General features: G+C 37.6%; 122 protein-coding genes, 2 tRNA genes, 5 pseudogenes, 1 riboswitch and 1 other annotated feature (1 of these 131 running past the window's edge). Of the genes and pseudogenes, 28 read left to right on the top strand and 101 right to left on the bottom strand.

The genetic code is table 11. The features are described 5' to 3' along the window. Positions 1-27 precede the first annotated feature (27 nt). The 7 genes and pseudogenes from PYW30_RS07110 to PYW30_RS07140 form a co-directional block, all read right to left on the bottom strand. Positions 28-1,077 carry a M24 family metallopeptidase gene (locus PYW30_RS07110; RefSeq protein WP_023889226.1) on the bottom strand — a complete coding sequence of 350 codons (1,050 nt, stop codon included), beginning with the start codon at positions 1,075-1,077 and terminating at the stop codon, positions 28-30. 112 nt (positions 1,078-1,189) lie between these two features. Next, positions 1,190-1,843, bottom strand: a complete 654-nt coding sequence (locus tag PYW30_RS07115) for an HAD family hydrolase (RefSeq protein WP_019291592.1) — start codon at positions 1,841-1,843, stop codon at positions 1,190-1,192. A gap of 118 nt (positions 1,844-1,961) precedes the next feature. Continuing rightward, entirely contained in the window at positions 1,962-2,819 is an 858-nt protein-coding gene (gene fba / locus PYW30_RS07120) for a class II fructose-1,6-bisphosphate aldolase (RefSeq protein WP_023889227.1), read from the bottom strand. A 25-nt stretch (positions 2,820-2,844) separates the two neighbouring features. Continuing rightward, positions 2,845-3,774, bottom strand: coding sequence for a tagatose-6-phosphate kinase (lacC, locus tag PYW30_RS07125; RefSeq protein WP_042218742.1), 930 nt, complete (start codon positions 3,772-3,774; stop codon positions 2,845-2,847). Positions 3,775-3,788: 14 nt separating this feature from the next. Continuing rightward, positions 3,789-4,940, bottom strand: coding sequence for an SIS domain-containing protein (locus PYW30_RS07130; RefSeq protein ID WP_019335604.1), 1,152 nt, complete (start codon positions 4,938-4,940; stop codon positions 3,789-3,791). A 154-nt stretch (positions 4,941-5,094) separates the two neighbouring features. Further along, a complete protein-coding gene (locus PYW30_RS07135; protein WP_232254548.1) occupies positions 5,095-5,574 on the bottom strand; it encodes an HAD family hydrolase in 480 nt (159 codons plus the stop codon). A 13-nt stretch (positions 5,575-5,587) separates the two neighbouring features. Further along, positions 5,588-5,755: pseudogene (locus tag PYW30_RS07140) on the bottom strand (1-phosphofructokinase); the annotation flags it as partial. 154 nt (positions 5,756-5,909) lie between these two features. Here PYW30_RS07140 and PYW30_RS07145 point away from each other — a divergent pair. Beyond that, positions 5,910-6,659, top strand: a complete 750-nt coding sequence (locus PYW30_RS07145) for a MurR/RpiR family transcriptional regulator (protein WP_042218740.1) — start codon at positions 5,910-5,912, stop codon at positions 6,657-6,659. Positions 6,660-6,698: 39 nt separating this feature from the next. Here PYW30_RS07145 and PYW30_RS07150 read toward each other — a convergent pair whose 3' ends face one another. The 9 genes from PYW30_RS07150 to uvrA all read right to left on the bottom strand — a co-directional run bounded on the left by PYW30_RS07150 (position 6,699) and on the right by uvrA (position 16,874). After that, positions 6,699-7,538, bottom strand: coding sequence for a PTS system mannose/fructose/sorbose family transporter subunit IID (locus PYW30_RS07150; protein ID WP_014025198.1), 840 nt, complete (start codon positions 7,536-7,538; stop codon positions 6,699-6,701). Beyond that, positions 7,528-8,337 carry a PTS mannose/fructose/sorbose/N-acetylgalactosamine transporter subunit IIC gene (locus PYW30_RS07155; RefSeq protein WP_019294305.1) on the bottom strand — a complete coding sequence of 270 codons (810 nt, stop codon included), beginning with the start codon at positions 8,335-8,337 and terminating at the stop codon, positions 7,528-7,530. The genes PYW30_RS07150 and PYW30_RS07155 overlap by 11 nt, the downstream gene beginning before the upstream one ends. Positions 8,338-8,489: 152 nt before the next feature. Then, on the bottom strand, positions 8,490-8,966 hold the full coding sequence (gene agaV / locus PYW30_RS07160) for a PTS N-acetylgalactosamine transporter subunit IIB (RefSeq protein ID WP_042218737.1): 477 nt from the start codon (positions 8,964-8,966) through the stop codon (positions 8,490-8,492). A gap of 88 nt (positions 8,967-9,054) precedes the next feature. Beyond that, the gene (gene yajC, locus PYW30_RS07165; RefSeq protein WP_019335611.1) at positions 9,055-9,330 is read right to left on the bottom strand and encodes a preprotein translocase subunit YajC; all 276 of its coding nucleotides are present in this window, start codon (positions 9,328-9,330) and stop codon (positions 9,055-9,057) included. Beyond that, a complete protein-coding gene (locus PYW30_RS07170; RefSeq protein ID WP_019299559.1) occupies positions 9,331-9,753 on the bottom strand; it encodes a PTS sugar transporter subunit IIA in 423 nt (140 codons plus the stop codon). Positions 9,754-9,896: 143 nt separating this feature from the next. Next, on the bottom strand, positions 9,897-11,045 hold the full coding sequence (gene nagA, locus PYW30_RS07175; RefSeq protein WP_042218735.1) for an N-acetylglucosamine-6-phosphate deacetylase: 1,149 nt from the start codon (positions 11,043-11,045) through the stop codon (positions 9,897-9,899). Between the two features lie 131 nt (positions 11,046-11,176). Then, positions 11,177-11,929, bottom strand: coding sequence for a MurR/RpiR family transcriptional regulator (locus PYW30_RS07180; RefSeq protein WP_031285849.1), 753 nt, complete (start codon positions 11,927-11,929; stop codon positions 11,177-11,179). Between the two features lie 46 nt (positions 11,930-11,975). Further along, a complete protein-coding gene (locus PYW30_RS07185; RefSeq protein ID WP_042218732.1) occupies positions 11,976-13,898 on the bottom strand; it encodes a fructose-bisphosphatase class III in 1,923 nt (640 codons plus the stop codon). Between the two features lie 156 nt (positions 13,899-14,054). Next, entirely contained in the window at positions 14,055-16,874 is a 2,820-nt protein-coding gene (gene uvrA, locus PYW30_RS07190) for an excinuclease ABC subunit UvrA (protein ID WP_023889560.1), read from the bottom strand. A 106-nt stretch (positions 16,875-16,980) separates the two neighbouring features. Here uvrA and PYW30_RS07195 point away from each other — a divergent pair, with 106 nt between their 5' ends. After that, positions 16,981-17,280 (top strand): GIY-YIG nuclease family protein, encoded by a 300-nt coding sequence (locus PYW30_RS07195; protein ID WP_019336221.1) that lies wholly within the window; start codon positions 16,981-16,983, stop codon positions 17,278-17,280. A 52-nt stretch (positions 17,281-17,332) separates the two neighbouring features. On the opposite strand, the gene PYW30_RS07200 is transcribed toward PYW30_RS07195, so the two are convergent. The 9 genes from PYW30_RS07200 to PYW30_RS07240 form a co-directional block, all read right to left on the bottom strand. After that, positions 17,333-17,659: a heavy metal-binding domain-containing protein gene (locus PYW30_RS07200; protein ID WP_003133007.1), complete on the bottom strand. Its 327-nt coding sequence runs from the start codon at positions 17,657-17,659 to the stop codon at positions 17,333-17,335. 19 nt (positions 17,660-17,678) lie between these two features. Beyond that, entirely contained in the window at positions 17,679-18,599 is a 921-nt protein-coding gene (locus PYW30_RS07205) for a Gfo/Idh/MocA family protein (protein WP_023889559.1), read from the bottom strand. Between the two features lie 9 nt (positions 18,600-18,608). Beyond that, positions 18,609-19,226, bottom strand: a complete 618-nt coding sequence (locus PYW30_RS07210; protein ID WP_042218728.1) for a thiamine diphosphokinase — start codon at positions 19,224-19,226, stop codon at positions 18,609-18,611. Then, complete coding sequence (locus PYW30_RS07215; RefSeq protein ID WP_014025209.1) at positions 19,223-19,570, bottom strand: nucleoside triphosphate pyrophosphohydrolase family protein; 348 nt, start codon at positions 19,568-19,570, stop codon at positions 19,223-19,225. Before PYW30_RS07215 ends, PYW30_RS07210 begins: the two co-directional genes overlap by 4 nt. A gap of 123 nt (positions 19,571-19,693) precedes the next feature. Then, positions 19,694-21,031 carry an asparagine--tRNA ligase gene (gene asnS / locus PYW30_RS07220; protein WP_014025210.1) on the bottom strand — a complete coding sequence of 446 codons (1,338 nt, stop codon included), beginning with the start codon at positions 21,029-21,031 and terminating at the stop codon, positions 19,694-19,696. Between the two features lie 21 nt (positions 21,032-21,052). Then, on the bottom strand, positions 21,053-21,382 hold the full coding sequence (locus PYW30_RS07225; RefSeq protein WP_019299565.1) for a GIY-YIG nuclease family protein: 330 nt from the start codon (positions 21,380-21,382) through the stop codon (positions 21,053-21,055). Then, a complete protein-coding gene (locus tag PYW30_RS07230) occupies positions 21,372-22,565 on the bottom strand; it encodes a pyridoxal phosphate-dependent aminotransferase (RefSeq protein WP_042218721.1) in 1,194 nt (397 codons plus the stop codon). Before PYW30_RS07230 ends, PYW30_RS07225 begins: the two co-directional genes overlap by 11 nt. 3 nt (positions 22,566-22,568) lie before the next feature. Next, complete coding sequence (locus tag PYW30_RS07235) at positions 22,569-23,012, bottom strand: cell wall elongation regulator TseB-like domain-containing protein (RefSeq protein WP_003133017.1); 444 nt, start codon at positions 23,010-23,012, stop codon at positions 22,569-22,571. 182 nt (positions 23,013-23,194) lie between these two features. Then, positions 23,195-25,549: a helicase C-terminal domain-containing protein gene (locus PYW30_RS07240; protein ID WP_042218718.1), complete on the bottom strand. Its 2,355-nt coding sequence runs from the start codon at positions 25,547-25,549 to the stop codon at positions 23,195-23,197. Positions 25,550-25,902: 353 nt separating this feature from the next. Between PYW30_RS07240 and PYW30_RS07245 the strand changes: the two genes are divergently transcribed. After that, entirely contained in the window at positions 25,903-26,340 is a 438-nt protein-coding gene (locus PYW30_RS07245) for a universal stress protein (protein WP_003133021.1), read from the top strand. A gap of 69 nt (positions 26,341-26,409) precedes the next feature. On the opposite strand, the gene PYW30_RS07250 is transcribed toward PYW30_RS07245, so the two are convergent. Both PYW30_RS07250 and PYW30_RS07255 read right to left on the bottom strand, forming a co-directional pair. Further along, positions 26,410-28,101, bottom strand: coding sequence for a bifunctional lysylphosphatidylglycerol flippase/synthetase MprF (locus PYW30_RS07250; protein WP_023889553.1), 1,692 nt, complete (start codon positions 28,099-28,101; stop codon positions 26,410-26,412). 41 nt (positions 28,102-28,142) lie between these two features. Beyond that, on the bottom strand, positions 28,143-29,060 hold the full coding sequence (locus PYW30_RS07255; RefSeq protein WP_042218716.1) for a magnesium transporter CorA family protein: 918 nt from the start codon (positions 29,058-29,060) through the stop codon (positions 28,143-28,145). 186 nt (positions 29,061-29,246) lie between these two features. Between PYW30_RS07255 and PYW30_RS07260 the strand changes: the two genes are divergently transcribed. Continuing rightward, a complete protein-coding gene (locus tag PYW30_RS07260; RefSeq protein ID WP_023889552.1) occupies positions 29,247-29,645 on the top strand; it encodes a VOC family protein in 399 nt (132 codons plus the stop codon). 221 nt (positions 29,646-29,866) lie between these two features. On the opposite strand, the gene PYW30_RS07265 is transcribed toward PYW30_RS07260, so the two are convergent. Beyond that, positions 29,867-30,871, bottom strand: coding sequence for an LTA synthase family protein (locus tag PYW30_RS07265; protein WP_143467443.1), 1,005 nt, complete (start codon positions 30,869-30,871; stop codon positions 29,867-29,869). A 94-nt stretch (positions 30,872-30,965) separates the two neighbouring features. Here PYW30_RS07265 and PYW30_RS07270 point away from each other — a divergent pair. Then, positions 30,966-32,120, top strand: a pseudogene (locus PYW30_RS07270) (IS3 family transposase); the annotation flags it as partial. On the opposite strand, the gene PYW30_RS07275 reads toward PYW30_RS07270, so the two are convergent. Together PYW30_RS07275 and PYW30_RS07280 are read right to left on the bottom strand one after the other, a co-directional pair. Beyond that, complete coding sequence (locus tag PYW30_RS07275; protein WP_096822704.1) at positions 32,114-32,413, bottom strand: hypothetical protein; 300 nt, start codon at positions 32,411-32,413, stop codon at positions 32,114-32,116. The pseudogene PYW30_RS07270 and the gene PYW30_RS07275 sit on opposite strands and share 7 nt — an antisense overlap. 632 nt (positions 32,414-33,045) lie before the next feature. Further along, positions 33,046-33,576 (bottom strand): hypothetical protein, encoded by a 531-nt coding sequence (locus PYW30_RS07280; protein ID WP_003133028.1) that lies wholly within the window; start codon positions 33,574-33,576, stop codon positions 33,046-33,048. A gap of 237 nt (positions 33,577-33,813) precedes the next feature. Between PYW30_RS07280 and PYW30_RS07285 the strand changes: the two genes are divergently transcribed. After that, entirely contained in the window at positions 33,814-34,794 is a 981-nt protein-coding gene (locus PYW30_RS07285; protein ID WP_019299572.1) for an aromatic acid exporter family protein, read from the top strand. A 48-nt stretch (positions 34,795-34,842) separates the two neighbouring features. Here the strand turns inward: PYW30_RS07285 and PYW30_RS07290 are convergent, their stop codons facing one another. From PYW30_RS07290 to PYW30_RS07345, 12 genes are all read right to left on the bottom strand, one after another. After that, positions 34,843-35,676, bottom strand: a complete 834-nt coding sequence (locus PYW30_RS07290) for a VOC family protein (RefSeq protein ID WP_042219106.1) — start codon at positions 35,674-35,676, stop codon at positions 34,843-34,845. A 122-nt stretch (positions 35,677-35,798) separates the two neighbouring features. Continuing rightward, complete coding sequence (locus tag PYW30_RS07295; protein WP_023889543.1) at positions 35,799-36,530, bottom strand: demethylmenaquinone methyltransferase; 732 nt, start codon at positions 36,528-36,530, stop codon at positions 35,799-35,801. A gap of 137 nt (positions 36,531-36,667) precedes the next feature. Beyond that, positions 36,668-37,969 carry a surface-displayed alpha-enolase gene (eno, locus tag PYW30_RS07300; protein WP_003133057.1) on the bottom strand — a complete coding sequence of 434 codons (1,302 nt, stop codon included), beginning with the start codon at positions 37,967-37,969 and terminating at the stop codon, positions 36,668-36,670. 137 nt (positions 37,970-38,106) lie between these two features. After that, the gene (locus PYW30_RS07305) at positions 38,107-38,583 is read right to left on the bottom strand and encodes a GNAT family N-acetyltransferase (protein WP_042219183.1); all 477 of its coding nucleotides are present in this window, start codon (positions 38,581-38,583) and stop codon (positions 38,107-38,109) included. Positions 38,584-38,644: 61 nt separating this feature from the next. Beyond that, complete coding sequence (gene rplT, locus PYW30_RS07310) at positions 38,645-39,004, bottom strand: 50S ribosomal protein L20 (RefSeq protein ID WP_003133061.1); 360 nt, start codon at positions 39,002-39,004, stop codon at positions 38,645-38,647. 175 nt (positions 39,005-39,179) lie between these two features. Further along, entirely contained in the window at positions 39,180-39,380 is a 201-nt protein-coding gene (rpmI, locus tag PYW30_RS07315; RefSeq protein WP_003133063.1) for a 50S ribosomal protein L35, read from the bottom strand. A gap of 29 nt (positions 39,381-39,409) precedes the next feature. Then, the gene (gene infC, locus PYW30_RS07320) at positions 39,410-39,985 is read right to left on the bottom strand and encodes a translation initiation factor IF-3 (RefSeq protein ID WP_080567137.1); all 576 of its coding nucleotides are present in this window, start codon (positions 39,983-39,985) and stop codon (positions 39,410-39,412) included. Beyond that, positions 39,961-40,087, bottom strand: a sequence feature (ribosomal protein L20 leader region). (Overlaps the previous gene by 25 nt.) 90 nt (positions 40,088-40,177) lie before the next feature. After that, complete coding sequence (locus tag PYW30_RS07325) at positions 40,178-41,338, bottom strand: family 20 glycosylhydrolase (protein ID WP_042219108.1); 1,161 nt, start codon at positions 41,336-41,338, stop codon at positions 40,178-40,180. Positions 41,339-41,432: 94 nt separating this feature from the next. Beyond that, positions 41,433-42,326 (bottom strand): SPFH domain-containing protein, encoded by an 894-nt coding sequence (locus tag PYW30_RS07330; protein ID WP_003134350.1) that lies wholly within the window; start codon positions 42,324-42,326, stop codon positions 41,433-41,435. A 48-nt stretch (positions 42,327-42,374) separates the two neighbouring features. Further along, a complete protein-coding gene (locus PYW30_RS07335) occupies positions 42,375-43,043 on the bottom strand; it encodes a hypothetical protein (RefSeq protein WP_003134348.1) in 669 nt (222 codons plus the stop codon). Then, positions 43,033-43,926, bottom strand: coding sequence for a tRNA (adenosine(37)-N6)-dimethylallyltransferase MiaA (gene miaA, locus PYW30_RS07340; RefSeq protein WP_042219110.1), 894 nt, complete (start codon positions 43,924-43,926; stop codon positions 43,033-43,035). Before miaA ends, PYW30_RS07335 begins: the two co-directional genes overlap by 11 nt. A 131-nt stretch (positions 43,927-44,057) precedes the next feature. Further along, the gene (locus PYW30_RS07345) at positions 44,058-45,485 is read right to left on the bottom strand and encodes a polysaccharide deacetylase family protein (RefSeq protein ID WP_042219112.1); all 1,428 of its coding nucleotides are present in this window, start codon (positions 45,483-45,485) and stop codon (positions 44,058-44,060) included. Between the two features lie 170 nt (positions 45,486-45,655). On the opposite strand from PYW30_RS07345, the gene PYW30_RS07350 reads away from it, so the two are divergent. After that, entirely contained in the window at positions 45,656-45,856 is a 201-nt protein-coding gene (locus tag PYW30_RS07350; protein ID WP_003134343.1) for a DUF3042 family protein, read from the top strand. A gap of 32 nt (positions 45,857-45,888) precedes the next feature. After that, positions 45,889-46,059 (top strand): DUF3042 family protein, encoded by a 171-nt coding sequence (locus PYW30_RS07355; protein ID WP_014025228.1) that lies wholly within the window; start codon positions 45,889-45,891, stop codon positions 46,057-46,059. A gap of 39 nt (positions 46,060-46,098) precedes the next feature. Here the strand turns inward: PYW30_RS07355 and PYW30_RS07360 are convergent. From PYW30_RS07360 to PYW30_RS07370, 3 genes and pseudogenes are all read right to left on the bottom strand, one after another. After that, positions 46,099-46,370: pseudogene (locus PYW30_RS07360) on the bottom strand (DUF1048 domain-containing protein). Between the two features lies 1 nt (position 46,371). Further along, positions 46,372-46,731 (bottom strand): DUF1048 domain-containing protein, encoded by a 360-nt coding sequence (locus tag PYW30_RS07365; protein WP_042219116.1) that lies wholly within the window; start codon positions 46,729-46,731, stop codon positions 46,372-46,374. After that, a complete protein-coding gene (locus tag PYW30_RS07370) occupies positions 46,731-47,057 on the bottom strand; it encodes a PadR family transcriptional regulator (RefSeq protein WP_003134338.1) in 327 nt (108 codons plus the stop codon). Before PYW30_RS07370 ends, PYW30_RS07365 begins: the two co-directional genes overlap by 1 nt. Positions 47,058-47,217: 160 nt before the next feature. Here PYW30_RS07370 and PYW30_RS07375 point away from each other — a divergent pair, with 160 nt between their 5' ends. The 4 genes from PYW30_RS07375 (at position 47,218) to PYW30_RS07390 (ending at position 51,028) form a co-directional block, all read left to right on the top strand. Next, positions 47,218-48,150, top strand: a complete 933-nt coding sequence (locus PYW30_RS07375) for a dihydroorotate oxidase (protein ID WP_019299583.1) — start codon at positions 47,218-47,220, stop codon at positions 48,148-48,150. A gap of 357 nt (positions 48,151-48,507) precedes the next feature. Beyond that, positions 48,508-49,242, top strand: a complete 735-nt coding sequence (locus PYW30_RS07380) for a metal ABC transporter ATP-binding protein (RefSeq protein ID WP_014025233.1) — start codon at positions 48,508-48,510, stop codon at positions 49,240-49,242. A 5-nt stretch (positions 49,243-49,247) separates the two neighbouring features. After that, positions 49,248-50,102, top strand: a complete 855-nt coding sequence (locus PYW30_RS07385; protein ID WP_042219118.1) for a metal ABC transporter permease — start codon at positions 49,248-49,250, stop codon at positions 50,100-50,102. After that, positions 50,099-51,028 (top strand): metal ABC transporter substrate-binding protein, encoded by a 930-nt coding sequence (locus tag PYW30_RS07390; protein ID WP_042219121.1) that lies wholly within the window; start codon positions 50,099-50,101, stop codon positions 51,026-51,028. Before PYW30_RS07385 ends, PYW30_RS07390 begins: the two co-directional genes overlap by 4 nt. 99 nt (positions 51,029-51,127) lie before the next feature. Here PYW30_RS07390 and gndA read toward each other — a convergent pair whose 3' ends face one another. The 7 genes from gndA to PYW30_RS07425 all read right to left on the bottom strand — a co-directional run bounded on the left by gndA (position 51,128) and on the right by PYW30_RS07425 (position 56,451). Further along, positions 51,128-52,549 carry an NADP-dependent phosphogluconate dehydrogenase gene (gndA, locus tag PYW30_RS07395; RefSeq protein WP_014025236.1) on the bottom strand — a complete coding sequence of 474 codons (1,422 nt, stop codon included), beginning with the start codon at positions 52,547-52,549 and terminating at the stop codon, positions 51,128-51,130. A 121-nt stretch (positions 52,550-52,670) separates the two neighbouring features. Then, positions 52,671-53,270 (bottom strand): YtxH domain-containing protein, encoded by a 600-nt coding sequence (locus PYW30_RS07400; protein WP_042219124.1) that lies wholly within the window; start codon positions 53,268-53,270, stop codon positions 52,671-52,673. Position 53,271: 1 nt separating this feature from the next. After that, positions 53,272-53,697 carry a DUF948 domain-containing protein gene (locus tag PYW30_RS07405; protein ID WP_003134326.1) on the bottom strand — a complete coding sequence of 142 codons (426 nt, stop codon included), beginning with the start codon at positions 53,695-53,697 and terminating at the stop codon, positions 53,272-53,274. Between the two features lie 184 nt (positions 53,698-53,881). Beyond that, positions 53,882-54,235 (bottom strand): hypothetical protein, encoded by a 354-nt coding sequence (locus PYW30_RS07410; protein WP_042219126.1) that lies wholly within the window; start codon positions 54,233-54,235, stop codon positions 53,882-53,884. A gap of 133 nt (positions 54,236-54,368) precedes the next feature. Then, positions 54,369-55,130, bottom strand: a complete 762-nt coding sequence (gene lgt, locus PYW30_RS07415) for a prolipoprotein diacylglyceryl transferase (protein WP_174412120.1) — start codon at positions 55,128-55,130, stop codon at positions 54,369-54,371. A 33-nt stretch (positions 55,131-55,163) separates the two neighbouring features. Beyond that, positions 55,164-56,087, bottom strand: a complete 924-nt coding sequence (gene hprK / locus PYW30_RS07420) for an HPr(Ser) kinase/phosphatase (protein ID WP_003134322.1) — start codon at positions 56,085-56,087, stop codon at positions 55,164-55,166. 184 nt (positions 56,088-56,271) lie between these two features. Next, positions 56,272-56,451: a DUF3272 family protein gene (locus PYW30_RS07425; RefSeq protein ID WP_014025241.1), complete on the bottom strand. Its 180-nt coding sequence runs from the start codon at positions 56,449-56,451 to the stop codon at positions 56,272-56,274. Between the two features lie 189 nt (positions 56,452-56,640). On the opposite strand from PYW30_RS07425, the gene arr reads away from it, so the two are divergent. Together arr and PYW30_RS07435 are read left to right on the top strand one after the other, a co-directional pair. After that, complete coding sequence (arr, locus tag PYW30_RS07430; RefSeq protein ID WP_042219129.1) at positions 56,641-57,054, top strand: NAD(+)--rifampin ADP-ribosyltransferase; 414 nt, start codon at positions 56,641-56,643, stop codon at positions 57,052-57,054. A gap of 76 nt (positions 57,055-57,130) precedes the next feature. Further along, positions 57,131-57,586 carry a GtrA family protein gene (locus PYW30_RS07435; RefSeq protein WP_003134318.1) on the top strand — a complete coding sequence of 152 codons (456 nt, stop codon included), beginning with the start codon at positions 57,131-57,133 and terminating at the stop codon, positions 57,584-57,586. A 40-nt stretch (positions 57,587-57,626) separates the two neighbouring features. On the opposite strand, the gene PYW30_RS07440 is transcribed toward PYW30_RS07435, so the two are convergent. Both PYW30_RS07440 and PYW30_RS07445 read right to left on the bottom strand, forming a co-directional pair. Further along, positions 57,627-58,529, bottom strand: a complete 903-nt coding sequence (locus tag PYW30_RS07440; protein ID WP_003134316.1) for a YihY/virulence factor BrkB family protein — start codon at positions 58,527-58,529, stop codon at positions 57,627-57,629. Between the two features lie 52 nt (positions 58,530-58,581). Beyond that, positions 58,582-59,439 (bottom strand): methionyl aminopeptidase, encoded by an 858-nt coding sequence (locus PYW30_RS07445; RefSeq protein ID WP_003134314.1) that lies wholly within the window; start codon positions 59,437-59,439, stop codon positions 58,582-58,584. 158 nt (positions 59,440-59,597) lie between these two features. Here PYW30_RS07445 and PYW30_RS07450 point away from each other — a divergent pair, with 158 nt between their 5' ends. Further along, positions 59,598-60,041 carry a flavodoxin gene (locus PYW30_RS07450; RefSeq protein WP_042219131.1) on the top strand — a complete coding sequence of 148 codons (444 nt, stop codon included), beginning with the start codon at positions 59,598-59,600 and terminating at the stop codon, positions 60,039-60,041. Positions 60,042-60,069: 28 nt separating this feature from the next. Here PYW30_RS07450 and PYW30_RS07455 read toward each other — a convergent pair whose 3' ends face one another. Beyond that, positions 60,070-60,798, bottom strand: coding sequence for a TrmH family RNA methyltransferase (locus PYW30_RS07455; protein WP_042219132.1), 729 nt, complete (start codon positions 60,796-60,798; stop codon positions 60,070-60,072). Between the two features lie 62 nt (positions 60,799-60,860). Here PYW30_RS07455 and PYW30_RS07460 point away from each other — a divergent pair, with 62 nt between their 5' ends. After that, positions 60,861-61,136: an acylphosphatase gene (locus PYW30_RS07460; protein ID WP_014025246.1), complete on the top strand. Its 276-nt coding sequence runs from the start codon at positions 60,861-60,863 to the stop codon at positions 61,134-61,136. 43 nt (positions 61,137-61,179) lie between these two features. On the opposite strand, the gene PYW30_RS07465 is transcribed toward PYW30_RS07460, so the two are convergent. From PYW30_RS07465 to PYW30_RS07515, 11 genes are all read right to left on the bottom strand, one after another. Further along, positions 61,180-61,791 carry a lysozyme family protein gene (locus PYW30_RS07465; RefSeq protein WP_016170867.1) on the bottom strand — a complete coding sequence of 204 codons (612 nt, stop codon included), beginning with the start codon at positions 61,789-61,791 and terminating at the stop codon, positions 61,180-61,182. Positions 61,792-61,957: 166 nt separating this feature from the next. Then, entirely contained in the window at positions 61,958-63,199 is a 1,242-nt protein-coding gene (glyA, locus tag PYW30_RS07470) for a serine hydroxymethyltransferase (protein ID WP_042219136.1), read from the bottom strand. 114 nt (positions 63,200-63,313) lie between these two features. Beyond that, positions 63,314-63,916 (bottom strand): L-threonylcarbamoyladenylate synthase, encoded by a 603-nt coding sequence (locus tag PYW30_RS07475; protein ID WP_042219138.1) that lies wholly within the window; start codon positions 63,914-63,916, stop codon positions 63,314-63,316. Position 63,917: 1 nt separating this feature from the next. After that, the gene (locus PYW30_RS07480; RefSeq protein ID WP_042219140.1) at positions 63,918-64,346 is read right to left on the bottom strand and encodes a GNAT family N-acetyltransferase; all 429 of its coding nucleotides are present in this window, start codon (positions 64,344-64,346) and stop codon (positions 63,918-63,920) included. Then, a complete protein-coding gene (prmC, locus tag PYW30_RS07485; protein ID WP_042219142.1) occupies positions 64,347-65,159 on the bottom strand; it encodes a peptide chain release factor N(5)-glutamine methyltransferase in 813 nt (270 codons plus the stop codon). Positions 65,160-65,186: 27 nt separating this feature from the next. After that, positions 65,187-65,723 carry a hypothetical protein gene (locus PYW30_RS07490; RefSeq protein ID WP_042219144.1) on the bottom strand — a complete coding sequence of 179 codons (537 nt, stop codon included), beginning with the start codon at positions 65,721-65,723 and terminating at the stop codon, positions 65,187-65,189. Then, complete coding sequence (prfA, locus tag PYW30_RS07495; protein WP_019299599.1) at positions 65,723-66,796, bottom strand: peptide chain release factor 1; 1,074 nt, start codon at positions 66,794-66,796, stop codon at positions 65,723-65,725. Before prfA ends, PYW30_RS07490 begins: the two co-directional genes overlap by 1 nt. Positions 66,797-66,821: 25 nt before the next feature. Beyond that, complete coding sequence (locus PYW30_RS07500; protein WP_014025253.1) at positions 66,822-67,424, bottom strand: thymidine kinase; 603 nt, start codon at positions 67,422-67,424, stop codon at positions 66,822-66,824. 146 nt (positions 67,425-67,570) lie between these two features. Next, positions 67,571-68,770, bottom strand: a complete 1,200-nt coding sequence (locus PYW30_RS07505; RefSeq protein ID WP_042219145.1) for a tyrosine-type recombinase/integrase — start codon at positions 68,768-68,770, stop codon at positions 67,571-67,573. 60 nt (positions 68,771-68,830) lie between these two features. Continuing rightward, on the bottom strand, positions 68,831-69,049 hold the full coding sequence (locus PYW30_RS07510) for a hypothetical protein (protein WP_003134296.1): 219 nt from the start codon (positions 69,047-69,049) through the stop codon (positions 68,831-68,833). A gap of 410 nt (positions 69,050-69,459) precedes the next feature. After that, a complete protein-coding gene (locus PYW30_RS07515) occupies positions 69,460-70,323 on the bottom strand; it encodes a hypothetical protein (RefSeq protein ID WP_052370186.1) in 864 nt (287 codons plus the stop codon). Positions 70,324-70,846: 523 nt separating this feature from the next. Between PYW30_RS07515 and PYW30_RS07520 the strand changes: the two genes are divergently transcribed. Further along, entirely contained in the window at positions 70,847-71,071 is a 225-nt protein-coding gene (locus PYW30_RS07520; protein WP_042219148.1) for a DUF1398 domain-containing protein, read from the top strand. Between the two features lie 563 nt (positions 71,072-71,634). After that, positions 71,635-72,183, top strand: coding sequence for a hypothetical protein (locus PYW30_RS07525; protein ID WP_042219150.1), 549 nt, complete (start codon positions 71,635-71,637; stop codon positions 72,181-72,183). A gap of 78 nt (positions 72,184-72,261) precedes the next feature. On the opposite strand, the gene PYW30_RS07530 is transcribed toward PYW30_RS07525, so the two are convergent. From PYW30_RS07530 to PYW30_RS07550, 5 genes are all read right to left on the bottom strand, one after another. Beyond that, on the bottom strand, positions 72,262-72,456 hold the full coding sequence (locus PYW30_RS07530; protein ID WP_042219151.1) for a hypothetical protein: 195 nt from the start codon (positions 72,454-72,456) through the stop codon (positions 72,262-72,264). Positions 72,457-72,907: 451 nt separating this feature from the next. Continuing rightward, positions 72,908-72,981, bottom strand: a tRNA-Met gene (locus PYW30_RS07535). A gap of 321 nt (positions 72,982-73,302) precedes the next feature. Further along, on the bottom strand, positions 73,303-73,695 hold the full coding sequence (locus PYW30_RS07540) for an ArsC/Spx/MgsR family protein (protein ID WP_308203557.1): 393 nt from the start codon (positions 73,693-73,695) through the stop codon (positions 73,303-73,305). A 54-nt stretch (positions 73,696-73,749) separates the two neighbouring features. Beyond that, positions 73,750-73,950 (bottom strand): cold-shock protein, encoded by a 201-nt coding sequence (locus PYW30_RS07545; RefSeq protein WP_014025159.1) that lies wholly within the window; start codon positions 73,948-73,950, stop codon positions 73,750-73,752. Positions 73,951-74,397: 447 nt separating this feature from the next. After that, on the bottom strand, positions 74,398-74,700 hold the full coding sequence (locus PYW30_RS07550; protein WP_042219155.1) for a hypothetical protein: 303 nt from the start codon (positions 74,698-74,700) through the stop codon (positions 74,398-74,400). Between the two features lie 797 nt (positions 74,701-75,497). On the opposite strand from PYW30_RS07550, the gene PYW30_RS07555 reads away from it, so the two are divergent. Next, positions 75,498-75,836: an MmcQ/YjbR family DNA-binding protein gene (locus PYW30_RS07555; protein ID WP_042219157.1), complete on the top strand. Its 339-nt coding sequence runs from the start codon at positions 75,498-75,500 to the stop codon at positions 75,834-75,836. 32 nt (positions 75,837-75,868) lie between these two features. On the opposite strand, the gene PYW30_RS07560 is transcribed toward PYW30_RS07555, so the two are convergent. The 9 genes from PYW30_RS07560 to PYW30_RS07600 form a co-directional block, all read right to left on the bottom strand. Beyond that, positions 75,869-75,942, bottom strand: a tRNA-Met gene (locus PYW30_RS07560). Between the two features lie 172 nt (positions 75,943-76,114). Further along, complete coding sequence (locus tag PYW30_RS07565; RefSeq protein ID WP_014025159.1) at positions 76,115-76,315, bottom strand: cold-shock protein; 201 nt, start codon at positions 76,313-76,315, stop codon at positions 76,115-76,117. Between the two features lie 598 nt (positions 76,316-76,913). After that, positions 76,914-78,047, bottom strand: a complete 1,134-nt coding sequence (locus tag PYW30_RS07570; protein ID WP_080719682.1) for an N-acetyldiaminopimelate deacetylase — start codon at positions 78,045-78,047, stop codon at positions 76,914-76,916. Positions 78,048-78,070: 23 nt separating this feature from the next. Next, complete coding sequence (locus PYW30_RS07575) at positions 78,071-79,384, bottom strand: aspartate kinase (protein ID WP_042219158.1); 1,314 nt, start codon at positions 79,382-79,384, stop codon at positions 78,071-78,073. Further along, positions 79,381-80,373 (bottom strand): aspartate-semialdehyde dehydrogenase, encoded by a 993-nt coding sequence (locus PYW30_RS07580; protein WP_042219161.1) that lies wholly within the window; start codon positions 80,371-80,373, stop codon positions 79,381-79,383. The genes PYW30_RS07575 and PYW30_RS07580 overlap by 4 nt, the downstream gene beginning before the upstream one ends. Before the next feature lie 165 nt (positions 80,374-80,538). Next, positions 80,539-81,237 carry a 2,3,4,5-tetrahydropyridine-2,6-dicarboxylate N-acetyltransferase gene (gene dapD, locus PYW30_RS07585; RefSeq protein ID WP_042219167.1) on the bottom strand — a complete coding sequence of 233 codons (699 nt, stop codon included), beginning with the start codon at positions 81,235-81,237 and terminating at the stop codon, positions 80,539-80,541. A gap of 93 nt (positions 81,238-81,330) precedes the next feature. Then, a complete protein-coding gene (dapB, locus tag PYW30_RS07590) occupies positions 81,331-82,041 on the bottom strand; it encodes a 4-hydroxy-tetrahydrodipicolinate reductase (RefSeq protein WP_042219169.1) in 711 nt (236 codons plus the stop codon). Beyond that, positions 82,041-82,904, bottom strand: coding sequence for a 4-hydroxy-tetrahydrodipicolinate synthase (dapA, locus tag PYW30_RS07595; RefSeq protein WP_042219171.1), 864 nt, complete (start codon positions 82,902-82,904; stop codon positions 82,041-82,043). Before dapA ends, dapB begins: the two co-directional genes overlap by 1 nt. Before the next feature lie 197 nt (positions 82,905-83,101). Beyond that, entirely contained in the window at positions 83,102-84,379 is a 1,278-nt protein-coding gene (locus PYW30_RS07600; RefSeq protein ID WP_042219173.1) for a diaminopimelate decarboxylase, read from the bottom strand. A 364-nt stretch (positions 84,380-84,743) separates the two neighbouring features. After that, positions 84,744-84,916: riboswitch (Lysine riboswitch) on the bottom strand. Positions 84,917-85,181: 265 nt separating this feature from the next. Between PYW30_RS07600 and PYW30_RS07605 the strand changes: the two genes are divergently transcribed. Further along, on the top strand, positions 85,182-86,345 hold the full coding sequence (locus PYW30_RS07605) for a pyridoxal phosphate-dependent aminotransferase (RefSeq protein WP_042219176.1): 1,164 nt from the start codon (positions 85,182-85,184) through the stop codon (positions 86,343-86,345). Positions 86,346-86,498: 153 nt separating this feature from the next. On the opposite strand, the pseudogene PYW30_RS07610 reads toward PYW30_RS07605, so the two are convergent. Beyond that, positions 86,499-87,221: pseudogene (locus tag PYW30_RS07610) on the bottom strand (pyridoxal-dependent decarboxylase); the annotation flags it as partial. Between PYW30_RS07610 and PYW30_RS07615 the strand changes: the two are divergent. The 3 genes from PYW30_RS07615 (at position 87,202) to PYW30_RS07625 (ending at position 88,915) form a co-directional block, all read left to right on the top strand. Beyond that, the gene (locus tag PYW30_RS07615; RefSeq protein WP_042219205.1) at positions 87,202-87,762 is read left to right on the top strand and encodes a tryptophan transporter; all 561 of its coding nucleotides are present in this window, start codon (positions 87,202-87,204) and stop codon (positions 87,760-87,762) included. The pseudogene PYW30_RS07610 and the gene PYW30_RS07615 sit on opposite strands and share 20 nt — an antisense overlap. 115 nt (positions 87,763-87,877) lie before the next feature. Next, the gene (locus PYW30_RS07620; protein ID WP_042219177.1) at positions 87,878-88,333 is read left to right on the top strand and encodes a MarR family winged helix-turn-helix transcriptional regulator; all 456 of its coding nucleotides are present in this window, start codon (positions 87,878-87,880) and stop codon (positions 88,331-88,333) included. A gap of 15 nt (positions 88,334-88,348) precedes the next feature. Next, the gene (locus tag PYW30_RS07625) at positions 88,349-88,915 is read left to right on the top strand and encodes a GNAT family N-acetyltransferase (protein ID WP_232254542.1); all 567 of its coding nucleotides are present in this window, start codon (positions 88,349-88,351) and stop codon (positions 88,913-88,915) included. Positions 88,916-88,999: 84 nt separating this feature from the next. On the opposite strand, the gene PYW30_RS07630 is transcribed toward PYW30_RS07625, so the two are convergent. Further along, complete coding sequence (locus PYW30_RS07630) at positions 89,000-90,259, bottom strand: IS110 family RNA-guided transposase (RefSeq protein ID WP_042219922.1); 1,260 nt, start codon at positions 90,257-90,259, stop codon at positions 89,000-89,002. A 366-nt stretch (positions 90,260-90,625) separates the two neighbouring features. On the opposite strand from PYW30_RS07630, the pseudogene PYW30_RS07635 reads away from it, so the two are divergent. Continuing rightward, positions 90,626-91,313: pseudogene (locus PYW30_RS07635) on the top strand (B3/B4 domain-containing protein). A gap of 49 nt (positions 91,314-91,362) precedes the next feature. Here PYW30_RS07635 and PYW30_RS07640 read toward each other — a convergent pair. Continuing rightward, positions 91,363-92,001, bottom strand: coding sequence for a nitroreductase family protein (locus tag PYW30_RS07640; RefSeq protein WP_042219667.1), 639 nt, complete (start codon positions 91,999-92,001; stop codon positions 91,363-91,365). 1 nt (position 92,002) lies between these two features. Then, a complete protein-coding gene (locus tag PYW30_RS07645; protein ID WP_014025262.1) occupies positions 92,003-92,425 on the bottom strand; it encodes a MarR family winged helix-turn-helix transcriptional regulator in 423 nt (140 codons plus the stop codon). A gap of 145 nt (positions 92,426-92,570) precedes the next feature. Here PYW30_RS07645 and PYW30_RS07650 point away from each other — a divergent pair, with 145 nt between their 5' ends. After that, positions 92,571-93,086: a MepB family protein gene (locus PYW30_RS07650; protein WP_014025263.1), complete on the top strand. Its 516-nt coding sequence runs from the start codon at positions 92,571-92,573 to the stop codon at positions 93,084-93,086. Positions 93,087-93,112: 26 nt separating this feature from the next. On the opposite strand, the gene PYW30_RS07655 is transcribed toward PYW30_RS07650, so the two are convergent. From PYW30_RS07655 to PYW30_RS07695, 9 genes are all read right to left on the bottom strand, one after another. Then, complete coding sequence (locus tag PYW30_RS07655) at positions 93,113-93,733, bottom strand: GNAT family N-acetyltransferase (protein WP_019299638.1); 621 nt, start codon at positions 93,731-93,733, stop codon at positions 93,113-93,115. Continuing rightward, positions 93,723-94,178 (bottom strand): MarR family winged helix-turn-helix transcriptional regulator, encoded by a 456-nt coding sequence (locus PYW30_RS07660; protein ID WP_014025265.1) that lies wholly within the window; start codon positions 94,176-94,178, stop codon positions 93,723-93,725. The genes PYW30_RS07655 and PYW30_RS07660 overlap by 11 nt, the downstream gene beginning before the upstream one ends. A gap of 126 nt (positions 94,179-94,304) precedes the next feature. Continuing rightward, positions 94,305-95,285 (bottom strand): NADPH:quinone reductase, encoded by a 981-nt coding sequence (locus PYW30_RS07665; protein WP_014025266.1) that lies wholly within the window; start codon positions 95,283-95,285, stop codon positions 94,305-94,307. A 171-nt stretch (positions 95,286-95,456) separates the two neighbouring features. Continuing rightward, on the bottom strand, positions 95,457-97,475 hold the full coding sequence (locus tag PYW30_RS07670; RefSeq protein ID WP_042219664.1) for a KUP/HAK/KT family potassium transporter: 2,019 nt from the start codon (positions 97,473-97,475) through the stop codon (positions 95,457-95,459). A gap of 243 nt (positions 97,476-97,718) precedes the next feature. Then, positions 97,719-98,801: a non-hydrolyzing UDP-N-acetylglucosamine 2-epimerase gene (wecB, locus tag PYW30_RS07675; RefSeq protein WP_042219662.1), complete on the bottom strand. Its 1,083-nt coding sequence runs from the start codon at positions 98,799-98,801 to the stop codon at positions 97,719-97,721. A 23-nt stretch (positions 98,802-98,824) separates the two neighbouring features. Then, a complete protein-coding gene (locus PYW30_RS07680; protein ID WP_042219660.1) occupies positions 98,825-99,910 on the bottom strand; it encodes a GGDEF domain-containing protein in 1,086 nt (361 codons plus the stop codon). Between the two features lie 70 nt (positions 99,911-99,980). Then, on the bottom strand, positions 99,981-100,661 hold the full coding sequence (locus PYW30_RS07685; RefSeq protein ID WP_016170862.1) for an EAL domain-containing protein: 681 nt from the start codon (positions 100,659-100,661) through the stop codon (positions 99,981-99,983). Between the two features lie 63 nt (positions 100,662-100,724). Then, on the bottom strand, positions 100,725-101,411 hold the full coding sequence (locus tag PYW30_RS07690; RefSeq protein ID WP_080719692.1) for an EAL domain-containing protein: 687 nt from the start codon (positions 101,409-101,411) through the stop codon (positions 100,725-100,727). 37 nt (positions 101,412-101,448) lie between these two features. After that, entirely contained in the window at positions 101,449-103,581 is a 2,133-nt protein-coding gene (locus tag PYW30_RS07695) for a glycosyltransferase family 2 protein (RefSeq protein WP_042219656.1), read from the bottom strand. A 275-nt stretch (positions 103,582-103,856) separates the two neighbouring features. Between PYW30_RS07695 and PYW30_RS07700 the strand changes: the two genes are divergently transcribed. Beyond that, complete coding sequence (locus PYW30_RS07700; protein WP_042219654.1) at positions 103,857-105,203, top strand: hypothetical protein; 1,347 nt, start codon at positions 103,857-103,859, stop codon at positions 105,201-105,203. Positions 105,204-105,250: 47 nt separating this feature from the next. On the opposite strand, the gene PYW30_RS07705 is transcribed toward PYW30_RS07700, so the two are convergent. From PYW30_RS07705 to PYW30_RS07715, 3 genes are read right to left on the bottom strand one after another with little or no spacing between them, the layout of a single operon-like run. Next, a complete protein-coding gene (locus PYW30_RS07705) occupies positions 105,251-105,931 on the bottom strand; it encodes an ABC transporter ATP-binding protein (protein ID WP_003134240.1) in 681 nt (226 codons plus the stop codon). Positions 105,932-105,933: 2 nt separating this feature from the next. Beyond that, positions 105,934-107,007, bottom strand: coding sequence for an ABC transporter permease (locus PYW30_RS07710; protein WP_042219652.1), 1,074 nt, complete (start codon positions 107,005-107,007; stop codon positions 105,934-105,936). A 35-nt stretch (positions 107,008-107,042) separates the two neighbouring features. Continuing rightward, on the bottom strand, positions 107,043-107,606 hold the full coding sequence (locus tag PYW30_RS07715; protein WP_003134238.1) for a TetR/AcrR family transcriptional regulator: 564 nt from the start codon (positions 107,604-107,606) through the stop codon (positions 107,043-107,045). A 224-nt stretch (positions 107,607-107,830) separates the two neighbouring features. Between PYW30_RS07715 and PYW30_RS07720 the strand changes: the two genes are divergently transcribed. Further along, complete coding sequence (locus PYW30_RS07720) at positions 107,831-108,034, top strand: CsbD family protein (RefSeq protein ID WP_003134237.1); 204 nt, start codon at positions 107,831-107,833, stop codon at positions 108,032-108,034. Between the two features lie 42 nt (positions 108,035-108,076). Here PYW30_RS07720 and PYW30_RS07725 read toward each other — a convergent pair whose 3' ends face one another. The 3 genes from PYW30_RS07725 to PYW30_RS07735 form a co-directional block, all read right to left on the bottom strand. After that, positions 108,077-110,161: a sensor histidine kinase gene (locus tag PYW30_RS07725; protein WP_023889110.1), complete on the bottom strand. Its 2,085-nt coding sequence runs from the start codon at positions 110,159-110,161 to the stop codon at positions 108,077-108,079. Beyond that, positions 110,139-110,828, bottom strand: a complete 690-nt coding sequence (locus PYW30_RS07730) for a response regulator transcription factor (RefSeq protein WP_016170860.1) — start codon at positions 110,826-110,828, stop codon at positions 110,139-110,141. The genes PYW30_RS07725 and PYW30_RS07730 overlap by 23 nt, the downstream gene beginning before the upstream one ends. A 149-nt stretch (positions 110,829-110,977) precedes the next feature. Further along, positions 110,978-111,766, bottom strand: coding sequence for a Cof-type HAD-IIB family hydrolase (locus PYW30_RS07735; RefSeq protein WP_042219649.1), 789 nt, complete (start codon positions 111,764-111,766; stop codon positions 110,978-110,980). Positions 111,767-112,001: 235 nt separating this feature from the next. Between PYW30_RS07735 and PYW30_RS07740 the strand changes: the two genes are divergently transcribed. After that, on the top strand, positions 112,002-113,798 hold the full coding sequence (locus tag PYW30_RS07740; protein ID WP_232254540.1) for a collagen binding domain-containing protein: 1,797 nt from the start codon (positions 112,002-112,004) through the stop codon (positions 113,796-113,798). A 114-nt stretch (positions 113,799-113,912) separates the two neighbouring features. On the opposite strand, the gene PYW30_RS07745 is transcribed toward PYW30_RS07740, so the two are convergent. Together PYW30_RS07745 and PYW30_RS07750 are read right to left on the bottom strand one after the other, a co-directional pair. Continuing rightward, the gene (locus tag PYW30_RS07745; protein ID WP_042219502.1) at positions 113,913-114,578 is read right to left on the bottom strand and encodes an MIP/aquaporin family protein; all 666 of its coding nucleotides are present in this window, start codon (positions 114,576-114,578) and stop codon (positions 113,913-113,915) included. A gap of 248 nt (positions 114,579-114,826) precedes the next feature. Then, positions 114,827-115,343, bottom strand: the 3' end of a protein-coding gene (locus PYW30_RS07750) for an Ig-like domain-containing protein (RefSeq protein ID WP_338150027.1). 3,743 nt of this gene lie beyond the right edge of the window; only the last 517 of its 4,260 coding nucleotides appear in the window; its start codon lies off the right edge, out of view; its stop codon occupies positions 114,827-114,829.

The raw sequence follows: 115,343 nt of genomic DNA on the forward strand, positions 1-115,343 counted from the left end.
ATGAAGCTCTTGAAGCAAGAATTCAAATTAAAGAACGAGAAGTTCTTTCGGCGATTGGGTCAGTACCTGACAGCCCTCCTCAGTAATAAGCAAATCGTCTTCTATCCGTACACCACCAAAGTCAGGAATATAGATTCCTGGTTCATCCGTAACGACCATATTGGACATGAGTGCTCCTTTTGCTTTAGCACCAAAGTAAGGAATTTCATGTACATCTAAGCCTAAACCATGACCAATCCCATGTGTAAAGTGTCCTCCGTATGAGGCTGCTTCAATGACATCGCGTGGCACTTTGTCAAAGTCAGCAAGAGACATGCCTTCTTTTGCTTCTGCGATCAGAGCTTCATTTGCTTGACGTACTGTCTGATAGATTTCACGCATCTTCGGACTTGCTTCGCCAACAAAGACTGTTCTTGTCATGTCACTTGCATAATGATTATAATAACAGCCGAAATCAATGGTTACAGGATCCCCAAACTCAATCATTTTATGGGTTGCTACTCCATGTGGCAAACTGCTGCGTTTTCCTGAAGCAACGATTGTGTCAAAAGAGATGCCACTTGCGCCCATTTCTCGCATTTTAAAGTCAAGAAAATTAGCGACTTCTATTTCTGTTCTGCCTGGCTCGATATATCTCAATACAGCTTCAAAGGCCTTATCAGCAATTTGACAAGCTTTCTTGATTGTGGCGATTTCATCGACCTCTTTGATTTGGCGAAGCTCAGCTACAAAATTTGTCGTAGGAACAAGTTTCGCTTTCTTTAATTTTTCCGCTAATACACGATAAAATGCAAAATCAACTGTATCTTCAAAACCAATAGCTTGAAGGTCTTCAGCAAGGTCAGCAATTTCAGATAAGGCATCACGTGTCTGGATGATTTCAAACCCCGTAATCAATTGGCGTGCAATTCCAATATAACGATCATCCGTCATAAAGTAGGAATGTTCTGCTGTCATGAAAATCGTTCCAGCTGTACCCGAAAAACCCGTCAAATAGTAGATGTTTTTCATATCAGTAAGGATTAAGCCATCTAAATTTTCTCGTGCTATTTTTTCTTTTAAGTTACTGATTCTCATTGATTTCTCCTTTTTAATTGGGATGTTTTCTTCTATTATAACAAAGTCTGAACTATAATATTGAATCTTTATCTAGAGAAAAAAGAACTCCTAAAAGCAGAAGTTCTTTCCTTTATTCTGATTCCGCCAACAAATTTTTGGCATCCGTAAGTGTCTCAATAAAACGGTCTGCTTGCTCTTGATTAATACCGAAATAGTTATCCTTAACTGCCCAAACAGTGGCTCCAGCCGCCTTACCAGCCATAATACCATAATGCGAATCTTCAATAATCAAGGTTTCTGAAGGTTCTACACCAAGCTTTTCCATAGCAGCCAGATAAATAGCTGGATTAGGTTTAGACTGCTCAAACTCGTCCTGCCCTGACAAGAAAAACTCAAAATACTGGCGTAAATCATGCGTATCCAAGACTTCAGCAATCTCATGACGACGAGAGCTTGAAGCTACGGCCATTTTATATCCCTTTTCTGAAAAGGTCTTCAAGGCGTCCGTAACACCAGGTAAAAGTAGCTCCTTATAAGGAATCGGAAATTGTGCATCGTAATCTAAGAATTCTTGGTGCACTTGCGCTGCATGCGCCTCTGTAAACTCATCACGTAATACTTTTGGCCACATGTCTTTCAAAACACTGCCGACAAAATCTTTTGGTGTTAAATGGCTAGCATCAATACCACTTTCAACGAAAAAGTTATCTAAAACCTTAGAGTGAAAACGTTCTGAATCTACCAAAACACCGTCCATATCAAATACAATTGCTTTAAATTTCATAGCTTTATTATAGCATAAGTAAGCGGTTATTTTTTTATATTGAGATGTAATATATGAGGTATTGCTTATCTTGTTTTTTTATTTAGATATACTGAATCACTTAGATTACTGCGCACCATCACTCCTCAGCTTTTCCATCAGAACCAAGCACTTGAATTTTTTGTTTCACAAGTTCTTTGACTGCTTGTTTAGCTGCGGAGTTGTATTTTTTCGGATCTACGACTTTTTCATCTTCGGAGATGTAGGATTTGATAGCATTTGTGAAAACAGCGCGGAGTTCAGTGGCATAGTTAACTTTAGCAATGCCCATAGCAACAGCTTTTGAAACATCTTCGTCAGGGATCCCTGAAGTGCCGTGAAGGACCAATGGTACATCACCCGTTCTCGCTTTGACAGCCTCTAAGATATCATATTGTAACTTTGGTTCTGCTTTGTAAAAGCCGTGTGAGTTGCCGATACCAATAGCTAAAAAGTCAACATTTGTAGCTTTGACAAATTTTTCAGCTTCTTCTGGATCGGTAAAAGCTACCGTCTCTGCATTATTGCCATCTTCTTTTCCACCAACAATACCTAGTTCAGCTTCTACTGGAATACCCATCGAATGTGCCATCTTGACCACTTCTTCGGTTATTGCGACATTTTCTTCAAATGGTTTTTTCGAAGCATCAATCATTACCGAGGTATAACCTGTACGCAAGCAACGTGCGACGCGTTCAAAATCATCCCCATGATCAAGATGCATCACTACAGGCACTGAGACCTTGTCTGCTGCTGCTTTAACCATATGGTAGAACATTTCTGGGGGTGTCGTATTGAGCGTACCCGAAGTTGTTTGGACAATGACGGGGGCATTCATCTCTTGCGCTGCTTCTACGATTGCTTCCGCCATTTCCATATTTTCTGCATTAAAGGCCCCAATGGCATAGCCATTTTTAAATGCCTTTTCTATCATTTCTTTACTTTTTACAAGTACCATTTTTTCTCCTCTTCACGTCTTTGTTTTATATTTTTTCTACTTTGAGTTGATCAAACAAAGCTTGATAATTTGTCCGATTAATATAACCTGTCTTCGCCTCCTGCGCATTGAGCATGCCACATACATTAGCACCTTTCAAGGTATTCTCAACAGTTTCATTCTGGCTTATCCCATAAACAAGCCCTGCAACAGTCGCATCGCCGGATCCGACCGGATTTACTACATCTATTTTGGGGATTTGCACACGATAAAAGTCATTGGAAACTTTAGCAAATACGCCTTCTTTTCCAAGAGAAACCACAATCCACTCAATACCGTTAAAAAGCCTATCCTGTAAACTTTCTTTGATATTTTCTAAGGTGACTTCCTTCCCTAACAAATCCGTCAACTCTTCCAAGTTGGGTTTGATTACACTTGGCTTATGTGGGTTTTTAAGCACTGCTTCAAGTGAGCGCCCCGAACAATCCAAAACAACTGTTTTCTCTTGCTTGTTGGCAATTGCGATAAGCTCAGAATAGAAAGTTTCCTGTAAGCCATCAGGCAGAGAACCAGAAATGGCAATTGCTTCAACTTCAGATAACATTGCTTTAAAATTGTCAATAAACTCTTCTGCTTCTTGCCTTAAAATCTGTGGTCCTTTTTCTAAAATCTCGGTCTGTTGTCCTTCGTGTAAAATCGCAATACAGTTGCGTGTCTTTCCAGAAATCTTAGTAAATCGACTATCAATGCCTTCACCTTTTAAGTTCTCGACAATCTCCGCACCTAAGATATCGTCAGCAAATCCTGTCGCCAAGACCTCTGCACCTAGTTCTTTCAGCACACGTGATACATTAAGCCCTTTACCACCAGCCGTTTTACCAACCTGTGCCACACGATTGACCGTATTTAAGTGAAAGGCTTCCAATGGATAAGAAATATCGATAGCAGGATTAAGTGTGACTGTTAAAATACTCATGGTTTACTGCTCTCCTATTTTTCCAGAGGATGGATAATCACACCTTTTACGACACGGTTCACTGTGCCTGATGCTGAAGGTGTATCAGGCGTATTTTTCACCAAAATTGAAGCATTCAAGGCAATGACATGAGCAAATGCAAATGCTGGGAAGACAAGATATGCTTCTTTAAGCTCTGGTACTTCCTTATACGTAAAACCTTCAGTAAGATTTTGTCCGATGACGACTGTTCGCTGAGCAATTGCATCACCGGCAACCTCTTTGTAGAGATCCAAATCATATTGACGTGTATAAGCGTTATTGGCAGCAAAGACGAAAACGACAGTATTTTCATTAATGAAAGATTTAGGTCCATGACGGAAGCCCATCGAGCTGTCAAACATGGTTGCTATTTTTCCTGCTGTTAATTCCAAAACCTTGAGTTGAGCTTCACGTACAAAACCTGAAAGTGTACTTGAGCCCACGTAAACCATACGGTCTGTATCGTCATTTAAAAAACTTACAATTTCCGTTTCTCGCTGAAAAACATCTGCAGCTAAATCCGCGGCAACGCTGACCTGCTTTTCTTTTTCCGAAAGTTCTTCTGTTGAAAAAATAAGCGTTGATAAAAGCGTCATTGAACTGCATGAGCCTGTCATTGCAAACCCTTTATCGTTAGACTCATCTGGCAAGATACAAGTCAACGCATTTTCCATGGTGAGGGCTTGCTGAGCGAGCTTGCCTTCTTTGGCGCAAGTAATTACCAACTGATAACTGTCTTGGACTAGCTCTTCTACAATATTGACTGCTGCAACAGATTCAGGGGAGTTTCCACTGCGTGCAAATGAAACCAACAAGGTCGGTGTATTCTGCTCCAACGTAGCTTGTGGGGCTGCTACGATATCCGTTGTTCCGATTGATTCAAAACGGAAATGTTCCGTATCTCCCAGCTCAATTAAGCTTTTAAGTACGGTGTCACCCACATACTGCGAGCTACCTGCCCCAGTAAAAATTACTCGGATAAAGCCATGTTTTTCGATAAGTTTTGCTAAGAAAGCATCAATCTCTGTTTTTCTTTCTGCGTATTCTCCGAAAACCTTGCGCCATAAGTCTGGTTGCCCTAAAGTTTCTTTAACGGTGATAGCCGCACCTAGTTCTTTGAGTCGTTCTTCTGGTAATTGAAGCATATTATTCCCTCGATTTCTATTTTTCTTTAAGCTTATGGTATCTATTATAAGGTGATAACCATAGGAAAATTTTCCAAATGGCACTTTACCAAAATGGAAATTTTTCCTGATTTCAAGGGAATGTTTCAATGCTCCATAGAATTATTTTGTCACATCATGAAAAACCAAGAAGTTCCAATACTTCAGTTAAATGCTCAACACGTCTGTCTGCATGACTCTGGTCACTATCAAATCGTTGATCTCTAATCGCCCAAATGGTTGCTCCCACTGCTTTTCCCGCTGCAATACCATTGGGTGAATCTTCAATGACAAGCACATCAGATGCTCTGGCATTCAACTGCTTCATGGCAGACAAATAAACGGCAGGATGGGGCTTAGACTCTGGAAAATCTTCGCCAGATGAAATAACCTCAAAATATTTACGAAGATTATGTGTATCAAGAACTTCAGCAATTTCATCGTGTGACGAACTTGTGGCTAAACCAATCTTTAGTTTTGTTTCAGACAAGCGTTGCAGGACAACTTTCACATCAGGAAACAGCATTTCCTCGATGGGAAAATGGCTACTCTTTTTATAGGTGAAGAACTCTTTTTGTAACCTTGCCGCATCTTTCTTATCAAAATCTTCTCCCAAAATGAACGGCCACAAGTGCTGTACTTGTCACTCCGAGTTGCTGCAAGATCAAAGAAACATTGACACCTTTTCCATTGGCTTGAACATCATACTCTTCTGTACGATTCACTATTTTAGGAGACATCTCCTGGGTGTCAATAAACAGATCAATTGCTAAATTTAGTGTAGCTGTGTAAATCATTGAACACCTCACTTTCTTTTTATCATAGTATTATCATAACGTATTATTTATGTACCCGCTTACAAATTTTGGATATTTCTGAAAAACGTTACACTTCTATTTTTAATTTTGCTATACTTAGAGTAATAAATCTTAGAAAACGGGGAGGTTTGCTGTGAGTACTAAACTAAGCGACTCTGAGCAATATTTATGGAATTATATTGAGCGTAATATTATAGAAATCCCTAACTATTCCATCACCGAATTAAGTGTTGAAGCTGCTGTTTCAACAGCAACAATTGTGCGTACACTAAAGAAAAAAGGGTATTCTGGCTATGCCGACTTCAAGTATAAACTCAAAGAGCGAAGAAAGTTGCATGAAGATTTTTCACAATTTGATCAAGAAGATGAAGGTATTCGTCTCGTCATTACCAAAAATGAGCAAGAAGTCATGCGCACCATCTCAATGATTAACATCCAGAAACTTGAAGAAGCAATTCGAATTATCACTGCTTCAAGACGGCTCATTTTATTTGCCCGTGGTTTTTCAGAAATGGTTGCCCAAGAAATGATGATTAAGTTTCAGCTTACAGAAAAATACTGTGAACTCTTTACAGACCCTGAAATCATTAAAATCATGAGTAAAAAATTATCCCCCGAAGATGCTGTCCTTTTCATATCTTTAAATGGCGAAACTCCAGAATTAGTAAATGCTGCACAAAATTGTCAGCAACACAATATTGCAACTCTTCTCCTTACGACAGCGGGTGAATCCACGCTGACCTCCCTATCTGATGTTGCTCTAGTTGGTTTTAAATCAGATGGCTCCTTCTTCCCAGACTATGAAGTACGATCACGACTTCCTCTGACTATTCTTTCACGAATTTTACTTGACTCTTATGCTTTAAGAAAAAAAGAAATATAAAAAAGTAAGTGTCTTTGTCCCACACTTACTTTTTTATATTTACGGCCAGATTGAAGGCCAGATACCTATTCCTGAGCCAAGGATACCAAGGCAGAGGAGTAAAAGGATACAACGGATAGGTGTCCATTTGTGCTTCTGCATGAGATAGAACAAAAGTAAAGTTAATCCTAACGGCAACATTGATGGCAAGATACCATCTAAGATGGATTGAATATTAATTTCAGCTTCACCATTTGGAATGACAATGTTTACTGAAGTAGCTCCCATAGCTGAAGTCAATGCCCCCACTACGAAAATACCAAGGATAGAAGCTGCACGTGTAAATTCTTTTGCATTAGCAGTCATGATGCTGATAGCATCTGTTCCTTTTCGGTAAGACCAATGCATCAGGAAGTAACGCAAGCCGAACTGTACAGCATTGAAAATAAAGAGGAAGATGAACGGTGCTGCGATATTTCCCGCAATCGCCATATTGGCTGTTATCCCTGCCGTAATTGGTACAAGCGTGAACCAGAAGAGTGCATCACCAATCCCTCCAAGTGGTCCCATCGCTGCAACACGAACGGCACGTATCGTCTGAATATCTGTTTTATTTTGCTCAAGTGAAAGCACGATCCCCATTACAAAGTTAACCAAAAATGGGTGTGTGTTGAAAAACTCTAAATTGTGCGCCATTGAAGCTGAAAGGTCTTTTTTGTCCGTGTGGATTTTTTCCAAACCGGGCAAGATCGAGTAGAGCCATCCACCGGCTTGCATCCGTTCATAGTTAAAAGATGCTTGGAGGTAAACGGAGCGCCAAACCATTTTGTTGAGTGTTTTTTTATCAAGTTGTGGTGCTGGCGTTTGGTTAGAATAATTATCAGGAATATTAAATACCATCTTCATAATCTCCTTCACTAGCTGGTGCTGCTGCAGCAGCTGCTTTGAGTTTTGTATTCATTTGGAAATCCCAGTAGGCGAATGCAAAACCAATTACGGCGAGTAAAAGTAATGCTGGACCTTTGAGCGCTTCAATACCGGTAACAATAACAGCAAGCACGAAGCCTAGGAAGTAGAAGCCCCAAAGTTCTTTTGAAACCATAACTTTAATCAAGATTGCAAAACCGACATAACGCATCATGTTTCCGGATGCACCGAGTCCACTCATAAGCCAGGCTGGAATAGCATTTACTACTGTATCTCCAAAGGCTTTCCCTCCAATAAAGAAGAGCGTTACGACAATACCAAAGATTGTTCCGAGTGCACACATCGCTAGCCAGTTAATTTTCGCGATTCCGGCTGGGTTTGCTTCTTCTGCATATTTATCCGCTACACCCATTACCGGTGCCATAACTGTGAAGATCAAGGTTACACCATATTGACCTAGCAATGAGAATGGGATAGCAGTGGCAACGGCTGCTGCGGGCTGGAGACCCAGAGTGATAGCCAAGACTGTTGCCATAATACCACCGATAACCGCATTTGGTGGTTGAGCCCCACCAACCGGCATATTACCAATAGTCATCAGTTGATAAGTACCACCAACAATCAAGCCGGTTTGAACATCACCGAGAATAAGGCCGATAACCAAACCGGTGACAATAGGCTGGTACAAAGATTGAAGTAAACTAAATTGGTCAATGGCAACGACAAAAGTCACTGCAAAGATCAAAATAATCTGAAAAATGGAAGCATCCATAAGTTTTTCTCCTTATATTTTTTTGTTGGATTTTAACCAAAAAATTGAGAGCCTATAATATCAAAACGAGAAAAATAAATTCACTTGACAATAAATACTCTATTTTCTTGCAAAATCCTCTTGTTACCAAAATTAGAAATGTATCACGAGTATCATTTGAAGAGCTTATCTAATGGCTCTATTGCTGTCGTTGGCACGCGCTGTATCTCAAGCTCAACACCAAGTCCTTTCAGTTTCTTAAATGCTGCCACATCATCGTCATCCACGGCGATAACAGTTGCAACTTGACGTTTTCCTTCTGACATGTGCATATTACCGATATTCACTTTTTTAATGGGTACACCACCTTCAACAAGACGTAACACATCTTGAGGATTTTCACAGATAATAAAAATCAATTGGCGATCAGCAGCTTTACTAATAATGTCAATCGTTTTTTGGAGACTAAAGTAGCGTGTCGCAACTCCAGTCGGTGCAGCCATATCCATCAGTGCTTGACGATGTGGATTGCTTGCCACATCATCATTTGCAACAAGCAAAAGGTTGGAGCCGACAAAGCTGTTCCACTGTGTGGCAACTTGACCGTGAATCAAGCGATTATCAATACGAGTAAGTAAAATATTTGGCATAATAATGACCTTTCTTAATAGAGAATAGGAACCTGTTTGTCCTACTCAAATTTTATTTAACATCCTAGAAGATAGGGAAATGAACGTTTTACAATATCTGCGTGATGGCATAACGTGAAACTCTAATCACCAACTTATCCGCAAGCTTTATGCGGCAGAATTCTTCATCTAAATCAGTAACCACTCCTGTCAAGCCGCCACTAAACATGACCTCACTCCCTACGGCAAGAGTCTGATGCAGCTCGGCGATAACTTTTTTCCGCTTGCTGAACTGTAAACCACTCACAATGCTATAAAACGCACCCCCTAGAAGAAGAAAACCAATAAAAACAAGTGAACTGTTGATAACAAATTGTGCCGTCATTTAAATGCCATCACTTTCTTCGCTTTCTTGCACTTTCTTACCTAATTCTAAGTCAAGAGTAACACCATCTTGAGCTGTTGAAACAGACAAATCAAGCATTACATCTATTTCTGTTCCCATCATTCCTTGAGAAACAAACTCAATCAGCATCGGAAGATTCGTGCCCGTAAAAATGTGCACACTCTCACTCCCTCCTTTAGCTATCATGGCTTTATTAAAAGGCGTCCCTCCAAGTAGGTCTGTAAAAATAGCTACTTCTTCACCATTTTTACAAAAATCATTTAAAGCGTTTTGATATTCTTCAAGATGAGTTGCTTCATCAAAAGTAAGTGTGTGTAAGTCTGCTTGTGGTCCGGTAATTAATTCCACCGCGCTCTTCATGCCTTCTGCAAAATGTGCATGCCCAGAAATTAAAGCTTTCATCATCTCTCCTTATCTTCTAAATTTAGTTTTATTATAAGCTATGAATTATAGGAAATTTTTCCAAATAAGACCTATATTTTTGGTAAATTTTCCGGAATTAATCGCTTACAATCTTGCTTTATCTTTATCTCTAATTTCGATCTTTAAGAGGACATGGCCTGTTTACCATTGACATATACTTCTGAAAGTTCCATATTGGACTTTAAAACGATAAAATCAGCATTATAATCTTCTTTAATTTGACCACAGCAGTCATCAATATTGACAGACTTAGCAGCAGTTAAGCTTGCCATCATAAGCGCTTCCTCCGGTGTTGCAATCCCCCAATCTACTACGTTTTTAATCGCATCCTTTAACATGAGGACAGAGCCAGCCAAACTGTTTCCTTCTTTAAGATGGGCCGCGCCTCCTTCGACACGTACAGGAAATTCTCCCAACATATAATCACCATCGGGCATTCCCGCAGCACGCATCGCATCCGTAATCAAGACCGTGTGCGCTGCGCCCTTACTTTGTATTAATATTTTAGCCGCTGTCGGATGTACATGATGCCCGTCACAGATCAGCTCGGCATAGGTATTCGGAAGGCTCAGTGCTGCGCCAACTATTCCGGGTTCCCGATGGTTAAAGGGGCTCATGCCGTTAAATGTATGAACAAAGACAGTAGCACCCGCCTCTGCCGCCGCTGTTGCTTGGGCAAAGGTAGCGTTAGAGTGCCCCAAAGCAACCGTGAGGCCTCGTTTTGTGAGGGCTCGGATAAATTCTATACTTCCTTCTCTTTCAGGAGCGACAGCTATTTTTCGAATCATACCATGAGCTGCTTGGTTCCACTTTTCAAATTCTTGCATATTTGGATCCGACATATAAGCGGGATTTTGTGCACCTTTATGTTCAGAAGTAAAGTAGGGTCCCTCAAGGAAAAGACCTTGTATTTTGGCTCCTGTAGCTGTGGGCTCATAATTTCCAACTACTTCGCAGACTTCTCTAAGATGCTCATGCTCTCCTGTCAATGGTGTAGCTATCCAAGAAGTTACACCTCCTCTAAGTAAGCCTTGACTTATCTTGTCAAGAAGCTCTGACTGCCCATCCATTACATCTGCACCATCGAAACCATGTATATGTGTATCCACCAATCCTGGAGCAATCCAGTATCCTGTATAATCTTTGACTTCAGCATCTTGAGGCACTTCTTGCCTATGTTTTCCAAATTTCCCTTCTTTAATTTCTAAATAGCCACCATTGCGTGTGTGATAAGGATAAAAAAATTTATCCGCTTTAATATAGTAAGTCATATCTTGCCTCCATTTACCTTTTTTCTTAGTATAAATCAGAAATAAGGGGAAAATTTTCCAAAAAGCCCCTTAAATAAGAGGAAAATTTTCCCAAAAAAAAGCAGAGCTTTTATCTTCTCTGCTTGTCTTATTTAATCTTCACGAATAGGTGCCAAATTTTTGTAAAGGGCAAAAGCATCCAGCAAGATGCGGTTCACAACTTGTAAACACAGGCGACTCCCCACATCTAAACCAAAATTAATCGTTTTTTGAGTTGATTTGTAAGCATGGATACAAACATCAGCTTGACTTCCGATGGGACTCGGCATTGCTCCCACGAGTGCAATAATCTTTGCTCCCCGATTTTTGGCTTTATGAAGTGCTTGTACAATCTCAGGTGTTTCGCCACTCAAAGAAAAAGCAACGATGAGATAATCACGATTGGCTTTACTTGCAAAATACTGCATATAGTCAAAATCATCGTGAATGACACAAAGTTTTCCAAAGAGTTGCAGCTTATCCATCATTTCCCGCGCAACATTCGCACTCAGTCCTGCACAAAAAATCATAATTTTGCTGTGATGATCAATCAACTTAATAGCAGCTTCAATATCATCTGCTGAAAGTTGATTAATGGTCCGTGTAATTTCGACTTCATTTTTACGGATAGCTTGATTAACCTCTTTAGAAAAGCCATTTTTGCGTCGCTCGTTTTTGGTATTACGAATAGTTTGCTTAAAGTCAGAATAACCCTCGTAGCCCATTTTTTTCAGCGTTCTATTCACTGTGGAAACACTGACATGTGATTCTATGGCCAATATCGAAATAGATAGATTAGGGATTCGATTTAAATTATCTTGAATATGATTCCAACAATACGACTCTGCTTCACTTAATGTTTTCAAGCGTCACTCCTTTATCTTCAAATCTTGTATTTTCTACCATTGCAAGTCAATATTTTTCATAGTTTTCAAAAAGATACTCTAAATCATCAATTGTCTTCAAAAGCTCCTGACCGATATTGGTATCTTTAACACAGGTCCTTTCTTCTACTCGATCAACCAATCGCTTGACACTCACAATATCACTGCCGTCTTCGACAGCTGCTTTTATCGTTTTAAAAGGCTCGTGAGCTGCCAGCTGCATGCCATAACTGTTATAAAGTAAAGTGTATCCTGCAATTCCAGTTTCTTTTTGGTAAGGCTTAGAAAAGCCGCCATCAATCACAATCAGCTTACCACCTGCTTTAATTGGTTCTTCACCTTTCTTTTCTTTGACCGGTGTATGTCCATTGATAATATGACCTTTTTCATCCATACCAAAATTTTTCAAAATGCGGCAAATTGTCTCAGGCTCTTCTCTTAGACGATAGTAAGGATTTTTCTTTTCCACATGTGTTGCTTTGTCTGAGATGTAATAACGCTCAAAAGTGGTCATCGCTTCTTTACCAAAAAGTGAAGAAGATTCTCCCACCCACAGATACCAGAGTAAGTCTGTAGATAAATCTTCTTGGACATCAGGATGCGCCAAACTCTTTCTCACATGGTCTTCGAATAAATCGAGCAGTTCACGTCCAGAATAAGCTTCTCCTTCAAGCCTGAAACACTTAAAGTCACCATTTTCATGAAGGGGTAAGCAACCATGAATCAGTAAATTGCCATTGTAGGAAAGATACATTGAACCTTTTTCTAAAAGAAAATCAATATGTTTTTTGAGCTTTTGGGAAGCCTTAAAATTTTTCAGCAATTTTTTCAGTAAAATTTCTTCCTCAGCACTTAACTGCTCCGGTTGAACTGGATCAACCGTCGGTGCTTGAAATTCTTGCAAATCATACTGTTTGCCTTTGAGGGAGATACGTTTTTCATCATAATTAATAAAATGCAAAACATCCCGCTCTTCCAGATGAAAATCCGGGCGCCGTGCAATTAATTGACTTTCTAACTTGAACTGCAAGATTGCTGTCGCTTGTTGGAGTTTATTCAGCAAGTCACACTCCTCCTGCGACAGATATTCTCCTTCCGTCAAACGAGGAGCAAAGGCTGGGCTAGGCTCATAATACCGCTCCGCATATTCAATCAACGGACGTAAATTAATCCCATAGGAATCTTCAAGAATATCCAAGTTACCATAACGGGAGCTAATACGAATAACGTTCATCATCGCAAGCGGTGAACCTGCCAAAGTGGCCATCCAGATAATATCATGATTGCCCCACTGAACGTCCACTGAAGGCATACTTATTAGACGATCGATAATTTTATCAGGATAAGGGCCCCGATCATAAATGTCACCTACCACATGTAAATGATCAACAGTCAAACGTCTCACACTATCCGCAAGTGCAGTAATCAAGTTTGGAAGCTCACCTAAATGTTGAAGTTTTTCAATGATCGAGTCAAAATAAGCACGTTTTTCAGAACTTGATTCAACTTCATGTTTTAATTCCTCAAGAATATAGCGGAATTTTTCTGGAAAAGCTTTACGCACTTTCGACCGTGTATACTTTTTCCCTGCAAAACGCGCGACTTTCAATAAGGAAATCAAGTTCTCACGGCAATAATAAGCAAATGCCTCTTGCGAAAGCTGACTTTCTTTGGAAGCCAACTTTTCTTCTGGATAATAAATCAAAGTTGCCAGCTCTGAAATTTCGGTAGGGTCTAAGTCAGGAAAGCATTCGCGGAGCTTTTCTTTAATCGAACCTGAGCCGTTACGCAAGACATGATTAAAAGCATCGTATTCCCCATGTATGTCACTTACAAAATGCTCTGTACCTTTAGGAAGTTCACAAATTGCGCTGAGATTTATGATTTCAGTTAAGACTGCTTCTTTGGATACAAACTGTTCTTTCAGCAGCTTATAGTACTTTTCATCCATGATCTGTTATCTCCTCTAATTCTTGCTTCTTGATAAAAGCAACATGCCTACATTATAGTATTTTTAACATTCATAGTAAAGCGCTTTCTTCTAAATGTGTTTTTCCCGTACAAAAAAGAGCAAAGTTTAATCTTTGCTCTTTTATAAATCAAACCATTATAATTTTTGTTTTAAATACTGTCCGGTGTAAGATTGCTCAACCTCAGCCACTTCTTCTGGCGTACCTGTAGCTAAGATTGTTCCGCCGCCAGCCCCCCCTTCTGGTCCGAGATCAATAATGTAGTCAGCAGTTTTAATCACATCAAGATTATGTTCAATAACAACGATGGTATTGCCTTGATCCACAAGACGATCCAAAACTTTAATCAATGTGGCGATATCTTCACTGTGCAAGCCAGTTGTGGGTTCATCCAAGATATAAAAGCTCTTGCCTGTACTGCGTTTTTGCAATTCGGAAGCAAGCTTCATCCGTTGTGCTTCACCACCAGATAAGGTGGTAGCTGGTTGTCCCAAAGTAACATAGCCTAAGCCGACATCAACAATGGTTTGCAATTTTCTCTCAATTTTTGGAATATGACGGAAGAATTCCAAAGCATCCGACACGCGCATGTCGAGAATTTCTGAAATATTCTTCCCTTTGTAATGAACTTCCAAGGTTTCTGAGTTATAGCGTTTGCCATGACAGATTTCACAAGGGACATACACATCTGGGAGAAAATGCATTTCAATTTTGATAATACCGTCACCCGAACAAGCTTCACAACGTCCGCCTTTGACGTTAAATGAAAAACGTCCTTTTTTGTAGCCACGTATTTTGGCTTCATTCGTTTCTGCAAAAAGTCCACGGATATCATCAAAAACAGAGGTATAAGTTGCTGGATTTGAACGTGGTGTACGTCCAATCGGCGATTGGTCAATATCAATCAGACGTTCAATTTCTTCATAACCGGTCACTTTTTTATGCTTCCCTGGTTTTTCTGAATTATGATTGAGCTTTTGCGCCAAGGTTTTCTTCAAAATTGAATTAACCAAGGTTGATTTACCTGACCCTGAAACACCGGTTACAGCCGTCATGATTCCTAGAGGAAATTGAGCATCGATATTTTGTAAGTTGTTTTCGGAAGCCCCAGTGACCTTCACCATGCGTTTTTTATCGATTTTACGGCGTTTTTCCGGTACAGGGATGGAACGTTTCCCTGATAAATATTGTCCTGTCAAGGATTTTTTATTTTTCGCTACTTGTTTTGGCGTACCAGCAGCAATAATTTCTCCCCCTAAATCTCCAGCGCCTGGTCCGACATCAATCAGCCAATCTGCTGCTTTCATCGTATCTTCATCGTGCTCAACCACGATAAGTGTGTTGCCTAAGTCACGCATTTTTTGGAGAGATTCAATCAAGCGGTCATTGTCTCTTTGATGCAGACCAATTGATGGCTCATCAAGGATATAAAGGACGCCTGAAAGATTCGAACCGATCTGTGTCGCTAAACGAATACGTTGCGATTCTCCACCTGATAATGTCCCTGAAGCCCGTGAAAGTGTCAGATAGTCAAGCCCCACATTTTTTAAGAAAGATAAGCGATCTTTGATTTCCTTTACAATAGGTTGGGCAATCATTTCATCGTTTTCAGATAAAGTAAGAGCAGCTAAAAATTCTAACTCGTCACCAATAGCTAAATTAGAAAGTTCCCCGATATGTTTTCCATCCACCTTAACCGAAAGGGCTTGATCGTTCAAACGATAGCCGTGACAAGTCGTACATGTTAACTCCGTCATGTAACCACGAAGGTATTCACGTGTATAATCACTTGAGGTTTCGCGGAAACGACGGTTGATATTATTGATTATCCCAGGGAAAACCATGTCTTTATCAGAAACGTTCCCAAAGTCACCGACATAGTAAAAATGGAATTTACGCTCACCAGAGCCGTGAAGAATAATATCTTTATGTTCTTCCGGTAAATCAGCCCACGGTGTATCCATATCAATTCCAAAATCACGGCTGGCACATTCCAACATGGTAGGGTAGTAATTTGAAGAGATAGGATTCCATGCTACAATAGCACCCTCGCGTAAGGTCTTACTGTCGTCAGGAATAACCAAGTCAGGATCGACTTCATTTTTCATTCCTAGACCATCACAGTCTGGACAAGAACCAAAAGGCGCATTAAATGAAAAGAGACGTGGCTCTAGCTCAGGAACAGTAAAACCACAGACAGGACAGGCATAGAACTCACTGAAAAGAAGTTCCTCCCCATCCATCTTGTCCACAATAACATAGCCTTCAGCAATACGTAGTGCTGCTTCAACAGAGTCAAACAAACGTGAACGAATTCCTTCTTTTACAACAATACGGTCAATAACGACTTCGATATTGTGCTTTTTATTTTTATCAAGCTCTGGTGCTTCTGTCACATCGTAAACTTCACCATCTGCGCGGACACGTACATAGCCTTCTTTTTGCACACGCTCAAAAACTTTAACGTGTTGTCCTTTTTTACCACGTACAATGGGTGCCAAAATCTGCAGGCGTGTTTTTTCAGGAAGTTCGAGGATTTGATCCACAATTTCTTCAACCGATTGTGCTGAAATTTGACCATGTCCATTGATACAGAAAGGTTTTCCGACACGCGCAAAAAGCAAACGGAGATAATCATTAATCTCCGTCACTGTTCCGACAGTAGAGCGGGGATTTTTACTGGTTGTTTTCTGGTCAATGGAGATGGCTGGCGACAATCCGTCAATGCTGTCCACATCTGGTTTATCCATATTGCCTAAAAATTGACGGGCATAAGCAGATAATGATTCGACATAGCGACGTTGTCCTTCAGCATATAAAGTCTCAAAAGCCAGAGAAGACTTCCCTGAACCTGATACACCTGTAACAACGACCAACTTATCACGCGGAATAGTAACATCTATATTTTTTAAATTGTGCTCTCGAGCACCATGTATAACAATTTTATCTTGGGGCATTTATTCTTCCCTTCTCACTTCTATCCCAGATTTTCTGAGACTGAATTTCTTATTTTCGATAAAGATACTTCAATTATACTACATTTTAAGGTACAATAGCCTTATCATGAAATCTTATTTTGTCTATGTTTTACGTTGTGCTGACGATACGCTTTATTGTGGCTATACAGACGATGTTACAAAACGACTGGAAACCCATAATTCTGGTAAAGGTGCCAAATATACTAAAGCACGACGTCCCCTTCAACTTCTGACTTCCGTTGAATTTTCAGATAAGAAACGCGCCTTAAAATGCGAGTGGTGGTTTAAACATAAACTCAACCGCTCACAAAAATTAAAATTAATTAAAGAAAAAACCATTAAAGAAACCTTTGAGAAAGAACTTCTAGCTAAAGAAAAGGGCTAAGGGATCCCTCGTCTCAGTTTAATTATAAAAAAGCAAACTTAAGTTTGCTTTTTTATAATTTTTCTAGTTTAACAGCTGTACCATAGGCAGCTACTGAATCCACATTGCCAAATGTTGAAGAGTCAAAACGCATCGCGAGAATTGCATTGGCACCTTTATCTCGTGCCTCTTCTGCAAGACGTTCAATAGCACTCTCACGTGTTTCATGCTGGAGTTTCGTATAACCGGCAATTTCACCACCAACAATCGTTTTTAATTGTTGTCCGGTACTTGAGAATACGTTACGCGAACGGGTAGTTAAACCAAAAACTTCGCCATAGACTTCAACCACTCGATAGCCTGGTGCATCATTTGTAGTTAAAATTAAGATATCTTTCATTTCTTTGCTCCTTTATAAGTTACATTTTGTCCAAGATTTCATGGATAATTTCATGCGAATCCAGAACATTTGTTTGCTTCATTTGTTTCATGAGTTCCTCTCTGTTATGGCCATCAAAATTAGCTACTGCTTCAACCATACCAAAAACCAAACTTTCGAAACCACGATTATATGTGGCAGTTTGCCAGCCGTTAATTCCGATTTTTTGCTTGTCTAGTCCTGTAAGAATTTCTAACTCCGTCAGTTCTGATAAACGATAGGTTCCACTGCTTGCTTCAACCGTAAATTCCTCAGAAAAAGCGCCTGAGACCAAGTTCATGCTGGCAACACCCATACAAGATTGTGTTCTCAGTGTGACCATCACACGTGAAAGTTTTTTGTCCGGCGTCATCGCTAATTGATAACTGTAACGTTCAATCTCATCATCCAACAAGTAAATCAACGTATCCAAAGGATGAATGAAAATATCATACAAACTAAACTGCACTTCGTCGGCATTGTTCGCTAAGTTTTTACTTACTTTGATAAAGTTTTTTTGATGGACCTCTTTTAGTTTGTCTGTCAGTGGGGCAAAACGGCGATTAAACCCGATAACAAAGAGGACATTATTTTCCTCAGCCAAGCGATGAAGTTCTTGGACCTCCTCAAAGTTTTCGGAAATCGGCTTATCCATCATGACATGTGTCCCTGCACTCAAATAACGTTTTGCAAGTTCAAAATGTTGGGCCGTTGCTGCATGAATGACAACCATATCGCAAGTTTCCAACGCGCTTAAATCCGTTGTCGCATATTCAAACTTGTATTTTTTTCGAATCTCTTCAGCTTTTTCCCAGGTTCTCGAATGCAAAATGAAGCGATGTTCGGCCTGCATTTTCGCATAAACGGGCAGATAGGCCTTACCTGCGATATTTGATGTTGCACCAATTATTCCAATAATCATATAATCTCTCTAACTGTCTTTTGAATAAATTACGATGAGCTTGCCTTGAGCAATTTTTAACTCCATCGTCTCACTGATAAAAGCATTACTTGCATAGATGTCTGCAAAGTTATCCTCAGCTTTCAGTGGATATTTTGCGTTTTTAATCTCTAAACTTCTGTTTGTGCCAACCTGAACAATTCCCAAATACGGATAGCCTTCAATCTTGCGAATTGTATGCTGCCCTTGAGTCAAATATGTTACAAAATTTTGATTGTCCTTCAAAGAAATCCTTTCCGGACAGGCAAGATGCAGGGGCAGATACACATTGGTCAAATGATGGTCAAGCCTTCCACCAAGGGCTCCAATAATCATAATTTCTGCATCTGGAAAACGAGAAAGTACCTGATCTAAACCAGCTTCTAAATCCGTCTGATCCTTCTCTGCCGGAAGTTTAACAAGTTCATGAGCAGCTTCTGATAGTTTATCGAATTCTTCCTTACTTACAGAGTCAAAATCACCAACTGCTAAGTCCAAGTCTTGATGTTCCTCAAGTAAAAATAAAGCGCCACGGTCAATGCCGACATAATAATCATAGCTTTCTTCAGGTAGACTGGCTGGCCGTCCTGCGTGGATAAGTACTCTCATCGCTCATCCCCGCTGCCTGCTATTTTACCTCTGAGCTGACGACTTTCTAGTTTATTTAAGTTGGCTTGAGCGACTTGTTCCAAATCAAGTCCCAGATACCGCGCACAGGTTGCCACATGCCATAAGACATCACCTAATTCTTTTCCCAAAGCATTTTTATCTTCCTCGTGAATGATTCCATCCTGATCACGGATGATTTTTTTTATCTTATCCGCAACTTCTCCTGATTCACCCGCTAAACCGAGTACCTTATCTAAAAAAGCAAAATTTACCTGCTCAATGTCCGCTAAAGGACCATTGACATCAAATTTTATTATTTCCTTTTGATAATCCTTAAGTTCCATAGATAAGGTTCCTCCTTTAAATCTCTCTCTTATTATATCAAAAACTCCTCTGAAAAAGGATGTTTCATCCCTTAGTTTTATGCAAAAAAAGCCCTCGAGTAACTGAGAACTTTTATTTAAGCTTTAAGGGCGGATACGTCCAAGCATACGTGGGAAAGGAATAGCTTCACGGATGTGTTGGTTACCTGTAATAAAGGTTACCGCACGTTCCAAACCAAGTCCAAAACCAGAATGTGGCACAGAACCGAATTTACGTAAGTCGAGGTACCAGCTGTATTCTTCTTCTGAGAGACCAAATTCTTTTACTTTTTCAACCAAGTAATCGTAATCTGTCGCACGTTCTGAACCCCCAATGATTTCACCATAACCTTCTGGCGCGATAAGATCGGCACAAATCACAACATCTTCACGTGTTGGATGTGGTTTCATGTAGAAAGCTTTGATTGCCTTAGGGTAGTTGATGATAAATGTTGGCACACCATAGTAGTTAGAAACAAATGTTTCATGAGGTGAACCAAAGTCATCACCCCACTCGATATGATCGTAATCGTTATTTGCTTCTTCTTTTTGAAGAAGTTCAATCGCGTCATCATAAGTGACACGTTTGAAGGGTTCATTGACATATTTTTCCAATAAATCAATGTCACGTTCCAAACTTTCTAGAGCATAACGTTGGTTTTCCAAGACTGATTTAATCAAATGTTTGACATATGCTTCTTGAATATCCAAAGATTCTTCGTGTGTTGTGAAAGCCATTTCTGGTTCAATCATCCAGAATTCAGTCAAATGACGGCGTGTTTTTGATTTTTCAGCACGGAAAGTTGGACCAAAGGTAAAGACTTTACCAAATGCCATCGCACCCGCTTCAGCATAGAGCTGACCAGTTTGTGACAAGTAAGCAGGTTGTCCAAAGTAATCTGTCTCAAAAAGTTCTGTTGTTCCTTCAGGAGCTGAACCTGTCAAGATTGGGCTATCTATTTTAACAAAGCCGTTGGCATTGTAAAACTCATAGGTTGCACGGATAATTTCGTTACGTACAAGCATGATAGCATGTTGCTTGCGGCTACGTAACCATAAGTGACGGTTATCCATCAAGAAGTCTGTACCATGTTCTTTTGGTGTGATAGGATAATCCACAGATCCCCCAACAACTTCAAGGTCTGTAACATCAAGCTCGTAGCCAAATTTTGAACGTGAATCTTCTTTCACAACACCTGTTACGATTACTGATGTTTCTTGCGCCAAGTGTTTGATTTCGGTGAATTTTTCTAAGCCAGCTTCTTCACCAAATTTTTCAATCATGTTTGGTTTGAAAACGACAGCTTGGAAATAAGCTGTACCATCACGGAGTTGGAGAAATTGCAATTTTCCTTTTCCTGATTTGTCTGCAACCCAAGCGCCGATTTTGATTTCTTCTCCGACATGGTCTTTCACATCGATGATTGATACTAAGTCTTTCATAAATAATTCCTTCTCTTTTTATTAATATAAATCTTTGTCTGCAAATTTCTCTAACCAGATTTCCTTCAAAGTTTTCAAATCTTCTTTAAAAGCTTTAGGTGTCTGTAATTCGTCTTTCTTAAGCTCTTCCAAGACCAGAAGTTCAAAGTCATCCGATTTCCAATCTTTGTCAATGGCTAGTGGAACACCAATTCCTGTTTTTCGTGAAAATTCAAAGCGATTTTTCAAACCAGGTAAATCTGGTGCTATATCAAGATAAAACTTGTTTTTTGAAATATTTTTATAAGCAACAACAGCGCCTAGCTTTTCTTGGAGCTTGTAAGCTGATTTTGCTTCTTTTTTATCTATCATGCGCCACTTCCATCCAGTTCTTAAGACGTTTTACAGCTTCTGTTAAACTCTCAAGGTCAGTAGCATAACTCAATCTTACATGTACAGGTGAACCAAATCCTTCTCCCGTTACAAGCGCCACTCCGGTTTCTTCAAGAATCGCTGTCGCAAAATCCGTAACATTGTCATATCCTTTGAGCGCCATGGCTTTCTCAACTTTAGGGAAGAGATAGAATGCACCATTAGGTTTGATGGCCTCAAAGCCAGGAATTTGATTAATCATCGGATGAATCAAATTTAGACGGGCTTCAAAAGCTGTACGCATTTTTTCGACTGCCGTCTCATCAGAATTAAAAGCTTCAATGGCTGCATATTGAGCAACTGTACTTGGATTTGAGGTTGTTTGACCTGCAATCTTGGTCATTGCTGCAATAATTTCGCTGTCACCAACTGCAAGCCCAATGCGCCAACCGGTCATCGCAAAGGTCTTCGATACACCATTAATAACAATCGTATGTTGACGAATCGCTTCGGATAAAGATGAAAGAGCTGTAAACACGCTCTTATTATAAACCAGTCGGTGGTAAATATCGTCTGCTAAGATTAACAAATCATTAGCTACAGCCCAATTTCCCAAAGCCAATAATTCTTCTTTTGAATAAATCATTCCTGTGGGATTGGACGGGCTATTCAGCAAAAGTACTTTTGTCTTTTCAGTTTTCACTGCCTCGAGTTGTTCGACTGTGATTTTAAAGTCATTTTCTTGCAAAGTCGAAACGACAACAGGATGACCTCCCGACATTTTAACTTGGTCCACATAACTCACCCAATAAGGGGCTGGAATGATGACCTCATCTCCTTTATCTAAAACACTTTGAAAGAAGGCATAAAGCGCAAATTTAGCACCTGTGGTAACCAAAATTTCCTTATCTTCAATGGCATAACCATAATATTTTTCCCAATAATTGCGCACAGCACTTTTCAACTCAGGCAAACCAGAAGCCTGCGTATAGAAGCTGGCTTTGCCTGAATGGATAGAATCAATGGCTGCTTCCCCGATGAGTTCTGGGGTAGAAAAGTCTGGCTGTCCCAAAGTTAAATCAATAATGTTTTTTCCTTGGCTTGCGAGATCTTTGGCACGCTTTGCAGCAGCGAGAGTCACAGACTCTTCGATGTTTGAAACAAAATCAGATAATTTTTTCATAAATTACATCAGCTCCTTACCCGTCTTGAAATCATAAAGTTTAAAACCTTCACGACTATTTACCTGCCATACGGGCTGATTTTTATACAGGGCCAAGACGATAGATGTCGTATTATCTGCTTGAAGCGTTTCGGGCTTAACACCTGTTGCCATGTCAATAACTGTTAAATTTCCCCCTTTTTCCGGAATTAAAACACCGATCTCCTTGCCTTTTTCAGTTTTGCCAAGTAAAGAATAATCTGTGCTATCTGTAGTTGCAATGTCAAAAGCTGTTGGAGTTTTCAGCTCAGTTTTATCCTTTGCTATAGCAATTGCAGCGCTTCTTGCTGTATTGTAAGGGCTGACTGCTCTCCAGATAAAGAGGCTTATCGCAATAAAACCTGCCAGAATTACCGTTAAAACACCGATAATAATCTGTGTGTGCAGAGTCATTCGTCTTCTTCTCATAGCCTGCCTTTCTGTCCTTTAGATAATCTATTTAATTATAGCAAAAAAGCAACGAAATTGCTTCTCTACAAAGGTCTTCTGCCGGAAAAAGTCAAATCTATAATTTTCCCCAGTCTCGTCACTGAAAAATTTTGGTGCATTTCCTTAACTTCTTCTTTGATTCATCTGTCTCGAGTACCATTTCACATCAGGAATTCAAGAATTTTTTCCACTACTTCACGACTTTCAAGTGTTTTAAGGGGCGCAGTTTGTGCAAGATTTTTGCGCATTCTTTTCGCATAAGATTTGCCTGCTAAACGATTGTCAAGAATCACCACCTTGGAATACTGATTATGTCGTCGATTGACACGTCCCAGAGCTTGTTGCAACTTCAACGTTGCCATAGGCACATTGAAATCGTAAAAAGGATTATTAAAGCGTTTTGCATACTTTTTCGTTAAAACATCCTCTGGCGTAGCAAAGGGCAAACGAGGAATCATCAGCACAAGGTGATCTTGCTTCTCAAAATCCACACCCTCCCAGAAGGAAGCTAAGCCCAGAAGAATCTGTCCTTCCCCTTTATCAAATTTTTTCTTGATTTGGGCAGCGGTCCCATTAATATCTTGAGCCAATACATCCCAACCTTCAGCGGACAGTTGTTCTGCTACAAAAGTTAAGGACACTTTTGCCGTAAAGAGAACAACAACTTGGCAGCCTAGCTCAGCAACCTCGGAAACTTTATCCGCAACATAATGTGCGTAAGCCATAACACCCGTATTTTTGATATGGGGGCCATCAGACAGGATAAATATTTCTTGATTATCGGCGGGGTGACTCTCAAATTTGAAGAAACGATAGTCCTTAAATCCCAAAAGTTCTGGGAAGATGGGCTTGTCTTCCGTCAGAGATAAGGTCGCTCCCAACATGTATATTTTAGTTCCTGAAGGCACCAGTTTTTCAAAATTATAAAAATCCGTACTTGAAGCGTGGACCATATCTCCATCGCGCCAAATAAAGTTCTGCTCAGGATGTTCAAAAATTTCAGCCAGTTCTTTTAAACCAAGCTCTCTCGCGTCCAGGGCGATTTTCTCACTGTCCAGTTTTTTATTTTTGAGCTGGAATGTCAAACTTTCTACAAGACGTTTGTTTAAATGTGAATTTTCCGTATCTACGGTTTCCAATTGTTCCGATATTTTAACTGATTTCTGATTGGTCCTCTCCAGTGTCGTAAAGAGTTGCTGTGCTTCATCCACAACCAAAACGCGTTCTTGCAAGAAAGTCTCAGGATAATCTGCAAGACGTTCAATCAGGTAAGCATGATTGACGACTTTAACCTGCGAAATTTCAGCTCTGCGCTGCGCTTTCAGCCAGAAGTCTTGTTCATAATGCAGCTGTTTGTTGTTGACATAGCCATCATGCGCAATCTGAGCGAAATACTCCTCATTGGTCATGACCTTGGAGAGTTCGTCTAGCTCCCCTGTAAGTGTTTCCGTCAACCAGACCAAAATTTTCATCTTGAAAATTTCGAAATTTTTCCCTTCTGTATTTACCAGCAAAAGCCGTGAAAATTTTTCCAAGGAAATATAATTCTTCGTCCCTAAAAGCTTAGAGAAATTCACACCAAATTTTTCTTTAAGGATTGGTGCTACACCATGAATCATCTGATTTTGTAGAACTTTTGTCGGCGTTGATACAACAATTTCACGTCCTTCTGCAAGCAAAGGTATGAGGTAAGCATATGTCTTACCAATACCAGTAGGTGCTTCAATGAAAGAAGGACGACTTTGTGTAAGTTCTTCTTTTATTTTTTCAGCGATCTTTTCTTGATTTTTTCGGACTTTAAGACCTAAACGAGAGATATTTTTAGCAAAAGAATTGGCAAGGGGTTGTCTGTTTTCTTTCACTTTTTCTCTACGTGTAGCAATATTGTATACCACATAAAGCTGCTCAACTTTGAGTGACGTATAAGGCAGTTGCTCCTTTAAGAATTCTTTCGTCTCATAGAGTAAGCTGTCCGAATGGCGAATAATCTCCTCTAACACAGCACGTGGAAGTTCCCGAATCTTGTCTTGCATTTTAAGCAACAACTCTGCTGTAGCCAAAGCGTCGGATAAGGCCGCATGAGGCTGATCGTGTCGTAAGTCCAGTCGCTCACTCAGAGCTTCCATCCCATATTTTTCAAAGGTAGGAAAAACAACTCGCGCCAGCTCAACTGTATCTACACGCGGTAATTCCAAATCCAAGCCTAAAGGAAAAAGACTTTTCATTAATAAGGAGTAATCAAAGCGCGCATTGTGTGCCACAAAAATGGTGCCTTCCAATTTTTGGCGCACTTCTTCTGCAACTTCCGAAAAATCTGGCGCTTTTGACAAGCGACGATTAGACAAACCTGTAAGGCTCGCAATTCTCGGCAAAAGTGACTCATGTGGATTGACATCTGTCGTATAAGTGTCTACCACTTCTCCACCCTCGACTAGCGCAATACCAATTTGGATAATTTTATTCTGCGAGCTGTGCGCATCGGTGGCTTCTAAATCCACCACAGCATATCGAGTCATTTTTTTACCTTTCAACTTCTATTTATTTTTATAAGGCTTTGCTTTGCTCGGCCATTTAAAAATAGATCTTTATAATTATATCAAATTAGACGCAATGACACAGCACACAGGTGTTCTTCTCAACATACAGCAACCTTTACCTGCCACTTTGATTCACAAAAAAGGTGATTTTACAGTAAGAAAGCCGTAAAAATCTCAAAAAATACACTTGCATATGCCTTTGCCTTGTCCTTTTCTATTCGGTTAAGCCCCTCCTGCGCTAAAGCCAGACCCCAAAAATAGTTTTTCTTTTACAAATGCTGCAAATTAGAGTAAAATTAGAGTATAGTAAAAAAAAGAAAAGGAGTCCCACTATGCTCGATAATTACAAAAAAATCCTCGTTGGTCTTGACGGTTCTGTAGAATCAACTAAGGCCTTTGATAAAGCTGTTGCCACTGCTCTTCGTAACGATGCCGAATTGGTCATCGCTAACGTCATTGACTTGCGTGCATTTCAGTCTATCTCTGCTTATGATTCTGTCGTAGCCGATGATACACATAAAGGTGCCGAAAACCTCATTAATGACTTTGCAACTGAAGCGAAAAACGCTGGTGTAAAAACAGTAACTACTCGTGTCGAATTCGGCTCACCAAAAGTTATGTTGGGACAAACACTTCCAAAAGAAGAAAACATTGACCTTATCGTGCTTGGTGCAACTGGTTTGAGCTACATTGAACGTATCTTTATTGGTTCTGTTGCAGACTATATCATTAAAAATGCGCCATGTGATACTCTTGTCGTCCGTAAATAATTGTTATATTTCGCCCTCTCGTTGAGAGGTTTTTTATTAAGAAAAAGCACCGCAAAAACTGCAGTGCTTTTATTTTTCAATCTTTGTACGAAGTTTTTCAAGGATCAACTTGTTGATCCCTTTAGGATTTTGAGCCTTTAGCATAGCGTAGGCATAGCTGAAACTAAAAGGTTTGGGCGCATAAGCGATATAACGCGCTTGCCAATCGCTTGGGTTCCATTTTTTCTTGGCTTGATAAAGCCCCTTGAAGCCATATACACCATTCATATTTTCATAAATAAACTGGAAGAGCTGTGTTGTCACTTTCCTGCTATCCTCGTCATCTTTGATATTTGCCAAAGGGCAGAGACCGAGATTACCCCAAGTCACTCCCTCCTCGCGCATTGTTTCAAAGGCTTGGAGAAGACACACTTCCATAGAGCCATTAGGTACTTGCACACGGCGGCGCGTCACATCAGCCATATAACCACTTTCCTCGCCTTCAGCATACGGAACAAAAATTACAAAAGCCAACATTTTTCCGGATGCATCACGACTGTAAAAATAACGGCGCCCAAGAGGATTTTCTAAAGCCAAGCCCCCCAACATAAAGCCAAGCTCAGGGCCTTTAGAGCCAAACCATTCGTCTGATATTTCTTGAAGTTCATTTTCAATTTTTATATCTCGTTTTTCATTTGGCTTGTATTCTTCAACAGTAATACCTAAGCGGCGCGCATGATTAATATTGGCACGAACCTTTGCTGTTTTCTTACCCTTAAGGCTAAAGTCCTCTAAGCGCAAACAAGCATCTTCACCAATCTTAATCATCGAAAATCCATAAGATTCATAGGCAGGGCGCATCGTTTCTGTAATGTCCATAAACAAGATTTTCCATCCATTACGACGTGAAAAATGAACCAGTTCTCCCATAAAACGAGCGGCATCTTTAGGGTCACAAACGATATCCCCACAACCTACGAGAACGTTGTTTACAACGGTATAGGCAAGCATCCCTTCAACAGTAACACTGAAAAAATAAGATTTTTGACCATCAATGGTCATATAAGCCATCGGATTTTGACCATATTTTTCAACAAGGGCGATGGCTTTCTCTTTTTCACGACCACTTAAGATTGGGTAATAAACCAATGGTTTCAAGATATAATAGAGTGCTAACATCACACAAATCCAAGTAATGATAATTAGCCCAACCATATAAAAGCCATGTACATGAGAATTGAAATGCGCTTGCCGGATATCCATTGTAAAAAGAAAATGCAAGGATTGCTTAAAGATAGAATAGACATCTGGATTTCCTAAATAATCGCGCTTCAAAAAACTTAAACTCAATAAGGTATTAAAGAAAGCCAAGACCAGTGGGATGAAACCAAGAAACACTGCCTTTTTTGCATAATTACGGTCCATTGTTCGACTAAAATCACGATAAGTCAACCCGAGAATAACCAGAATGATAAGTGAAAGAAGTGAGCCAATACTGAAAAACCTCTGAGTAGAAATAAAGTTCAACCGTAAAATGACAAATTGAACGACAATAGTAATAATCCAAGCTGACCTTACCCGTCGGTAGAGATTGAGAGAGACCAAAAGCCCCAAAAGTCCTAAAGCAAAACCTAAAATATAATGCGGCATGAAGCTATAGGAAGGAAAATACTCTCTCAAAACAGGTGATCGATGCAAATAGAAAGCCAAAATTGCTCCAATATCAATCACTACGGACAAGAAGATTGCTAAATTTTGTGCAAAAATACGTAACCTATACATGAATAACTGTTCCTTTATGATAACTTGCGATGGTTAAACGATCACAGCATGTCTTTTTTGCGTAATGCCCAAACGACAATGCCACAAAATATAAGCGTTAACCCTAATATGGCCCACATGACCCAACTGATTTCCTGACCAGGTATGGGGACATTCATCCCATAAAAACCGACAACCACACCTGGAATACCCAAGACAAAGGTTGCGGATGTCATGATTTTCATGACAATATTCAAATTGTTAGACACAATATTTGAGAACAAGTCGCGCAGGTTTTGGAGCAATTTCAGTTGAATACGTGTTTCCGTGTAGGCCTGATCCGTTTCAATATAAATATCGTAAATCTTATCAGCAAAACCATCTTCATCTTCTTCACGCAGATAATTAATAAACTTCTTCAACACTTCGAGATTATTATTCAAAGCATCTTCAAAATAAATAAGGCTGGCTTGAATACCAATCATATCAACAATTTGATCATTTTTGGTTGAGTTTTTGATTCCTACCTCAAGACGACGACGGCGGAGACGAAATTCTCGTAGATAATCATGGAAGTCATGTGTCATTTGATACATAACCTGATAAATAATTTCATGCTTATAGCGTGTAGAGCTGTATTCTCTACCGAATATATGTTCTCCCTTAATGTCATGATTTAAAGCTAAAATGACAGCTTCATTTTTTGTCCAAATCAAAGAGTAAGGAAATGTGCCTACCTCGCCATAACTTGATGAGGCTGGATATTGTAAAAGTATAAGATTATTATCGATATCATCCGTTTCAAAACGGGCGTTTTCATAATCATCGAGAATGCCGCTAAGGTAGTCAAAGGGCAGTTGAAAGTACTCCGAGACACTACCAATTTCTTCACGTGTCGGATTAAGTACATATGTAAAATTCCTCATCTCTGCCGTAGAGACTAGCCGATGTTCAGCTGACAATTCATAGTTTTTAATCATAGTTATATTTTAACAGAAAATCTCTTAAATAAACGTCTCAAACGCTGTTTTCTCCCATGATTTTCACCTTACTTTTTTGAAAGCATTTTCCAAGCCAATCAAGCGGTGAAAAATATGATTTATGCTACAATGAGCTTAAAGTTAAGAATATTTTGACATAAAATTTATTTTTAAGGAGGATTTCATATGTCGACAATGGTTTTCGTCAACTTTCCTGTCTCAGATATTCAGGTTTCCACAGCTTTTTATGAAAAGCTTGGTTTCAAAAAGAACCCTGATTTTTCAGACGATTTGGTAAGCTGTATGGTCTGGGATGAAAATTTCTATATCATGTTACTTTCGCATGAGCGTTACCAAACCTTTATTGGTGATAAAACAATCGCAGATACACACAAAGTGAGTGGTGCTCTTGCTGCCTTTACTCTTCCAAGTGCAGATGCTGTCAAAGCATTCGGCAAACTTGCCAGTCAACATGGCGGACAATCCCTTCATTTAGAAAATGGCATTCCTGAGGACGTTATGTATGGCCTTGAAGTTCAAGATCCAGATGGTAACTGCTTAGAGCCTGTATGGATGGCTATGTGACTCAATCCCTTTCCTACAAAAAAGACAGGACCCAAATCCTGTCTTTTTTAATTCAAACGACTTAAATAATCATCCGTTGCTTTAAAGAAAACAACTTTATTATTGTTTCGAATGCTGCCTCGCTCGTTTGCTTGCGCATCATTTGCCCAAAATTAAAGATAGCTTTCTTTGCCTGAAGCATCTACTGGATTAGGCAGTTCTGTAGAAGCTTCACTGATGAACTATTTTTCAAATAAGACCTTGCTATACTGTGCGCCCTCAAGCATATCATATTGAATCAGCTCATAATCGTCTACCATTTCTTGATATCTACTTGTTTCCTTATCCGTTTTTTCAAGTTGATCAACCAACTGATAGAATACAGGTACCTTCGTATTTCCTTCTTTCATAGCTAATACAGATAACCCTTCTGGTGTAACTGATTTACTAATGGTCTCACTTTTCCGATGATGATTTTTCCATACAAAATAAGGTGTTGAATGGTCATTAATGAGTTTATTTTCATCATCTTTTACAGGATACTTCATATAAACGGAATTATCAAGAGCTGGGTAGTGGTCGCCATACATAATAACAGTCACATTCCTGTCCATTGCTTCCAATGACTGAATAAATGTCCCCAGTGCCTCATCTGTTTTCTTCACACCCCTCGCATATAAAGCTAACTGTTTTTGTTCTGCATTCAAATTATTACCAGAAATTAAGACATCCTTATTTTCTAGTTTTCCTTTTAAATCTTCTGTATAAGGGTAATGGTTTTGCATACTCAATCCGTGAACAAGAAGGTTCTTTTCAGTAGAAGAATTCACTTCATTTAGTATCTCTTCGAATAAAGTGTAGTCACTTAAATACCCTTCAGCATAATAGACAGCTGAACGCGTTTCCTCCATTTTCAAGAGGTCTTCTCTGCCAGTAAACTTAGAAAACCCTAGGTTGGGTAGAACGTCAGCACGGTGATAACCTGTTTTCATGTGCGTATGTAAGGCGATATTCTCCTCTTTATACTGAGCAATGCTCTGGTTTCTTTCTGGATTTTGATTCAAGTAATCAAAGGCATTAATTTGTTGATTAAAAAATGAATAACTAAAACCTGTTAAGACACTGAACTCAACATTTGTTGTCCCCCCACCAAACATAGTGGATTGTAAATACCCTCCTGATGCATTTTGTAGTTTTCGAAAATTAGGCATGGGATCTTCTTTCCATGATACACCAGATGGAGCTATACTATAAAAGTAGACATGGAGCTATACTATAAAAGTAGACACAAATATGTGTGTTATAATCTGTCTAAGAAGACACAAAAATGAAAGGACTTTTATGTCAGGCTTTAAACGTTACGACGAGGAATTCAAACAATCTCTCGTCAACCTCTATCAAACAGGTAAAACTCAATCCGAACTCTGTAGAGACTATGGCGTCTCCGTCTCTGCTCTTGCAAAATGGATTAAGCAGTACTCTCAAGTTCGTCTTGAAGATAATACGGTGTTGACTGCCAAACAGATTCAAGAATTACAAAAAAGGAATGCACAACTTGAGGAAGAAAATCTGATCTTAAAAAAAGCGAGTGCCATATTCATGCAAAACTCCAAGTGAGATTAAAAGCAGTCTATAGACTCCGATTTGAACACACGACAGTTATGCTCTGTCGTGTTTTACATGTCAATCGTTCCACCTACTATAACTTCATTAACAAGAAGCCTTCGAAGCGTGAAATAGAAAATCAACGCTTGAGAAAATTACTCCTTGAGATTTATATGAAAGCTAAGAAAAGAATTGGAACGAGAGCTTTTAAAATCATTCTTCTGCGTGATTATGGCGTTAATATTTCTGAAGGCCGTATCTTACGACTTCTCAAGTCTATGACACTCCCTAAAATGTCGACCATTAAACCTCGGGTTAAATCAAAACACTCTCCTGCATTTTCTTCTGATAATCTCCTTAAACAAGAATTTAATCCGAAGTCCCCGAATCAAGTTTGGACAACTGATTTCACTTATATTTCTATAGGACCTAAGCGTCACGTTTATCTCTGCGCCATTCTTGACCTCTACTCTAGAAAATGCATCGCTTGGAAAGTAAGTGATAAGATTGATGCTAAACTTGCTTGTGACACCCTAGAGATGGCTATAAATAAGAGAAAACCTAAGGAACCAATTATTTTTCATTCAGATCAAGGGAGTCAATTTAAATCAGCTTCCTTTAGAAAAATATTAGATGAGCATCAGTTACTTGCTTCTTACTCTAAACCTGGGTATCCTTATGATAATGCCGTAACTGAGGTCTTTTTCAAGTACCTTAAACAAAGAGAAATTAATCGAAGAACTTATCACACCATTCAAGAGGTTCAACTCTCTTGCTTTGAATACATCGAACAATTCTACAACAACTATAATCCTCATTCTGCCAACAATGGTTTAACTCCAAATCAGAAGGAAGAAAAATATTTTAAGAAAATATAGCTCATTTTATGTCCAATTATTTGACATTAGTCCATCCGCGTCTGCTTCTAATTCTTTGTACGTATCTTTGAAAGTTGTAAGACCGATTGCTGGTGAAATACCAGAGTAATTATTTGTTGTTGAATCTACATTTAAAGCTGCAATATTTGCTCCAGTTACTTGAGTAACTGGTGTACTCATCACTTGTTCTTGTTTTACACCTGCCTTTTTATCTTCTGTACCATAAGTTGAGCTATAAGCCACAACTCCTAGTATACCTGGGATAAGTAAAACTCCTGCAACATAATATTTACCATTTTTTTTCAATCTTGAATCTCCTTTTTATTTCTTGTGATTAATTTAAGAAGCCTCTTTATGTGTTTTTCAATATAATTCGGATTTTTCTGACAATTAAGCATTAGAAAGCTAGATTAAACCTGATTTTTTGATAAATAACGAATATAGACAATTTTTAAATATTGACTCCTAATTCCATTTGATATAAACTAAAGAAGTGATTTTTAAGGATTAACACACCGGTAACATTTTATGAGTATCAATTAAATCCGAATTATACTGACACACCTATAAACCCTGCCATAATAGGCTTTTTTTAATTATTATCTTTTTAACATCCCGATATTTTTCTAATATTTCTTGAAAAAAAGCAAAAAAAATACTACACATCAATTCATGGCAAGCTCCGTTTTTTATCTTTTTTCGCCCTTAAAATTGAGGAACTATGACCAATTTTTAGAGATATTGATAAAATTTTTTGAGTAAAAAGAAGTTTGATATGAAAAAATATCTGAGATTTGTTCGTAAAATAATCTCAGATATAATATTTTAAATATCTTTTTACGTCATATGACCGACTGTAAATAACAATAATTTAACGTTCATTTACCTAGCCATTTTTTGCTTTCACCAAAAAAGACAGGATTTGCGTCCTGTCTTTTTTAATTCAAACGACTTAAATAATCATCCGTCGCTTTAAAGAAAACAACTTTATTATCCATGCGAACGCTGCCTAACTCGTTTGCTTGCGCATCATTTGCCCAAAAGTAAAGATAACTTTCCTTGCCTGAGGCATCTACTGGATTAGGCAGTTCTGTAGATGCTTCGCTGATGAGTGACTTTTCATTCAAGTCATGATTCGTTTTACTGATAAGATTGTAACCATTGGTTTGAATATAAGCTTCTGCTTCCGCTGTCTTAGCTACAATTAAGTTCTTATAGGTGCTTTGAGGTGGAACGAGATGATAGAGAGAAGAGATAGACTGTTCACTACTGCTTGTTGAAGTTGAAGAGGGTGTTGTTTTCACTTCAGAGGAACTACTGGAGGTAGTACTCTCTTTGGTAGATGTTGAGGAACTAGAACTTTCCTTTGCCATCGGTGTAGCAGGTGATTGAGTAATATTAGATATCCCTAAGGCTACTATTGCTCCAAGTAAGAACGAAAACATCCCTACAATAATATACTTTTTCATCTGATTTTTTCTCCTTTATTCTCTTACTTTCTATTATACACAGTTTTTTCGTTCCTCTCGCTTCATCTGCTCTAAAATCTAAGATAATCTGTTCTTAGCTAAAATTTTGAAAGTGTTGCATCTGTTTCTCTCCTATTTTTTGGTATAATTACTCTAGTTAAGAAAGCTCTCAACATACACTAAAACCTTTGAGAAGCACTCTTTCACTGCTTATATACTATCACAAGGAGACAAAATGTGAATTACAGCCATATCAAAATAGGGCAAAGAACAATCAAAACTGCAATTTGTGCAACATTAGCCATTATTATTGCACAGTTTTTCCACTTAGAATCTGCGACCAGCGCAGGCATCATTGCCATTCTTTCCATTACGAACACACAGAAAAGCACCTTACGATTAGGATTTCTGCGTGTTCTAGGGCTTATCATCGCCACCTTACTCGCCTTTATCGTTTTAAATTTATTTAATTTTACACCTTTATCTTTTGGTATCTTTTTATTATTATTTATTCCCATCTCTGTTGCCACAAATACGAGCGAAGGCATTGTCGTAAACTCTGTGCTTTTTTCCCATTACCTTTTGGCTCAAGAAATAACTTTTCCTCTCGTAGGCAATGAGTTTTCATTAATGTTCATTGGAGTAGGTTTAGCACTTTTGGCAAACATATATATGCCAAGCAATGAAAGATTATTAGAAAATAATCTTAATATTTTAGAAAAAGAATTCAAAAATATTTCAGCACATCTCGTCATTTGTTTGAATCAAAAGCAAGATCTCCAAGATCTCGTGGCGCAGTGTGACAACCTGCTGGAACTCATTGATGCCAGCAGTAAAGTCGCCACTGAAAAATCAGAGAATAACCTTTTAAGAAATAATACATTTTATCAACGCTATTTCGACATGCGCCATATCCAAATTACACTTCTCAAAGATATCATTATGAAATTAGAAGAAATAGATGTGGAAAGCACGCATATCGCCGAAATTTCCAATATTTTTGAAACTTTGTCACTTACCTATGCTGCCCATAATGACGGCAGCGAGCTCTTAAAGAAAATAGAAAATGCCTATTCTCATTACCGTCAGATGGACCTGCCTCAAACACGTGAAGAGTTTGAAAATCGCGCAGGTCTCTTCCAAGTGCTTCAGTTGCTTGAACTATTGATTCAAGAAAAAAATACTTTTGCATTAAGTCAGACCAACAATGCTTCATAAAAAAGACATGATAAAAACCTTGTTGGCTCATAAGAGCAACAAGGTTTTTTATATCTGTGTTATCACAAGTTGCGCGCCAACATGATCCTCTAAAATCATGCTCTTCCCTCTCGCTTCGTAAGTCCACTCCGTTGCCAACAGTCGTTCCAAAACTGCTTCATAATACGCTCTTCCAACTTCAATCTCCCAAGCTAAAATGCCGTTTTTCTGCAGGTTTCGTTTTTTCAAGCTTGCCCCTTCCCAGAGATTTGTCGCAAAGTGATGATGGTAATGATTTTGCGAGTAAAAATGAGCAGTATTACCCACTCGTGCGACTAGATCCGTCCGAAGTATATCCATAAAGAGTGTATCAGCCTGTGCAAGAGAACTTCCCGTGAAATGGAGATGACCAATACTCATTTTTGGCGGATAGCGAAATGCTCCTACTTTTTTTGTTGCTAAAACAGCTTCAAGATCAACAGCAAAGGTCCCCATTTCAACTTGTCCTTCATTCCAGTTCCAAGTTTTCGGGTCGCGGTCATGATAGAGCTCAATTCCATTTCCTTCAGGATCACTAAGATAAAAAGATTCACTGACGAGATGGTCTCCCGCTCCTAGTGGGTAGTTTGCCTTCATGAGTCGTGAAATAAGTCCAGCTTTTGAGGAACGATCGGGAAAAAGAAGAGCGTAATGAAAAAGGCCGGTCGTTTTTTCTGTACTTGCATTTCCACCAAACTCAAGTTTTAAAAAAGGAGCTTCTTTTTCTCTAAACGCATAGGCAAGTGTATGCTCTGTTTCCTCAGCAAGATAAAAACCTAGTAATTCCTCATAAAAATGACGCATGACTTGTCGATTGGAAGCTTTCAAAGTAATTTTTTTAATATTAAAGGGTTGAGTGTCCATACTTATTCTCGTTTCTTTTGAATTTTACTTCATTCTTTATATGTTGTTAGTATACCACTTAAAACTCATAAAGCAAAAGACTTTGTTTACAAACGTAAACAAAGTCTTTTGTGACTATAAATTCATTGTGAGTCTTCTTTTGTTACAGGAGAGCCTTTGGTCCCAAAGTGTGTAGCAATGGCTCCACCGCCATGTTTTTGATAGCTTACAGTAGAAAATCCAGCCTCGCTAAACAATAAAGCCAAAGCTTTCGCATCAGGAAAATTCTCCGCAGATTTTTGAAGCCATTGGTATTCCTTCAAAGACTTGGCAAAGACTTTTCCCAGAAAAGGCATCACTTTTTTAAAATAAAGTTCAAATGCTTGCTTGTAAATAGGCAAAGTTGGATGAGAAGTTTCAATACACACTACTTTTCCGCCAGTTTTTAAGACACGGAAAATTTCTCGTAGCACTGTGAGATAATCAGGCGTGTTTCTCAAGCCATAACCAATCGTAACTGCATCAAACATGTCATTTTCAAAAGGAATAGCCATGGCATTTCCTTGAATAAATTCAATGTTTTCATTGCCTTTTTTGTCAAGTTTATCTTGGGCCACTTTCAGCATATTTTCAGAAAAGTCTAAGCCCACGACCTTACCCTTTTGCCCCACAGCTTTTGAAAGGTCAAAAGTCCAATCCCCAGTACCACAACACAAATCCAAAATGGTCATGTCAGATAAATCCCCCATTTTTTTCATGGTTTTATCCCGCCATAAGTCATGCTGCTTGAAACTAATGATGGCATTCATTTTGTCATAATCAGTGGATATATTATTAAATATTTCGTGTACACGTTCTTCGTTTACCTTATTCATGTACTCATTATAGCATAAGCTAACCTTTACACCCTTGCTTCTTGTCTCTCAATTTCCAAACTAAAAAACACTCCTCCGATGTTTAAAAATTAAACATCAAAAGAGTGTTTCATTAAGCATTAGTTGCTCTCTAAACCTTATTTTTTAAGATTGTAGAATGCGTTAAGACCTTTGTAAACGGCAACTTCACCCAATTGGTCTTCGATACGAAGCAATTGGTTGTATTTAGCCATACGGTCTGTACGTGAAAGTGAACCAGTTTTGATTTGTCCAGCATTTGTAGCAACGGCGATATCTGAGATTGTTGAATCTTCAGTTTCACCTGAACGGTGAGAAACGATAGCTGTGTAACCAGCTTCTTTAGCCATTTCGATTGCTTCAAATGTTTCAGTCAAAGTACCGATTTGGTTAACTTTGATCAAGATAGCGTTCGCAGCTTCTTCTTTGATACCACGTGCCAAGTAAGAAGTGTTTGTAACGAAGAAGTCGTCACCAACGAGTTGAACTTTGTTACCCAAACGTTCTGTGAGGGCTTTCCAACCATCCCAGTCGTTTTCGTCCATACCATCTTCGATAGTGATGATTGGGTATTTGTTAACCAATTCTTCAAGGTAATCGATTTGTTCTGCAGCAGTACGTTTAGCACCACCTTCACCTTCGAATTTAGCGTAGTTGTAAACGCCGTCTTCGTAGAATTCTGAAGAAGCACAGTCGAAACCGATCATAACGCCGTTTTCACCAGCTTCGTAGCCAGCAGCTTCGATAGCTTTAAGGATAGTTTCTACACCATCTTCAGTACCTTCGAAACGTGGAGCAAATCCACCTTCGTCACCAACTGAAGTTTCAAGGCCACGAGCTTTAAGGATTTTCTTCAATGCGTGGAAGATTTCAGCACCCCAACGAAGCGCTTCTTTGAATGTAGGTGCACCAACTGGTACGATCATGAATTCTTGGAAAGCGATTGGAGCGTCTGAGTGAGAACCACCATTGATGATGTTCATCATTGGAGTTGGCAATACTTTAGCGTTGAATCCGCCAAGGTAGTTGTAAAGTGGAACACCGAGTTCATCAGCAGCTGCACGAGCAACAGCGATAGAAACACCAAGGATAGCGTTAGCGCCCAATTTACCTTTGTTTTCTGTACCGTCAAGAGCGATCATTGCACGGTCGATAGCTTGTTGTTCAGTAACTTCGTAGCCGATGATAGCTTCAGCGATTACGTTGTTTACGTTGTCAACAGCTTTTTGAGTACCAAGACCGAGGTAACGAGATTTGTCACCGTCACGGAGTTCAACAGCTTCGTGTTCACCAGTTGAAGCACCTGAAGGTACCATACCGCGTCCGAATGCACCGTCTTCAGTGTAAACTTCAACTTCGATTGTTGGGTTACCGCGTGAGTCAAGGACTTCGCGAGCATAAACATCAGTAATAATTGACATTTTTATCTCCTTATTGTTTTAAGTGCTTTCTGCACTTTTTAATACACTATGATTTTACTATTTTTCCGGCCTTATTTCAAGTGAAAAAGAAGCTAAAAGGCTTTTTATACAAGGTATGCGGTTACATTTTGACTTTTTTATTCTGTGATATTTTTTTTATAAAATATCGTGTCCACCTCCATTCTTGGCATGTGTTTGGGCAGTATTTTTTCATTGATAGGTAGAAAGTCATTTTTTTCATAAAAACGATGTGCCGCTTTGAATTGTTCGACAGTTCCAAGATAAATTTCTTTGATATTCTCTATGTGACAGTAGTCAAACAAATTATCCAAAAGAAGTTGTGCAACAGACTTTCCTCTGTATTCAACATTGACAAACATCTTTTTCAGAACAGCTTGCTGTTCATTAAACTTGACGATACCAAGTGTTCCAACAACTCCCTTCTCTTCATCAACAGCAAGCCAAAATTGACTGTAATGTGCATGAATATCTTGCAAATCGGGCTGATCTGCTAAATCAATAGCAACTCCAAATTCTTCCTTCTGAATAGAAAGTATCAAATCAATAACTGCTTGTTTATAGGTATCATTGTAAGCGATTAACTTCATAACCATAGTATAACAGATTACTTTAAATTTTATAAACAAAAAAACTTCCAAAAGGAAGTTTTTAAAATTATTTAGCCAATGCTTTTTTAGCTTCTTCAGCAAGAGCTGTGAAAGCAGCTGCGTCAGCAATAGCGATGTCAGCAAGCATTTTACGGTTAATTTCGATTTCAGCCAATTTCAAACCGTGCATCATTTTGCTGTATGAAAGTCCATTCATACGAGCAGCTGCATTGATACGTGCAATCCACAATTTACGGAAGTCGCGTTTCTTTTGACGACGGTCGCGGAATGCGTAGTAGTATGAGTTCATTACTTGTTCTTTAGCTGTCTTGAAAAGACGGTGTTTAGAACCGTAGTAACCTTTAGCGAGTTTTAAAATACGTTTACGGCGTTTGCGAGTTGCAACGCTATTTTTAACACGTGCCATGTGTGTTCTCCTTGTTTCTTAGAAAATTTTTATCCTGTCATTGACAGTTAATTTAAATGGTTGATTGATTTCGAGTGAAATCCTATAAGTCTTATGTAATGCTTATGAGTTAATCAGTCGTGAAATGTTATTGGGACAGCAATGTATCCATGCATAACAGTCCACAGAACTGTTATTAACGCATGTTCGCAACCATACGACGGATACGTTTGAAGTCACCTGCTGAAACCATACGGCCTTTACGGAGTTGACGACGTTGTTTTACAGTTTTACCGTGCATACGGTGTGAAGTGTAAGCGCGGAAGCGTTTAAGACCGCCATTACCAGTACGTTTGAAACGTTTAGCTGATGCGCGGTGAGTTTTTTGTTTTGGCATTTTAATTCTCCTTGGTTAATAATAAGAACTTAGTTCTTTTTGATTGGTGCCAATTGTAAGAACATTTGACGACCATCCATTTTGGCTTTTTGCTCTACCACAGCGATATCTTTCACTGCTTCAGCAAATTCATCCATTACTTGACGACCCACATCTTGGTGAGTAATCATACGACCTTTAAAGCGAATCGAAACTTTAACTTTGTCTCCTTTTTCAAGGAACTTTGTTGCTTGACGAAGTTTTGTATTGAAGTCATTTTTATCAATGACTGGACTCAAACGAACTTCTTTCAAAGTAACAGTTGCCTGTTTCTTCTTAGCTTCTTTTTGCTTTTTCTTTTGCTCAAACATGAATTTAGTGTAATCCATGATTTTTGCAACTGGTGGTTCTTGATTTGAAATCAAAACCAAATCCATGTTAAGGTCTTCGGCCTGAGTAAGTGCAACAGCTGTAGGTGTAACACCAAGCTGTTCGCCTTCAGCACCGATAAGACGTACTTCGCGTGAACGGATTTGACCGTTCATCAAAGGTTTTCTGTTGTCTTGCTTTGCTATGTCTATTCTCCTTCTAAAATATTTTTTTAGAAAAACAAAAGCGGAACGCATAATGCGCCCCGCTAATGAAAACATTCGTTTTGTGAATAATTCCATTTTGTTGCCCAGGGCTATTACCACTCAGGCGAGAAGCGGGTGCTTCTGCTTTTCAACTTCTCTATTATACCACAAAATTATTTTCTGTCAACACCTACTTAATTTTTTTACACCATCTCTTATTTACTGATTTTTCACCTCACTTCATCACTTCTTCTTTAAATAGGCTTTCACAAAATCTTGCATCTTTTTTTGAATTTGGCTATCTGTATAATCTCCTGCTTCTTCCCCCAAAAAGCTGAGGGCTGAACCTACAACGTTTTCTGTTGATCTTACTTGATTTCCGCTATTCAATTCGAACTTAGATAAATCCCAATTTTCTACTAAATCGTTAATCGTGTAAGCATAACTCTCTGGTTGCCACATGCGCTGACCTGGAAGGAAATAAGTATAATAAGCGTTGTAATTTAAGACTTTAAATCCTGCATCTAAAAGTTCTTGAGCACTTGCTGTATATTTTCGACCCAAAGTTGCTCTCTCGTCCGTGCTATTAATATCCCAACCACCAATCTGTGTCCAATAAGTGATTTGAATGTCTTTATTGTAGGCAGGAAGATCTGCTTTAGCCACGCGATCATTCCACATTCTCGTTGTATAACCTTGACTCTTTAAAAAATTGTCTAAAGCATTCACGTAGTTCACTAAATTCATGTTTGATTCAACAGGCAACCAGTCAATCTCATCGATACCGATATGAAAATAGCGCTTTGCTTGTCCGGCAAAAAGTGGTGTGTATTCTGCCAAGATTTCTTGAACAAATTTGAGTGACTCAGCCTTAGAGTAATCAATCAGATTAAACTGATCTGGCGCTCCATCAGGTAGCTTAATGGCATCATATCGCTCAGGATCATTGACTTTCAAAAGGTCCATAATAGCTTGCATGTGGGCAGGAGCCTCTACCTCTGGGATTAAAACAACATTTTTTGAGCGCGCGTAAGCAACCAAATCTACCAGCTCCTTTTTCGAAAGAAAAGGGCGATTGGTTTGCGTGTTTATCCATTGTCCGTCTTGATAAATAGCGTTTTTTTCAGTCGTTTGTTCCACCGCGGACATCTCCACAGCCAAATTTTGGTTGTCGGTCATATGCAGCTGTAGAAAACTATTCGGATATTTACTCAAATCATCAATAAACTTTTTGATAACCTGACTCTTATAAAATTTACGTGAAATATCCAAAGTTATCCCTTTTTCTGCGATCACTGCTGGTGGCTTTTTATCTGCTTGAACCCCTGTCTGTTTTAACATCATCATTAAAAGCATAACGAGTACCATTAATCCCCATATCTTGAAGACTTTTCTTTGCTTCATTCACAGCTCTCCTTTTTCATTATACAAAAATTATAACAAAATGAGAACAAAATAACAAAACATACAATAAAAAAACCGTCCAAAGACGATTTTTTTATTTTGCTTTCAATGCGCTCAAAATTTGTGTACGCATATCTTCTATACCATCTGCACTGGCTGGAAGGAAAATTGTAGAATTTCCTGCTTCAGCAAATTGGTTAAGCGTATCAAGATACTGGTTGGTTAAAAGAATGGACATAATCTGATCTTCTGTTAAACTTGCTCCAGTATTTTTAATTTCAATAATTTGTTGAGCGAGTCCGTCAACAATAGCTTTACGTTGTTCAGCAATACCCACACCACGCAAGCGATCTTTTTCGGCTTCGGCTTCAGCAGAAGTTACAATTTTTATTTTCTCAGCATTCGCAAGCATTTGTGATGCATCTTGCTTACGTTGAGCGGCATTAATTTCATTCATTGATTGCTTAACTTCGGCATCAGGTTCTACACGTGTAATCAATGTTTTCACAATAATATAACCGTAGGTTGTCATTTCCTCTGCAACTTGATGCTGTACTTCCAAAGCGATCTCGTCTTTTTTCTCGAAAACTTCATCCAAAGTCAACTTAGGCACAGCAGATCGAAGCGCATCCTCAATGTAGGCTTGAATTTGCTCAGAAGGGTTCATCAGTTTATAGTAGGCATCTTTAATATTTTCTTCATTGACACGGTATTGCGTTGCGATATTCATGGTCACAAAAACATTATCTTTTGTTTTTGTTTCAACGGTCATTTCGTTTTGCAAAAGACGCAGTTGAATCCGTGCCGCAACACGATCAATTCCCCAAGGTAATTTTACATGGAATCCGGCCGAAGATGTCGTTTGATACTTCCCAAAACGTTCGATAATCGCAACCGTTTGTTGTTTAATCACATAAAACAATGTTCCTGCACTCGCCAAAATAATAATAATGACGAGCACGGTAATAATAAGTGAAACTGTTAACATAAAACTCTCCTTTCCTTTAATTATACTTTATTCTTTAGAATATTCCAATCAAAATCCTTTAGAAATGTACATGTAGCACTTATTTTGCTCTGCTTGATAGAGGAGAGGATGAATGTAACGAATTTTTTCAGCTTGAAGCACCAAATCCTCAAAATTATAGCCTGTCAAACGAATATAATCATCATTTTCATCAGCAGTTGTCAAATCGGATAGTTCTTGTGCATCGGTGAATTGACCTTCAAAATTCGCCTTTCTCATAATGATATAATCGCCTTCTTGTTCCAAAACATAATGTGGAAAAATCTGTGCGACTTCATAAATGATTTGAGCCGTCATCTTCAGTGGAAACTCACTAAAGACAACCGCTTCTTCCTGCGCATTGCGGTAGCAAAAACCAAAAGATTTGCCGGATAGATTTAAGCGCATAAAGCGGAAATTTTCTGTTCCTTCTTTTCCTTCAAGATGAAAATTAGGCTGGGCTTGAAACATCTTCAGATCACGTGACAACTCAAAGAAATAGTCTGTAGCATCTTGGGGAGAACGTTTTTGATAAAGTTCTGCAAAATAAGCATTGATTACACTTGAAGGCGGAGTCACCAACAGCATTTTTTCCTTTTCATCGTCTAAATTTGCTAAACGATTTTCCAAAAAGACACGGTCTTGAGCCATGTAGCCTCCGTATTTCAAACCTAAATCAATATATTCCTTATTTTTCACTTTTTTCCTCCATATTTAAAAATTCTCTTGCACATATTATAGCATTTTCTGGGTAATCTTCAGCAAAGACATCGTAAAAATCGACATTCATCCGGTTGCGGAACCAAGTCAATTGACGTTTCGCATATCTTCGTGAATTTCTTTTTACAAGTTCCACTGCCTCTTCAAGTGAGATTTCCCCTGAGAAATAAGGGAAAAACTCCTTATAGCCAATACCTTTTGCAGCTTGAACCTCGGGGTGATTTTCAAATAAAGCTTGTGCTTCTTCAAGTAAGCCCTGTTCCAACATATCGTCTACCCGATGATTTATTCGATCATAGAGTATTGTTCTTTCTGCATTCAGACCGAGAAGACAAAACTCATAGTCAGACGCTTGATTTTCACCTGTACCAAAAGCTTCCAGCTCAAGAAAACGCATTGCCCTTCGCCGATTCAACTCAGGAATATCTTGGGAAACACGCGCAAATAACTCTTCATCAGAGAGTTTCTCTAAGCTTCGACGCAGTTCCATCATTGCCTCATGATTTTCTTGCCCTCCTAAGTGATACCCCTCAACAAGACTCTGGATATAAAGCCCCGTGCCACCGACAATAATCGGAAGCTTTCCTCGAGAAATAATTTGCTCTATGCAAACGGTAGCTTCTTGAACAAAGTCAAAAGCAGAATAATTTTCATTTACATCTCGTACATCAATTAAATGATGCACTGCTGCGGACTGTTCTTCTGGACTTGCCTTGGCTGTCCCGATATCCAGCCCACGATAGACTTGTTGCGAATCGCCTGAAATAATCTCACCATCAAAAACTTGGGCCAGCTGAATACCTAAAGCTGTTTTACCTACAGCTGTTGGTCCGACCACGACTATTACCTTATTTTTTTTCATATAATATTTTCTATTAATTTTCTTATCTTTCTTGTCCGGTGTACGAAGATATCTTCTTTTATTATAGCATTTTTCTACTTAGGAACTCTTTTACCATATAAAAATCCTCATCTTACACATGAGGATTTCATTTATTGTGTTGCATTGTAATAAACGTGTGAATTTTCAAGTTTGCCACGTGCTTGTATGAGTTGATTAACTGTTACAAATGTGTAACCTTGATTTTTTAGTTTTTGAATCACTCTTGCTGCCCCATCGACAGAGGTATCATAAATATCATGCATGAGGATAATGGAGCCATCATAAACTTCATTCATGACAACTTGTTCAATTTGATCCACATTTTTACTTTCCCAATCTAAAGAGTCTACACTCCACTGAATAATCGGGGTTTGTGCCATTTTATTGATTTGAGGTGTTGTGGCACCGTAAGGAGGGCGTAAGCCTTGAGGACGAATCCCCACTGTCTTTTGCATCAAATCTGAAGTTTTTTTGATTTCATCTTGTGCTTGTTTTGCAGGGAGTTGTGGCAGATTCTCGTGATTATACGTATGTGAGCCCACTTGATTTCCTAAAGCATGTTCTTTTTTAACTAATTCTGGATAGAGTTCCAGACGGTTTCCGAGTACGAAAAATGTCGCAGGAACATTTGCCTTCTTTAAAATGGAAAGCAAGCGTGGTGTAGTTTGTGGGTCTGGTCCATCATCAAAAGTTAAAGCCACTAATTTCTTATGTGCCAGCGCTTTACTTTGCACCTGTTGAGCAGAAGGAATTTTTATTTTCGAATGTTGCGCTTCTTCTTTTAAATCCCCCACTAAAATCTGTGGTTTGACAATCTCGCCTAACTCACTCAGTGGCACTGAAACTTTAGTATATAAGTTTGTACTACTGTTGACTTGACCCGGTCTCAAAAAGAAATCCAGACATTTATTATCCAAGATAAAAGCATTAAAATTTTTCTCCATCGGCTGCAATCCCGCACTTAATACCTGCTTGGCCCTCTGATTTGAATTCTCTTGGAGCTTCACCATTTTCTCATAAATATTTTGTGCGATACTGCTGAGATCGTCCTTGTCCTTAAATAGATCAGAAAGCTGTAACTCCTTATTTTCTTTCAAATTGTAAGTTTTAGTGATGACTTGGTTTTCAGCTTGGACACGCGCATTGCTTTTGCGCATCACATTAAATTTGAAACTCACGATATCTGGGGAAAACTCATAAGTTTCAAAGGATTGAAACAATGAACCCTTCTCATCCGTATCCTTCTCTGGTGTACAGTCTTTAAAAGAAGAAAGTTCATGATTGGAAAATTCTTCCAACTTTTGATTAATCACTTTATTTTTTGTCTTGGGATAATTCATCAAGATATGATAACCTTGGTCTTCCTGCTTCGTTTCAATCCCTACTTCTTTAGATGCTATGCTTCGAATATAAGTATTCACGGAAGTCTTCTTGTTTTCTTTTTCTGTTTCTGTTGTTTTCACCAGTATGCTGGCTGCTCCGAAAACAATCGCAAGCGCTAGTATCGCACTTCCTGCTTTCAGCACTTTCTTCTTCATGATTGCCTCTTTTTCTCCTCTATATGTCTCTACTGTTAAGATAACAATAATTTTTGACACTTTCAAATATTTAGTATACTTTCTAGGAAAAGAAGCTTAAAATATTGGGTATAGAGCCCGACAAATGTTATAATAACTTTATAAGTTTATCAAAGTAACATAGGATGATTATGGACAATAAGGAGGAGAGCATGAATAAATATCTTAAGGGCTACCTAATAGGTAAAGCCATTGAAATTACAGTTGCCGGTACTGCGGTAATGGTTGCTAAACATAAGGGATTAATTGATGCGGAAATGCGTCCTACCTTTAAAGAAGACGCTTTTGCTGAAAGTCAAAAACGTGCAAAACGCAAACGACTTGCGCGCTAAAACATACTAAAATTACTTTTGGAGGTCTACCTATGAATAAAAATCTCATCACTGGTTTCGTTGCCGGTAACATTGTCACTCTTGCTGCTTTATTCACTGCAGGCGCAATCTACAAAAAACGTGTTGTTGACCCGATTGAACATAAATGGGAGTTTGCTCAAGAAAGTCGTAAAAAAGCAAACCGTAAACGTATTGCTCATTAATTAAAAAAATGCGTGCTACTTACATGTAGAACGCATTTTTTATTTATCAAAATTCTCTTTTTGATCAAGCAAGCTGTCACTAAAAGCCGCAACATCGTTCCCTGTAACGTCAAGCACAGCTTGATTATGCTTCACACCCTCTTCAAAAATGGCAAGCAATTCTCCAAGAACCTGAAGATCAGAAACACCAATCTTAAAAAAATATCGCTGAATCTCCTTATAAACGATACCATAATCCTTTGGTAGTTTTTTCACAGCATTTTGAAGAGCGTACCACTCTTTTTTTCTTCAATGATTTCCTTGAGCTTCATTCTATTGTCTCCCTAATTTTTTTGCTACATTTCGATTAAGTTGCTCGCGGCATTTGTCTCGGTAGGATTTATTGGGGATGGGACGTCGTTGATCGAACAGCTCCGCAACAAAAGCTTCCTTATCCTCACCAATGACAGCTGAAACATCTTCATGATCAAATGCTGTTTCTTCAAAAAATTCAAGTAAGCTACTCATGATGGGGATAAGATTTCTCCCTGTCAAATCACTATATCTTTGGATTTCTTCATCAAGCTCTGCCCATATGCGTTGGTAACTCTCTGGCAGACGTTTCACTCTTGCTGCAAAATCTGCCCTCGCCACAGTCATATCTTTTCCTGTTATTCTCTCCCAAAAATTCATCATTTCTCCTTATTTCTTATCTCAGAAAGTTTTTCTGAGATAAAATCCCAACGCACCCAAAATGCTGCCAGTTCCTCTTCTCCCGCAGTATTCAACTTAAAAAACTTACGTGATGGACCTTTTTCTGAGGCTTTTTTTTCTGTCTCCAGTAAGTTTTGCCGTTCAAGCCGAGAAGTTATCGTATAAACTGTGCCTTCTGCTACGTTAGTAAATCCTAATTCTTTTAATTGCTGTGTGATGGCATAACCATAGGTTTCTCCTTGGCTGATGATTTGTAAGACACAACCTTCTAAAACACCCTTGAGCATTTCCGTATTATTTTCCATTACCACTCCTAATATGTATTACTAAGTACACCTATATAGTAACACATATTAGTGGCGTAACAAAGTGAAATACTTTTTCTTACGCCATTTAAGCTTAATCATTTGATTTCTCATCTAATCGTGGTAGAATAGTAAAAATTATGAAAGAGGTTTTAGAGACTTGAAACAAGAAACAACTTTTGCTCACACTAAATTTGCCAATCCTTTTATGAATGCATCTGGTGTACATTGTATGACTATCGAGGATCTGCAAGAATTAGAAAAATCTGATGCAGGCGCTTATATCACTAAAAGCTGTACCTTGGAAAAGAGAGAAGGCAATCCTTCTCCGCGTTATGTCGACTTAGATTTAGGAAGCATTAACTCTATGGGTCTTCCTAATCTAGGGTTCAACTATTACCTAGATTATGTTTTGGAAGTACAACAAAATCAAGATACACCAATCTTTTTCTCCATTGCTGGTATGAGTCCCGAAGAAAATCTTGAAATGCTGGATAGTATTCAAAAGAGCGCATTTTCAGGTATTACTGAGCTTAACCTCTCATGTCCAAACGTACCAGGTAAACCTCAATTAGCCTATGATTTCCAAGCAACAGAGCAACTGTTAGAAAAAGTATTTGCTTTCTTCAAAAAACCTTTGGGTGTTAAGCTTCCGCCATATTTTGACTTGGCACATTTCGATCAAATGGCTGATATTCTTAACAAGTTTCCCCTCACTTACGTCAACTCTGTCAACAGTGTCGGAAATGCCCTCTATATCGATACTGAAGAGGAAGCTGTTGTGATTAAACCTAAAAATGGTTTCGGCGGTCTTGGTGGTCAATACATCAAACCAACTGCTTTAGCCAATGTGCGTGCCTTCTACACACGTCTTAAACCAGAAATACAAATCATCGGAACAGGCGGTATCGAAACAGGTCAAGATGCTTTTGAACATCTTCTCTGTGGTGCAAGCATGCTCCAAATTGGGACAGCCCTCCACAAAGAAGGTCCAGAAATTTTCACAAGAATCCGTAGAGAACTTCAAGAAATCATGGACAAAAAAGGCTATCAATCTATTGACGAATTCCGTGGTAAACTCAAAAGTCTCTAAATATAAAAATTAAACTAAGGCAAAACCTTAGTTTTTCTTTTCCAATTTTTATAGGATACCCTATAAATAACTTGACTTTATTTAGCATGTGCTGTAAAATAGTGTTTAAGACTTCATACAAGAAATTATTTTTTACTTTTTAGAATTCATGCCCTTCCATTTCATGCTAAGACAGAGCAGGAAGAAAACAAAATTTATAGAAAGAAATGTTAATCTACATACCTTTCACACTACCTTCAGTATGAAGCTTATTTTTATATACCCAAATTTTCAAAAACTCAAAACACGCTATCGACACCAAACTAAATCTTGGGCGCCAACAGTAGCTCACTGTGAACTTTAAAAACAAGGAAAATAATGTTAAAAATTTCAAATTTATCCGTCGAATATAAAGGTAACCTTGCCTTAGAAAATATATCACTACATATACCTGAAGGCTCCTGTACAGGAGTTATTGGACCTAACGGTGCGGGGAAGTCAACTTTGATGAAAAGCATCTTAGAGATGATCCCAACCAAATCCGGTTCAGTCACCATCGATGAAACCCCACTCAAAACTTTCAAGAGAAAGATTGCCTATGTTGCACAACGTAGCGAAATTGATCTTAGCTTTCCAATCACGGTCTTTGATACCGTTTTGACAGGTACATATCCCAACTTAAAACTCTTTCAAAAGCCCCGTAAAAAAGAAAGACAAAAAGCGGAACATGCACTTCATAAACTTGGCTTGGACAATTTTAAAGAGCGCCAGTTAAGTGCTTTGTCTGGCGGACAATTGCAACGTGTTTTCATCGCTCGTGCACTGGCCCAAGAAGCTGACTATTACTTTTTAGATGAACCTTTTGTGGGTATCGATATGATGAGCGAAAAAATCATCATTAATATACTTGAAGAGTTACGCCAGAATGGTAAAACGATTATCATTGTTCACCACAATCTTCATAACGTTAAAGCATATTTTGATTATCTGGTTATTCTTAATAAAAAACTTATTTGTGCTGATTATACTGCCCAATCTTTCACTAATGAAAATCTTCAAAGAGCGTACGGTGAAGCCTTAGGCGATATCATCATCAAGGAAAGCGAGGGCTAGTCTCAGTGGATATTTTATTTTTTCTTTCAGATATAACAGGCCTTACTGTAACCATGCTGAGTGCTTTTATCGCTTCCATTTTATTAGGGATAATCTCCGGAATTTTAGGGAGTTTTATCGTCTTGAGACGTCTTTCTCTCATGGGTGATGCTTTATCTCACGCTGTCTTGCCTGGGGTTGCTGTCTCCTACATGCTAGGGATAAATGTTTTGATTGGCGCAACAGTATCTGGGATTTTAGGTGCCATTCTGATTCAATTTATCATCAAACATAGTAATTTGAAGACAGATGCTTCGATTGGTATTATCCTAAGTAGCTTCTTTGCTCTAGGAATCATATTAATCACAAAAGCTGAAAGTGGTGCAGACCTTAACCATATTCTTTTTGGAAATATCCTTGCCGTTACTCCACACGAACTTGTTCAGTCTTTCGTTTTATTGATTGCTGTTGTTCTGGTAGTCAAACTCTTCTTCAAGGAGCTACTTATTACTTCCTTTGATCCAACTATGTCTAAAGCTTATGGTTTAAACAATACTTTTTATCACTATTTATTGATGATTTTGCTGACACTTTTTACAATTTCTGCCTTGTCACAAGTCGGAATTGTTCTTGTGGTTGCCATGCTTATCATTCCTGCCTCTATTTCTTACCTCTGGGTAAATAAATTGCCATATATGATCGCGATGTCTTCTGTCTTAGGTGTATTATTTGGTATTTTGGGCGTTATTATCAGCTTCCAATACGATCTGCCTACAAGCGCAACCATTGTAATCGTTGGGGCACTTACCTTTGCCCTCTCCTTCTTCCTCAGCCCTCGCAACGGATTTATCCGCTATCCTAAGAAAGGACCTCAATCATGAACCGCAAACAGCTCTCTTTAATTGCCCTTTTAGCCTCACTTCTGCTACTTCTTACAGCATGCTCGCCTAAAAAAGAAGAAAGTATGGCATCTGATAAACTTAAGGTTGTAACCACCTACTCCATCATTGCCGATATTGCCGAAAATATCGGGAAAGACCATGTGGATGTTTATAGCATGGTCCCACGTGGCACGGATCCTCATCAGTACGATCCGAAACCCAATGACACTCAAGCAGTCGAAAAAGCCGACCTTGTTTTTTACAATGGCCTCAATTTGGAAACTGGAAAAGGTTGGTTTGATAAGCTGATTAAAAATAGTCGTAAAGAAGATTCAACCTTTATGGTTAGCCAAGGTGTTACTCCCATTCACTTAAGTGAAAAAGGCAAAGAAAGTGAAGAAGACCCGCATGCTTGGCTGAATATTCAAAACGGCATTATTTATGCCCAAAATATCGAAAAGGAACTTTCAAAGAAAGATCCTCAGCATAAAGAAGATTATCAAAAAAATCTCAAAGCATATACAGATAAGCTACAACAGCTGGACACAGAAGCAAAAGCTAAGATTGCAACCATTCCGGAGGAAGACCGAATCTTGGTTACCAGTGAAGGTGCTTTTAAGTACTTCTCAAAACAATACGGCCTTACAGCTGAATATATCTGGGAAATCAATACAGACAACCAAGGTACACCAGCCCAACTCAACCGTATCAACACGATTGTTAAAGATAAAAATGTAAAAGCACTCTTTGTGGAAACCAGCGTTTCACCAAAAACGATGGAATCTGTCTCTAGACAAACCGGTGTAAAAATCTACTCGAAAATCTTTACTGATTCACTTGCTGACGAAGGTCAGAAAGGTGACACCTATTACGATATGCTCAAATGGAATATTGACCATATCACTGATGGGTTAAGTGGTAAGTAATCACCATTTTCTTAAGGATATCAAAAAAACTACCAACTTCTTGGTAGTTTTTTTTGATATCCTCTTATACATGAGCTTGAGCTCAGCGAGGTTTCTCTTTTAGTCTTCTGTATACCAATCATAATGGAAGATTCCTTCCATGTCATTACGTTCGTATGTGTGGGCACCGAAGTAGTCACGTTGTGCTTGGATAAGGTTCGCTGGCAAGTTTGCTGAGCGGTAGCTATCATAGTAGCTGATTGCACTTGTGAACGTTGGTACGGGGATACCAGCTTGAACAGCAAGACTTACTACATCACGTACTGCTGCTTGGTAGCGTTTTGTAATATCGATGAAGTATTCATCCAAGAGAAGGTTTTCAAGGTTAGCATCTTTGTCAAAAGCATCTGTAATGTTTTGCAAGAATTCAGCACGGATGATACATCCTGCACGCCAGATTTGCGCGATGGTACCGTAAGGAAGATCCCAATCGTATTCTTTAGAAGCTTGGCGGAGTTGAGCAAAACCTTGGGCATAGCTCATAATTTTTGAGAAATAGAGCGCTTGACGGATTTTTTCCACAATTTCAGCTTTGTCGCCTGAGAATTTCACTTCTGGACCTGATAAGATTGAGCTTGCTTTCACACGTTCATCTTTATAGGTTGAGATGAAACGTGCAAACACTGATTCAGTAATCAATGGTAATGGAACACCCAAATCGAGCGAACTTTGTGATGTCCATTTACCTGTTCCTTTATTTCCGGCCTTATCAAGGATTTTGTCCACGATATAACCGTCTGTACCTTGATCATCTTTACGTTTAAGGACTTCTTTTGTGATTTCGATAAGGTAGCTGTCTAATTCGCCTTCATTCCATTCTTCAAAGATAGATTGGATTTCAGCATTATCAAGACCAAGTACACGTTTCAAAAGATCATAAGATTCAGCAATGAGTTGCATATCGCCATACTCGATACCATTGTGGACCATTTTTACATAGTGTCCTGCACCATTAGGGCCCATATAAGCCACACATGGTTTGCCATCTTGAGGTGCTTTACCTGCGATTTGTTCAAAGATTGGTGCAATCAAATCATAAGCTTCTTTTTGTCCGCCAGGCATGATTGAAGGACCTTCAAGAGCGCCCTTTTCACCACCTGAAACACCTGTACCAATAAAGTTAATACCTGAGTCTGCAAGCTCTGCATTACGACGCATTGTATCTGGGAAATGTGTATTCCCACCATCAATCAAGATATCCCCTTTATCCAAATGTGGTAAAAGTGCTTGAATTGTCGCATCTGTTGCTGGACCTGCTTGTACCATAAGCATAATACGGCGTGGTTTTTCAATCGCAGCTACAAATTCTTCGATTGTTTTTGTCAAAACAAAATTTTTATCTGGATGTTCAGCTACAACTTCTTCTGTTTTTGCAGTCGTACGATTAAATAAGGCAACCGTATATCCACGTGATTCAACATTGAGGGCTAAGTTTTTACCCATTACGGCCATACCGACTACGCCAAAGTTAGCTTGAGTCATTGTAAATCCTCCGATTTTTTATTTTTGATAAAACTATTATAACGCAATTTCTTTACAAAAGCTCAAATAAACACTGTAACATTTTTACAAAAAGAAAAACTGTCCGCAGACAGCATCTCTTTTACCATTCTGTACCTGAGAGGTCTTTAGCTTTTTTTTCAAGCTCTCCGGCTTCTTCAGAAATTTTACCAAAGTCGACGTTATTTTCTACTGCTTCTGCAGCATCTTCTTTAACATCTTCGACCTTTTCTGCGACTGTATCCGCACTGTCATCCAACTTTTCTTTGAACTCAGCAATTTTTTCCACTACTTCGTCAGTAATTTCTGATTCGTTCTCATCAAAAAGTTCTTCAGTATCTTCTTTCGCTTGATTGATTTTATCAACTATTGCATCCCGTGTGCTGTTGAAAAATTCAATAACAGAGTCTTTTGAAAGTTCACCTGAATCAACTTTTTCTTTAATCAAATCACGTTTACTTGTCAAATAATCTTTTGCTGAGTCTGCAGAAATTTCTCCTGAATCAAAACGCTCTTTGATATCATTGAATTTTTCTGTCGAAAAATCGCGTAAGTTGTTCAATGCGGCTTCTGGATCGTCTTTAAAGTCGTCATACATCTTACTCGCATCTTCACGCATTTCGCTTCCTTTTTTAGGGGCGAAAAACAAAGCTGCAGCGGCACCAATCAAAGCTCCTGCTAAAAATCCTGATTTTTTAGACATATTATTTATCCTCCACTTTCTTTTTCTTGTTCTTCTTCATAAATTTGTTTGCTGTTTTAGCCAATACTAAAGTCGAAGCTGAACGACCAACCGTTCCCGATTTTCTTGAGAAACGTTCAACCATGTCGCGACTGCTTTTATTCACCGCAGTAACACTCTCTGAAAGCTCTGCTACTGCAACGAAGAGAGGGTCAATTGTTGCAACTTTTCCATTAACATCATCTAAAAGAACATTGGCTTTCGCCATCAAGCCGTCCGCTTGGTGAAGCAAAACATCGACATCACTAGAGACGAGTTTCACCGTACGATTGGCTTCCTCAACAACCTTTGAAACTTTAACTAACAGTACAATTAAGAAGATAACCAAAGCTGCAAAAGCAATTGCAATGATCAGCCAGGCTATATTTTGTACACTAATTTCTCCCATACTTCACCTCCGAAACCGCTTAAATTCAAACGGTAATTTCACTTTATTATAGCAAAATTAATATTTTTTATAAACTAATTTGGCACATAATTTTCTCCGAGATATTTAGGGCACTCGTACCAGTGTTTTCAGAGGATTTTTATATTTATCCCTTTTTTATTCTTTCCTCAGAAAAAACGAGACCTTACCGGAAAAGCTTATGTGAGAGATTGGCAGCTTCTTTGACAAGCTCCGTGATGAAAGTGGGGATTTTGCTGTAAAATTCTGCTGAATCCTTGGCTTTTTGTACAGTTGGATCTTTCTGTCCGCTTTCGTCAAGCGATTCTTCATTATCTGGAAAAACGATTCGTTTTTTCATGTTCTTGGCATAAATGTCAAGAACATTTACATTTTTCTTTTTCGATGGGGCAGATGTTTTGTGAGTGCCGAGAGTATCCGAGGGAAGGCTACGGACGGTTTCCGTTTGTTGATGGAGTATATTAAAAACACAAAATGTGATAAGCCCAACAGTTGTCACAAGTGCAAGTGTATGTTTCATTTTTCGCTCCTCTTCTCCTCTTAATATCTCTATTTTACGCGTACTGACATGAAGCTGAGCTTACTTTTTTGTAATGTAATAAAAAAATGTACCTTTTGCCTTACTACAAAAGATACACTTGTACATTTTTTTCTTAATCAATTTTTTTCAAACGTCTGATGAGCACAAACGCTATACCCGCAACAATCATTAGGGCTGAGAAGACCTGTGATACACGGAATGCTCCCCACATCAGACTGTCTGTCCGCATGCCTTCCACAATAAAGCGAACCGCTCCATACCAGATAAGGTAGAAAGCAAAGATTTCACCACGCTTAAGTCCTGGAATACGATGGCGGAAAATCATAATGAGAAGAAAGCCCGAAAAGGTTCCAATACTTTCGTAGAGGAAAGTGGGTATTCGATAAGCGCCATCAATAAACATCTGCTCTCGAATAAAGGTCGGCAGATAATTTAAGTTGCTTACTGCATCACCATAGGCTTCCTGATTGACAAAATTTCCCCAACGTCCAAAAGCTTGTCCGATTAATACACCAGGAATACTTATATCCAGTAAATCCAGAGGATTAATCATCCTATAGTAAGAAAAGACAAACAAGACAATTGCTCCCGCAATCAGACCGCCATAAATTGCACCTCCGCCATCCCAAAGAGCGATAATTTCACTCGGATGTTGGCTATAATAATCCCATTGGAAAGCAACGTAATAAGCCCGGACACCGATCAGACCGATTGGGAAAGCCCATAAGATAAAGTCAATCACATCATCTGAGGTCAATCCTCTCCGTGGTGCTTCCTTACATGCCAGCCAGACACCTAGGGCAGCCCCCGTCACAATGAAAATCGCATACCAATGAATGGAAAAGGGTCCTGACTCTAAAGCAATCTTATTCATTGCTAAATATGGAAAATAATTCACTTTCACTCCTTAGCTATTGTTTTCGATCAAATGTGTCAAACGATCTTCAAAAAGTGCCGTTGCATCATAGCCCATATCTTTGGCACGATAGTTCATCACGGCAGCCTCAATAATTGTGGAGACATTACGTCCTGTTTTTACAGGAATCTTGATCTGTGGCACCTCAACATCTGCAAGAATAATGTTTTTCACACCATTACCCAAACGGTCAAATTCGCCCCCTACTTCATAAGGTTCAAGATAAATTGTTAAATCAATATCCGTTTGATCCTTGACCGCACGCGCACCGTACAAACTCATAACATCAATAATACCAACACCACGAAGCTCCAAGAAATTTTGCAAAACTGGCGCCGGTTCCCCCGCTAAAGTAAAGGCATCTCTTTGGAAAACATCGACACGATCATCAGCCACGAGACGGTGGTTACGCGCCACCAAGTCCAAAGCCGTTTCTGATTTCCCAATACCACTTGCTCCCTGAATCAAAACACCCACACCATAAATGTCCATCAAGACTCCGTGTACACTGACACGCTCTGCCAGCTCTTCATCCAAGTAAGAGGTCAGGATGCTGTTCAGACGGCTAGTTGTCTCACGTGACTGTAGCAAGACAATATCATGCTTACGCGCTGCATTCACCATCTCTTCCGGAATTTCAAGATTACGTGCAACGATAACAACAGGAGTTATCTCCGTCATTACCTTTTTGAGAATATCATAACGCGCATCACCTACCTCGTTCATCATGTAGGACCATTCCTTCATCCCGAAAAGTTGTATCCGTTCAGGGGTAAAGTATTCAAAATAACCAGACATCTCTAAACCTGGGCGTAAAATATCTGAGGTGGTCACTTCTTTTTGAAGTGCTGTTTCCGTCGAATAGATAACATTAAATTTTATTTTTTTGATGAGATCTTGTACTGTGACTGTCATAACCGTCTCCTATCGTCTTTTTCTCTCCTTATTATATCAAAATATAAACAATAATCCTTTTTGCTTTGGCTAATATAATATAGAGTTTAATATTTTATTCCCTTTCAATAGCCAAAATATAACTTAGTATACTGGTTCATCTCAGACCTAAAAATAGTAAAAAAAAAATAATGGATGTTCTCCATTATTTGATCTTGCTAAGTTTTACAAACTTGTCTACTTTATAAGCCACATAAATTCTGCGACCTAAAAGGAAGCTTGCGATAAAGAACCAAAACCACTGTGCCTGAAAAAAGGCGATGGAGAAAATCCATGCTTCAATGATTGTTCCAAGTATAAAAGAGTAAAATCGTGATTTTAACATAGATTAAGTTTATCATACCCAAGAACGGAGGTCAAATATGCTAAACGAAATTTTTACCAGAGCGTCACTTTTTTACACTTGTTTTTTCACTTTCTTCCTGATAGAAAAAAGTTGCGGGATACTGTATAATACATTATGATCATCGCGTATCGCCAGCTTTGAAATCAACTTAAGAAAGAAGATTACCTAATGGAAAAAGTACATGATGAAGGTCCTTTCTACCACGGGACGAAAGTCGAACTCAAAATAGGGGATTATTTAAGGGCGGGTTTTGTCTCTAATTATGATTCACGTGTGACTATGAATCATATCTATTTTACAGCTTTAAAAGATGGCGCTGGCTTTGCTGCCCAAATCGCTGCTGGAAAAGCTGAGGTGCCACATGTCTATCTGGTGGAGCCAACAGGTCCTTATGAAAATGATCCCAATGTCACCGATAAAAAATTCTCGGGTAATCCCACACGTTCCTATCGCTCTACTACACCATTAAAAGTAATTGCTGAGGTGACCGATTGGGCGCGACAACCACAAGATAAGATTGACATTTTACGGGAAAAAATTGCCACACGTGCGACAAACAGTAAAACAACCATTATTAATTAAGCCCCCTTACATCCGACTATATTTTAAACATGTATCATCTGGCAAAAAAACTACAATTTTGGTAAAATGAGGTGCTATGGAAAAAATTAAAAACTTTGCTAAGACTGAGGCTTTCACTTATCTCGTCTTCGGTGTCTTGACGACCCTTGTCTATTACGTCTTTATGCAGTCAAGCTTTTATCTGCTTAATCACCCCGGGATAAATGCGGGGGCGATTTCAGAGGCAATCGGACAAATTGTCAGTATTATCTTTGCTTTCTTTACCAATAAAATTTGGGTTTTCAAACATAAATCTACGCATATTTTCCGTGATTTCCTTAACTTTGCTGCTGGACGTTTATTCTTCATGCTTTTGGCTATTGTTCTGAAATGGTGGTTTATCGATAGTCATCCGGAGATTTTGATGGATCTCTTGCACTTGAAAAAACCAGTAGTCGTTCTTGCTCTTTCACTGGCCATCCAAGTATTGAATATTGTCTTGAACTATTTCTATTCAAAATTTATTGTTTTCCGTAAAAAAGCGAAAGTATAAATGTATAATAAAAAAACGTCTGCCAAAACAGAACGTTTTTTTATTTTCTAATTTCTTTAATAAAAGCAACAATCTCACCACGTCGTGTTTCGATTTGACCAAAGGACTTTTTCTGATAAGTGGCGTTGAATACCGCTCCGATGATAATAACTTTAGCAATGAAAATAAACCAAATCATTAAACCAAAAATAAGCAAGGAACCAACCAGTTTAAAGTCACGCATTTGCCCTAAAGCTCGACTTAAATAGGCCCCAAAAAAATGAGGCAGGGCCACAAGAACCAAAGTAGAGAAAATGGTCCCGGGCATAATATAACGTAACTTATGTATTTTGACGTTGGGTAAGACAAAGTACAGTAAAATCAAAGAAATAAGCACAACAATGATGACAACTGGTAAGGTAGCTGTTTGCAATGTCCGATACAGTCGATCATCAAAGGCAAAGAGGTTCTCATGCACATAGGTCAAAATCACCTGACCAAATGTTGAAATCAAGATAGTTAAAGAGAGCATAACCATGAGCCCTAAGCCAACAACTAGACCAATGATTCGGCTGAGAATGAAATCACGATGTTCTGAAACCTCATAAGCTTTGTTCATAGCCATCTGTAAGGTCGCAAGTGCGCGAGAAAATGTCCAAAAACCAGCCAAAACGGAAATCGAAAGTAATCCTGTATTGGGATTTTCTAAGACATTTCGGATAAATCCGACACTCATATCATAAATCTGATCCGGGATCTGATCATGAAGCACATCCAAGATCATATCAATATCAAGATTTAAGAAGGGGAGAATGTTGGCAAAAATCAAAAGTAGCGGGAAAATGGATAAAAGCAAGTAATAAGCCACAGCAATACTTGATAAGGACATCTCTGAACTTTTATAAAAGTTCATGAAGTCTTTCAAAGTTTGCCAAGACGATACACGTTGAAAAAGAGCTTTCATCTGGTCTTCTCCTCCTTTCATTTTTCTGTCTTCATAAGATAGAAGAGACTTCTTAGTAAGTGCCTTCTTCTCCTTGGCTTGTCAAAATTACTGGACCATCTTTGGTAATGACAAACTGATGTTCATATTGACAAGATAAACCGCCGTCCAATGTCTTATGCATCCAACCTGTTTCCATATCGGTATCAATTTCCCAAGTCCCTGTCGTAATCATGGGTTCAATGGTCAAAACCATACCCTCACGCAAACGTAAGCCACGTCCAGCTTTTCCGTAATGTGGCACCAGTGGATCTTCGTGGAAAGTTGGCCCCATACCATGACCGACAAGGTCACGAACTACACCATAACCACGACTTTCTGCATATTCTTGAATAGCTGCTCCAATGTCACCGATACGGTTACCAACAACAGCTTGTTCGATTCCGAGATAGAGACACTCACGTGTCACATCCATAAGGTTCTTCACTTCTTCTGATGGTGTGCCTACGGCATAAGCCCAGCAGCTATCTGCAATGGCTCCACTGAAACCTTCCGTATATTTCTTCATCTCAGGAACATTATCAAAATCAAGTTTTGAAACATCAACAGAACCATCTTCAACCATACCCAAAACCATGTCTACTTTGATAAGGTCGCCATCTTTTAATTTCATGTGGCGTGGAAAACTGTGCGCCACCTCATCGTTCAGTGAACAACATGTGGCATAAGGATAATCCATAATTGAACCATCTACACCGATTTGGAGAGGAAGCGTATTATTTTCTTTACAGACTTTTCGTACATATTCTTCGATTTCCCACATGTCGATACCTGGTTTTATCAAATCACGCAAACCGATATGGATGCTTGCCAATAAAGAGCCGGCACGATCCATTTGATCTATTTCACGTTGAGATTTTAATGTAATCACTATTTTTACCTTCTTCTAAATATTTCTTTAATCGTAATGATACTCCTATTTTATCATAAAAATACTGTGGTAGAAAGTACCGAAAAATGCATAGGAGCTGATTTTTCTGGAATTTCTTGATATAATTTTGTTATATAAATTTCACAAGGGAGCAAAAAATGGCTTTAGCAAAAGTAGTTTATGCAAGTATGACCGGCAATACGCAAGAAATCGCGGAAATCGTTGCTGATAAATTGGAAGATTTAGGTCTTGATGTAGATTTGGACGAGTGTACTTCAGTTGACGCTGACGAATTTGAAGATGCGGATCTTTGCATTGTTGCCACTTATACTTATGGCGATGGTGAATTGCCAGATGAAATCGTTGATTTCTATGAAGATTTGCAAGATGTTGATCTTTCTGGAAAAACATTTGGTGTCTGTGGTTCAGGAGATACTTTCTATGATGATTTCTGTATTTGTGTTGACATGTTTGAGGAACAATTTGCACTTACTGGAGCTGAGAAAGGTGCAGAATCTGTCAAAGTGGACTTGAATGCTGAAGATGAAGATATTACAAATCTTGAGAATTTTGCAGAAACTTTAGCAGCCAAAGTTCAATAAAAGAAAAAACTGCCTATGAGCAGTTTTTTTATAGGCTAAACATCAAAATTCCTGCGGCCACTGCGACATTCAAAGACTCTGCGCGTCCAGGCATCTCAATATGGACAAGTTGATCCGCTACAGCTACTGCTCGATCAGAAACACCCGCACCTTCATTCCCCATCACTAAGGCAAAGTCCTCTTCTGCTACAAGTTCTTTGTGACTGATGGACCGGTTGGACAGAGTGGTAACATAAAGAGGAATGTGCGCTTCTTGTAATTCCGTAAAATCTGCCACAGACAAAACAGGAATATGAAAGTTACTTCCTTGCATACTTCGCATCACTTTTGGAGCATAAATATCTGCCGTATCCCCCATACAAAGTACTGCTGAAAAACCTGCAGCATCTGCTGTTCGAATCATCGTTCCGACATTGCCAGGATCTTGGACATTTTCAAGGACTAAATACTTACCGTGCCCAAACTCAACTTTCACTTCTTCGAAAGCTACCTCAGCGACAACACCTTGCGGTGTTCCAGCATCCGATAGGCTTTTCAGAACTTCTGAACTCACTACAAGAACATTTTCTAGGTGTGAAACGTGTTGATATTTGTTTTCTTCCACAAAAATTTGTAAAATTTTCGCTCCCGAATTGACAGCTTCTTCTAGCAAATGAAAGCCTTCAATAAGATAAGAATTTTTACGATATTTTTTCTTTGTCAGCAGTTTACGTGCTTCTTTTATTTTTTTATTGTCTTTTGCTGTAATAATTTCCATTTGCTATAATTATAACATAGAATACATGAAGATTTTTTATTTTCCTATAAGGAGGTGTAAGGATGTATAAGGTTAAAATGATTGCTCACGGACAGGTACAAGGTGTCGGTTTCCGTTATGGTACGGTCCAAATCGCGCGTCAACTCAAACTCAAAGGACGCGTGTGGAATAATTCCGACGGTACGGTGGGACTTTATGTCCAGTCAGATAGCCAGAAAGCTTTGTCAGATTTCGAAGATAAACTTCGTAAAGGCCCCACTCCTTTTGCCTCAGTCACAAATCTCGAAATCTATCCAGACGAATTCCCGGACTTTAAAAATTTCGATATTAAATATTAATGAACAAACAAAAAAAGACTGCCTTAAACAGTCTTTTTTTGTTTTACCAGTTAAAAAGATTAAGAAGCATCAAATGCCACTTGACTTCATTGGCATAATACATATTGCCACCATTAACGTAGAGTTTTCCCCCACTGTTCATCAAAGAGTCAACCGTCACATGATAATAGGTTGCATTTGTGGTGTTTCCCAAGCTAGGTGCTACAACTGTACGTGAATATTTTTCAGCAAGTTCTAAATTATTTTTTCCACCATTTTTCGCAACATAATCTATATAGGATTGACCAAAGTTATATGCTTGAACGCCTGTCCAAATATCAACTTTTTTGTCTTCAGCGTACTCTAAAACTTTACAAAGGTTTGAAACACCTTGTGCGATACTCTTATCTTCATCTGAAATACTATTTTGATTGCCATTCAAGCTTTCGCTCGACTGCATAACATCCACAGCATTCCCTTTTGTCTCTGTATAAATAATAGCTAATGCAAGCTTTGTATCTCCCTCTAAGCCTTGAGCTTTTAGGGTTGCATCAACCGATTTTTCATATTGCATCACGTTTTTTACGTTCCTATAAGTTCGGTGCACGTAAAAACCTGCTCCGACCACTGCTGCCAGTAGCGCAAGCTTGATGAATAGCTTCAAAATTTTCAACATTTATCTATTCCTAATCATTTTTTCGACGGCTCATGTCTCAATTCCAGTTGTTATTATATGCCATCTCATGTTAAAAACTTCTCTAGCATTTCCACCTTTATTTACTTATCACTGTTCATTTTTATTCGGTTGGTGGAAATTTTGTTAAAAAAGTCGTACTTATATTCTAGACTAAAGGAAACCCTTTTGTCAAATCTAATGCAAATTGGCGAACTTCTTGAAGAGCAAATTCGTCATCTTTATTGGATAATGCTTTAATAATTGCTTGTGCAATCTTACGGCTCTCCTCTTCCTTCATGCCGCGGCTAGTGATTGCTGCGGCGCCAATACGCACACCGCTTGTTTTAAAAGGACTAAGTTCCTCACCAGGAACAGAGTTTTTATTGAGGGTAATGTTAACTGTATCAAGGAGATTTTGTGCTTCTTTACCGTTAATTCCAAGCTCAGTTACTTTGACGAGGAAGAGATGATTGTCTGTACCATCTGAGATAACATGTAAACCAGCTCTGCTAAATTCATCGGCCATGGCTGCTGTATTTTTCACTACTTGATCAATATAAGTTGAAAATTCTGGTGACAAGGCTTCTTTAAAGGCAACTGCTTTAGCAGCAATAACATGTTCCAAGGGACCACCTTGTAAACCAGGGAAAATAGCGCTGTTGATTTTTTTAGCTAGCTCCGCATTATTGGTCAAAATGAGCCCCCCACGTGGGCCACGCAATGTTTTATGTGTTGTAGAGGTTACTACATCTGCATAAGGAAAAGGACTTGGATGATGACCTGTAGCCACAAGACCAGCGATATGAGCCATGTCTACCATCAATTTTGCACCGACACTGTCTGCAATCTCACGGAATTTTGAAAAATCAATAATACGAGAGTAAGCCGATGCACCAGCAACGATAAGTGCTGGGCGATGCTTTTCAGCTTGGGCTGCAATTTCGTCAAAATCAAGCAATTCTGTTTCTGAATTAAGTCCGTAAGACACAAAGTTATACATCTTACCTGAGAAGTTGACTTGAGAACCATGAGTCAAATGCCCACCAGAATTCAAATCCATACCTAATACAGTGTCACCAGGCTCAATCAAGGCCATGTAAGCTGCTGCATTGGCTTGTGAGCCAGAGTGTGGCTGCACATTAGCAAAGTCTGCATGGAAGAGTTCTTTGGCACGTTCGATGGCCAAGTTTTCCACCACATCTACAGCTTCTGTCCCACCATAATAACGCTTTTCGGGGTAACCTTCTGCGTATTTATTTGTTAAGACAGATCCCTGAGCTGCACGTACCGCTGGGGATACGATATTTTCTGAGGCAATTAACTCAATTGTTTCTTGTTGTCGAACTTCTTCGGCATGTATAGCAGCCCAAAGTTCTGGATCAAACGCTTCAAAATTATAAATTTCCATGTGTGTCTCCTTTGCCTTATACGATGCTTACCTCAAGCATTTTTCCTTTTGCGTGGGTAGCTTTTGTACATCTACCATTATATCTAAAGCAAAGTGCCGAACCAAATTATTTGTTCAGACAATTTCATATAATTCTGGAACAGCATCAAGAAGTTCTTGCGCTGTAATTGCCCCTTGTCGTAAAATTTTAGGCATTTCACCAGAAAGATCCAAAATCGTTGTATCTAGACCATAAACACTGTCATCTTGAAGTGCAACAGCTGCTTTATCAAGGATAGCTGAGGTTAAATCATCATAGAAACGTGGGCTTGGTGAGCCGGTAAGATTAGCAGAGGGACCAACTAAAACCCCTAAAGCTTTAATCACTTCTTGTGTGGCTGGAATTGAAGGCATTCGGAATCCGACAGTAGTTTTCCCCACATGAATCCACTCAGGAACTTCAGGACTTGCTTCTAAAATAATCGTCAACGGTCCAGGCAGAAAAGTTTGCACGAGTTTTTCAAGATAAGCAGGTTGATGCACTGAATATTTTAAAATTGTGTCATAATCTGCCACGTTCATATTCAAGGCTTTTTCAACAGGACGCCCTTTTACAGCATAAAGTTTTTGCACCGCTGCCTCGTTGGTTGCATCCGCGAAAATGCCGTAAACTGTTTCTGTTGGTAACACTGCCAATTCTCCTGCTTTTAAAGCTGCTATTGCTTTTTCAACTGTCATTTTATAGCTCCTTTCTTAAGTAGCATTTATCTTTAAGTTGTTTTCCATCTTCGTAAATTGGAAAACTATAATGGTCAATAAAATAATTTTTTATCTTATGGGTATATTCAAAACCACAAGCTTCATAGAAAAGGACATTTCCCGATATATCGTCGGTGCCGACGGTCATGACACCCTGACCCTTGTACTTTTTAAAAAGGTAGTTTATCAGGGCTCTGCCATAGCCTTGACCTTGTGCATCAGGCGCTACAGCTAGGTTTTCAATTTCGAGAGTCGGACTGACTACACACACTGCCCTAATTTCAGACTGATCCATCAGTACAAAAAGTTCACCTTTTGCAAGATAGGTCATAATATGCTCATGATCATCAGCTAAAAGAAGTAAAGGGAGATATCTATCTTTCTTTACTTCTATATGTTTTATTTTCATCTATGTCACACTTATCATACGATCTTTTTCAAAAATATCACGGTGCACACGGACTTTTTTAGTAGGAAAAGCCTTCTCAAACAAGTCTTTCACTGCTGGACCTTGCTTATAACCAATTTCTAAATATATTTTCCCTTGTGGCTTTAAAAATTGATGAGCTGCTTCAGCAATGGTCTGATAAATTGCTAGACCTTGCTTTTCAGCAAAGAGTGCGCTATCTGGTTCAAAGCGAATGACGGATTGATCCATTTCATACGTTTCATCAAAGGCAATATAGGGTGGGTTGGACACAATGATATCGTACTGTCCTTGAATATTTTCAAAGACATCAGAGAGAATGAAATTAAGAGAAATTTGATGACTTTTTGCATTCAATTGAGCAAGTTCAAGTGCTTTTTCTGAAACATCAGATGCAGTAATCTCCCACTCCTTTCTTTTCTCCGCCAGTGCTAGAGCAATAGCTCCAGATCCTGTGCCAATATCTAAAACCGTACGTCTACCTTGCTCATTTTCAGCGAGAATCATCTGCACCAGCTCTTCTGTTTCTGGACGTGGAATCAGGACACGCTCATCCACGGCAAGTTTTAAATCACAGAATTCAGCCCAACCTACAATATATTGTGGCGGTTCATTATTTTTCAAACGCTGCGCGACAGATGTAAGTGCAGCTAAATCCGTATCTGAAATCGCTTCTCTTTGTAAATTTAACCACTGTAATTTTGTGAGCTCGTGTAAATTTCTCCAGACAAATTCTAGAGCGAAAGGCTCTTCCAAATCTTGAGATAATTGGCGCACAGCCTCAATCCATAACATTTTTTCTTTCCTCACTCTCCTCACCTTTTAAAGGAGAGGAAAAACACGCCCCAATAAATAAACGATGATGGGGATTTTCAGATTATCTTTTGCAAAAAGGACACCATTTTCATTTCGTGTCCTATTTTTCTCATTGACAATATTTTCCAATCTTCCTAGAGCCAAAGCATCAAAGGTTTTCATAATTTCCGTCACCGATTGACTGCTGTATTTGCCAAACTCCGCAAGTGAAAGAACTTTTTTACGTTTGCTCCAATTGTCCCCTTCTTTGAGCTCTTGCCAAAGACGACAATAAGCATTGTCCTTATAAAAGTCAATACTCATCCGTACCCGTCTATCCAATCTCTGAAGATGCTTTGAAGGACTCTCAACATTTTCAATGGTAATCCAATAATCTTGGTTGATTGCTTGGCAATAGAGCAAATCAAAGTGTGTCTCTTGGGTACTGACCTCAAAGACAAGAACTTTTGTCTCAACATCCTTCACTCTCTTCGCCGTTTCCATACGTCTTTGCTCTTCTACACGCAGCCGAATGTTAAAACCTTCAAATTGAAATTCGGTCATTACTTGTTAAGCTCCGCCAACTTCTCCGTTTGATCATAAACCACAAGTGCATCAATGACTTCATCCATTTTTCCAGAAAGGATGGTATCTAACTTTTGTAAAGTTAGACCGATACGGTGATCGGTCACGCGGTTTTGAGGGAAATTATAAGTACGGATACGTTCTGAGCGGTCACCTGTTCCGACAGTGGACTTACGTTCAGCATTTTGCTTGTCCAACTCGATTTGTTGATAGTGGTCAAATACCTTCGTATTAAGCAATTTTATGGCTTTGTCACGGTTTTTTTGTTGCGTACGTTCTTCTTGCATTTCAACTTTGATGCCTGTAGGCAAGTGAACCATACGTACAGCTGTCGCAACTTTGTTGACATTTTGTCCACCGGCACCTGAGGCATGGTAGATATCCACGCGAAGATCTTTTTGTTCAATTTTCATCTCGAATTCTTCAACTTCAGGCATGACAAGGACCGTTGCTGTTGAAGTGTGTACACGTCCTTGTGTTTCTGTTGATGGCACACGTTGCACGCGATGAGCACCAGATTCGTATTTTAGTTTACTGTAAACAGAAGTTCCCGAAACAAGGGCTGAAACTTCTTTATACCCCCCAATGCTCGTCACACTGGCTTCCATGATTTCAAATTTCCAACCTTGTGACTCTGCATAATGCTGGTACATATTTAACAAATCACCAGCAAAAAGGGCTGCTTCATCACCACCTGCTGCGCCACGAATTTCCAAGATAATATTTTTATCATCGTTTGGATCTTTAGGGAGCAAGAGAATTTTAATCTTTTCTTCCAGTTCTTCTTTGGCTGATTTTGCTTCTGAAAGCTCTTCTTTGAGCATTTCTTTCATATCCTCATCAAGGCCACCTTCACCAAGCATTTCTTCACTGTCAGAAATGGTTTCGAGCACCTTTTTATATTCATTATAAGTGGCTACAGTATCTCGCAGACTCGCTTCTTCACGTGAAAGTTCCATAAAGCGCTTTGTATCATTGACAACCTGTGGGTCACTGAGTAATTCGCCCAGCTCCTCATATCGTCCTACCATCGTTTCAAGTTGATCAAACATTTTTTATTTTTCCTTACTTCTTTTTTTATATCTCTTCGTTTATACGATTACTCTCCATCTTTTTCAATGGATGAAAATAGTGCTTACGGCACACTGGAATATAGCTCTCATTGCCACCGATCTGCAGTTGCTCGCCTTCATAAACAGGTTCACCTTCAACCATGCGTAAAACCATCGTTGCTTTTTTACTGCAATACCAGCAAATCGTTTTAATTTCTTCAATTTTATCAGCCAGAAGCAATAAGTATTTTGAGCCTTCAAAAAGTTCATTTCTGAAATCATTTTTTAAGCCAAAAGCCATCACAGGGACATTTAAATCATCGACCACACGTGCTAGATCATAAATATTTTGTTTATTGAGAAATTGGGCTTCATCAATCAGCACACAAAAAGGCCTTATCGGCAAGTTTTCGATATATTCATAGACATTCATAGTATCGTCAATCGCTACAGCTTCGCTACTCATACCAATACGACTTGCGACTATACCAACACCAGCACGTGTATCTAAACTAGAAGTCATAATCAAAACAGGTTTTCCCTGTTCTTCATAATTATGGGCAACTTTCAGGATTTCGATACTTTTGCCTGAATTCATGCTGCCGTATTTGAAGTACAATTGTGCCAATTTTCTTTCCCCTTTATAAAAATGGCTTAAAAGCCGTATTTAATAGCATTTTCCAGTGATATTATTATTTTATTTTCGATAATAATATCATTAATTATCACTATTTTTCATTCATTTCTGCCCACTTTTTTGCCCACCAAATTTGGTTAAGAAATTTTGTTAATTCTATTCATTTTTTGGTTTAATTCTTTAGACATATTAGGTGTGACATGAGTATATATATTATTGGTAATAGTGGATGTTGCGTGACCAACTCTTTGCATCACCACTTTTTGGTTTATTCCCATTTCTGCTAATAATGAAATATGAGAGTGGCGCATACAATGGCAAGAGAACTGCTTATCTAGCCCCGTTGCTTTTCCATAATACTTAAAAGATCGGTTTAGATGGCCAATATTATGTGGTTGACCTGAACGAGTACAAAAAATGTATCCATGATTTTTATAACCTACATAAGTATTGTCATGATTAGCTTTGAGATACTCTTCGATAATTTCGATTGCTCTATCATTGAGATCAACTTCCCTATAAGAAGATAATGTTTTAGTCGTGGTATGAGTATGTTTCGTCACACCCTTAGTATAATCTAAGTTAGTTTCCACTTTAATTATACCTCTTGTGCGGTCATAATTTTCTTCTTTTAACGCAGCTAATTCACAGTATCTTAAACCAGTTAAAAACAGAAATTCAATAGTTAGAGCTATAAAGTACGTGCGAGGATTCTCAGAACTTCTCATCCTATTTAAGACCTTAGCTAAATCTTCCACTGTAAACAGTTTTCGATTCTGCTTTTTTATATCTTCCAAAGTTTTTTTGGAAAGACTTAATTTCACATTCAATGTAGGATCTTTAGAAATAATCTCCATTCTCTTTGCAAAATCAAAAATAGATTTACAAGTTAAAAAATAACCTTTTACTGTACCCGATTTTAAATTCAAACTATTAAAAAATACCTGAATTTGGAAAGTTGTAAATTGTGACATTTCCTGATCTCCAAATTCATCAGCAAAACGTTTTATTTGTTTTCTCCTATTATTTAAGGTCGATGGCTTTAGCCTTTTACTACAGTCATTTAACCATAAATTAGCTACAGAAGAAAAAGTTAAAGAATTAATATTTAAACTCGAATTTAATATATTTAATTCACTTTGTTCAATTTTTCGCTTAGCCTTTGTTAACAATATTTTTCTAGCTTTTGTTTTAGCCTGATTTGAATTAGATGTCAAAGTTACAGAAACTTTATCCTCAGATTTTGTAACTATATTAAAGTATCTCATACGCCAGAGGAACTTGTTTTTCCGAGATTCTGACCATAAACTTCCTACTTTTATATCTTCAACTTTCATATTTCCTACCTTTTCTTTTGGGAAAAGTGCAGAATAAAAATCATACTTATTATATCATTTTTATCTGTATTTTTCCTCGTCTTTTATTTTTAAAAATTCATCAAATGCTGGAAACCATACACGTCCGCTCATCCTAAAATAATCCCCTTGCATAAATCGTTTATCTTTTTTCATTTCGCAAATTTTATTTCTAGCGGTAGAAACCTTTATAGAATAAAAGTTTGAAATACCTTCAGCATCAATCATCTTCTTATCCACGGTTATTCCTGTTCTACTCATCCTTCCCCCTATATACAAAAAAAGAAGGACAAGATTTCTCTCGTCCTTAATATTCACCGATTTTATTTTTATATGACAGCAATTATCACTGCCTAAACTAATTTCCTAAATGTTACGTACATAGCCATGTGAGGTTTGAGAATAATCACTTATTGCTAAGTCACGACCATAGCAGACAAAATTAGGACACAAATTTTTTATATGTTGCTTTAACACGTGTTAAAGTTCGTTCTACATTCAAAAAGCCACAGTCATTACTGGAAGCTTTTATTTTTTGTAGCTGATCTATCTCTTTTTTATACGACAGTTGCAAGGCTGTTCTTTGGTCATAACGTAAACAACAGTCCATATGAAAATTATCATATATCAAATTGCAACGTCGCTCTATTTCTGTCAAATAGTTTCCTCTCTTATTCTAAATTATTCAACCAGTTCTCACTCTCATGAAAAATCCTTTGAATAACAACTTCATCTGAATAATCAATAAAAAAATACCAATATTTCCATTGGTATTTTTTACGTATTTTTTTATTGTGTTCAAGTAAAGGATATGTATCAGCATCTTTTTTTCCATCAAAGTTTTTCTTTAATTCCGCAGTGCTCCAAACGTTTTTTCCTGTAGGGGATGCTTCTGTTCCTGTTCCAATATTTTGCCACTTACCTGTATAAATACTATTAGCAGTAATATTAGGTAGCGAAACATCTGATCTTATATTTCCTGATGAATCATAATTCATAAATTTAAAAGTTGAGCCAACTGTTAGTTTAGTTAAGCTAGTTGTACCTTGAAGCATCTTGTTCACACCAACATCGTCCATTTTGCTCATATCCCAGTTGGAAAAGTCAAGCTCAGTTAATAATCCATCCTCAAAAAACAAGAATTGAGCTGTTCCTGTATTCGATACATCAATTAATCCCATATTTTTAACGGATGTTAACTTAGGAAGTTTCCAAAAAAGACAGTTTAAATCAGATGGGGCTTTGACTGGTCCTGCAATAATGATTGACGTAATTGACGCAGCATAAGGTCTCCACGGAATATTGTATTCTCCTCCAGGCCAATTGGACCAATCCCCCTCGCCAATAGTAAGTACCCCTGATGAATTTATTGTCCAACTACTTGTTCCCAACTTTCCATTAGCTATATCTCCTGCTGCAAAATTTTTATTCTCCTCTTTAATTACTGTATCTGCGAATATGACTCTATTATGAATTACAATATTTCCAAGTAAAATAGATACACAGATTAATTCTCTTAATTTTCTTTTTGTCATTTCCGATTCCTTTTTTATTAATTATTTCAAGCCACTCCTTGGAAAGAGTATAACATTTAAAATACTTCTATAATGAGAAGTTTCTTTTATGAAATCCCCAAAAAACAAATTGTTAAGAGGAAGCATCTAATCAATTTTAAATAAATATGCCTTCTAGAGTGATTGAATTTCACTATTTTTTACCGCTCTTTATTATTTTTTTCAACAGCACTTTAGAGAAATATACAATATAACTATTTCTATTGATTGAATCTTGTCTTTTTACAAAGAATAATATATAACCAGTAGTTTTTATGATTGTCAATTTATTAAGAAACTCTTCACTAGATTCAAGCGAATCTATTTACTAGCTTTAATAATGCAATATCTAAATCAGAAAAAGTCCGTCAACAAATTGATGGTTGCTTATACTTAGATGAATGTTTACGTCAAGAAGGTTTCATAAAGAACACTTGTTATCTTCCGTCCTGCGATAGTTTTTACTTTTCAAAAAAGTGATTTTTTAATAATTTCAGGTAAATCATTGCTTACTGTTATTTCTCATTATCCTTCATTTTCTGAAGAAAAATTATTAAAAGCACTGCGTAAGGTTCAAGATGTACAAACTACTTTTCCAAAATTTTTACTAAATTCATGGAATTCTGGAATAGTAAAATACGAAATTAATTTTATTGATAGATACATTTTATACTATAGTACAAGTGGTGAAGAGTATAAAGAAATGTACCCTTCTGTAAAGATAAAGTAATAATGTTAATTAGTAAAATTTATAAAAAGAGACAATTTACAACTTAATATTGTGTCTCTTTTTATAAATTTTACTTACACACATTTGCAATTGCTTGGTTAGTTTTTTGGTTAGTTTTTCTATAATGATGTTATTTAGGCAGTAATAATCATCAAATCACGATTATTTTGCTATAATTATATTATAATAAAACATTATTATTTAAATTAACGACAAGCATAACAATCGTTAGAATTCACAAAATAAAAAGTCGTTAGAAAATTTCTAACGGCTCTTTAATTTATAGATTTTATTACACACATTTTAAATACTGGGTTAGTTTTTTGGTTAGTTCTTATTTTTAAAAACCTATAATCGCTTATTTATTAAGGCTCTCCGCCTTTAAATTCATTTTACCATTATTTTATATAAAGTATACTTCATATAAAATAAGAGTTGACTTAAACTCATAAATATGTAAAAATGAAAAATAGAATAGAATTTTAATTTTAAGTAACTGAGAATGATTTTATTTTCTATTCATAAAAGATAATGTTTTGCTTAATGAGCTAGAAAGACTATATATGATAATTGTAGTAACTTTATTTATTTTGCTTCCTTTTATATTAATAGTCTTTGATAATTTAACTCAAAAGAGTTATAAAAAGATAAAAGATGTGCCAGTTGATAAAATAAATCTTATTGAATATATTTTTAACAAAGTCATGAACGATATAGAGAACCAAGACTTTGATGATTTAAAAAATTTTTATAGTGAAAAATTACTTCAAAAACATATAAAGAAAGTAACTAAAAATGACGTTAAAGATACAAAAAGTTACATTAAACATGCAAATTTAGAAGGATCGACAGATTATAAAATAACTAACAAAGGTTTTTCTGTTGTTTTATCATACAAAGCAATCTCCTACTCCACATTTGACAAAAAAAGATATGAAATATATTGGAGAAGGATTGACTATTTATTTACTCCGTTAGGAAATGGTATCCTCGGAAATGCAGAAGATTACACAAGATTTCAACAAAAATGGTTTTTTGAAGAAAGAGACAATAAGTTTAAAATAGTTAAAATAAAAAATTATTATTTAAAGACAAACAAAAAAACCTTATGAGGTTTTTTTGTTTGTCCTTGACTATTTATAAAAGCCATACTTACTGAACTTAACACAATTTTAAGATAAAGCTTTATATTACCATATTTTGCTGTGAGAGCCGAAATTATCATGGTATTTAGCAGGTGCAAGGGTTAACGTCTCGCGATCAACCACCCGTACATCATGGTCTTCAAGCTCCACAATTATAATATTTTTAAATTTATCAGTATCTGCTGTAACTACTATTGCTTTTTGTCCGTTTGATAATGTAATGATATCTCCTTTTTGCATCTTATTTATCCTTTCTGAAGTACTTCTTTTTGAGTAAAAAATCCTTTACTGAAATAGTAAACCTTCTTGCTACAAATTTTCCAATCAATACTTAAAATTAAAGTTATTCACAATAATTTAAATACTTATAGTAGCCGTACATATTCACATAGGTTTGTTTTTTATAACTAGAATCAAATATGTATTCTTTAAAATTAATGTTTTTCCTCATTGTTGCTAATTCATAATTTACTAAACTCAATGGTTTTTCAAATATTACTGATATCTGTTGTTTAGTTCTTGCTATTCCCAAATACCTCCTCCTTTCATTCCTCGTCTATTTTACATTTATGTATTTTATCAGCCATTCTGTATTCTTCGTAAGTTATATATTCTAAATACATAACAAATTATTATTTCATATCCAAACTAATATAAAAATCCCCGACGAAGCAGGGAAATCATCTTCATATTGCGGGAGTAGGATTTGAACCTACGACCTTCGGGTTATGAGCCCGACGAGCTACCTAGCTGCTCCATCCCGCGTTAATAAATAAAAGCTAACAAACTCCACAAAGTAACATTGATCTATATAAGTCCATTACCTTAATGGATGTTATTCAAATACTATCCTCATTGTAGCACACTTAACTAAATTAACCTAATTTCCCAATAAACGTATTACTTTAAATTCATAAACTTACTTCGAATGATATTATTCTCTACTTCCAATCGTTTCACTTTTTTGAGTAATTTATTATTAATCCCTCTCAGCTGTTTATTTTCAACTTTAACTTTTTCTTCACATCTCTTCAGTATAAAATTTCTTAACATTTTTCTCCTTTTATAATTCTATTCTCTATTGCCTTAATCATTATTTCTTCTCATGTCTAGTTTTCTATTAATACTTGGGATAAACTGACGTATTTCGCTTCCATTGAAACCTGCAAATAGTTGATTTTTATCAACAATAATTGGAGTTTGTAGTATTTCCACGTGATCCACGAGGTAATCTATAGCTTCTTCAAATGACATTGCGTCTAAAGTTTTTATGGTTGCTTTTGTTCTCCCCTTCATTGTACGCCTATTTTTCAAAATATCATCAAATCCACCATCCGTTAATAATAATAGTTTTATCAATTCGTTATGAGTTATTTTTGTAATTTCGATACATTCTATTGCAATTCTATGAGTTTCAAACCATAAAAGTGCCTGCTTACTAGAAACACAATTTTTTCGCCAATATATTTTAAGACTAATAGTACTCTCCCTTGTGCTTTGGTTAAAAAAAGCACTCCAAAGAGTGCCTTACAATTAAGCTTTATTAATATTTGTAGCTTGTGGCCCACGTTGACCTTCGCCCATATCAAATGTAACTTTTTCGCCTTCTTCAAGTTTTTTGAAGCCGTTACTTTGGATTTCTGAGAAATGTGCGAACACATCTGCTCCATCTTCAGCTGTAATGAAGCCAAATCCTTTAGCATCATTAAACCATTTTACTGTTCCTTTTGTCATAGTATATATATTTCCTTTCAACTAGATTGTAAATCATTATGGTTAAAGAAAACATTTAAAATATATAACTTTGACTAAACTTACTTAATACATAGTATCATGCTTATTTGTTTTTGTCAAATTGACATAAAAAATCTTCGTTCATGAATGAAATGCCAATAGTCAGAAACTCAACTGGCTTTTGAAGAAATCAACATACGAAGAATCGGTCTTATATGTCAAGGAGACACAAGTCAACTATAGCATAATTGATAGTAAATACCTAATATAAAATAAAAAAGCTCCAACGCAAGTAGAAAGCTTTTTATTTTAACAAGAAAACACTCACTTTCCACAAGAATTGTAAATAGTTTGTATGGTGAGTATTTAATACCTGACGGTAAACCAAGTATAACAGAATAATTGATTAGTGCCTAATCATATTAAATAAATTTCTATCAGATGTTTTTACTGCCATTTACGTTGTAGTGTATGAGAGATTTTGTCAATAACTGCCCAAAATAGTTTTTTAGATAATTCTATGTAATGATTAAAGAAGTTTTTAAGGCTTTTTAAATTAAAATCTCTTAAAGAAATTTTATATTCGTCAATATAATTTATAAATAAACCTAAAATTATCAACAATATAACTAATATAATATATATAATTGTTCTTTTTAATATTTTTTTATTTCTTAACTTTAGATAAAAAACTCTCCATTTTGGATCGTGTCTTCTTTTTCTATAAAACTCATAATCATATGGTGGCATCTTTACCCCTGTAATATTTGATAGTTAAAGTATATCATATTCCCCCCTGAAAAAAACATACACTAAAAAAATGATTATTCATTTTATATTTGCTTAGAGGGAAAATCAATTATAGGTTAAGAAACAACAATAATGAATATAGATTTCTTCTTATTTATTCTATTCAATTTCACAGATATTATTAAAAATACTTTATTATTCTTCAAACATAAAAGCCTCTTGATATACATATATACATAACAAGAGCCTAAGACAGATACAAAACTGTAAGTAAAGCTTATCTCAATTGTTGGTGATTGTATGGCTGTCCGACACATTAAATATAGCATAATAGTTTGACTATACGAACTTTACAAAAAGACACCCAATATGCGAAGGTGTCTTTTCTGATGAATAGCCTAGTTATAATTACTCGTCATAACTAGAGTCCGTATTTGAGGTCAAAACTTCGTGGCAGTGAAGTAACGCCTACGAACACTCTTACTATAACACTAATAGTCTCATTAACCTAATGATACAAAAAAAGCACCATCAAATGAGGTACTTATGAAAAAGATTCGACTCTTTTATTCTATTTTCTATAACTTAAATTAAACTAAAAACTACACTGGCAAGGTGTAGTTTCATGATATATATTAACATTTTTTTATTTCTGCCAATAGTATTATATCAAAATATAAATATATTTTGAAAATCTTAGCCACTTATACAAATTCAAAAAAATAGCCACAAACTCAATTAAAATATCAAAATTTCTCTTAAATAATGGTATAATACCAAGCAACAAGGAGATAAAAATGAAAAAACAAGAACTTATCAGCTTGGTGTTAAAAATAACCAACTCCTATGAAGACTATCCATTTAACAATAATAATCGTGAAAAAATACTTTGGACAACTATTAGACAAAAATCTAATAAAAAAATTATAGCTTTAATCTTTGAAAAAAATAACGAACTCTTAATCGACTTAAAGCTGAGTCCAGAACACGGTGAGGAGGCTAGACAAATAGCAGGAGTATTTCCAGGCTACCATATGAATAAAACCCATTGGAATACCATAAATGTGAACAAGACTAATCTTACCTATGATGGTCTCATTCAAATGATTAATGAAAGCAATGATCTAACAAAATAAAAAAATCCTGACAAAGCAGAATTTTATTCTAATTGCGGGAGCAGAATTTGAACCTACGACCTTCGGGTTATGAGCCCGACGAGCTACCTAGCTGCTCCATCCCGCGTTAATAAAAACAGAAGAAATTTAAATCACTTATTTAAATCACGCTATAACTTAACAAGCTAGATCTTCCATAGATGTACCCAATTGACTCACTCATTATAACACACTTTTCTCTCATTCCCTAATTTACTTCTTGACTACAAAAAAGTCACTCTAAGAGTGACTTTTTTTAATTATGCTTTATTGATATTTGTGGCTTGTGGCCCACGTTGACCTTCGCCCATATCAAATGTAACTTTTTCGCCTTCTTCAAGTTTTTTGAAGCCGTTACTTTGAATTTCTGAGAAATGTGCGAACACATCTGCTCCATCTTCAGCTGTAATGAAGCCAAATCCTTTAGCATCATTAAACCATTTTACTGTTCCTTTTGTCATAGTATATATATTTCCTTTCAACTAGATTGTAAATCATTATGGTTAAAGAAAACATTTAAAATATATAACTTTGACTAAACTTACTTAATACATAGTATCATGCTTATTTGTTTTTGTCACATTGACATAAAGAATCTTCGTTCATGAATGAAATGCCAATAATCAGAAACTCAACTGACTTTTGAAATATTTTTAATATATTTAAAGTGATATAAACCTTATAGATTAAAATATTTGTATAATGCCTAATCATACAGAAAAGAGACATCCGATATGTGAGAGATGCCTCTTTTCTGATAAATAATCTAGCTATAGATTACGCTCTATAGCTAGATATTTTATAAGTTGTAGGAAAGTACAAATTTTTGAAATAAGCACTGACCTACAACTAGCTTAGTATAACACTAATATCTCCGATAACATAATGATATAAAAAGTGAGACTTAATTTTATACTTTTATCAATTTTTATTCTGCCCACTTTTTGCCCACTAAAATAATTTTTTGTTATTGCTTCTCACTACAAAAGAGGTCATGGTACATCACTACATATCTGAAGTACAATTGTGCCAATTTAATACCAACAGTTGTAAAGAAATTTATCGAGTATCTAGCCAGGCACTGAGCGCTTCCACTGCAGATATTATAACTGCTTCTTTTGGAGACATCTTTTCGTGATGTAAGGGATAATCTGATTGAACACCGAGCCAGAGCATCACACCAGGTACTTTATCTAATAAGTATCCAAAGTCCTCCCCTGTCATCAAGGGGGAAATTTCTGAAAAATTAACTGTTGGCTTTTCTTTCATAAAAGACATCAGTTGGTCTGCAAGATTTTTATTATTAATAACAGGGAGATAACCTCCTTGTTTTAGTATAATTTCCGCTTGGCAGTCAAAGGATTGCGCAATACCTTCAGCGATTTGTGTGATACGTTTTTGTGTCAGTTCGTTCATTTCCTTCGTCAAGGTACGAATGGTTCCGTGAACTTCCGCTTCTTTGGCAATCACGTTATTAGTCATTCCAGCGCACATCTTGCCAAAAGTCACGACAGCATTTTCCATCGGGCCAACATTTCGCGAGATAATTGTCTGCACTTGCGTTACAAAATGACTCACAGCAACTACCATATCATTACTATTCTGGGGGAACGCTGCGTGGCCTCCTTTTCCAGTAAACTTAATACTAACCTCACAAGTTCCTGCAAATAAAGTGTGATTATTCGTTGCTAGTTGTCCAGCAGGTAGTTCTGGATGAACATGAAGTGCATAAAACTCATCCGGTAACCAATCCGCAAAAACGTTTGCCTCATATAAAAGTTTTGCGCCTGAGAGATTTTCTTCAGCAGGCTGAAAAAGAAAAAGACGGTCATTTTTACTTGGCGTTTCAATAGCAATTTTTAATAAACCAAGTGCTACAGCCATGTGTATATCATGTCCACAAGCGTGCATTCTTCCTTGGTGCTTTGAACTGCATTCTAAATTTGTTTCTTCATTAACTGGAAGCCCGTCCATATCTGCACGCCAGCCTATAATTTTGTCTGAGTCAAATCCTGTTATTTTGACTAGAACGGCTGTCTTCCAAGTTCGAATTTTGACATGCTTAACTGCCTGGGTCATTTGCCGTATTTTATCTAATAGATAAGCCTGTGTTTCAAACTCTGCCATACCAAGCTCAGGAATTTCATGCAATTCCCGACGTATTTGAAGCAATTCTTCATTTGTAAAAGGCACTCTACACCTCCTTATTAAGTCCTTTAGGTTGTCAATTCTTCATATAAGGCGACTAAAGCCCTTTGATAATGCTTATTGGCAACACCGATAATGATATTGATTCCACGCGGGCTTTGTGTAATAAGCTCAATATCAATATCTTCTTTAGCAAGTGCTGTAAAAATTTTGTTCGTAACTTTTGCTGAGCGTATAATTTCTTCACCTACAACTGTCAAAAGCGAAATATTTTCTTTGACTGTGACATCATCTGCTTTCAAATCTTTTTTTAGGCGGTCCAGTAAATCAAGCAAAATCTCTTCTACTTCAACCATTTCGACGATAACTCCGATTTGATTGATACCTGTAGGGAGATGTTCAATATTCAAATGATAATCATCAAAAATTTTCAAAGTACGTTGTAAAAAACCAACCTCTGTTGCCATTTGATTTTTGACAATATTAATCGAAACATAGTTTTTTCTGCCTGAAATTCCTGAAACTTGTGTCGTATGCGTACGGTGTTCTGCCAAAATCAAAGTGCCTTCGGCGTCTGGAGCATTCGTATTTTTAATATGCAAAGGAATATTGAGTTCACGAATCGGATAAATCGTCTCAGCATGCAGCACACTTGCCCCCATATAAGACAATTCACTCAACTCTTCATAAGTCAATTCACTGATCGTTGCTGGATTGTTAATAATGCGCGGATCTGCCATCATTACACCTGATACATCTGTCCAGTTTTCATATTTATCAGCACCTAAACAGCTTGCCAGAATTGCGCCTGAAATATCTGAACCACCACGACTCAAAAGTTTGATTTTTCCATTTTGGAAAGCACCGTAAAATCCTGGGAGAACAATTCTCTCAATTCCAGAGAATTGTTCCTGCAACAAACGTTTTGACATTTCCAAATTGATACGACCGTTACCTGAAAAGGAAATTACTTCAGCAGCATCAATAAATTGATAGCCCAGATATTCCGCCATTAGATGTGCTGTAAAATACTCGCCACGACTCACCAGATAATCCTCTGTAAATTGACCCGAATCCAACTCACATTTAAGTTCCTCTAAATGTGATAAGATGTCGTATTTAAGCTGCAATTCTTCTTTGACTGCAACAAATCGAGTGACTAAATTATCCCAAAGTGCTTGGTAAGAAACACCGTGTTTCACATGAGCCGCAATGAGATAGAGCAAGTCGGTAACCTTATCATCAGATGGATTTTTACGTCCAATCGCCGAAACAACGACAATTTTTTTTGTTTCATCTTGGCTGACAATATTTTTTACTTTTAGAAATTGGCTTTCTGTAGATAAGGATGAACCGCCAAATTTTGCAATGGTTAATGTCAAATTAAATTCTCCTGGATCATATGCTCCGCAATTTGAATTGCATTTAATGCTGCGCCTTTACGGATATTATCAGCTACGCAGTAAAAGAGTAAACTGTTTGCTTGCGCCAAATCTTCACGAATACGTCCAACATAAACATTATCATTACCATTTGCGATTGTTGAAACTGGATATTCATGATTTTTAGGGTTGTCGATAAGAGTTATACCTTCTTGGTTTGCAAAAACCTCACGAACTTCGCTAAGCATGAAAGGCTGATCCAATATTACCTGGATACTCACACCGTGACTGTTTATTACTGGAACACGTACACAAGTTGCTGAAACAGCCAACTCTGGCTTATGTAAGATTTTACGTGTTTCATTGACCATTTTCATCTCTTCTTTGGTATATCCATTTTCAAGGAAAACATCAATTTCAGGAAGGGCTGTTTCAGAGATATTATATGGATAAAATTCTGGTGCTTTGCCTTGACGTGTCCGAAGTAAATCGTCACGACCTCTCTGTCCGCTTCCACTTACTGCTTGGAAAGTTGTATAGTTCACTTGTAAAATACCAAAGGATTTCTCCAAAGCATAAAGCGGTAAAACAGATTGAATCGTTGAACAGTTTGGATTAGCAATAATTTTATTCATTTGTGTATCTTGGATGTTAATTTCTGGGACAACCAGGCCAATTTCAGGATTTTCACGCCAAACTGATGAGTTATCAATGATAACCAAGCCTTTTTCTCGTGCAATTGGGGCAAATTGTTCAGAAGTATCTCCGCCAGCACTAAAAAGGGCAATATCATAACCGTTAAATGAATCAGCCGTTAATTCTTCAACTACGTATTCTTGACCCGCAAAAGACAAAACTGAACCTGCTGAACGACTTGAGGCTAATAATTTCAAATTTTTAATTAGGAAATTTCTTTGTTCTAAAATATCGAGAAAAGTACGACCAACAAGTCCAGTTGCACCCACAACACATATATTATATTTTTTCATTTTTATCCTTTCTTCTTTGGATATAAGATACTCGAAGATAAAGTTCGTACACTCTAAAGTTAAATAACTTTGGCGCTATTTGAAGTGCATGGACGATATACTCCATTTATTAATAGCGTACGAAGCATCATGTATGTTGATAAATAGTCTATCCTTATGGCAATTTTACAAATTTCTCAACGCTTCTTCCAGTGCAGTTTTTTGCTGCGTTTGAGAATCAATTTTCTTGATAATACGGGCTGGCACACCAGCAACAACTACATTTTCAGGAACATCTTGTGTCACAATAGCACCGGCCGCAACAACTGAACCTGAACCGACTTGTACACCTTCAATAACCACTGCATTTGCACCAACAAGTACATTATCCCCAATACGCACAGGTACAGATGAAGCTGGTTCAATTACACCAGCAAGTACTGAGCCTGCACCAATATGGGAATTTTTACCAACTGTTGCACGTCCTCCTAGAACAGCACCCATATCAATCATTGTACCAGACCCAATTTCAGCACCTATATTAATAATTGCTCCCATCATGATTACTGCATGATCACCAATTACGACATGTTCACGGATAATTGCGCCTGGCTCGATACGTCCATTGACATCGCGAATATCAAGCAAGGGTACAGCTGAATTGCGGCTATCAAGCTCCACAATATAGTCTTTATTTTCAGTCATATCAGCCAAAAGTGGTTGAATCAAACTCCAATCCCCAAACAAAGTATTGCTGATTTTGATGATTTCTTTTGGTATTTGACCTGTCAATTGACCTTCAAAAGTTACTTTAACTGTTGTTTTCTTCTCAGCATTTCCAATATATTGAATAATTTCTTGAGCCGAAATTTTTTGTACTTCCATAAATCTCCTTCTTGTGTGTAATACTATAAAAACTAAGTTTTTAAAGGAATATCCAAAATTTATTTTATTGTTTCTCTTCTATAAAAATAGGACTTAATTCACTCCGTCTTTTCCAAAAAGAACTTCCTCCATTGAATACATCCCACTTTCTTGATGAATAAGCCAATTCATCCCTGTGATCGCCCCTTTTACAAAAATCATTTTCGAAAGAGCTTCATGATTAATCGTTAGAAGTTCGTCCCTTCCTGCAAATATTACTTCATGTTCACCAACGATTGTCCCCCCTCGAACAGCATGTACTCCAATCTCTTTCTTCTCACGTGGCTTTATACCTGAACGTCCATGAACAACTTTATAGTCTAATGTTTCATTGATACTGTCAAGCAACATCTTTGCCGTACCAGATGGTGCATCTATTTTTTTATTATGATGTTTTTCAATGATTTCAATATCAAAACTGTCCGATAAAATATAGGTCATTTCTTTGACTAAACGATTCATCAAGATAACTCCAATACTAAAATTGCCACTAAATAATACAGGCATTTTTTCAGAAAGGTGATCAATTGTTACCTTTTGTATGTGGTCAAAGCCTGTTGTGGCAATAACTACGGCTGTTGGATGCTTTTCTAAATATTTAGCAAGATTATTGAGATTCTCAGGGTGTGAAAAATCAATGACCACATCGAATTTTTCTTCTGGAATATCCTTTGTTAAGGATACGACTGTTAATTCATGCTCTTTTTCTAGCTCTGCCGCAAGCAGCCCGCCCATTGTACCTGTTCCAATTTGTAAAACTTTCATTATAAAATCTCCAATTCTTTAAGAAGTTGAATTTTTGCCGTTTCGGATGGCTCGTCAAGTGGCAACCGAACAGAACCGACATTATAACCGAGTTGATTCATCACAAATTTGACAGGAATTGGATTTGCTTCTATAAATAAGCTGTCAATCAAGTTCAAATATTTTTGTTGCAGACTCAAAGAATGAGCTGGGTTGGTCGCAAAAGTTTCGATTAACTCCTTAACTACATCTGGCATGAAGTTAGCCCAAACACTGATTACACCCGAAGCACCTAAACTCAGGCATGGAACTATCATATCGTCATTACCACTATATAATGCAAAATTATTAGAAAGATAGCGACTAATTTTTTCCACATAGGCAATATCGCCTGATGCTTCTTTTAAGCCTGTAATATTCGGGTGTTTCGCCAATACTTCTACGGCTTCAACAGAAAGATTCACTCCTGTTCTACCTGGTGCATTGTACATGATAATCGGAATATTGACAGACTCCGCAATCTTAGTGAAATGCTTTAACATTCCTGTTTCATTGGTTTTATTATAATAAGGGGTAATCACAAGCAAACTATCCGCACCTAACTTTTCAAATGCTTGAGCAAATTCCACTGCTTGTGCTGTGTTATTACTTCCTGCTCCAACATTGATATGAACACGTCCAGCAACCTGTTTAACTACAAACTCAACGATTGCTTTTTTCTCCTCAAAGCTAATCGTCGGTGCTTCTCCTGTTGTGCCTAAAATAGAAATAGCCGCACTTCCATAGCTAATCTGAAATTCAATCAGCTCAGCTAATTTCTCAAAATTTATAGAATTATCATCATTAAAGGGCGTGATGAGCGCCACAATTGAACCTTTAAGCATTATTTTCTCCTGTAGATTTATTTCAGAAACCTTTGATGAGTGTTGCGATAGAAGAAAAGTAAACTACTTATCGTATAATTTTCTTTCTCTTGAAAATCATCTCCTCTTCGCCTTGTTTTTACTCCACTCCTTTAATTTGTATCCAAATATTATTTATGATTTTATCAGTGGTTAGAAGTAAAAGCTGTTACAAGCGTTCACCAGCTAATTTCCGGTAAGATTTCAAACTCAAAGCCATCCAATGTTGCAAAATAGTCTTCAGGTCGCTCTGCCCGTCGAATCATACGCGTGCTCCCATCTTGCTGAAGCAATAATTCGGCACTTCGTAATTTTGCATTATACTGATATCCCATCGAAAAACCATGCGCACCTGTGTCATGAATGACTAATAGGTCTCCCTCATCAATCACAGGAAGTTCGCGCTGCCTGGCAAATTTATCATTGTTTTCACATAATGAACCAGTCACGTCAACAATTTCTTTCACTTTATCTTCCTTCTTTCCTATAACAGTAATATGATGATAAGCATCATAAAATGCTGGTCTCATCAGATTAACTGCGCTCGCATCCACACCAATATACGTCCGATAGGTTTGCTTTCTATGCAAGACACGTGTGACCAGTAAGCCATGAGGCGCCAACATAAAGCGTCCAAGTTCCGTATAAATTTTGACTTCCCCTAGGCCATTGGCAGTTAGAACTTCATCATAAACACGATGTACTCCTTCGCCGATGACAGCAATATCGTTAGGAGCTTCATCTGGACGATAATTAACGCCGATACCACCAGAAAGATTTATAAAATCAAGAGAAACGCCTGTTTTTTCACGAATTTCAAGTGCTAATTCAAATAATTGCTGTGCTAATTTTGGATAATACTCATTTGTCACAGTATTTGAAGCCAAAAAGCTATGCATTCCAAATTTCTTCACACCCAACTTTTGCAAATCTTTAATTCCCTGAATCAGTTGGGCTTTTGTCATTCCAAATTTTGATTCTTCAGGATTATCCATAATTTTGGTACCCATTGTAAAAACTCCACCAGGGTTATAGCGTAAGCTCATTGTTTCGGGAAATTCAAATCCTGCCAATGTGGATAAAAATTCAATATGGTTGTATGCATCAATATTAATCGTAGCCCCTAGCTTTTTGGCTAATAAAAATTCTTCAGCTGGAGTGTCATTTGATGAAAACATAATTTCAGAATTATCAAAACCACATTTATTTGCCAGTATAAGTTCAACATAGCTCGCGCAATCAGATCCACAGCCTTCTTCTTGCAAAATTTTCAAAATTGCAGGCGTTGGTGTAGCTTTTACCGCAAAGAATTCTTTGAAACCTTTATTCCAAGAAAATGCTGTGTTTAGCGCTCTTACTTTTTCACGAATTCCGTGCTCGTCATACAAATGAAATGGTGTCGGAAATTCTGCAGTAATTTTATCTAATTGATTTTTAGTAATAAATGGTACTTTCATTTCATACTCCTGTGGACTTGCTATGCAAATCTTTATCTGAAGATTTCGGTGGTTTCAATGCTCTGGAGGCTTGTTAAAAATTATAACTGAAAGAAGGAAGATTTTACTTTTAGTCTAGCAAATGATGTTTTTCCATCTCAATCTTTAACTCTGTCTCCAGTGCCCTTTGACCACTGATATAATGAGTTTCGATGTAAGAAGCAGAGTTTTTCTTATTCGTTGACTCGCTAAGACATTATTCTATCGTTGTCGCGCTTCAACCTGCAAACTCACATCGTATAAAAACAAAAGGCACTTGTAAGTACAAGCGCCTTTTATGTCGTCATGAAAATAGAGTAAAAAAAGAATTCTATATTATTCGGTTCGATCACTTAGCGCCAGACTTATTCAAGTCCGAGTGGTATAGGTGTTTCCTATACCCCCACGCTAGCCAGATGCCTCTGTTGCTAACGTTCGGCAATGATTACCTTTCGTACACGGTCGTCGGATGCCTCCTCTCGTGTAGTACTCATTTGCATTGCTACCTCTAATTTATTTTTCACAATTATAATATTTTCAGTATTGTTTGTCAATTGAAAACTTTTCAAATTTTTAGTATTGACTTATTTTTTTCTTTAAAACTGCTTTAAATCAAGGTTTACAAGATGTATTTTTTATCTGAACTTCCGAATCTCCAAAATATTTTGCAACATTGTTTTGTGAATTTTTAAAATAAAATGCTATAATACAAATTTAAAACGACGAATATACGGAGTTTTTGCTTGAAGCCAACTTTAACTATTGACCTGCGGAGGTGCTATATATGGATTTATCAAATAAATTTAACACTAATCTTGGAAAAATTGAAATTTCTAAAATTCGTGAATTTGATCAGGAAATCTCCAAAATACCGAATGTTTTGAAATTAACACTTGGTGAACCAGATTTTCCGACACCTGAACATATCAAAAAAGCTGCAATTGATGCTATTGGTGCCGATGAAAGTCATTATACTGGCATGCGTGGCCTGATTGAACTCCGCCATGCAGCCAGTCAATTTGTAGCTGAAAAATACAATTTACATTACGATGCTGAAACAGAAATTTTGACCACAGTTGGTGTCACAGAGGCGATTGCTACTTGTCTCCTTTCAATTATTGAACCTGGCGATAAAGTTCTAATTCCAGCACCTGCTTACCCAGGTTATGTGCCTGTAGTAAGCTTAGCTGGCGGTCAATTGGTCGAGATTGATACCACAACTGATAAATTTGTCTTAATTCCTGAAAAACTTGAGCAAGTATTGAACGAAACCGAGAATATCAAGGCTATCATCCTTAATTATCCTTCAAATCCAACGGGCATAACTTACACTCATGCCCAGCTTAAAACACTTGCTGAAATCATCAAAAAACATGAAATTTTTGTCCTTTCTGACGAAGTTTATTCTGAAATTAACTATAGCCAACATGTACATACTTCTATTTCGACCTTTTTACGTGATCAAACTTTTGTACTTAATGGCCTTTCAAAATCACATGCGATGACGGGTTGGCGAATGGGGCTGATTTTTGCAGATAAATACTTGATTGATCAGCTTGTAAAAACACACCAATATCTGGTTACTTCTGCCTCCACACAATCGCAATGGGCAGCAGTTGAAGCTCTGAGTAAAGGGAAAAATGATGCTGAGCTAATGAAAGCCAAATACCTCAAACGCCGGGATTACATTATTGAGAAAATGACTGAACTTGGCTTTGAAATTATCAAGCCAGACGGAGCTTTCTATATTTTTGCCAAAATTCCAGCAGAATATAACAGCAATTCTTTTGAATTTTTATATGATTTTGCAAAGAAAAAACATGTAGCATTTATTCCAGGCTCAGCCTTTGGTCAATATGGTGAAGGTTATGTCCGTTTGTCCTATGCAGCTTCAATGGAAGTGATTAAGATTGCTATGGAGAGATTGAAAGAATATCTTTCGGAATAACTTACTATTATGGTTGTGCTATACTCAGAGTTTATCTTTACTTTAATGTAAACCTTCTCAAAAAAGACGAGAAAAATCTCGTCTTTTTTGTTATATATTCACTCTTGTTATTAATCAACGAAAATAGGTTTGGCTTGTAAAAAAGAGATTGTTTTAATGTGTAAATCCATATACTTTATTTTTAGGATTATTATGGTATTTAAGATGTGCCTTATTCAAAAATTCAATAGCTTCTTGCATATCTTGCACGTAATTGTATGCCATATTCATTCCAAAATCCGCTCGAATTACTATCCGTTGTATAATATTATCCTCTAAGTTTTTTGGTAAAGGATAGGCTGGCACTTGCCATCCTTTCATTAATAAACGATCGGCTAAGTCGTATAAATCCCAGTCACAATTTCTGTCTTCTCTTAATTTATAGCATACAATTGGAAGTTGTGAACCATCATTTACAATTTCAAATAAACCTGTTTTTTCAATTGATTTTGCTAAATACATCGCTACTTTATGCGTTCTTTCATGTATAGCTTTGTATCCATCAAAACCATAGCGTACAAAATTATAATATTGTCCTATCAGCTGAGCCGCGCTATGAGAAAAGTTAATAGCCATGGTTGGTAATTCTCCTCCAAGATAGCTTACTTTAAAAATTAACTCCTCTGGTAGATATTTCTTATCACGCCATAATACCCAACCTACTCCAGGATAAACGAGACCGTACTTATGACCTGATGTATTGATGGAAATGACATTTTTTAATCGAAAATCCCACTTAAGATGTGGTTCAACAAATGGTGCATAAAGTCCACCTGAAGCAGCATCTACGTGTATGTACACTTTATAATCTGTACGTTTGTTGTGTTCTTCAACTAATGCTATTGCACTAACTCCTATCTTCATTATCCTTGGTCAAATCTTGAATATTATCACTCCTAGTATCGCTGGAATTATTCGCCCGGACTTCTCCTTGGCCTTTTTATTCCTCTGTATAATGATTAAACCCACACTTAAGCAAGTTTTCTTAGCAAGTGGTCTCGTTATTCTTACTTCCATGATTCTTGGCGGTAATCCAATCTTTCAGCTTCCTGCTGCTTTTGACCGTACCTTGTCTGCCTTGGCATGTCTACTCTTCTATAAATTAGTCCTAAGAATCTCTCCCAAATTCTTTTTAGCTAAAATAGGTGTAACCTATTTCCTCGCCACATTGATAAGTGGTTGTGTGTATGTTTTTGCTGTATATCTTTTGGGAACTTTACTGCACATTTCGGAGCTGATGATTGTCTTTAAAATGGGCCTTCCTGTTCTTTTCATTACGATTTTTTCTACAGCATTCGTCAACTACTTCCTTGGAATTTTACTCTACAAACTTGTTTCAACACTTTCCAAAGGAAAATATCTTTTCGCTGTTTCTTAATGAACAATGAAAAACAGTTCTTTACTGAAGTAATCAACTTCTACAAAATAGTTGCAAACGCAACTATTTTGTTTTATAATCAGTACATCATCACTATTTTGAAAGGAGAGCTATTATTCAAAATAATATTTTAAGAGATATTGGTACAATAGCGCGTGCCTTAGATTCTATCAGTAATATTGAATTCAAGGAGCTTAAACTTGCAAAAGGACAGTACCTCTACCTCAGTCGTATTTTTGAAAATCCTGGCATTAATCAGCAACAAATTTCTGAACTTTTATGTGTGGATAAGAGTACAGCAAGCCGTGCTATCAATCAATTGGTAGAAAAAAATCTTATAGAAAAAGTTGAAGATATCGGAAATAAAAAAAATAAACTACTCTACGTTACTTCTCACGGTAAAGAAGTTTACCCTATATTAAACAGAGAACTTCACTATTCTACTCAAGTTGCTTTATCCGGTCTTAATGCGCTTGAGATTACTCAAATAGAGAGTTTGCTCGAAAGAATCAGTCAAAACATCGTGGATAACTGGATTGATGTTAAAAAAGGAAAGAAACGAATCTACTAAAAGGAGAACTCTCGTGTGAACATTAGAATTTCCCCTGTCACTATACAGGATATAAATGTCTTACAAGACTTAAGTATCGAAACCTTTTCCGAAACTTTTGGACAACAAAATCCACCAGAAGATTTAGAGCTTTATTTAGAAAAAGCTTTTAATCCTCAACAATTGACTAAAGAAATCATGGACTCTAACACTAATTTCTACTTTATTTTTCAAGAGGCACTGCTTGCAGGTTATATCAAGTTGAAAAATGCAAGTCTTCTGGAACACCCGTTTTTAGGTGAGGCTCTTGAAGTGGAAAGACTCTATGTTAGAAAGGGTCACCAGCACTTAGGCTTAGGAAAACATTTATTAGATTTTGCTTCTGAAGAGGTACAGCGCACCCACAAGGAATATCTCTGGCTCAGTGTCTGGGAGCATAATCCTACTGCCTATGGATTTTATAAAAGTCAAGGATATGTAGAGTGTGGTTCACGTCACTTTCATTTAGGGACTTTGGCGCAAACAGATTTAATCATGAAAAAAGAAATAAGAAATAAGTCTAGTGGTATTAAGTCAAATGATAAGTTGCTAGATTCTGAGTAAAAATCTTGAAAAAAGACAGCACGAAAGAATCTAGTAAAATTTGGCAAATTTTACTAGGCTAGACAAGGAATTGTGCAGATAAAACTAATTATCTTCCATAAACCTCCTTGGTGGCGTATAGAGTTGGTGGTTGCGTAGTAGCACATCCACCAGACGCACAAGTTTTCTTGCGGTTAAAACGACGGCTCTTTTGTGTTTATGTTTGGGGACTTCATCTTTCTTTTTCTTGTAAAACTCTGCGTATTCCACGTTATGTCTTCGTACAGAGTTGGCGGCTTCAACTAAGTAATAGCGAAGATAACGATTGCCTCGTTTTGCAAGAGAAGTATTTTGAGATGAGGTATTGCCAGATTGTGTTTCTTTCCAATTCAAGCCAGCATATTTAGCGACTTGAGGATGGTCTTTAAAGCGTTCAATCTGTCCTATTTCAGCGATAATTCCTGCAGCGAATACCTTTCCAATACCAGGTACACTGGTCAAACATTGGTATTCAGGGATAATTTCTACCATGTCTTCAATGGCTCGATCAATTTCTTTAATCATCTTCTCTAAACTCCGTATTTCGCGAGCAAGGAGACTGAGTACAATATTGACAGAATCTTGTTGGACGAGTGATAAGCGGTAACTTCCTTTTATGGCAGCTTTTATTGCTTTTGCAAGTTTCTCAGGAGCTTTGAAGCGACCTCGCCCGAGTTTCTGGATGAGTTCCGTGAAATCTTCAAGAGGAGTATTTGCGAGTTCATCTAGCGTGTAATCTTCGGTCATGAGTGTCATAATTGTGGCAGACCAAACAGAGGTACTCAATTCTTCATTCTTTAATTCCGCAGAGAGCGTATTGCACTTGTAGTAGATGTTTTCAATGAAGTGTTGTTTTGTACGTACTAATTGTTCCACGAGCTGAAGTCGAGTTCTTGTGAGATGTTGTAGTGCCAGATACTTTTCTTCTTTAAGATAAGATCTTGTAAAGCGTTCAATGCGGAAGTAATCCGCGATGTAGAAAGCATCAAGGGTATCATTCTTGTTTTCTTCGAATGCCTCACGATATTTCTTTATTTTGGCTGGTTGTTCCACCATGACCTCGACTCCGAGCTGCTTTAACTCCGAGTCTTCGTGGAAGAACATTGCAGGATGAAAACTGTAGAGGGATGTGGCTTCCATGCCAATGACGACTCTATTAAATTCATACTTTTCGTTAAGTGAGAGTACTTGTTCTTTGATTTCAGAAGCACCAATCATATCATTGGTAAGTGAAGCAGCGTACAAGACTCCAAGTTCCGTGTCATTTGACATGATGCACACATCGAGTTTGGTAGAGCTGACGTCTAAACCGACAAAACATTTCATTTGGAAGGACCTCCTTTCATTTGATTAGGAAACTATACTTGACTACTGAGAGATTCCCCAGAACTCTGTATCCCTTCATCCTCGCTTATTAGAATACCCATCACAGCGATTACTTACCGCCTGCTCGCTACTAAGAGCAGAGTAATCACGGTGGAAACAGCTAGTGAGTTGGAAGATTTGATACAGCTCGGGTCGCAGACTTATGAAGAAGACGAAGCAACAAGGAGAGTTAGCATATTCCTTTTGAGTCCATTCCTAAGAATAATTATTCTGGGAAACGTCACAATAGTCAAGTAAAACGATAACAATTGTTAGAAAATTGGGGTGAAAAATACCCATAAAATATATTATACGAGGAGAACTATTATGCAAACTGTTACTGTGGATAAAAATTTTTGGGAACTTTTTCCAGAAGCTCAACTCTATACCTTAGTTGTAAACAATATGAACAATCATGCTCATGATTTAGCCCCCTACCAAGACCTTCTAAAGGAGGCATTTAAAGCCTCTGAAAAATTTTTAGTTGAAGATGATTTTAAAGAAAACTTTGTCATCTCCGAATGGCGTGATATTTTTACACAGTTTAAAAAGAAAAAAGGTGCTCGTTCTTCTATTGAAGCTCTTTTGAAAAGAGTGGCTCAGGGCAAAGAGCTCGCACCAATCAACCCTCTCGTGGATATCTACAATAGTATTTCTCTCCGTTACGGTGTGCCTTGTGGTGGTGAGGATTTAGACAAAATCAACGGCGTTTTGCATTTAGGCTTAGCCAAAGGGGGTGAAGATTTTTATCCTCTTGGAGCGCAAAAGAGTGAGCCAGCTCTGCCGCAAGAAATTATATATTATGACCTTGATGGTGCGATCTGCCGCTCTTTGAATTGGCGTGAAGCCCAACGTACAATGTTGACAGAAGAAACTACCAATGCCATTCTGGTGATTGAAGCAGTAACTCCCTCTCAACAGGAACGTTCTCTTGAGGCTATCCAAGAGTTACAGGCTTAAAATCAAGGATATGCTTGGTGTTGAGAGTGAGCTTCAAATCATCAGCAACACGTAAGCAAGGTGAAGGCCAATAAAAAAATGCTAGATGATCTAGCATTTTTTTATTATTTAAATTCTGTGATTTTTTCAGCCGCTAATCTTACAGATTCATAGCCTACTTCTTTGGCTTTACCGACAGATAAAATCATTACTGGCACGTAACGGTTTTCGTCCAAATCAAAAGCTTTTACCAATTGGTCTGCCTCAAATCCGCCGATAGGGTTTGTTTCGTAACCATGCGCACGTGCGATGAGCATAAATTGCATTGCAGCTAAGCTTGAATCAATTTTCACAACATCATTCATTTCTTCTTTACTAAAACTTTGGTAGTAAGGAATAATCGCTTCTAACTGTTGATCACGTACTTCTGCAGGCATCTTGCCTTCTTCTACCGCTTGGTTATAAATTTCTTCCCCTAATTCATAACAGAGAAGATCTCCAAAAATAAGAACCATAGCCGAAGAAGTTTCATTTTGACGGGTATTAAAACGAATCAAAGGTTTTAATTTTTCCTTTTCTTCATCACTTTCAACAACGACAAAACGCCAAGGCTGCATATTTACAGATGATGGTGCTGTTGTTGCCTCTTGGATCATTTCAAGCATTTCTTCATGTGAAATTTTATAAGTTTCATCATAAACACGCACGGATTTTCTTCCAAATGTGATTTCTGAAAAATCATTATTTACAATACGAGTTGACATTTTATTCTCCTTTATGTCCCAGTAACTTTGTGAGCAGTTCAAGAAGTAGATTTTCTTCTTGAGCTGTGAGTCCTAGCTTTAAACTTTTCTCAGAAGAGTCATTATAGTTTCTTTCACAACGTTCCAAAGCCTCTTTTGAGCTATCCGTGATTTTAACAAAAACTTCGCGATTGTTTTGTTTATTTCTCTCACGAGTAACATAACCTTTTGCTTCAAGCAGTTTTAGATGCCTTGTAATAGCGGCGCTGTCTATTTTTAACTCATTCTGTAATTGCCCTTGAGAACATTGACCATTTTCCTTCAAAAACATCATCAGTTCATAACGGGTAATACTAAAGCCTGTTTCTTTTTCAAACTTCGTTGTCATCTCTTGATTTGCTAATTTTAGCTTGTAAAAGAGCTGACTCATTTGTCTAAGGTTCATTTGTCCCCCTTTTAAATTGACCGGTCAATCATTGACTAGTCAATAATACTACATTCCTATTTTTTTGTAAACTATTTTGATTGCAACTGTATCAAAATAAGTGGCTTTGATTTTTTCAGCATCTTACTTGTGATAAACTTAAAGCATGTACAATTCACTGACCTATATAACGTCCCTCTTGAATGATTTAGGATTATCCCCGAGCCTGCCTACAAAGGATAATTATAATTCTGAATATGAAGGTTTTTGTTTTCAAGCCAAAGGCCTGTCTTTTCGAAGTCGCCGCGCTAAAAAAACGCCTAAAAAATGCGGTTATTTTGTAGCGTTCTGGGAAAAGGATACCAATAATAAAAACACTCCCTACAGCTTTGAAACTTTTCCTGATAAGCTTGTCATTTCAATCATTGACGGGGCCTTGAGTGGCCAGTTTATCATTCCTAAGAAGGTTCTTCGAGAAAAAAAGATTTTAAAAGACGAGGAAATTACTGGAAAAATGGCTTTGCGTTTTTATCCTTCATGGGAAACTTCGCTCAACAAAACCGCGCAGGCTACCCAAAAATGGCAATGCGATTATTTCATCGACACTACCGATAATTTCCAAAACGAAACATTAGAACAATTATATTTTTCTTCTTCATACACGAACAATAAAAAACCGTAGTTTTGAGCTTACGGTTTTTTATTTCCTTATTGCTGTGCTAATTTTTTACTAAAAAGCATTGCAGTTAAATCGATTCTGTTTTGACCAAAATCAAGTTGGATATCTCGAGCTCCTGCCCTCTGAAAACCTTTGTGTTCATAAAATTGATAAGTACAGCCTGTGTCTGTGAAAAGGAATATTTCTTTCCCAGCTTCTCGCGCCGTGAGCTCATTGATCAAAGCGGTACCTACGCCCTTGATTTTTTTCTCGGGATCGGCAGCCAAATACAAAATTTCTCCCTCAGGTGATGCGTCACTTTTATACGACCGTAATAATTCTTTATTCGTAGCTTCATACGTGTCTAAACCACTATTTTTAGAAAAGGTTCGCAAAATGTTAAAAATCTTCAGGTATGCTTTTTGGCCAAACGTTTGTTTCAGTTTAGGTTCACCATATATTTCTGCGAGCAATAAGCCCACCATTTCATTGTCGACATAAGCTGCAATGGCTTGTGTAGCCTTTGAAAGCTCAAAATATAGAAAATTTTTAGCATACATATTGATGACGGTTTTATTATTACTGTACCTGTCAAAGCTCATTCCTTTGACAGCAAACTGGATCGCTTTTTGATAATCTTTTGGATCAAATGCTCTGATTTCAATTTTCATCTTTTTTATCCTCCATAACTCTCCGGGCTTTTTCGAGTAAGCTTTCGGTAAAAGTTTTCGTATGCTCCAGAAACGCTTGCGTGTTCTTCAAACCGAATTCTTCTATAACTTGTGATTCAAAGATATCTGTTTGCTCCTGAATCTCCTCAAAAACTTTTCTTCCATTTGCAGTAAAAACAACAAATTTTTCCTTTTCATTTTTGCCTTTAGTAAGCTCCAGAATATCTTGTTTTTGCAACTTCGAAAGTAGACTATGTACTGTTGATTTCGGTAAAAATAAGATCTCACTGATTTCTTTTTGGGTGACTGTATCACTTTCATCGATAATATAGAGTGTCATCAGTCCATTAAAAGTCAGATTATACTCCTGCGCCACAAGCGCGTAAGCCATGTCAAGTTTGCCAAGCGCTGTGCTAAATTGTGTCATTATTTCCCGATGTTTCATTTACTTGCTCCTTTTTAGTGCGAAGTCGTACCATTTCATTATAGTACGATTTCGCACTAAAGTCAAGATTTTTCTAAAATAAAAAGGCATATTAAAATATGCTTTTTTATTTTGCTTATGTTCCTATTATTCCGCTGTCGTGTCAAGAATGATTTTACCCATACTTCCTTTATTTTCCATGATATAATCTTGTGCTCGCGCAGCTTGTTCGAGCGGGAATACTTTATCAATGACAGGCTTCACACCTTCACTTAAACCTTGCAGTAATAATTGCGTATTTTCCTCCACCTCTTCTGGCGTGATATTTGCCAACATCAATCCCGTGATATGAGCGCCTTTCATCATCAAGACACGAGGATTAATTGTTACTTCACCTCGGTTACCAATAATCACAATGCGCCCATTGTTGCCAATAACCTCTAGGTCTTTCTGCAAATTCACATTTGCAAGCATTTCAATAATTACATCAAGACCATGGTTTTTTGTCACATCTTGTATCTCCTTGATATATTCTTCAGCATGATGATTAAAGACGTAGTCTGCACCAAGCTTTTTCAATATCTCAAGGCCATTTTCAGACCCTGCTGTCGCAATAACCTTGGCACCATATAGCTTTGCAAATTGAAGTACAAGTGTTCCTACTCCTCCTGTTGCACCATGTACAAGTATGTATTCTCCAGACTTGAGGGCAGCTTTTTGCTTAAGGGCATAAAGGGCGGTTAAGCCGCTCGATCCTACTGCTGCTCCTTGACTGTAAGTCATACTATCTGGAAGTAAGGTCGCTTCTGTTGCCTTGCACGTTATTGCTTGCGCATATGTTCCAAACTGAGCATCACTGTCTACCGTCACAAAGACACGATCACCTACCTTAAAGTTTTTTACTCGTTTACCTACAGCTTTAACAATCCCTGCTCCATCTTTTCCTGGGATATAAGGGAGCGAAGGCAGTTGCGCATATGTCCCTTGGCGCACATAGGTTTCAACTGGGTTGACTGCTGCAGCTTTGAGGGCAACATAAATCTCGTCATCTTTCATGACCGGATCTTTGAGCTCTTTATACTTAAGAACGTTGCTGTTACCAAATTCAGATACTTCTATTGCCTTCATATTTTCCTCCTTATGAATTACAGGTTTCTATAGCACTCATTATATAGCAAGTTTTACGATTTGTATAGTAGATACTCTAGGCTGCCTTAGATATTTTATCGTCACTCTTCAGCAAGTGACATGAAAAAAACAACTGGATGTTTCCAGTTGTTTTGGTTAAGTGTATCTGTACTAATAACTTATGTCTTCTTCACCTTCTTCTTCTGGTTTTGGACGTTCCTTGATGCTCAAATTATAGACATCTGATAAAATCAATGGTACACGTTCAAGTGACACTTCTGAAAATTGTAAGCCAAACCAGCGATCTGGTGTTGCTGTATAGCGTTTAATTCGTGCTTTTGCCTTCAAGACAAAGCGATCAAAGGCTGGAAGTTTTTGTGCATTTGTCACCCGTTCTTCGATGACCACAAATCTGAAATCTCCGACATCCCTGCCAGGCATTGTGGTATACTTTTGCTCTTGTTTAGGCAATCGTCCAGATTTTATTAAATCTTTAACAATGGTTCGAAGATAACGGGGGACTTCTTGTTTCATGCGAAACCCTAGATACAAATGAACTTTAACGATATAATCCGTTCCCATCATATCAACTTCATACTCGGAAGTCCATGGTTCATCCGTAACTTTCACATTAACAAACCAGTAAACTTCCGCCTTTTTAGGACGTTTATCAAGAATAGAGTACAGGATAGAACGGTCAATAAAATCACCTTCCATTTTATTGCTCAAATAAACGAGATTGGTTTGATAAAGATCCATCTCCTTGTCTTCTTTGAGTTCTTTCAATTGCCCTTTGAAATCATTGAGATCCAGTGACTTAATATGTTTATTCACACTTTTACTTGATTGGAACCAAACAAACATCACAAATATAATCATGATCGCCATGACAACCACAACATATCCCCCGTGAACAAACTTGGCTGCTGAGGCAATGAAGAAAATCAATTCAATACTAGCAAAGAATGCAGCAATCAGGTAAGCCAAAGGTTTCTTTAGGCCTCGGTACACGAGATAATATGCCAAAAGGACTGTTGTCATAAGCATAGTGACAGTAATGGCTAACCCATAAGCTGCCTCCATATGTTCTGCGCTTCTAAAATAAAGTACAATCGCACTTGTCGTAAGCCATAAAATCAAGTTGACTGCTGGAATATAAAGTTGCCCTAAAGTTTTCCCTGGATAGTAAATACGCATCATCGGTAAAAGTTTCAAGCGAATGGCTTCTGAAACTAAGGTGAATGATCCCGAAATCAGAGATTGTGAAGCGATAATAGAAGCTAATGTCGCTAAAATAACAGCATAGATCATCATATCTGTAGGAATTACTGCGAAGAAGGGATTCATCCCTCCCAAATCGCCACCTCTATGCGCTAAAAGCCAAGCGCCTTGCCCACAATAAGATAAAACAATTGCGAGTTTTACAAAGGGCCAGCTGACATAAATATTGCCTCTTCCCACATGTCCAAGATCAGAATAAAGGGCTTCCGCTCCGGTTGTCGCCAAGAAAACCGAACCTAAAATAAAGAGCCCTGCTTTATTTTCTGGACTTAACAAGAGATGGACAGCATAGTAAGGATTGATTGCTTTAAAAATTTCAAGATTCGCAAAGGAGTTTAAAAGACCTGTGACAGCTAAAAAGCTGAACCAGATAAGCATGATCGGCCCAAACAGTTTTCCGACTAAGCCAGTTCCAAAACGTTGAATAAGGAAGAGTACAGCCAGAATGATGAGCGTGGTAACAATGACCCATGACTGGTTGGCATAGATGTCTCCTAAACCAGGAACCCCTTTTAGGCCCTCAACAGCGGAGGTAACTGTGACTGCTGGAGTCAAAGCCCCATCTGCAAGCAAGGTGGCCCCTCCTATCATTGCTGGTATAATCAACCATTTAGCCATCCGTCGTACCAAGGTGAAGAGGGAGAATATCCCACCTTCTTGGTGATTGTCGGCCTTGAGGGCGATCAACACATACTTAACGGTTGTAATCAAGGTCAGTGTCCAGATCACTAAGGAAACCGCACCAAGGATAAAGTCCGTCGAAATATTTTGCAAGCCCCCTTGTCCTGTGACAATAGACTGCATGGTATACAGAGGGCTCGTCCCAATGTCACCATAAACCACTCCAAGCGCGATTATAAAGCCCGCTGAAGTAGCTTTGTTAAACGATTTTTCATTCGCATAACTCATACAAAAACCTCTTTCATTTTTATAAAAGGTAGAAGTACACACTTCTCCAGAAACTTTATGAGAGGATAAAATAATATTGTCTCAGTTTCTTAGAATCATTATATCAGTTTCCCTCAAAAACGTGAGCAAAAAACTTTTATATATCTATTTTTTTTTATAATCCAAATAGCGGGGATAATTTCTCGAAATAAAACACTCTGACTTCTCATAAGTCAGAGTGTTTTATTACTATTTTCAGGTCATTCAATCTTTAAAATGCTGATCAATTGCATCAAGTATTTTTTCACTGGCATGTCCATCCCCATAAGGGTTTTTAGAATGACTCATTTTATTATAGGCCTCTTCGTTATCAAGAAGTTCCCGGATGGCTTGATAAACATCAGCTTCATCCGTGCCAACTAATTTTAAGGCACCTGCTTCTACGCCTTCTGGTCTTTCTGTTGTATCACGTAACACAAGGACAGGCACACCAAAAGAAGGGGCTTCTTCTTGTACGCCACCTGAGTCCGTCAAGATAAGATAGCTTTCGTTTTCCATACGATGAAAGTCAACCACATTCAAAGGTTCAATCAGTCGCACATTCGGCAAATCTCCCAAAATGCGATAAGCGATTTCTCTCACTTTTGGATTTTTATGAAGGGGGTAAACTACCTCAAAGTCGACATATTGTTCAGAAATTGTTTTGATGGCGCGGAAAACATTTTCCATCGGTTCACCCAGATTCTCACGACGGTGCATGGTCACCAAAATCTGGCGACGATCCTTTTGAAGGTGGGCTGGTACAGTATATCGTAAAGCATCAATAGCGGTATTGCCTGTTACATAGATATTCTGTTCCGGATGATTTTCTTTTAATAAATTTTGTCTGCTTTCTTCAGTTGGAGCAAAGTAAATATCGGAGAGCACATCTGTGACTTGACGGTTCATTTCTTCTGGGAAAGGTGAATATTTGTCCCAAGTTCTCAAGCCTGCTTCTACGTGTCCTAGTCTTACTTTATGATAAAAAGCGGCAATAGATGCGGCAAAAGTTGTCGAGGTATCTCCATGAACAAGCATGATATCTGGTGCTTCTTCTACCAGTACTTGATCAATGGCGTCAATAACTCGTGTAGTGATTTGACTTAGGGTTTGATTTTTACCCATGATATCTAAATCGTAATCTGGCTGAATTTGAAAAATATCGAGAACTTGATCCAGCATTTCTCTGTGTTGAGCTGTGACCACGGTTACAGCTTCAAACCGTTCGTCTTTCTCGATCGCTTTGACTAAGGGGGCCATTTTTATTGCTTCTGGTCGTGTACCAAAAACGAGCATTATTTTTTTCATGTCTACTCCATTTCTACTCTTCTTTACATATAGAAGACTTGATTTTTCCCGTTTGCTTTTGCGACATATAAGTTTTTATCGACTTTGTCAATAATGTCCTTCAGACTTTTTTCTTCTCTTATTTCTGAAACACCCACCGATATGGAAACATTCAATAAGGTATCGTTATAGATAAAATCTTTTTTATAGATATCTTTTTGAATATCATCCATTATTGCTTTGACCTTATCCCCCGTCTGGTTTCTAAAGAGCACAAAGAATTCATCACCGCCATAGCGAAACAGCTGACCATTATTATGCTCTTGAAGTAAAGTTTCTTTAATGCCATAACTTATCTCCCGCAAAACATAATCTCCTGCCAAATGCCCATAGGAATCATTAATACATTTGAATGAATCCACGTCAAACAAAGCAATAGAAAAAAGCGGAACATTCTTACTGTCTAAAATTTCCTTCAGGACTTCTTCAAACTTCTTACGATTATAGGTATCGGTTAAAGCGTCTATATAGGCATCTTTCTTTAAATCCGAATACATCAAGGCAATAATACTGATTAAATGTATCGCAATCTTCGCGATAACAAGCACAGCTAACACCTTTCCTAAAATACCGAGCACATAGCTCATTGGAATGGCAAATTGCGAAAAAGCCACTAATATTGCTGCAAGTGTAATAAATATACTCAGGAAAAAGTAGGAAATGTAATATTTCGAAATCAATTCCTTATAATTACAGAGCACGTAAATCACCAGCCAAAATAAAACCAAGCCAGAAAGTACCAAGAGGGAAGATTGGATATCAAAACCGTAAACATGCAAATAAAGAGCGTAATATATAATGAACTGTGGCAATACCTCGTACTCAATATTTTTGGTCGGTAGTGCAACTAAATAAACGACCGAAATGGCAATAAAGACTAAAGAAATATCACTAATAATATAACCATAAGGCGAACCTTGATCAATATCGTTAAAAAGAAATTTAAGTAAAATTATAAATAAAGCAAAATTGCTCGAATACAAGATATAAGCAGTGACTTTATTTCGATCCAACTGATAATATTGAATCATATATTTAGCAATAAACATCATACCTAGAACGGTAGGCATTAAAAAAAATTTTATCTATAAAGTTACTGCCTAATATGTCATCAATATGAATCATCTTTTTTCTCCTTCATTAGAAGCTATGTGGTTTATCATAGTAATAAGTTTGTTGGAGCCATTCTTTTGGAAAACTTGCGAGAAGCTCTTCCACCTCGACCCCTTCAATAACAATCTCCTTGTTAAGAAATTTAATCGTATCAACAATTGAAAATATAAAATTCTTTAACTTCGTCGGCGATAAATAGCTATTAAAATCCAAGGCTGAAATCTTTACACGGTCAATATAATCATCTAGGATGAATAGCGTTTTATAATGATTTATCCCCGATAAAAAATCGTCTAGAGCAATCGCATATCCCAAGGTTTTAAGCGTTTGGATGGCTTCAATCGGTAAGAAATCTTCTTCACTTTGGCAGTTTACGGGCAAGCGCTCTGTAAGTTCTAATCTTAATCTGTCCCTATATTTAAATGTCCTCAAAAATTCTACGGTTTCTTCAAAATAAAGTTCTTGATAATCCAGATTGAGGGAATAAATATAGTCATCCTTACTGAGCTGTTCTTCCAAAAGGATTTCCAACCTTTGAAGGTATGAATTATGAAGCTGATGGTCGGAAACAATATCATCAAACATCTCTGATGGAAAATAACAGCCATCAGCACGCTTGTACCTCAATAACAGTTCGTATTCTTCTTTGTCATTTTGAGTAAAATCACAAATTTTTTGTCTATAAAAAAATAATTCGTCAAATTTCAAGCCTATTTTTCTCCTCAAATATACTGAAAAGCTCTTTCCTTCTGTCAAAAGGAAAAGAGGTTCTCAGTCAATCACTGGTTGAGGTGGGCCATAGAGATAACCCTGCCTCAAATTGATGTCTAATAAATCAACAAGTTTTTCATCTTCATCCGTTTCCACACCGGATACAACTAACTCAAGTTGATATTTATTTGCCAGTTTCTTCCAAAACTTAATGGTTAAATCAATCCATTTTTCTTTATCATTAAAATGTCGCATATCTAACTTCAATACATCAATTAATGGCAGCAAGCGATGAATATTTCGGGCAAAATAAAATTCGGCTCCAAGATTATTGATGGAGAAGTTGATACCATAGGCTTTGCACTTTGTAATTCTACGACTGACACGTCTTAAGATCTTCTTCTTTTTCACAATTTCATTATGAGATATTTCGATAATAAGGTCAAAGGGTTGGAGTGACTCAGCAATCATTTTGATATTCTTTTTAAACTTGCGGCTAAGAAATTGCTCAAGCGTAAGTTTAATGACAACTTTAAAATGTTCAGGATTCGCAACTCTGACACTCTCTTTTATATTATCTTTCAGTATGAAAAAAGGTAAGGTATCAATATTTTGTGGTAGGACCCATTCTTGCTTATCATTTTGTTCACGCAGCACGCACTCTACTCCTTTTATATCATGCGTATGATCGTATATTTTATTATAAAAATAAACAAAATTATCCTCTTGTAAGATATATTTTTTCAAGTTGCATCCTTTCTTTTTACAGTTTATTGATGAAAAATTAAGCCTGACGCTTCGTTTTATCCCATGTATTTTGCGATCTGAAATATCTGAGTGTCGCTTGCGGATAGATTTGACTGAGCACAATCAAAAACTTGGTCAAGTAGTAGGCATCGCTTAAAACATGCCCCCATCTGAATTTTTCCTGAGAGTTTCTATTATACAGGATTGCCCAGACAACATTGATAAGGAAAATGTAGAAGACCATCAATGCAAAGATTATGACAAAACTTTTCACTGCATCGTTTAAACCAAAGAGCAGCAATGTCCCAAATAAAACAACGCCTGTATAAATAACGACCACGTATTCTATCGCCATAAGCCAAGGTTTTATCAAGGTAAAACACAGCTCTAACTTTTGCTTGAACTCTAAATTTTCTGATTTGATAATAGGGAATATATACTTAAAGGTTTGGATATTCCCTTGTGCCCACCGCACGCGCTGTTTAACCAAGGACATCGTATCATCATAGATTCCTGTTTGTTTGATTTTAATGTCATCATATTGAACATTACGTACATTATATATATCAGATAAGAAGAGGCGTAGAGAAAGGTCAAAATCTTCTACTAAGGATGTTGTCCATGGTGCTTCATGCAAAGAGTACAGTGTACTTAGTTTACAAAACTGTCCGTTCCCACCAAAAGCTACGGTATTCGTTTTACTGCGCAAAGATTGCGTCGCATTGATAATCTCGCCAAACTCCAAATCTTGTGATGTATCTCTGTTACGGTTGATCACTTGTACTTTTGATTGTAAACCAGTCAATTCAAAATCGGAGTTAAAGACCAAATTCACCTTGTCAAAGTAGTCTGTGGCCACACTTGAGTCCGCATCAATAATCGTGATAAGTGTTTCCTCAAAAATATAACCTTTATCAATATAGGAATCCGTTATTTTTTTATAGGCCCAATTGAGTGCCTCACCTTTTCCTTGTTGCGCTTCAGGCTGGAATCTTTGAAGAAGATGGAACCTCTTATTGCCTTGAAATTCCTCAACTTCCTGCACCGTATTATCAATGCTGGCATCATCAATCACGTAAATATCAAGATTTTCATAATTAGTATTTAACAAGCTTTTCACTGTGTTTTTGATGACCAATTCTTCGTTCATACAGGGAATTAACACAATGATACGATAGTTCGTTTCAATCTCAACATGACTGAGATCGCTCGTATAACTTTTTGTACTGTAAGCATACCAGAGCAGGATTGTTTCTATTGTATAATAAATAAACGTAAGAATGGAGAAAAATACTGCAAAAAATGTCAATTTACTAATCATGATTTCAAAAATCTCTTTCAAGTAGCTCATGCCCCAGAATTTATTTTCGAAAAGAAAAACCAGTGGCAAGATAGAAACCAAGTAAAGCAGTATCTTGTGGTAAGGCTTAAAGTAATTAGAAAGACCAGTATAGATGCTTTCCATAATCAATGCAATTGCCATGACGATTTGGACAAGCAATAAAAAGCGGGCAACAAGCTGCGCATTGACGTCAGCTTGTAGAACATAGAAAAGTATGCCCCCAAAAATGCTGAGAAGTACTACCGTAAAGCCCCAAGCAAAATTTCCGATACTTTTTCGTAATTTATTAAACAAAACTATGCTTGAAAGACCAAGCAATAAAAGTTGAACACTTAAGGTCAGTACAACTAGAAAGATACGCACATTGCTGTATATTTCAGTTGGAATTTGATTTACCGTAAAGAAACCAAAAATGAGCGCAAGGATAAGATAAAATCCTGAAAGACCAAAGCTCCATCTTTTCAAAGTGGTCAACTCCATTATCCACTTCTTTTCTAGAAAAATTCTTATAAGACCTGTATATGCAATTACCGCTAAAACATTGAAGAGCGGTGTTGGACTTAAACCGTGTCCAATCACAACACCTGTTTCGAGGACAAAAATTAGAAAGAGCATTAAAAACAAAAGCGATGTTTTCCACGTGCTTTTTCTACCACTTTGTGTCGAAATGATATAAACCATGATCAGGATTGGAGCTACGAGCAAAAGAACTGAACTTAAATTTTCATAAAGTGTGTATTGACTTAATGACAAGAGCACATCAAAGGTTAAAGTCACTCCCAATAAGCCATAAATCACCCTCGATACATTTAATTCAATCTTTTTCACTACTAAACTCCCTACTATTTTACTTCTGTATTTTGGCGGGATTTAGAGTATAACTCTTTTAGAAAAACATATTATTCTCTTTCATATGTCTCATAAATCCCTCCTTATTGCCTCTATTATAACTTAAACAAGTTGATTGTTCAATTTAACCATTTTTTAAGTTTAAGAATAACGCCCTCTTTTTTACACAGCTCCCTGTTCTCTTTATAAGCAACGTGATATAATAATTCAGATAATTCATTTTGTTTCTTAGCAAAAAATTTAGAGGTAAAAAAATGAGAATTAAAATACGTGAATTTGCTTATGCTTGGGGAAAGTCAATGTTAGTGGTCCTTTCCAATACCGTTATCATGGTTCCCTTCTTGCTTTTTCTTAGTTTAAATGATGGAATAACTGAACGTTCTGTTTTGCCTTTCGCTTTATACTATACTTGTCGTATTCTTGGCGTTTTTCTGATCCGCGCCATCAAAAATACAATTTCTAGTTTAGAACTTCTTATTCTATCATTATATACAGGCCTTGCAGGCTCTGTGCTTGCTTTTATTGGCCCCTTGAATTCTTGGTTATATCTGCCTGCAGGTATTCTTATTGGCTTAAGTGCCTCATGGCTTCCTACTGCTACAGTCACACTTAATCACTTTCAGCCAAATATGGAAAAGAAAACTTCCTACCCTCTGCTTCTCCTCGCTTTGATTGCTTTATTTGCAGGCTTGACTCTTTCCGGGACTTTGGGACTTTCCTTATCCTTTGGTTTGTACATTTTGTTTTATGCAATAGCTCTTGGGTATGCCTATGAAGCTGCAAGTAAACAAGTCCTCACCAACAAAATGAAACCCGAAACCGCTCTATATCTCTCTAAAAAAGACCTGTTTATTTTTACGGGCCTCTGCCTTCTATTAATCCTCTTACGCGCGGGAAGACTTTTAAGTTCTGCCTTGGCCATCGGGGTTTCATTGCTTGGCTTTAGCTTTTTCTTTGTTTTTCTTATTTACAAGACGCGAAAAGAATACCGGAATTATCAAATACCACTTTACCTCAATGTCTTGACTTTCCTTAACGGGGCAGTTGGTAATTTCCTCTTTCTATTCGGTTCGCTCTATGTCATCAACATCTTTGGTAAAGGTTCAGAAAATCTTTTATTGTACCTGCCTTATGCTTTAGGAATGGTCTTCGCATTAGCGACTTATAAGAAAATCACTCACTTGGTCCCGTACATGGATAACTTCATTTTACTGGGATTAGGACTTGGGTTATTGATGATGCTGGTGCCTTCTGCTCTGAGTTTTAGCTTTTTCTTATTAAGCTATGGTCATTTTCTCCTAAACAAATGGCTCAATAACCAGTATTTCATGGCACTTCATATCCCGGAAGACCACCGTATTCTTCTAAAAAATACAACTCAAAAAAAAGGATCCTTGATTCATCAATTCTTTCTCATTATTTTCCTATTGTTACTTACTGAGAAACAAAATAATTCAAAATCATTTTTCCTACAATTAATTAACCCACAATCACCGCATCTAAGTGCTGCACATATTTTTTACGGGTTAGCTCTACTTTCTATTGCCGGTTTTCTTATTCTCATCGTTTCTTACTTCTATTTAAAACGCCGTAAAATATAAACCATAAAAAATGAGGGAAAATTCCCTCATTTTTTATTTATCCCTCCTCAAGGATTGTCTACCTTAAAGAGGTTTCCGTCTTCGATCCGATAGACGCTGTCACTATTTTTTATCATCCGCGAATCATGCGTTACCATAATAGTGGCTTTATTTTTTTCATGCGCTTCTTTTCTCAAAATATCCACAACCTGATAAGCCCTTTCTGTATCTAGGCTGGCTGTTGGTTCATCAGCTAAAATCAAACTTGGATCATTATAGAGTGCACGTGTGATTGCAACACGTTGACGTTCACCACCAGAGAGTTCCCCAGGGTATTTATCTTGTAGCTCCAAAATATCTAAGGAGTCAAGCATTTCGTCTATTTTTCCTCGATTGATGTTCTTTTTATTTATTTTATCCACAAGTTTCAACTGTTCTTTGACCGTCAAATAAGGAATTAGATTCGAAGCTTGCAAGATAAACCCAACTTCTTTAAATCTTACTTTTGAGCGTTCTTTTTCTGATAATTTATTAAAATCAATCGTATTGATTTTTGTTGTCCCTGTTGTTGAAGACTGAAGCCCCCCAGCAATTGTTAGGAAAGTACTTTTACCAGAGCCTGAAGGACCAATGATTGAGATAAACTCCCCAGCTTGCACCCGTAGGTCAATACCTTTCAAGGCTTGAACTTCTGTGCGCCCCTTACCAAAGCTCTTTGTGACTTTATCCATATGTAGAATATCTTTCATTATTAACCTCCAATCGCTTGAGTAGGATCAATTTTTCTAATCGTATACAGTGAAAATACAGAACCCAGTATTGATACGCCAATTAATATGAGACCATAAATTGTCCAGATAGAAAAATCAATTGCAAACGGCATAGCTTGCGGGAGCACGAAGCTTGTGAGATAGCTCCCACCAAAAGCTGCAACAACACCAACCAACGCCAGCCAGAAACTTTGCCATAAGATGGACTTCATGATAAGGAAGTTTGAAATCCCTTGCGCCTTCATAATCCCAAAGATTGGAACTTTTTGAAGCGTGATAACATACATAAATACGGCAATGATGAGCAGCACAATCAAGAACAAGAAATAAATCATCGCGCTCAGTGTTGTTTTCTGTGCGGAATAACCAGGAATGTTGTTGATAAGTTCAGAAGTTGTGATAACTTTTAATTTATCTGAGCTTGAACCTTTCAAGGTAACTTGACCCGATTTTACAATGACACCATTAACAGAATCATCTGCAGCTGCTGCGTTCATGTTTTTAATTGCAGAAAGCGTAGCAAATGAACTGTAGACGACAGGCGTTGCGGAGTAGTAGGTCGGTTTGGCAATGCCAACAATTTTTAACTCTGTATCGTTATTCCCTACCTTTATCTTGTCTCCCACTTTATAGCCCTTGTCGGCAAGATTTTCTGGGATGACGATTTCTTTTTTGTCCTCCGAAAAATCAGTGCCATCCTTGACATGTGGTAGAATATCGGAGCCTATTGGGAGTGCCATCACCGTAATATTCTCTCTTTTATCCTCTCCCTGGTTAATAGAGGTTGAAAAAACCGAAACAGGTGACAATTCTTTTCCCTCAATATTGTCTAGCTCTGCTTTTGAAATTTGCGAAGCAGAAAGAATATTATTCGAACTGTCTGACAGAACAATCTTTTCTGCATTCCAATCCACTACAGCTTGTTTAAACTGGCTAGCAAGACCAGTTGATAGACCGGACAATATGAAAACAACATAGGAAACCAAAAATATGATTGTTGCAATCAAAGTGTACCTTGTCTTGTAATAAAATATTTCTTTAAGTGATAAAAACATAATACAACTCCTTGAAGAACGCTTCGTTCTCTTCTTTATTGATGATTTTGACTGCCTGAGAGGCCATTCATAATCACTGCGACTTCACTGTCATAGTGTGCAACAAACTCTTGATCACTCCACTCTTCTGCAAAGAGTCTGTAAACAAGATCGTGCACAACCGCTTTAAACACGGAAATCATTGGCGAAACAGGCTCTTTACTTACAAATGTTTGAGGATTATACTTTTTCCAAGCTAAAGTCAATTCGTGGTTCCAATCTAAAAAGCGATATTTATAGATGGCGTAATTTTCATTATGCACAAGTTCCTTTAGCAGCAAATGCTTGTATTCGTCTAAAGCTTTTTCAAGCGGATACTTTTTAATCGCATCTAAGAAAAGCTGATGAAGCTCACTTGTCTCTTGAGACAGGACATATATATAACAATCCGTTAAATCTTCAAAATATTGATAAAAACTTCCTCGAGGAATCTCTAAACTTTGCACAATATTTCTCACCGTTGCTTGATGAAAGGGTTTATCCGCAAACTCTGTCTTACAAGCTGCATAGATGCGTTGTTTTTTTTCTTCTGGAAGCTTTAGATATGTAGCTTTAGGCATTTTATTCCTCCCTTGTCTCCACAAGTGACACAGTGTCACTTTAGGATAAATTTTAGCAGTTTAACTTTACAGAGTCAAATATAGTGTATTATTTTTTCTATAAAAACTGTCCTACATCAAAAAATCCTATAAATAAGACGCTTAAAAATTTACGAGTTGAATACCTTGCAAATGGCAACAAGAACCAGTAGAATAAAAGTATAAACAACAAGGAGGTATTTTTTATGGTCGACAGAGGTACAACAGACAAACTCAAGGGTAACGCTAAAGAAGTTGTTGGTGATGTTACAGGTGACAACAAGAAAAAAGCTGAAGGCGTCCTTGATAAAACAATCGGTAAGGTGAAGGAAGTTGCTGCAGACATTAAAGATGCATCAGAAGATGCAGTAGATAATGTTAAAGAAAAACTTGATCACCACAAAAAATAAAATAAAATAAAAAAGCACTGTATTCAGTGCTTTTTTATTTTATTAAACCTCTAAGCTTGGGAAGGACAAAGTTATTTTAAACAAATCCCCATCCGTTTCTAAAAGGAAATGGCCCTCATGTGCTTCCACAATCGACTGAGCTATAGCTAGCCCCAAGCCTGAACCCGTTGTGTTCCTTGATAAATCGCCTCTTTTGAAGCGCTGTGACAATTCTTGACTATTTTCTCCGAGTTCTTCACGTGAAATATTTTTAAAGACCAATTCAATTGTGCCCTTTTCACTTTTATGTCCGGAGATATAAACTCTCGTGTTTTCCATAGAGTATTTCAAGATGTTGTGGATTAAATTTTCGAACACTCGCCACATCTTATCCCCATCTACCAAAGCCAAGAGCTCCTTGTCTGTTTGCGTAACAAACTTCAAGGAGGAGTCTTCGATTTTCTCAGAAAGCTCCGCCAGTGATTGATCGAGCAGTTGCACAAGATCAATTCTACTTTTTTTCAAGTCCATATTACCACTGGCCATTTTGGATACTTCGAAAAGATCATCGATGAGAACTTTTAAACGCTTTGATTTTTGGTCGATAACTGCAACATACTTCTCCTTTTCATCTTGGGACAGATCAGCATTTCGCAATAAATCAACAGAAGTAATGATTGAAGTCAAGGGTGTTCTTAAATCATGGGAAACATTTGTGATGAGCTCGGTCTTCAAACGTTCACTTTTTACTTGCTGACTTTTGGAAGTTTTCACTTCCTCATTGATAGTTTTAAGATTTTCTGAAACGCTTCGAAAAACAGTTTTCCCCTTGGGCTTCACGTTTAAGACTTCAGCATTTTTCCCTTGAGCAATTTCCTCAATAATTTTCACGGTCTGATTAAACATGGCCAGACGTCGCAGCAGATAAATCGAAATCAATAAAAGATAAATCACGAGCACAAACAAGTAGAGAACAATTCCTTGTCCTCCCCACATCATTGCCAGCAGAAAGCCAAATGCTGCTGCGCCCATGCTCCAGAAAATGAACCAAGCTTTTGATCCTCTAGAGAAGTTATCAGCAGCATCTTTTAAGAGCCTTATACTTCTGGCAAGATAGGTTTGTTGCCAATTTCCGTGTTCCTGTGCCTTATGATAAATCCCCCCACTCACAAGTGCAAACAGGTAAAGCACTAAGAATGCCCAACAGAATTTTTGGAGAAAAGGAAGGAAACTCCATGTAACACTAGCCTCACGTGTAAGTGCCAAATAAAGGAGAGAAAGAATCAAAGCAAGGAAAATCTGCCCGTCAAGCGCTATTTTATCGCAAGATTTAACTTTTTCTAGAAGTATATCTTCTCCTTTTTCTGTTTTCTTCCAGTAAAAAATGAAGGCTGCAAAACTCAAAATACTGGTACATAGAAGCCCAATGGTTAAGTTTTTCATTTCAGTAAAACTTTTAACAGAAGCTCTTTGGTTGAAGTTGCTATTTTTTAATATAATAATTTGCCCTTCAAATTGATTGTGATCATCAACATTAATTTGACTGACGTTGCCCTTGAATAAAGTTTTTGCTGTAGCAAAGGTTTTATTATCGGATAAATTATCCAGATATTTTCCTGAGTTAATTTCAGTCACTTGATAATGAATGTCTGAGGAAAGCTCCTTATATTGTGGCATCCAATCTGTTTTCTGCTGCGCAATTAACTCTTTCTTTTGCTCCTTTACCTTCTCTGTGACGTATTTGTCATCGGTAAATAATTTCTCTACTTCATTTAACTTTTTATTTTGTTGGTCTTCAAGTTTCTTGATTGCTGTTTTGTCCCCAGCTGCTTTAGCATCATTGAGACGTTCAAGGAAGACCGGATCTTCTTTAATCGCACTGACTTGCGAATATTTGTCCGGTTGAGTCATACGATATTCTTCAATATCCTCTGTTGTTACCTTTATCGGTAAATTTGGATTTACCTGAGTATTGATCAGTGCTTCTTCTAAAGTCGCAATTTCTTGCTTGAAGTATTTCGACTGAAAATAGTCGTTAAAAATGTATTGTTCAGCATTCAAAGCTGTAAAAACTAAACTGTTCACTCCTAAAAGAAGCAAAGCTAGCCCAATACTCACAGCAAATTTATTTTTCCATTTTGTAGCCAATGCCCCATACCACCTTTAAATATTTTGGATTTTTTGGATTTACTTCTATTTTTTCACGGATTTTTCTGATATGTACAGCCACAGTATTTTCTGCATTAAATCCCGGCTCTTGCCAGACACGTTCATAGATTTCCGTAATTGAGAAAACTTTGCCAGCATTACAAGCCAATAATTCTGTAATTTTGAATTCTGTGGGTGTTAATTTTATCAGTTCCCCGTCTACGCGCACTTCCTTGCCGTCTTGATCAATGGTCAAACCATGAAGTTGAATGACACTTTCTGCTTTTTCATAGCTCCCTAAGGAGGTATATCTGCGTAGCTGCGACTTGACACGCGCGATTAATTCTAAAGGATTGAAGGGCTTTGTCAAGTAATCATCTGCCCCAATTTGTAGGCCTAAAATTTTATCTGTATCTTCACTTTTAGCACTTAACATCAGAATAGGAATCTGTTGTGATTGACGTATCTTAAAAGTGGCTTCAATACCATCGAGCTTAGGCATCATGACATCCATGATAATTAAGTGGACTTCTTCTTGATCAAGAAGTTCCAGTGCTTCCACACCATTTTTTGCCTGAATCGCATGTATTCCCTCATTTTTTAGATAAAGAGCAATTGCTTCACGTATCTCTTTTTCATCGTCCACAATTAGAACGGTATGCTTCATCTTTTCCCTCATTTCTACTTGATGCCCTCAGTATAACAGAAAGTTATTAATAATTTTTAGCTTGATTTCTTAATACTTTCTTAATTTTTTAGTTTAAAAAGCATAAAATAAAAAAGTACGCATTCAAAGTTGTACTTTTTTTCCTACTTTCACTGCATGATTTTATCCATCTCTGCCAGCACGGCTTTTTCTCTGTTACTGCCTATAACCTTCTTTGCTTTGGCCTTCGCTTGAGCATTAGCATTGGCTACGGCATAAGAATAACCAGCCATTTGCAACATTTCGAGATCATTATTGGCATCTCCAAAAGCCGCTAAGTGTTGAGGTGAGAGTGCAAGTTCTTGCAAAACTCTCTCAAGAGCTGCGCCCTTATTACTGCCGTCAAGGACAATATCCAGATAAATATTTCCACTCGTCACCGCTTTTATTCCTTTTTTGAACCGACGGTTCAACGTTGCTGTAACAGTGGTTAATTCTTCTTCCGGGATAATAGTCGCAAATTTAACCACCGTATCTTCAGGTAACTTATCAAAAGATGAGAGAAGTTCTAGTTTTTCATAATATTTATGGGCGAAAGTTTCAAACTCTTCTGAAACACCCTCTAAGGTATAGGCACTCTTGGCACCACACACAACAACAGGAATCTTGAGTTCTTCAAGTAACTCGAGAACTTGACTTACCTCTTGTGTGTCAAAACTTGCGACCATTTCCATTTCATCATTGATCGTAATGATCCCACCATTTTCAGAGATAAAAATAATATCTTTCGTGTCTGCAAAATAAGATTTTAACTTGAAGTATTGGTTGCCACTGGCCACAATGAAACGGATCCCTTTGGCCTTCATTTTCTGTTGGAGAGTAGAGAAGTACTTTTTATCATAAGTCGATTTTTCATCCAAAAAAGTACCGTCCATATCTGTTGCAATAGCTGTTATCATTTTATTTACTCCTCTGTGTTCTGCATCTATTTTATCAAAATAAAAGCTTTTCCGTTAATTATATTTGCTCTATCAAGTCAATACAGTTGTTTTCAGAAAATAAATTTGTTAGAATTTTCAACAGACTGTAAAAGTCAACTTTTAAATATAGAAAGAAAACAAAAAGGAAAAATACTCTTATATGAAACGAACAATACAGATATTGCTCATTTTTTTTACCGCTTTTTTAGGCTTGATGCTCCATTCAGAACACGCATCTGCTGCAGAATTAAGCCACACCAACTTTGTCGATAGCCTCAAATTTTCAACTACTAAGCTGACACAAGGTCAGACGACTTCTGTCAGAGTTGAGTTTAGTAGCAAGGATAATCTTAAGGTAAAAGCTGGCGATACGATTACTTTCACACTTCCTGCCGAGTTACAAGGCATGACGGAAAACGACGGTTCTCCTCGTAAAATTTCCTTAGGTGAATTGGGAGAGGCACTGATATATAAAGACCGTGTTATTGCTACCTTCAATGAAAAAGTTAATCAGCTTGAACATGTCAAAGGCTATTTTAATTTTGGATTACAGGCAACAAGAACTAAAAATCCTAACGATACAAGTATCAAAACAAACTTAAGTACAACGGCAACAGCTCAAGAAATTACAATTCATGGTGACCCAGGAAATACAGGGGAAATAGGGACTCTTCCTTTCTTTTGGAAGAGCGGTGACATGCTTGGCGAAAAAGGAAAAGTACGCTGGTTTGTTAATGCTAACATGACAAAGGAAGAACTCTCAAGTGATATCATATTAACAGATACGCACGGACTTGGGCAAAAACTTGATACACAATCATTTCGCGTGAGCATTGAAAATTATTTAGGAAATTTCCAAATAACTGGCGATGAGTTTGTAGCCAAAGGATACGGCAGCATACAAATTCTTCCCGATGATTCATTTATCATTACCATTAAACGCGAACATGCGCGCCTAGCCTCTTTTAGCTTCATGTACAACACAATCATCACCGACAATACGGTCAAATCCTTTACCAACACATGCAATGTGAATTACCAACCCTATGGTCAAGAAACGGTTCAAGATCAAGGCACTTCCGATGTTATAAACCTTTTCGCAGATGGTGATGCCAATGGTGAACAAGGCCTCAAGGAAGCCACTGAAGAAACACTCGAAAACAACTTTGAAGAGCTCGAAGAAATGCCTGCTGTTGAAACAGAAAAACCAAACTCTTCTATAACAGAAAATGAGGCCAATCAAACGGCGGAAAAACATCAAGTCGAAAGCCATGTTGCCCCTAACCAGGAAGTTGTGGAAGACGAATCAGAGCAGCTCGAAGAAATACCTGCTGTTGAAGCAGAAAAGCCAAACTCTTCTGTAACAGAAAATGAGGCCAACCAAACGGCGGAAAAACATCAAGTCGAAAGCCATGTTGCCCCTAACCAGGAAGTTGTGGAAGACGAATCAGAGCAACTCGAAGAAATACCTGCTGTTGAAACAGAAAAACCAAACTCTTCCGTAACAGAAAATGAAGCCAATCAAACGGCGGAAAAACATCAAGTCGAAAGCCATGTTGCGCCAAACCAGGAAGTTGTGGAAGACGAATCAGAGCAGCTCGAAGAAATGCCTGCTGTTGAAACAGAAAAGCCAAACTCTTCCGTAACAGAAAATGAGGCCAATCAAACAGCGGAAAAACATCAAGTCGACATCCATGTTGCCCCTAACCAGGAAGTCATTACTGATGAATCTAAAAAAGTTAAAGATGTTCAACATCCTCAGTTTGAAAAAGAAAAACCCATAGCGTCAGAGAAAAAGAAAAGCGAGAAGGCAGACGTACAAACACTGGGAACAAAAACAAATACTTCAAAAAGTTCTACTGTCACTCATTCAGAAAAAGTAGAAAAAAAATCGGGTAATACTTTACCAAAAACAGGCGAGGACAAGGGGCTTATCTCTGTCTTTACTGGATTCTTTCTTCTCTTTCTCTCATTTGTTGCTTTTTCACTACGACGAAATAGACAAGCATAAAATAAAAATGCTCTCGTAAAGCGAGGCATTTTTTATTTTTACTCACAATTTCTAAATTTAAAAGAGAAATTTTATTCAAAAAAAGAGCAGAATTAATATTCTACTCTGTTATAACTACTCTTCGCTACCCATAAATTTAGCAGCTACTGCAGCAATTGCCGCACCTACCAATGGTGCCAATAAGTACACCCAATAGTGTGACAAGGCAGAACCGCCTGCAAAGACCGCTGGACCAAAACTACGTGCGGGATTCAATGAACCACCTGTTAAATTCAAAGCAACGATAATTAAGAATGCTAATGCTAAACCAATAGCAATTGGGGCTAAGCCAGCATTACCATATTTTTCACTCGTAACCATCAAAATAACAAACACAAATAAGAAGGTAATAATAGCTTCAAATAAGAAAGCTTCACCAGCTGTGATATTTGGGAAGTCTGTTTGTCCAAATCCATCTTTAGGAAGGTTCAAGGCTTTAATGAAAATTGACAATACTGCAGAAGCAGCAAGTGCACCTACAAATTGTGAAATCACATAAGCAACACCATCTTTGATTGCCAAACGTTTGTTAATCATCATGGCAAGTGAAACAGCAGGATTAAAATGTCCTCCTGAAACGCCACCTACAGCACAAGCCATAATCGTTACGGCCAAACCAAATGACAAACCAATACCTAAGTAACCAATAGCAGTTTCTCCAGTATTAGCAATAGCTACAGTACCTGTACCTAAAAATACAAGAACAAATGTTCCGATAAATTCTGCAAAATATTTTCTCATAATAAATTCCTTTCTCACACACTATTATAACACCTTCTAATATCGTCTATATAATTTAACGCTTAAAAAGGAAGAAAATTTCTTTCTTTTTATTCATATTCTTAGAAAATGTCTATCTATATTAAACTTTTTAACCTCAAGTAAATCCTCTATATTCACCAAGATTATAAAAATAAAACCCCGGATTTTCACCCAGGGTTCTGAAAAGAATGAAGAAATTAATCGCTTCAGTTCCAACTATAATGTGCTTAATTAACATCTTTCTTTCTTCTTAACTTTGTAAGTAGGAGGCTTAGGAAAGCTAAAAGGCTAAAACCAATTACTGTCGGAAGAGTGTTGTCACTTTCTCCTGTTGCAGGAAGGTTTACACCCTTAGCATAGGAAGCTGGCAAGGTATTTAAATATTGACCACTACTTCCACCAAAGGTTACTGGAACAAAGGTATTCGCTGGAATTTGAAAATGACTTGGCGCACTCTCATTACCTGCTGCATCTGTTGCTGTGATATTAAGAATATCCCCTGGTTTTACACTTCCAGCTGGAAGTATAACGTGGAAGTGCCCAGAATCATCTGTTTTACCACTGCCAACTACATTACCATTGCCATCCGTAATCGTAACCGTAGAACCTGGTTCTGCAGTTCCCCCTACATCATAGCCTCCGTCAGGATTCTTAGTGACATCCGTAACCTTAGGTGAATCTGGCACTGTAGTATCCTTTGGATCGGCTGGTGTTTTACCTGGGGTTGGTGCACTTACATTTCCT

Source organism: Lactococcus garvieae subsp. garvieae, assembly GCF_029024465.1.
GTDB classification, from domain to species: domain Bacteria; phylum Bacillota; class Bacilli; order Lactobacillales; family Streptococcaceae; genus Lactococcus; species Lactococcus garvieae.

Coding starts and splice junctions, on each gene's coding strand:
- PYW30_RS07225 (WP_019299565.1), bottom strand. CDS start 21,382: ATGATAGATAAAAAAGAAGCAAAATCAGCTTACAAGCTCCAAGAAAAG.
- PYW30_RS07650 (WP_014025263.1), top strand. CDS start 92,571: ATGTACAATTCACTGACCTATATAACGTCCCTCTTGAATGATTTAGGA.
- asnS (WP_014025210.1), bottom strand. CDS start 21,031: ATGAAAGACTTAGTATCAATCATCGATGTGAAAGACCATGTCGGAGAA.
- PYW30_RS07280 (WP_003133028.1), bottom strand. CDS start 33,576: ATGAAAAAGTATATTATTGTAGGGATGTTTTCGTTCTTACTTGGAGCA.
- PYW30_RS07305 (WP_042219183.1), bottom strand. CDS start 38,583: ATGGTTATGAAGTTAATCGCTTACAATGATACCTATAAACAAGCAGTT.
- rplT (WP_003133061.1), bottom strand. CDS start 39,004: ATGGCACGTGTTAAAAATAGCGTTGCAACTCGCAAACGCCGTAAACGT.
- PYW30_RS07380 (WP_014025233.1), top strand. CDS start 48,508: ATGTTAAAAATTTCAAATTTATCCGTCGAATATAAAGGTAACCTTGCC.
- gndA (WP_014025236.1), bottom strand. CDS start 52,549: ATGACTCAAGCTAACTTTGGCGTAGTCGGTATGGCCGTAATGGGTAAA.
- hprK (WP_003134322.1), bottom strand. CDS start 56,087: ATGACAGTCACAGTACAAGATCTCATCAAAAAAATAAAATTTAATGTT.
- PYW30_RS07550 (WP_042219155.1), bottom strand. CDS start 74,700: ATGCCACCATATGATTATGAGTTTTATAGAAAAAGAAGACACGATCCA.
- PYW30_RS07355 (WP_014025228.1), top strand. CDS start 45,889: ATGAATAAAAATCTCATCACTGGTTTCGTTGCCGGTAACATTGTCACT.
- PYW30_RS07460 (WP_014025246.1), top strand. CDS start 60,861: ATGTATAAGGTTAAAATGATTGCTCACGGACAGGTACAAGGTGTCGGT.
- PYW30_RS07510 (WP_003134296.1), bottom strand. CDS start 69,049: ATGAGTAGAACAGGAATAACCGTGGATAAGAAGATGATTGATGCTGAA.
- PYW30_RS07735 (WP_042219649.1), bottom strand. CDS start 111,766: ATGATAACAGCTATTGCAACAGATATGGACGGTACTTTTTTGGATGAA.
- agaV (WP_042218737.1), bottom strand. CDS start 8,966: ATGCCAAATATTTTACTTACTCGTATTGATAATCGCTTGATTCACGGT.
- PYW30_RS07330 (WP_003134350.1), bottom strand. CDS start 42,326: ATGTTAACAGTTTCACTTATTATTACCGTGCTCGTCATTATTATTATT.
- PYW30_RS07740 (WP_232254540.1), top strand. CDS start 112,002: ATGCTCCATTCAGAACACGCATCTGCTGCAGAATTAAGCCACACCAAC.
- miaA (WP_042219110.1), bottom strand. CDS start 43,926: ATGAAAAAAAATAAGGTAATAGTCGTGGTCGGACCAACAGCTGTAGGT.
- PYW30_RS07370 (WP_003134338.1), bottom strand. CDS start 47,057: ATGGAAAATAATACGGAAATGCTCAAGGGTGTTTTAGAAGGTTGTGTC.
- PYW30_RS07475 (WP_042219138.1), bottom strand. CDS start 63,916: ATGACAGTTGAAAAAGCAATAGCAGCTTTAAAAGCAGGAGAATTGGCA.
- PYW30_RS07250 (WP_023889553.1), bottom strand. CDS start 28,101: ATGTATAGGTTACGTATTTTTGCACAAAATTTAGCAATCTTCTTGTCC.
- PYW30_RS07435 (WP_003134318.1), top strand. CDS start 57,131: ATGGAAAAAATTAAAAACTTTGCTAAGACTGAGGCTTTCACTTATCTC.
- PYW30_RS07205 (WP_023889559.1), bottom strand. CDS start 18,599: ATGATTATTGGAATAATTGGTGCAACATCAAATATCGCAGGTAAGGCC.
- PYW30_RS07715 (WP_003134238.1), bottom strand. CDS start 107,606: ATGCCTAAAGCTACATATCTAAAGCTTCCAGAAGAAAAAAAACAACGC.
- PYW30_RS07710 (WP_042219652.1), bottom strand. CDS start 107,007: ATGTTTTTATCACTTAAAGAAATATTTTATTACAAGACAAGGTACACT.
- PYW30_RS07390 (WP_042219121.1), top strand. CDS start 50,099: ATGAACCGCAAACAGCTCTCTTTAATTGCCCTTTTAGCCTCACTTCTG.
- PYW30_RS07150 (WP_014025198.1), bottom strand. CDS start 7,538: ATGGTATTTAATATTCCTGATAATTATTCTAACCAAACGCCAGCACCA.
- PYW30_RS07480 (WP_042219140.1), bottom strand. CDS start 64,346: ATGAAAATAAAACATATAGAAGTAAAGAAAGATAGATATCTCCCTTTA.
- PYW30_RS07660 (WP_014025265.1), bottom strand. CDS start 94,178: ATGAAACATCGGGAAATAATGACACAATTTAGCACAGCGCTTGGCAAA.
- PYW30_RS07345 (WP_042219112.1), bottom strand. CDS start 45,485: ATGAAGAAGAAAGTGCTGAAAGCAGGAAGTGCGATACTAGCGCTTGCG.
- PYW30_RS07455 (WP_042219132.1), bottom strand. CDS start 60,798: ATGGAAATTATTACAGCAAAAGACAATAAAAAAATAAAAGAAGCACGT.
- wecB (WP_042219662.1), bottom strand. CDS start 98,801: ATGAAAAAAATAATGCTCGTTTTTGGTACACGACCAGAAGCAATAAAA.
- PYW30_RS07630 (WP_042219922.1), bottom strand. CDS start 90,259: ATGAAATGTTTTGTCGGTTTAGACGTCAGCTCTACCAAACTCGATGTG.
- PYW30_RS07645 (WP_014025262.1), bottom strand. CDS start 92,425: ATGAACCTTAGACAAATGAGTCAGCTCTTTTACAAGCTAAAATTAGCA.
- PYW30_RS07230 (WP_042218721.1), bottom strand. CDS start 22,565: ATGAAAAAATTATCTGATTTTGTTTCAAACATCGAAGAGTCTGTGACT.
- PYW30_RS07450 (WP_042219131.1), top strand. CDS start 59,598: ATGGCTTTAGCAAAAGTAGTTTATGCAAGTATGACCGGCAATACGCAA.
- PYW30_RS07260 (WP_023889552.1), top strand. CDS start 29,247: ATGTCGACAATGGTTTTCGTCAACTTTCCTGTCTCAGATATTCAGGTT.
- PYW30_RS07350 (WP_003134343.1), top strand. CDS start 45,656: ATGGACAATAAGGAGGAGAGCATGAATAAATATCTTAAGGGCTACCTA.
- PYW30_RS07110 (WP_023889226.1), bottom strand. CDS start 1,077: ATGAGAATCAGTAACTTAAAAGAAAAAATAGCACGAGAAAATTTAGAT.
- PYW30_RS07185 (WP_042218732.1), bottom strand. CDS start 13,898: ATGGATGAAAAGTACTATAAGCTGCTGAAAGAACAGTTTGTATCCAAA.
- eno (WP_003133057.1), bottom strand. CDS start 37,969: ATGTCAATTATTACTGATGTTTATGCTCGCGAAGTCCTTGACTCACGC.
- yajC (WP_019335611.1), bottom strand. CDS start 9,330: ATGACGGCACAATTTGTTATCAACAGTTCACTTGTTTTTATTGGTTTT.
- dapD (WP_042219167.1), bottom strand. CDS start 81,237: ATGGAAGTACAAAAAATTTCGGCTCAAGAAATTATTCAATATATTGGA.
- PYW30_RS07605 (WP_042219176.1), top strand. CDS start 85,182: ATGGATTTATCAAATAAATTTAACACTAATCTTGGAAAAATTGAAATT.
- PYW30_RS07720 (WP_003134237.1), top strand. CDS start 107,831: ATGGTCGACAGAGGTACAACAGACAAACTCAAGGGTAACGCTAAAGAA.
- PYW30_RS07655 (WP_019299638.1), bottom strand. CDS start 93,733: ATGAAAATTGAAATCAGAGCATTTGATCCAAAAGATTATCAAAAAGCG.
- PYW30_RS07245 (WP_003133021.1), top strand. CDS start 25,903: ATGCTCGATAATTACAAAAAAATCCTCGTTGGTCTTGACGGTTCTGTA.
- PYW30_RS07670 (WP_042219664.1), bottom strand. CDS start 97,475: ATGAGTTATGCGAATGAAAAATCGTTTAACAAAGCTACTTCAGCGGGC.
- rpmI (WP_003133063.1), bottom strand. CDS start 39,380: ATGCCAAAACAAAAAACTCACCGCGCATCAGCTAAACGTTTCAAACGT.
- fba (WP_023889227.1), bottom strand. CDS start 2,819: ATGGTACTTGTAAAAAGTAAAGAAATGATAGAAAAGGCATTTAAAAAT.
- PYW30_RS07565 (WP_014025159.1), bottom strand. CDS start 76,315: ATGACAAAAGGAACAGTAAAATGGTTTAATGATGCTAAAGGATTTGGC.
- PYW30_RS07730 (WP_016170860.1), bottom strand. CDS start 110,828: ATGAAGCATACCGTTCTAATTGTGGACGATGAAAAAGAGATACGTGAA.
- PYW30_RS07525 (WP_042219150.1), top strand. CDS start 71,635: ATGATAATTGTAGTAACTTTATTTATTTTGCTTCCTTTTATATTAATA.
- PYW30_RS07195 (WP_019336221.1), top strand. CDS start 16,981: ATGAAATCTTATTTTGTCTATGTTTTACGTTGTGCTGACGATACGCTT.
- prmC (WP_042219142.1), bottom strand. CDS start 65,159: ATGTTATGGATTGAGGCTGTGCGCCAATTATCTCAAGATTTGGAAGAG.
- PYW30_RS07325 (WP_042219108.1), bottom strand. CDS start 41,338: ATGAAGCAAAGAAAAGTCTTCAAGATATGGGGATTAATGGTACTCGTT.
- PYW30_RS07400 (WP_042219124.1), bottom strand. CDS start 53,270: ATGTCTAAAAAATCAGGATTTTTAGCAGGAGCTTTGATTGGTGCCGCT.
- PYW30_RS07465 (WP_016170867.1), bottom strand. CDS start 61,791: ATGTTGAAAATTTTGAAGCTATTCATCAAGCTTGCGCTACTGGCAGCA.
- PYW30_RS07515 (WP_052370186.1), bottom strand. CDS start 70,323: ATGACAAAAAGAAAATTAAGAGAATTAATCTGTGTATCTATTTTACTT.
- infC (WP_080567137.1), bottom strand. CDS start 39,985: ATGCGTTCCGCTTTTGTTTTTCTAAAAAAATATTTTAGAAGGAGAATA.
- glyA (WP_042219136.1), bottom strand. CDS start 63,199: ATGGAAATTTATAATTTTGAAGCGTTTGATCCAGAACTTTGGGCTGCT.
- PYW30_RS07290 (WP_042219106.1), bottom strand. CDS start 35,676: ATGGACACTCAACCCTTTAATATTAAAAAAATTACTTTGAAAGCTTCC.
- PYW30_RS07745 (WP_042219502.1), bottom strand. CDS start 114,578: ATGAGAAAATATTTTGCAGAATTTATCGGAACATTTGTTCTTGTATTT.
- PYW30_RS07130 (WP_019335604.1), bottom strand. CDS start 4,940: ATGCTTCAATTACCAGAAGAACGACTCAAAGAACTAGGTGCGGCTATC.
- PYW30_RS07200 (WP_003133007.1), bottom strand. CDS start 17,659: ATGAAAGATATCTTAATTTTAACTACAAATGATGCACCAGGCTATCGA.
- PYW30_RS07530 (WP_042219151.1), bottom strand. CDS start 72,456: ATGCAAAAAGGAGATATCATTACATTATCAAACGGACAAAAAGCAATA.
- dapB (WP_042219169.1), bottom strand. CDS start 82,041: ATGAAAGTTTTACAAATTGGAACAGGTACAATGGGCGGGCTGCTTGCG.
- PYW30_RS07155 (WP_019294305.1), bottom strand. CDS start 8,337: ATGGATGCTTCCATTTTTCAGATTATTTTGATCTTTGCAGTGACTTTT.
- PYW30_RS07215 (WP_014025209.1), bottom strand. CDS start 19,570: ATGGAACTTAAGGATTATCAAAAGGAAATAATAAAATTTGATGTCAAT.
- PYW30_RS07640 (WP_042219667.1), bottom strand. CDS start 92,001: ATGTCAACTCGTATTGTAAATAATGATTTTTCAGAAATCACATTTGGA.
- PYW30_RS07705 (WP_003134240.1), bottom strand. CDS start 105,931: ATGAAAGATATTCTACATATGGATAAAGTCACAAAGAGCTTTGGTAAG.
- PYW30_RS07170 (WP_019299559.1), bottom strand. CDS start 9,753: ATGAAAGCTTTAATTTCTGGGCATGCACATTTTGCAGAAGGCATGAAG.
- PYW30_RS07410 (WP_042219126.1), bottom strand. CDS start 54,235: ATGAAACATACACTTGCACTTGTGACAACTGTTGGGCTTATCACATTT.
- lacC (WP_042218742.1), bottom strand. CDS start 3,774: ATGAGTATTTTAACAGTCACACTTAATCCTGCTATCGATATTTCTTAT.
- PYW30_RS07425 (WP_014025241.1), bottom strand. CDS start 56,451: ATGTTAAAATCACGATTTTACTCTTTTATACTTGGAACAATCATTGAA.
- PYW30_RS07295 (WP_023889543.1), bottom strand. CDS start 36,530: ATGAATAAGGTAAACGAAGAACGTGTACACGAAATATTTAATAATATA.
- PYW30_RS07240 (WP_042218718.1), bottom strand. CDS start 25,549: ATGACTCGATATGCTGTGGTGGATTTAGAAGCCACCGATGCGCACAGC.
- PYW30_RS07365 (WP_042219116.1), bottom strand. CDS start 46,731: ATGAATTTTTGGGAGAGAATAACAGGAAAAGATATGACTGTGGCGAGG.
- prfA (WP_019299599.1), bottom strand. CDS start 66,796: ATGTTTGATCAACTTGAAACGATGGTAGGACGATATGAGGAGCTGGGC.
- PYW30_RS07505 (WP_042219145.1), bottom strand. CDS start 68,770: ATGAAAGTTGAAGATATAAAAGTAGGAAGTTTATGGTCAGAATCTCGG.
- arr (WP_042219129.1), top strand. CDS start 56,641: ATGGAAAAAGTACATGATGAAGGTCCTTTCTACCACGGGACGAAAGTC.
- dapA (WP_042219171.1), bottom strand. CDS start 82,904: ATGCTTAAAGGTTCAATTGTGGCGCTCATCACGCCCTTTAATGATGAT.
- PYW30_RS07210 (WP_042218728.1), bottom strand. CDS start 19,226: ATGAGAGTACTTATCCACGCAGGACGGCCAGCCAGTCTACCTGAAGAA.
- PYW30_RS07665 (WP_014025266.1), bottom strand. CDS start 95,285: ATGAAGGCAATAGAAGTATCTGAATTTGGTAACAGCAACGTTCTTAAG.
- PYW30_RS07680 (WP_042219660.1), bottom strand. CDS start 99,910: ATGCCTACCGTTCTAGGTATGATGTTTATTGCTAAATATATGATTCAA.
- PYW30_RS07115 (WP_019291592.1), bottom strand. CDS start 1,843: ATGAAATTTAAAGCAATTGTATTTGATATGGACGGTGTTTTGGTAGAT.
- PYW30_RS07700 (WP_042219654.1), top strand. CDS start 103,857: ATGAGAATTAAAATACGTGAATTTGCTTATGCTTGGGGAAAGTCAATG.
- PYW30_RS07490 (WP_042219144.1), bottom strand. CDS start 65,723: ATGACCGAATTTCAATTTGAAGGTTTTAACATTCGGCTGCGTGTAGAA.
- uvrA (WP_023889560.1), bottom strand. CDS start 16,874: ATGCCCCAAGATAAAATTGTTATACATGGTGCTCGAGAGCACAATTTA.
- PYW30_RS07580 (WP_042219161.1), bottom strand. CDS start 80,373: ATGAAAAAATATAATATATGTGTTGTGGGTGCAACTGGACTTGTTGGT.
- lgt (WP_174412120.1), bottom strand. CDS start 55,130: ATGAATAAGATTGCTTTAGAGTCAGGACCCTTTTCCATTCATTGGTAT.
- PYW30_RS07545 (WP_014025159.1), bottom strand. CDS start 73,950: ATGACAAAAGGAACAGTAAAATGGTTTAATGATGCTAAAGGATTTGGC.
- PYW30_RS07440 (WP_003134316.1), bottom strand. CDS start 58,529: ATGAAAGCTCTTTTTCAACGTGTATCGTCTTGGCAAACTTTGAAAGAC.
- PYW30_RS07255 (WP_042218716.1), bottom strand. CDS start 29,060: ATGATTAAAAACTATGAATTGTCAGCTGAACATCGGCTAGTCTCTACG.
- PYW30_RS07405 (WP_003134326.1), bottom strand. CDS start 53,697: ATGGGAGAAATTAGTGTACAAAATATAGCCTGGCTGATCATTGCAATT.
- nagA (WP_042218735.1), bottom strand. CDS start 11,045: ATGACTTACTATATTAAAGCGGATAAATTTTTTTATCCTTATCACACA.
- PYW30_RS07555 (WP_042219157.1), top strand. CDS start 75,498: ATGAAAAAACAAGAACTTATCAGCTTGGTGTTAAAAATAACCAACTCC.
- PYW30_RS07600 (WP_042219173.1), bottom strand. CDS start 84,379: ATGAAAGTACCATTTATTACTAAAAATCAATTAGATAAAATTACTGCA.
- PYW30_RS07235 (WP_003133017.1), bottom strand. CDS start 23,012: ATGAGAAGAAGACGAATGACTCTGCACACACAGATTATTATCGGTGTT.